This window comes from Brachybacterium sp. AOP3-A1-3 (genome assembly GCF_052378285.1).
Classification (GTDB): Bacteria; Actinomycetota; Actinomycetes; order Actinomycetales; family Dermabacteraceae; genus Brachybacterium.
This window is the reverse complement of sequence record NZ_JBQSXM010000003.1, coordinates 225,631-340,651: the sequence shown is the minus strand read 5'-3', so window position 1 is coordinate 340,651 and position 115,021 is coordinate 225,631. Positions and strand designations below refer to the sequence as shown.

General features: G+C 69.2%; 93 protein-coding genes and 3 pseudogenes (1 of these 96 cut by a window edge). 50 read left to right on the top strand and 46 right to left on the bottom strand.

Annotation, left to right across the window (positions count from 1 at the left end):
* A protein-coding gene (locus ACT3T5_RS06780; RefSeq protein ID WP_444593953.1) for a glycosyltransferase crosses the window boundary here: on the top strand, window positions 1-3,384 show its 3' portion. It extends 420 nt beyond the left edge of the window; 3,384 of the gene's 3,804 nt are visible here — the last part of the coding sequence; the start codon falls outside the window, past its left edge; it ends in the stop codon at window positions 3,382-3,384.
* Window positions 3,385-3,394: 10 nt separating this feature from the next.
* Here the strand turns inward: ACT3T5_RS06780 and ACT3T5_RS06775 are convergent, their stop codons facing one another.
* Window positions 3,395-3,742 (bottom strand): hypothetical protein, encoded by a 348-nt coding sequence (locus ACT3T5_RS06775; RefSeq protein WP_444593952.1) that lies wholly within the window; start codon window positions 3,740-3,742, stop codon window positions 3,395-3,397.
* 465 nt (window positions 3,743-4,207) lie between these two features.
* Here ACT3T5_RS06775 and ACT3T5_RS06770 point away from each other — a divergent pair, with 465 nt between their 5' ends.
* Both ACT3T5_RS06770 and ACT3T5_RS06765 read left to right on the top strand, forming a co-directional pair.
* Entirely contained in the window at window positions 4,208-5,437 is a 1,230-nt protein-coding gene (locus ACT3T5_RS06770; RefSeq protein ID WP_444593951.1) for a hypothetical protein, read from the top strand.
* Between the two features lie 111 nt (window positions 5,438-5,548).
* Window positions 5,549-6,196 (top strand): annotated as a pseudogene (locus tag ACT3T5_RS06765) (DDE-type integrase/transposase/recombinase); the annotation flags it as partial.
* A gap of 9 nt (window positions 6,197-6,205) precedes the next feature.
* On the opposite strand, the pseudogene ACT3T5_RS06760 reads toward ACT3T5_RS06765, so the two are convergent.
* The 7 genes and pseudogenes from ACT3T5_RS06760 to ACT3T5_RS06730 form a co-directional block, all read right to left on the bottom strand.
* Window positions 6,206-7,240: pseudogene (locus ACT3T5_RS06760) on the bottom strand (IS30 family transposase).
* Window positions 7,241-7,328: 88 nt separating this feature from the next.
* Window positions 7,329-8,726 (bottom strand): hypothetical protein, encoded by a 1,398-nt coding sequence (locus ACT3T5_RS06755; protein ID WP_444593950.1) that lies wholly within the window; start codon window positions 8,724-8,726, stop codon window positions 7,329-7,331.
* 233 nt (window positions 8,727-8,959) lie between these two features.
* Window positions 8,960-10,290: pseudogene (locus ACT3T5_RS06750) on the bottom strand (ISL3 family transposase).
* Window positions 10,291-10,532: 242 nt separating this feature from the next.
* The gene (locus ACT3T5_RS06745) at window positions 10,533-12,206 is read right to left on the bottom strand and encodes a glycosyltransferase (RefSeq protein WP_444593949.1); all 1,674 of its coding nucleotides are present in this window, start codon (window positions 12,204-12,206) and stop codon (window positions 10,533-10,535) included.
* A gap of 476 nt (window positions 12,207-12,682) precedes the next feature.
* On the bottom strand, window positions 12,683-13,936 hold the full coding sequence (gene wecC / locus ACT3T5_RS06740) for a UDP-N-acetyl-D-mannosamine dehydrogenase (RefSeq protein WP_444593948.1): 1,254 nt from the start codon (window positions 13,934-13,936) through the stop codon (window positions 12,683-12,685).
* 307 nt (window positions 13,937-14,243) lie between these two features.
* Window positions 14,244-15,938, bottom strand: coding sequence for a hypothetical protein (locus ACT3T5_RS06735; protein ID WP_444593947.1), 1,695 nt, complete (start codon window positions 15,936-15,938; stop codon window positions 14,244-14,246).
* A 43-nt stretch (window positions 15,939-15,981) separates the two neighbouring features.
* Window positions 15,982-17,904 carry a glycosyltransferase family protein gene (locus ACT3T5_RS06730; protein ID WP_444593946.1) on the bottom strand — a complete coding sequence of 641 codons (1,923 nt, stop codon included), beginning with the start codon at window positions 17,902-17,904 and terminating at the stop codon, window positions 15,982-15,984.
* A gap of 264 nt (window positions 17,905-18,168) precedes the next feature.
* On the opposite strand from ACT3T5_RS06730, the gene ACT3T5_RS06725 reads away from it, so the two are divergent.
* Window positions 18,169-18,936, top strand: a complete 768-nt coding sequence (locus ACT3T5_RS06725; RefSeq protein ID WP_444593945.1) for a DUF6270 domain-containing protein — start codon at window positions 18,169-18,171, stop codon at window positions 18,934-18,936.
* An 82-nt stretch (window positions 18,937-19,018) separates the two neighbouring features.
* On the opposite strand, the gene ACT3T5_RS06720 is transcribed toward ACT3T5_RS06725, so the two are convergent.
* On the bottom strand, window positions 19,019-19,897 hold the full coding sequence (locus ACT3T5_RS06720) for a hypothetical protein (RefSeq protein ID WP_444593944.1): 879 nt from the start codon (window positions 19,895-19,897) through the stop codon (window positions 19,019-19,021).
* 377 nt (window positions 19,898-20,274) lie between these two features.
* Entirely contained in the window at window positions 20,275-20,640 is a 366-nt protein-coding gene (locus ACT3T5_RS06715) for a hypothetical protein (protein ID WP_444593943.1), read from the bottom strand.
* A 162-nt stretch (window positions 20,641-20,802) separates the two neighbouring features.
* Here ACT3T5_RS06715 and ACT3T5_RS06710 point away from each other — a divergent pair, with 162 nt between their 5' ends.
* Window positions 20,803-21,696, top strand: a complete 894-nt coding sequence (locus ACT3T5_RS06710) for a response regulator transcription factor (protein ID WP_444593942.1) — start codon at window positions 20,803-20,805, stop codon at window positions 21,694-21,696.
* On the opposite strand, the gene ACT3T5_RS06705 is transcribed toward ACT3T5_RS06710, so the two are convergent.
* From ACT3T5_RS06705 to ACT3T5_RS06690, 4 genes are all read right to left on the bottom strand, one after another.
* The gene (locus ACT3T5_RS06705) at window positions 21,689-22,096 is read right to left on the bottom strand and encodes a hypothetical protein (protein WP_444579975.1); all 408 of its coding nucleotides are present in this window, start codon (window positions 22,094-22,096) and stop codon (window positions 21,689-21,691) included. The two genes, ACT3T5_RS06710 and ACT3T5_RS06705, sit on opposite strands and share 8 nt — an antisense overlap.
* A 158-nt stretch (window positions 22,097-22,254) precedes the next feature.
* On the bottom strand, window positions 22,255-22,494 hold the full coding sequence (locus ACT3T5_RS06700; protein WP_444593941.1) for a hypothetical protein: 240 nt from the start codon (window positions 22,492-22,494) through the stop codon (window positions 22,255-22,257).
* Between the two features lie 193 nt (window positions 22,495-22,687).
* Complete coding sequence (locus ACT3T5_RS06695) at window positions 22,688-23,155, bottom strand: TetR/AcrR family transcriptional regulator (RefSeq protein ID WP_444594017.1); 468 nt, start codon at window positions 23,153-23,155, stop codon at window positions 22,688-22,690.
* 44 nt (window positions 23,156-23,199) lie between these two features.
* The gene (locus ACT3T5_RS06690; RefSeq protein WP_444593940.1) at window positions 23,200-25,878 is read right to left on the bottom strand and encodes a LuxR C-terminal-related transcriptional regulator; all 2,679 of its coding nucleotides are present in this window, start codon (window positions 25,876-25,878) and stop codon (window positions 23,200-23,202) included.
* A gap of 1,169 nt (window positions 25,879-27,047) precedes the next feature.
* Here ACT3T5_RS06690 and ACT3T5_RS06685 point away from each other — a divergent pair.
* A complete protein-coding gene (locus ACT3T5_RS06685) occupies window positions 27,048-27,311 on the top strand; it encodes a hypothetical protein (protein WP_444593939.1) in 264 nt (87 codons plus the stop codon).
* Window positions 27,312-27,389: 78 nt separating this feature from the next.
* Here the strand turns inward: ACT3T5_RS06685 and ACT3T5_RS06680 are convergent, their stop codons facing one another.
* Both ACT3T5_RS06680 and ACT3T5_RS06675 read right to left on the bottom strand, forming a co-directional pair.
* Window positions 27,390-28,454, bottom strand: a complete 1,065-nt coding sequence (locus ACT3T5_RS06680; RefSeq protein WP_444593938.1) for a Gfo/Idh/MocA family protein — start codon at window positions 28,452-28,454, stop codon at window positions 27,390-27,392.
* An 11-nt stretch (window positions 28,455-28,465) separates the two neighbouring features.
* Window positions 28,466-29,011, bottom strand: coding sequence for a YdeI/OmpD-associated family protein (locus ACT3T5_RS06675; protein ID WP_444593937.1), 546 nt, complete (start codon window positions 29,009-29,011; stop codon window positions 28,466-28,468).
* 159 nt (window positions 29,012-29,170) lie between these two features.
* On the opposite strand from ACT3T5_RS06675, the gene ACT3T5_RS06670 reads away from it, so the two are divergent.
* From ACT3T5_RS06670 to ACT3T5_RS06660, 3 genes are read left to right on the top strand one after another with little or no spacing between them, the layout of a single operon-like run.
* Window positions 29,171-29,641: a MarR family winged helix-turn-helix transcriptional regulator gene (locus tag ACT3T5_RS06670; RefSeq protein WP_444593936.1), complete on the top strand. Its 471-nt coding sequence runs from the start codon at window positions 29,171-29,173 to the stop codon at window positions 29,639-29,641.
* On the top strand, window positions 29,638-31,458 hold the full coding sequence (locus tag ACT3T5_RS06665) for an MDR family MFS transporter (RefSeq protein WP_444593935.1): 1,821 nt from the start codon (window positions 29,638-29,640) through the stop codon (window positions 31,456-31,458). Before ACT3T5_RS06670 ends, ACT3T5_RS06665 begins: the two co-directional genes overlap by 4 nt.
* A gap of 28 nt (window positions 31,459-31,486) precedes the next feature.
* Window positions 31,487-32,296: an NADP-dependent oxidoreductase gene (locus ACT3T5_RS06660; RefSeq protein ID WP_444593934.1), complete on the top strand. Its 810-nt coding sequence runs from the start codon at window positions 31,487-31,489 to the stop codon at window positions 32,294-32,296.
* 24 nt (window positions 32,297-32,320) lie between these two features.
* Here the strand turns inward: ACT3T5_RS06660 and ACT3T5_RS06655 are convergent, their stop codons facing one another.
* The 4 genes from ACT3T5_RS06655 to ACT3T5_RS06640 form a co-directional block, all read right to left on the bottom strand.
* Window positions 32,321-33,379 (bottom strand): hypothetical protein, encoded by a 1,059-nt coding sequence (locus ACT3T5_RS06655; protein ID WP_444593933.1) that lies wholly within the window; start codon window positions 33,377-33,379, stop codon window positions 32,321-32,323.
* Window positions 33,380-33,673: 294 nt separating this feature from the next.
* A complete protein-coding gene (locus ACT3T5_RS06650; protein WP_444593932.1) occupies window positions 33,674-33,883 on the bottom strand; it encodes a hypothetical protein in 210 nt (69 codons plus the stop codon).
* A 68-nt stretch (window positions 33,884-33,951) separates the two neighbouring features.
* The gene (locus ACT3T5_RS06645; RefSeq protein ID WP_444593931.1) at window positions 33,952-34,776 is read right to left on the bottom strand and encodes an SDR family NAD(P)-dependent oxidoreductase; all 825 of its coding nucleotides are present in this window, start codon (window positions 34,774-34,776) and stop codon (window positions 33,952-33,954) included.
* Between the two features lie 109 nt (window positions 34,777-34,885).
* Window positions 34,886-35,329 (bottom strand): DoxX family protein, encoded by a 444-nt coding sequence (locus tag ACT3T5_RS06640; protein WP_444593930.1) that lies wholly within the window; start codon window positions 35,327-35,329, stop codon window positions 34,886-34,888.
* 173 nt (window positions 35,330-35,502) lie between these two features.
* Here ACT3T5_RS06640 and ACT3T5_RS06635 point away from each other — a divergent pair, with 173 nt between their 5' ends.
* The gene (locus ACT3T5_RS06635; RefSeq protein ID WP_444593929.1) at window positions 35,503-36,051 is read left to right on the top strand and encodes a hypothetical protein; all 549 of its coding nucleotides are present in this window, start codon (window positions 35,503-35,505) and stop codon (window positions 36,049-36,051) included.
* Window positions 36,052-36,118: 67 nt separating this feature from the next.
* On the opposite strand, the gene ACT3T5_RS06630 is transcribed toward ACT3T5_RS06635, so the two are convergent.
* Window positions 36,119-37,486: an outer membrane protein assembly factor BamB family protein gene (locus tag ACT3T5_RS06630; protein ID WP_444593928.1), complete on the bottom strand. Its 1,368-nt coding sequence runs from the start codon at window positions 37,484-37,486 to the stop codon at window positions 36,119-36,121.
* A 112-nt stretch (window positions 37,487-37,598) separates the two neighbouring features.
* On the opposite strand from ACT3T5_RS06630, the gene ACT3T5_RS06625 reads away from it, so the two are divergent.
* Complete coding sequence (locus ACT3T5_RS06625; protein ID WP_444579758.1) at window positions 37,599-38,561, top strand: L-lactate dehydrogenase; 963 nt, start codon at window positions 37,599-37,601, stop codon at window positions 38,559-38,561.
* 3 nt (window positions 38,562-38,564) lie between these two features.
* On the opposite strand, the gene ACT3T5_RS06620 is transcribed toward ACT3T5_RS06625, so the two are convergent.
* The 3 genes from ACT3T5_RS06620 to ACT3T5_RS06610 all read right to left on the bottom strand — a co-directional run bounded on the left by ACT3T5_RS06620 (window position 38,565) and on the right by ACT3T5_RS06610 (window position 40,614).
* Window positions 38,565-38,915: a YrhK family protein gene (locus ACT3T5_RS06620; protein WP_444579760.1), complete on the bottom strand. Its 351-nt coding sequence runs from the start codon at window positions 38,913-38,915 to the stop codon at window positions 38,565-38,567.
* A 104-nt stretch (window positions 38,916-39,019) separates the two neighbouring features.
* Window positions 39,020-40,069: a patatin-like phospholipase family protein gene (locus ACT3T5_RS06615; protein ID WP_444579762.1), complete on the bottom strand. Its 1,050-nt coding sequence runs from the start codon at window positions 40,067-40,069 to the stop codon at window positions 39,020-39,022.
* A 14-nt stretch (window positions 40,070-40,083) separates the two neighbouring features.
* Window positions 40,084-40,614 (bottom strand): MarR family winged helix-turn-helix transcriptional regulator, encoded by a 531-nt coding sequence (locus ACT3T5_RS06610; protein WP_444579764.1) that lies wholly within the window; start codon window positions 40,612-40,614, stop codon window positions 40,084-40,086.
* Window positions 40,615-40,761: 147 nt separating this feature from the next.
* Between ACT3T5_RS06610 and ACT3T5_RS06605 the strand changes: the two genes are divergently transcribed.
* Window positions 40,762-41,697, top strand: coding sequence for an NADP-dependent oxidoreductase (locus ACT3T5_RS06605; protein WP_444579766.1), 936 nt, complete (start codon window positions 40,762-40,764; stop codon window positions 41,695-41,697).
* Window positions 41,698-41,841: 144 nt separating this feature from the next.
* Here ACT3T5_RS06605 and ACT3T5_RS06600 read toward each other — a convergent pair whose 3' ends face one another.
* Entirely contained in the window at window positions 41,842-43,506 is a 1,665-nt protein-coding gene (locus ACT3T5_RS06600) for an ATP-binding protein (protein WP_444593927.1), read from the bottom strand.
* A gap of 223 nt (window positions 43,507-43,729) precedes the next feature.
* Here ACT3T5_RS06600 and ACT3T5_RS06595 point away from each other — a divergent pair, with 223 nt between their 5' ends.
* On the top strand, window positions 43,730-44,203 hold the full coding sequence (locus ACT3T5_RS06595; RefSeq protein WP_444593926.1) for a response regulator transcription factor: 474 nt from the start codon (window positions 43,730-43,732) through the stop codon (window positions 44,201-44,203).
* Here the strand turns inward: ACT3T5_RS06595 and ACT3T5_RS06590 are convergent.
* Complete coding sequence (locus ACT3T5_RS06590) at window positions 44,166-46,055, bottom strand: glycosyltransferase (protein WP_444579771.1); 1,890 nt, start codon at window positions 46,053-46,055, stop codon at window positions 44,166-44,168. The genes ACT3T5_RS06595 and ACT3T5_RS06590 overlap by 38 nt on opposite strands.
* A gap of 240 nt (window positions 46,056-46,295) precedes the next feature.
* Here ACT3T5_RS06590 and ACT3T5_RS06585 point away from each other — a divergent pair, with 240 nt between their 5' ends.
* Entirely contained in the window at window positions 46,296-46,889 is a 594-nt protein-coding gene (locus ACT3T5_RS06585) for an AAA family ATPase (protein WP_444593925.1), read from the top strand.
* A 140-nt stretch (window positions 46,890-47,029) separates the two neighbouring features.
* On the opposite strand, the gene ACT3T5_RS06580 is transcribed toward ACT3T5_RS06585, so the two are convergent.
* Genes ACT3T5_RS06580 through ACT3T5_RS06570 form a run of 3 tightly spaced genes read right to left on the bottom strand, consistent with a single transcriptional unit; the run spans window position 47,030 to window position 48,209 of the window.
* The gene (locus tag ACT3T5_RS06580) at window positions 47,030-47,326 is read right to left on the bottom strand and encodes a DUF4235 domain-containing protein (RefSeq protein ID WP_444579775.1); all 297 of its coding nucleotides are present in this window, start codon (window positions 47,324-47,326) and stop codon (window positions 47,030-47,032) included.
* Window positions 47,327-47,356: 30 nt separating this feature from the next.
* Window positions 47,357-47,812, bottom strand: a complete 456-nt coding sequence (locus tag ACT3T5_RS06575) for a DUF3618 domain-containing protein (protein WP_444593924.1) — start codon at window positions 47,810-47,812, stop codon at window positions 47,357-47,359.
* A 1-nt stretch (window position 47,813) separates the two neighbouring features.
* A complete protein-coding gene (locus ACT3T5_RS06570; protein ID WP_319021660.1) occupies window positions 47,814-48,209 on the bottom strand; it encodes a phage holin family protein in 396 nt (131 codons plus the stop codon).
* A 484-nt stretch (window positions 48,210-48,693) separates the two neighbouring features.
* On the opposite strand from ACT3T5_RS06570, the gene ACT3T5_RS06565 reads away from it, so the two are divergent.
* Window positions 48,694-49,950: an MFS transporter gene (locus ACT3T5_RS06565; protein ID WP_444579778.1), complete on the top strand. Its 1,257-nt coding sequence runs from the start codon at window positions 48,694-48,696 to the stop codon at window positions 49,948-49,950.
* Window positions 49,951-50,039: 89 nt separating this feature from the next.
* Here ACT3T5_RS06565 and ACT3T5_RS06560 read toward each other — a convergent pair whose 3' ends face one another.
* Window positions 50,040-51,257 carry a hypothetical protein gene (locus ACT3T5_RS06560; protein ID WP_444593923.1) on the bottom strand — a complete coding sequence of 406 codons (1,218 nt, stop codon included), beginning with the start codon at window positions 51,255-51,257 and terminating at the stop codon, window positions 50,040-50,042.
* Window positions 51,258-51,395: 138 nt separating this feature from the next.
* Between ACT3T5_RS06560 and ACT3T5_RS06555 the strand changes: the two genes are divergently transcribed.
* The 3 genes from ACT3T5_RS06555 to ACT3T5_RS06545 are packed head-to-tail and all read left to right on the top strand — an operon-like array spanning window position 51,396 to window position 56,565.
* A complete protein-coding gene (locus ACT3T5_RS06555) occupies window positions 51,396-52,439 on the top strand; it encodes an AAA family ATPase (RefSeq protein ID WP_444593922.1) in 1,044 nt (347 codons plus the stop codon).
* Window positions 52,436-53,794, top strand: a complete 1,359-nt coding sequence (locus tag ACT3T5_RS06550) for a DUF58 domain-containing protein (RefSeq protein WP_444579782.1) — start codon at window positions 52,436-52,438, stop codon at window positions 53,792-53,794. Before ACT3T5_RS06555 ends, ACT3T5_RS06550 begins: the two co-directional genes overlap by 4 nt.
* Window positions 53,791-56,565 (top strand): DUF3488 and transglutaminase-like domain-containing protein, encoded by a 2,775-nt coding sequence (locus ACT3T5_RS06545; protein WP_444593921.1) that lies wholly within the window; start codon window positions 53,791-53,793, stop codon window positions 56,563-56,565. Before ACT3T5_RS06550 ends, ACT3T5_RS06545 begins: the two co-directional genes overlap by 4 nt.
* Window positions 56,566-56,574: 9 nt before the next feature.
* Here ACT3T5_RS06545 and ACT3T5_RS06540 read toward each other — a convergent pair whose 3' ends face one another.
* The 6 genes from ACT3T5_RS06540 to ACT3T5_RS06515 all read right to left on the bottom strand — a co-directional run bounded on the left by ACT3T5_RS06540 (window position 56,575) and on the right by ACT3T5_RS06515 (window position 63,504).
* Entirely contained in the window at window positions 56,575-57,687 is a 1,113-nt protein-coding gene (locus ACT3T5_RS06540; protein ID WP_444593920.1) for an ROK family protein, read from the bottom strand.
* Window positions 57,688-57,935: 248 nt separating this feature from the next.
* Window positions 57,936-59,540: a hypothetical protein gene (locus ACT3T5_RS06535; RefSeq protein ID WP_444593919.1), complete on the bottom strand. Its 1,605-nt coding sequence runs from the start codon at window positions 59,538-59,540 to the stop codon at window positions 57,936-57,938.
* Entirely contained in the window at window positions 59,537-60,316 is a 780-nt protein-coding gene (locus ACT3T5_RS06530) for a DUF624 domain-containing protein (RefSeq protein WP_444593918.1), read from the bottom strand. The genes ACT3T5_RS06535 and ACT3T5_RS06530 overlap by 4 nt, the downstream gene beginning before the upstream one ends.
* Complete coding sequence (locus ACT3T5_RS06525) at window positions 60,313-61,281, bottom strand: carbohydrate ABC transporter permease (RefSeq protein ID WP_444593917.1); 969 nt, start codon at window positions 61,279-61,281, stop codon at window positions 60,313-60,315. Before ACT3T5_RS06525 ends, ACT3T5_RS06530 begins: the two co-directional genes overlap by 4 nt.
* 4 nt (window positions 61,282-61,285) lie before the next feature.
* A complete protein-coding gene (locus ACT3T5_RS06520; protein ID WP_444579192.1) occupies window positions 61,286-62,278 on the bottom strand; it encodes an ABC transporter permease in 993 nt (330 codons plus the stop codon).
* The gene (locus ACT3T5_RS06515) at window positions 62,278-63,504 is read right to left on the bottom strand and encodes a Gfo/Idh/MocA family protein (RefSeq protein WP_444593916.1); all 1,227 of its coding nucleotides are present in this window, start codon (window positions 63,502-63,504) and stop codon (window positions 62,278-62,280) included. Before ACT3T5_RS06515 ends, ACT3T5_RS06520 begins: the two co-directional genes overlap by 1 nt.
* A gap of 300 nt (window positions 63,505-63,804) precedes the next feature.
* On the opposite strand from ACT3T5_RS06515, the gene ACT3T5_RS06510 reads away from it, so the two are divergent.
* Window positions 63,805-65,517, top strand: coding sequence for an FAD-dependent oxidoreductase (locus tag ACT3T5_RS06510; RefSeq protein WP_444593915.1), 1,713 nt, complete (start codon window positions 63,805-63,807; stop codon window positions 65,515-65,517).
* 57 nt (window positions 65,518-65,574) lie between these two features.
* Here the strand turns inward: ACT3T5_RS06510 and ACT3T5_RS06505 are convergent, their stop codons facing one another.
* Window positions 65,575-67,026: an NAD(P)/FAD-dependent oxidoreductase gene (locus tag ACT3T5_RS06505; RefSeq protein ID WP_444579196.1), complete on the bottom strand. Its 1,452-nt coding sequence runs from the start codon at window positions 67,024-67,026 to the stop codon at window positions 65,575-65,577.
* 785 nt (window positions 67,027-67,811) lie between these two features.
* On the opposite strand from ACT3T5_RS06505, the gene ACT3T5_RS06500 reads away from it, so the two are divergent.
* The 5 genes from ACT3T5_RS06500 to ACT3T5_RS06480 all read left to right on the top strand — a co-directional run bounded on the left by ACT3T5_RS06500 (window position 67,812) and on the right by ACT3T5_RS06480 (window position 76,159).
* Window positions 67,812-70,310, top strand: a complete 2,499-nt coding sequence (locus ACT3T5_RS06500; protein WP_444593914.1) for a bifunctional metallophosphatase/5'-nucleotidase — start codon at window positions 67,812-67,814, stop codon at window positions 70,308-70,310.
* A gap of 205 nt (window positions 70,311-70,515) precedes the next feature.
* Window positions 70,516-73,308: an ExeM/NucH family extracellular endonuclease gene (locus ACT3T5_RS06495; protein WP_444593913.1), complete on the top strand. Its 2,793-nt coding sequence runs from the start codon at window positions 70,516-70,518 to the stop codon at window positions 73,306-73,308.
* 27 nt (window positions 73,309-73,335) lie between these two features.
* Window positions 73,336-74,880, top strand: coding sequence for an APC family permease (locus ACT3T5_RS06490; RefSeq protein ID WP_444593912.1), 1,545 nt, complete (start codon window positions 73,336-73,338; stop codon window positions 74,878-74,880).
* Window positions 74,881-74,952: 72 nt separating this feature from the next.
* Window positions 74,953-75,492, top strand: coding sequence for an ArsR/SmtB family transcription factor (locus ACT3T5_RS06485; protein WP_443335913.1), 540 nt, complete (start codon window positions 74,953-74,955; stop codon window positions 75,490-75,492).
* 1 nt (window position 75,493) lies between these two features.
* Entirely contained in the window at window positions 75,494-76,159 is a 666-nt protein-coding gene (locus ACT3T5_RS06480) for an SRPBCC domain-containing protein (protein ID WP_343922960.1), read from the top strand.
* A gap of 40 nt (window positions 76,160-76,199) precedes the next feature.
* Here the strand turns inward: ACT3T5_RS06480 and ACT3T5_RS06475 are convergent, their stop codons facing one another.
* From ACT3T5_RS06475 to ACT3T5_RS06465, 3 genes are all read right to left on the bottom strand, one after another.
* Window positions 76,200-77,012: a class I SAM-dependent DNA methyltransferase gene (locus ACT3T5_RS06475; RefSeq protein WP_444579203.1), complete on the bottom strand. Its 813-nt coding sequence runs from the start codon at window positions 77,010-77,012 to the stop codon at window positions 76,200-76,202.
* A 111-nt stretch (window positions 77,013-77,123) separates the two neighbouring features.
* Complete coding sequence (locus tag ACT3T5_RS06470; RefSeq protein ID WP_444593911.1) at window positions 77,124-77,816, bottom strand: hypothetical protein; 693 nt, start codon at window positions 77,814-77,816, stop codon at window positions 77,124-77,126.
* Window positions 77,817-77,935: 119 nt separating this feature from the next.
* A complete protein-coding gene (locus tag ACT3T5_RS06465) occupies window positions 77,936-79,516 on the bottom strand; it encodes a dihydrolipoyl dehydrogenase family protein (protein WP_444593910.1) in 1,581 nt (526 codons plus the stop codon).
* A 194-nt stretch (window positions 79,517-79,710) separates the two neighbouring features.
* On the opposite strand from ACT3T5_RS06465, the gene ACT3T5_RS06460 reads away from it, so the two are divergent.
* The 4 genes from ACT3T5_RS06460 to ACT3T5_RS06445 all read left to right on the top strand — a co-directional run bounded on the left by ACT3T5_RS06460 (window position 79,711) and on the right by ACT3T5_RS06445 (window position 85,433).
* Window positions 79,711-80,892: an exonuclease SbcCD subunit D gene (locus ACT3T5_RS06460; RefSeq protein ID WP_444593909.1), complete on the top strand. Its 1,182-nt coding sequence runs from the start codon at window positions 79,711-79,713 to the stop codon at window positions 80,890-80,892.
* Complete coding sequence (locus ACT3T5_RS06455; RefSeq protein ID WP_444593908.1) at window positions 80,889-83,957, top strand: AAA family ATPase; 3,069 nt, start codon at window positions 80,889-80,891, stop codon at window positions 83,955-83,957. Before ACT3T5_RS06460 ends, ACT3T5_RS06455 begins: the two co-directional genes overlap by 4 nt.
* Before the next feature lie 77 nt (window positions 83,958-84,034).
* Window positions 84,035-85,006 (top strand): beta-ketoacyl-ACP synthase III, encoded by a 972-nt coding sequence (locus ACT3T5_RS06450; RefSeq protein ID WP_444593907.1) that lies wholly within the window; start codon window positions 84,035-84,037, stop codon window positions 85,004-85,006.
* 37 nt (window positions 85,007-85,043) lie between these two features.
* Window positions 85,044-85,433: a tautomerase family protein gene (locus tag ACT3T5_RS06445; protein ID WP_444579213.1), complete on the top strand. Its 390-nt coding sequence runs from the start codon at window positions 85,044-85,046 to the stop codon at window positions 85,431-85,433.
* A 64-nt stretch (window positions 85,434-85,497) separates the two neighbouring features.
* On the opposite strand, the gene ACT3T5_RS06440 is transcribed toward ACT3T5_RS06445, so the two are convergent.
* Complete coding sequence (locus tag ACT3T5_RS06440; RefSeq protein ID WP_444579215.1) at window positions 85,498-86,229, bottom strand: VanZ family protein; 732 nt, start codon at window positions 86,227-86,229, stop codon at window positions 85,498-85,500.
* A gap of 138 nt (window positions 86,230-86,367) precedes the next feature.
* Between ACT3T5_RS06440 and ACT3T5_RS06435 the strand changes: the two genes are divergently transcribed.
* The gene (locus ACT3T5_RS06435; protein WP_444593906.1) at window positions 86,368-87,525 is read left to right on the top strand and encodes a VanZ family protein; all 1,158 of its coding nucleotides are present in this window, start codon (window positions 86,368-86,370) and stop codon (window positions 87,523-87,525) included.
* On the opposite strand, the gene ACT3T5_RS06430 is transcribed toward ACT3T5_RS06435, so the two are convergent.
* On the bottom strand, window positions 87,464-87,955 hold the full coding sequence (locus ACT3T5_RS06430; protein ID WP_444579218.1) for an Lrp/AsnC family transcriptional regulator: 492 nt from the start codon (window positions 87,953-87,955) through the stop codon (window positions 87,464-87,466). The two genes, ACT3T5_RS06435 and ACT3T5_RS06430, sit on opposite strands and share 62 nt — an antisense overlap.
* A 194-nt stretch (window positions 87,956-88,149) precedes the next feature.
* On the opposite strand from ACT3T5_RS06430, the gene ACT3T5_RS06425 reads away from it, so the two are divergent.
* The 11 genes from ACT3T5_RS06425 to ACT3T5_RS06375 all read left to right on the top strand — a co-directional run bounded on the left by ACT3T5_RS06425 (window position 88,150) and on the right by ACT3T5_RS06375 (window position 96,897).
* Window positions 88,150-88,989 (top strand): AzlC family ABC transporter permease, encoded by an 840-nt coding sequence (locus tag ACT3T5_RS06425; protein WP_444579220.1) that lies wholly within the window; start codon window positions 88,150-88,152, stop codon window positions 88,987-88,989.
* A complete protein-coding gene (locus ACT3T5_RS06420) occupies window positions 88,982-89,308 on the top strand; it encodes a branched-chain amino acid transporter permease (protein WP_444579221.1) in 327 nt (108 codons plus the stop codon). Before ACT3T5_RS06425 ends, ACT3T5_RS06420 begins: the two co-directional genes overlap by 8 nt.
* A gap of 195 nt (window positions 89,309-89,503) precedes the next feature.
* Window positions 89,504-90,013: a DUF456 domain-containing protein gene (locus ACT3T5_RS06415; protein ID WP_444579222.1), complete on the top strand. Its 510-nt coding sequence runs from the start codon at window positions 89,504-89,506 to the stop codon at window positions 90,011-90,013.
* Window positions 90,010-92,334, top strand: a complete 2,325-nt coding sequence (locus ACT3T5_RS06410; RefSeq protein WP_444593905.1) for an ABC transporter ATP-binding protein — start codon at window positions 90,010-90,012, stop codon at window positions 92,332-92,334. Before ACT3T5_RS06415 ends, ACT3T5_RS06410 begins: the two co-directional genes overlap by 4 nt.
* Window positions 92,331-94,220: an ABC transporter ATP-binding protein gene (locus tag ACT3T5_RS06405; RefSeq protein WP_444593904.1), complete on the top strand. Its 1,890-nt coding sequence runs from the start codon at window positions 92,331-92,333 to the stop codon at window positions 94,218-94,220. The genes ACT3T5_RS06410 and ACT3T5_RS06405 overlap by 4 nt, the downstream gene beginning before the upstream one ends.
* Window positions 94,221-94,305: 85 nt before the next feature.
* Entirely contained in the window at window positions 94,306-94,557 is a 252-nt protein-coding gene (locus tag ACT3T5_RS06400) for a ribbon-helix-helix protein, CopG family (protein WP_444579226.1), read from the top strand.
* On the top strand, window positions 94,554-94,793 hold the full coding sequence (locus tag ACT3T5_RS06395) for a hypothetical protein (protein WP_444579227.1): 240 nt from the start codon (window positions 94,554-94,556) through the stop codon (window positions 94,791-94,793). The genes ACT3T5_RS06400 and ACT3T5_RS06395 overlap by 4 nt, the downstream gene beginning before the upstream one ends.
* Window positions 94,794-94,822: 29 nt before the next feature.
* Entirely contained in the window at window positions 94,823-95,038 is a 216-nt protein-coding gene (locus ACT3T5_RS06390; RefSeq protein ID WP_444579229.1) for a hypothetical protein, read from the top strand.
* Window positions 95,039-95,155: 117 nt separating this feature from the next.
* Window positions 95,156-95,644 carry a hypothetical protein gene (locus tag ACT3T5_RS06385; protein WP_444593903.1) on the top strand — a complete coding sequence of 163 codons (489 nt, stop codon included), beginning with the start codon at window positions 95,156-95,158 and terminating at the stop codon, window positions 95,642-95,644.
* 21 nt (window positions 95,645-95,665) lie between these two features.
* Window positions 95,666-95,881 (top strand): hypothetical protein, encoded by a 216-nt coding sequence (locus tag ACT3T5_RS06380; protein ID WP_444579231.1) that lies wholly within the window; start codon window positions 95,666-95,668, stop codon window positions 95,879-95,881.
* A 56-nt stretch (window positions 95,882-95,937) separates the two neighbouring features.
* On the top strand, window positions 95,938-96,897 hold the full coding sequence (locus tag ACT3T5_RS06375) for a class I SAM-dependent methyltransferase (protein WP_444593902.1): 960 nt from the start codon (window positions 95,938-95,940) through the stop codon (window positions 96,895-96,897).
* A 343-nt stretch (window positions 96,898-97,240) separates the two neighbouring features.
* Here the strand turns inward: ACT3T5_RS06375 and ACT3T5_RS06370 are convergent, their stop codons facing one another.
* On the bottom strand, window positions 97,241-97,723 hold the full coding sequence (locus tag ACT3T5_RS06370; protein WP_444579233.1) for a hypothetical protein: 483 nt from the start codon (window positions 97,721-97,723) through the stop codon (window positions 97,241-97,243).
* An 854-nt stretch (window positions 97,724-98,577) separates the two neighbouring features.
* A complete protein-coding gene (locus ACT3T5_RS06365; protein WP_444579234.1) occupies window positions 98,578-99,243 on the bottom strand; it encodes a DUF6318 family protein in 666 nt (221 codons plus the stop codon).
* 300 nt (window positions 99,244-99,543) lie between these two features.
* Here ACT3T5_RS06365 and ACT3T5_RS06360 point away from each other — a divergent pair, with 300 nt between their 5' ends.
* The 5 genes from ACT3T5_RS06360 (at window position 99,544) to ACT3T5_RS06340 (ending at window position 106,416) form a co-directional block, all read left to right on the top strand.
* Window positions 99,544-101,280: an ABC transporter ATP-binding protein gene (locus ACT3T5_RS06360; RefSeq protein WP_444579236.1), complete on the top strand. Its 1,737-nt coding sequence runs from the start codon at window positions 99,544-99,546 to the stop codon at window positions 101,278-101,280.
* Window positions 101,280-103,499: an ABC transporter ATP-binding protein gene (locus tag ACT3T5_RS06355; RefSeq protein WP_444593901.1), complete on the top strand. Its 2,220-nt coding sequence runs from the start codon at window positions 101,280-101,282 to the stop codon at window positions 103,497-103,499. Before ACT3T5_RS06360 ends, ACT3T5_RS06355 begins: the two co-directional genes overlap by 1 nt.
* A gap of 75 nt (window positions 103,500-103,574) precedes the next feature.
* Window positions 103,575-104,519, top strand: coding sequence for an ABC transporter substrate-binding protein (locus tag ACT3T5_RS06350; protein ID WP_444593900.1), 945 nt, complete (start codon window positions 103,575-103,577; stop codon window positions 104,517-104,519).
* Entirely contained in the window at window positions 104,516-105,517 is a 1,002-nt protein-coding gene (locus ACT3T5_RS06345) for an amino acid ABC transporter permease (RefSeq protein WP_444579239.1), read from the top strand. Before ACT3T5_RS06350 ends, ACT3T5_RS06345 begins: the two co-directional genes overlap by 4 nt.
* A gap of 116 nt (window positions 105,518-105,633) precedes the next feature.
* The gene (locus tag ACT3T5_RS06340) at window positions 105,634-106,416 is read left to right on the top strand and encodes an amino acid ABC transporter ATP-binding protein (RefSeq protein WP_444594016.1); all 783 of its coding nucleotides are present in this window, start codon (window positions 105,634-105,636) and stop codon (window positions 106,414-106,416) included.
* Between the two features lie 162 nt (window positions 106,417-106,578).
* Here ACT3T5_RS06340 and ACT3T5_RS06335 read toward each other — a convergent pair whose 3' ends face one another.
* Complete coding sequence (locus tag ACT3T5_RS06335) at window positions 106,579-107,418, bottom strand: hypothetical protein (protein WP_444593899.1); 840 nt, start codon at window positions 107,416-107,418, stop codon at window positions 106,579-106,581.
* A gap of 463 nt (window positions 107,419-107,881) precedes the next feature.
* The gene (locus tag ACT3T5_RS06330) at window positions 107,882-110,194 is read right to left on the bottom strand and encodes an HAD-IB family hydrolase (RefSeq protein ID WP_444593898.1); all 2,313 of its coding nucleotides are present in this window, start codon (window positions 110,192-110,194) and stop codon (window positions 107,882-107,884) included.
* Window positions 110,195-110,339: 145 nt separating this feature from the next.
* Between ACT3T5_RS06330 and ACT3T5_RS06325 the strand changes: the two genes are divergently transcribed.
* From ACT3T5_RS06325 to ACT3T5_RS06305, 5 genes are read left to right on the top strand one after another with little or no spacing between them, the layout of a single operon-like run.
* Window positions 110,340-111,116: an SDR family NAD(P)-dependent oxidoreductase gene (locus ACT3T5_RS06325; RefSeq protein WP_444579243.1), complete on the top strand. Its 777-nt coding sequence runs from the start codon at window positions 110,340-110,342 to the stop codon at window positions 111,114-111,116.
* Window positions 111,117-111,120: 4 nt separating this feature from the next.
* Window positions 111,121-112,233, top strand: a complete 1,113-nt coding sequence (locus ACT3T5_RS06320; protein ID WP_444593897.1) for a lysophospholipid acyltransferase family protein — start codon at window positions 111,121-111,123, stop codon at window positions 112,231-112,233.
* Entirely contained in the window at window positions 112,230-113,939 is a 1,710-nt protein-coding gene (locus tag ACT3T5_RS06315) for an FAD-binding oxidoreductase (RefSeq protein ID WP_444579246.1), read from the top strand. The genes ACT3T5_RS06320 and ACT3T5_RS06315 overlap by 4 nt, the downstream gene beginning before the upstream one ends.
* A 6-nt stretch (window positions 113,940-113,945) precedes the next feature.
* Window positions 113,946-114,524, top strand: a complete 579-nt coding sequence (locus ACT3T5_RS06310; RefSeq protein WP_444579248.1) for a histidine phosphatase family protein — start codon at window positions 113,946-113,948, stop codon at window positions 114,522-114,524.
* 23 nt (window positions 114,525-114,547) lie between these two features.
* Window positions 114,548-114,970, top strand: coding sequence for a hypothetical protein (locus ACT3T5_RS06305; RefSeq protein WP_444593896.1), 423 nt, complete (start codon window positions 114,548-114,550; stop codon window positions 114,968-114,970).
* The last annotated feature ends 51 nt before the right edge of the window (window positions 114,971-115,021 follow it).

Below are 115,021 nucleotides of genomic sequence, written 5' to 3'. Positions count from 1 at the left end.
GGCACTCGATCCACCATGCCCCGGCGACTGGCCTTCGAATCGGCGTTGCAGCTTGGACGGGCGCCGGCCACCCTCATCGATCAGGACGAGGCACGTGCGCTCTACGCGGAGTACGTCGAGCGCGGTGATTACCTCGCCTTGCGCCCGCTGATCGAGAATTTCGACGTGCTCACGGGCCAGCGCCTCACTGACCTGCGGATGCTGTTCCAGTTCTTCCGCCGTACGGGTTATTGGGACCTCGCCGCTCGCGTCGCGGGATGCCTTTACGACGTCACGGGCCGAGACAGCGATCATCTGGCCGTCGAAAAGATGCAACAAGAGATCACTGTGTTCCGTGAGCCGACGCTTGTGAGAGCTGATTTGCCGGACGGGGAAGCATATGACCCCGCCGGCCCCATCATCCACATGGTGGGGCGTGTTCTGCCTGACACGCAGACCGGGTACACGCTGCGCACTCAGTACACGGCGTCCGCGCAGGCCGCCCGCGGCCTTCGACCTGTGATCGTGGGCCAGAGCGGCATCATGCGAGAGCCCTCCGCGGAACGTCAGTATTACGAGGTCGAGGGTATTGAATATTTTGTCCTGCCGGGCCGGCGTCGCAATGAATACTTCTTGGATGAGTGGCTCCGATCCAATATGGAAGAGTTCGCCCGTGTGGTGCTCGAGTTGCGGCCGAGTATCCTGCACGCGCAATCAGACTTCTTCAATGCTCTGATCGTCGACGTGGTGGGCAAAAGGTATGGGATCCCCACGGTGTACGAGTCACGAGGGTTCTGGGAGGAGTCGTGGCTTTCGCGCATCGTCAACGCGAGCGGCTGGGCCCGCGACCAGGACGCTCGTTTTAGCATCTATGGCCGCCCGCCCGCGTACGAACTGCGGAAGCAAGCCGAGGAGTCGGCGCGACTGCTGCCCGACCATGTGTTCACACTCGCCGAGGTGATGCGTAACTACATCCTCGAGTCCGCCTCCGGGGCGATCGACCCCGATCGTGTGACCATCGTTCCCAATGCGGTCGACACCGACGCCTTCCCGGTCCAGGAGCGGGACGAGGACCTCGCCGCTCAGATCGGTCTCCCGGAGGGTTCTGTCACAATTGGCTACATCTCTTCGATTGTTGAATACGAGGGCATCGACACGCTACTTGAGGCGTTCCGCATCGCCCAACTGTCCAGCGGCGTCCCCATGTGTCTGCTACTCGTTGGCGACGGCGACTATACGTCGACACTGCGCCAGCACGCCGCCGATGCGGGGATCGCGAACGTGTACTTCACCGGTCGAGTTCCCCACGAGGACATCTTGCGCTACTACGGTCTCATCGACGTTTTCGTGGTTCCGCGCAAAAAATCCGACGTTACCGATCTAGTGACCCCCCTCAAGCCATTCGAGGCATTCTCCACCGGGCGCACTGTTGTCCTCTCCGATGTGGGGGCGCTGCGGGAGATCGCTACCCAGTGCCAAGCGGTGGAACTATTCAGGGCGGGCGACGCCGAGGATCTCGCACGAGTTCTGCAGCGACTATTGGTCGATCCCGATCTCCGTGGTGATCTCGCATCTCGTGCCGCAAACTGGGTTCGTAATCACCGCACGTGGCTCGGCAACGTGGGCGAGTATTACCGTGTGTATCGCAAGCTCGGGTATGACGGGCCACGGAACGCGCTCGTGGAGGCTGAGCTCGCGTTGGCCGCCCGCCATCTCAATGCAGGCGAGATAATCCAACGCATGGCCGAGACAGATATTCCGCGTCTTACAGGATGGTTCTCGCTCGAGGCGATGCGTCAGACCGCGGACGATATCGTCGGCGAGGGTTGGCGCTACAAGTCCTTCGAGCCCGTGAAGGTCACTCAGATCGAGAACTGGTCGATTTACGGTGCAACGGATCGCACGTGGGGCTTCAACGTCCATACACTCGCGTTTCTTGAGCCTCTCTTGCGAGAGTACGACAAGACCGAAGACGTCGAGTGGCTCCGGACCGCCCTCCGAATTGCATTGAACTGGATCGCTGAACATCCCGACGCCGATGCTGACGACGACCCGATGGCGTGGTACGACATGTCGCTCGCTTTGAGGGTGCCCTATCTACTGGCCCTCACTCTTCGCGTTGCGCAGTTTCCAGAACTGCGGGACGGAGCCGTCATCCTCGCCGAGGAGTTGTCCCGCCACCTCGATGAACTGCACCGTGATCGGGCATTCAACGCCAACAACAATCACGGCTTTTACACGGCGGCTTCCCAGTTGCACATGGCGCGATTTGCGCCGTGGTTCGACTTGGTCGGCTCCGCTCGGGCTCAGGGTGAAGAGCGTATGCGCAAGATGGCGGCCACCCAGTTCGCTTCCGACGGTGTCCATCTAGAGCACTCGCCAGACTATCATCGCATGTTGCTCAGATCGTTCGAACGGGCCGTCGAGGACGGGCTCATCACGGATGACGAGATCAGACTCCGCATCTCCCGCGCTGCTAACGTCCTGGGCTGGATGGTCCAACCCGATGGAAACATCGTCCAGTTCGGGGACTCGCCGGAGACCAGAATGGTCCTCAAGAACGCAGCGTCGATTGACCCGGAAACGCTTTTCATCCTCAAGAATGGCAAGGACGGCACGCCGCCCTCGGTAGAGATGAAGGTTTTTTCTGAGGGCGGCTATGCTTTCGTCAGATCTCCGCTTCCAAAGGCAGCCGGCGATCTCGAGAAATCCGGGTATATCGCGTTCAGCGCGGCGTTTCACTCGCGCGCGCACAAACACGCCGACGATCTCACCCTGGTCTGGTATGACCGGGGTCAGCAAATCCTCACGGATTCGGGCCGTTACGGGTATGGTGAACTGCTGCCTCCGAACTCACCGCTTCGGAACGAGGGTTTCTACTACGCCTCGACGGAGCGCCAGTACTTCGAGGGCACTATGGCGCACAACACGCTCATGGTCGACGGGAGGAATCAGGACCGCCGCAAGCGAGCGCCATATGGCAGTGGACTGACGGAGTGCGCGCAGGGCGACGGCGTATTTGACCTGTCCGCGCGGGTGCATCACACGGACTACATCCACCGGCGTCGACTCGTGTTTCGGCCCGGAGACGAGCTGTTGATCAAAGACTCGGTGTTCTCGCAGTCGCCGGACACTCGCGAGGGCGTTCTCTGGAGCAACATCTCGGGTCACTTCGAGCTGGAAAAGGCGGATGATGAGATCATTTTCGTTTCCACCGGCGAGAACTCGATCCGTCTGAAGATCACAAGCTCGGGTCGTCTCATCGAACCGGTGCGAGGTCAGATGAATCCCATGCGTGGCTGGCGCTCGCGCCAGGACCGGTCAATGGAACCGACGTGGTCTGTCGGGTTCGCCTTTCCGATAGAGGTCCGAGCATCTGTGACCACGCTGTTTAAGATCCTGTGAGCGATTGGTGTCATTGGTCCAGGTCTCTTTGTGGCGCCGAGCCCAAAGGTTCCCAGTGGCTCGCCGTTAAAGTTTCGTTGCAGTTGAATTTGGTGTTGAATTTCTCGGGAGTCTTGGTCCAGACGAATGGGAGTTTTCGATGGTTCCAGCCGGTGATGAAATCACGGATCTTGGTGACGAGGTCGCAGGCGAGAGTGGAGGTCCCGCCGTACTGGTTTCGCCGCTGGTAGTAGCTCCTCGCGATGACGTTGAGCTCGCGACAGGCCGCGGCGACGTCCGCGCCATAGGCGAGTACCCGGTCTGCCTGACCGAGCTTCTGGGCAGCCTGTTTGGGGTAGTTTCGGTTACCGTTCGACATGCTGGGGCTAGTCTTCCTATCCGCAGCCGCCGGCACCAGAGCGACTCTCGTAACACCTGGGCCGAATATCCGGATCAGACCATTGTCACCAAAGTCTTTACACATAACTGTCACCGATGTCGCTGAATATGACAGCTCGGATGCGGGGAGTCGCTATACTATGATGGGCTGACTCGCGTCTGGCAAGCGCTGGTCGAGTCGGTCGTTCCCGCAGAATTGATGGAAGAGCAATGTCCAGAAGGGACTTAATTTAACTTGAGTGTTTCATATCCATCAGCATTTTTGCCTGAAGTAGTCAGGCAGGGGTACGGGTCCGGCGGGCTCTCCACGTACACAATCGCGCTTGAAGCCTGGCGTCGCGGACTGACCGTCACGTTCCAAGACCACATTTCAAACTTATATGAAATTAGCGATGGGCGCCAGGTTATGTCCATGAGCCAATCGCGGCCAATTTCCTTAACTGGAGTGGCTGACCTCAAAAAGCTCGTAAATAAGGAACTTACGAAGCAGCTAATGAAGGCAGCGGGGATCCCAGTTCCCGCGGGCATACTTATCGATGCAAATGCTGGAGATTGGCGGGAGGTTGAGCTGTTTGTGCGGTCGGTGGGATTCCCGCTGGTTCTAAAGCCAAATGCGGGCAGCACTGGGAGGGGAGTACTTACCGGCATTAACTCTCACGAAAGTCTCGTCGCAGGCTATCACTATCTGGTAAATGAACTAGGGGTATCCAATATTGTACTCGAAGAGCATTGCGATGGCGAAGATTTTCGTATTTTAGTAATCGGAGATAGGGCGGTTGCTGCATGCAAGCGCATTCCTGCGAATGTGAGCGGCGACGGAGAGTTGTCGGTACGAGAGTTGATTAGCCGTAAAAATAAGTCAAGAAGCTCTAACCCTTTCCTTAGTAAGGGGTTGATTGAAGTCGACTATGAAGTTTTACAACGCCTCTCAGAAGAGAATTTGACTCTGAATTCCGTTCCCGAGAAAGGTCGATATTTAGCGTTGCGCAGGGCAGCTAATGCGTCCGCGGGAGGCGACGTCGTTGACGTCACGGACGTTCTTCCCGGGGCTATTGCTGAGGCGGCGGTGCGAGCGGTTCAGGCCGTACCGAATATATTCATTGCAGGCGTAGATGTTCTCTGCGCGAAAGACTGGGATAAGCCAAGCCCTGACTTCACCGTTCTTGAAATGAATCCACGCCCCCAAATCGGCGTAAACATGTACCCCACCGAAGGTGCGGGGCAAGACGTACCGAGTGCGTATCTTGATTTCCTTTTTCCGTCCAGTAGTCGTTCTGGCATTGAAAGCGATGAGAGGGTTGCATACGAACTTGCGCTTTTAAAGCCATCACTTCGGTCTGGATTTGCCGCATCAGTGGAACTCACTCCGTTTCCCGAACATCGCTATAAGTCGCGCAAGCTATATACATATGAGATTCGGAGACAGGGGGCAAAGATCGATAAGGTTCAGCGGGATCTGATCCTTCGCACTGCCCGAGAGGGTCAAATGGCCGGATACCTTAAGGCTACGGAAGCGGGGCTTCAGTTGCTGGTCTGTGCAGGCGATAGCGTCGCCTTATCTAAACTTCGAAGCGTTTGCGAGGGAATTTTGGACGGATCTATATCCGATGTCAAGGAGGTTTCGGACTGGGGTGGCCCCGTAGTCACCGGTTTTAGAATTGATGCGAAACTGTGATTTCTTTTGCGCTTGTGTGATGTCGCAGGACATCGGTGACAGTTCTGCCTCAGGACATCGGTGACACTTCGAGGGTTCTTGGTGGTGACACTTCGTCGGTGAAAATGGGCGGTGAGCAGAAACGAGCCCGTCGATCCCGCTGTCCGCCTCGCCATCTTGCGGTGGCCTGATGACGCTTCGCGCGGGTCGGTGAGCACGTTCTGCGTCGAGCATGGAATCTCTCGCAAGACGTTCTACGTGCTGCGGGCACGTACCCTCGCGGACGGCCCTGCTGCTGTGCTCGCACCCCGCTCCAGACGCCCCCAATCCTCCCCGGTCCAGCTCGGTGAGTAGGTGAAGGTCCAGGCTGTTCAGGTCCGAGCCGCGCTCGAAGCATCCGGGCTAGATCACGGTCCGATCATCGTCCACGACCGGATGAAGACGATGGGCCTGCCGGCACCGTCGGTCGCGGCGATGGCGCGGATCTTCCGCGAACGGGGTGTGGCACGGGTGGAGCCGAGGAAGCGGCCACGTGCGTCCTGGTGACGGTTCGACTATCCGGCACCGAACGCTTGTTGGCAGCTGGATGCGATCCAATACGTCCTGGCCAAAGGCCGGGCCTGCGTGATTTTCCAGCTCCAGGACGACCATTCCCGCCTCGCAGTCGCCACCCAGGTGGCTGGCAGCGAGATCGCTGAAGCAGCGATCGCGGTATTAAACAAAGGCACCGCGGTCTATGGGACCCCGCAGCGGCTGCTGACCGATAACGGAATCGCGCTGAAGTTGGTGTCAAAGCGTGGAAGCAACATGGGGTTCGCCGGCAAGTAATCGGGCGAAGGATTCTGTCGGTGTCAGGAAGCCCAGCCGGCGTCGGGGTCGGTTGTTGATCTCCTCCGCGATGGTGGTGAGGTAGGGCTGATGGTCAGGGATCACGGTGCCCTTGGGGATGTACTCCCGGTAGAGCCGGTTCGTGTTCTCGTTCGAGGGCCGTTGCCACCGCGAATGAGGGTCTGCGAAGTAGACCGGCATGTCCGTGGCCAGGGAAACCTTCGCGTGCTGAGCCATCTCGCTGCCCTGATCCCAGGCCAGCGAGGTCTGCATCATCTCGGGCAGCTCGTTGAAGTACTCGATGACCGCGTCCGCGGTGCCTTCGGCGTGTTTGGAGGGCAGGGCCAGCAGGCCGGTGAAGGCGCTCATCCGCTCCACCAGCGTCGCCGCGCACGAGGACCCGTTCTTCCCGATGATCAGGTCGCCCTCCCAATGTCCGGGAACCCGGCGCTTGGCGGCGTCCTCGCCTCGCTCCCAGATGGGCACCATCCCCACGATCGGTCCGCCCCGGGTGCGGCCGGGCGTGCGGGGTCGGCGCTTGGTCCGCTTGGACTGCAAGAAGACCCCGCGCGTGGCGAGTTACCCGCGGGGGATCGCGTAGATGTACTGGTAGATCGCTTCTCCGCTGGCAGTGCGACCCTCGGCGTCGGGTGAGTTCTCCATGCGTTCAACGGTCGGGTCTGCAGCATCCAGACGCAAGCGACCCGCGATCTCGTTCGGCGTCCGCGACGCTGCGAGATCGGCGTTCACACGGGCCTGGAGCACCGGATCCTTCGCCACTTTCCGGACCTGTGAGCGCGACCGCTGACGCTGCGCTTTCACGTCCGCGGTCACGGCTTGATAGCCACGGGTCTTCGTCGAGTTCCGCCGCAGCTACCTGGAGACCACCGAAGGACATCTACCCAGGTGAGAGGCGATCCTGCGGACGCCCCACCCGGCCTTCGATCCCGTTGAGATCTCCATCCGCTCCGTGAACGTGAGCCTCCGCCGCACCATCCCAGGCCTCCTCGCCTCGAGCCCCCACCGACCGGGAGTGTTGCTTAGACGCTATGACACCACCCATCGCTATTCGTGAAGAGGACTTTTAGTTGCTGATTATAAGATCTGCAGATTTGGCGAAAGACAAATTGAGCAAATCGGCATTATGGGACTGGAGGCGGCGTTTATTTACGCGCGCTTCGTCAACGGCGGTTTGGGCGCTTTCGGATGCCGATAACCCAATCGCTTCTGCTACTTCTTCCTTGGCTAGGGCCAATGCCCCTTCTTCTATCCACTCGGCGTACGCATCGCCGTCCTCGCCGACGGCCCCGCCTCCTACGGGTGTCCCAAATATTCGGCCCGTACTTACCGTGGCAGCGTTGACAATGGTCAGGTCCTGGATATTCGTAGGCGTTGGACTCTTCGACTCCTGGTCGAAAGGGATATCTTTTAATCCCGGCGCCAGAGACTCCATGACATCGAAGTAGATCTGTCTGCCGTCACGCCCATCAGGACGATCAGTGATCATATCGGTCAGGATCGATTCTAAGGGAGAGAATACAATATTGTGATGTGGGCGATGCCCGAAATGGAAGCGGTTCCGGAACTCTCTGTAGTGCAAGACCAGCGGCGGAGTGTCCGGCCGAAATGCTTGCAAATTCTTCGAGCTCTCTGCTACGCGATCTCGCCAATCAGTAAAGGCGTCCGGGTGCATATAGGCACTTCCTTTGGCGGCCTGACTGGAAACATCTCGGCCGCTATAGTACGGGCGGAAATTGCCACCCCCCGCACCGTGTGCGTGAACCGCGCCAAAATCAAACTGGGAGCTATGGAGATACACCGGAAGGTATACGCCCAAAGAATCTCGACGCCACTCCTCCAGGGCGCGGCTTTGACCCATCTTGCTCTTAGTCTTCTGACGCTGAACGCCGAGCGGGAGACGATAAAAGTCTGAAATATTACTGGCGACTTCAAAATCGTTAATTTTGTGCGGTGCGGACACGATCGCAAAGCGATGATTATTTGGATCAAAATGCTCCTCGGCGATCATGAACGCCAGTACAGCCCGGGAATCGATGCCGCCACTAAGGTCGCACTGAATCGAAATTCGGTCATCAGTGGTAAGCGTGGAAAGTCTCGATCTCCAGACGGAAATGTACTCTGCCAGTGCCGTGTCGTAGTCGGGCAGCTTCCGGGGCGGGGACGAAAGTATCTCGATGCTGGGGTGGTTGATCAGCGCGGATGCGAAAGACGGGAGAAGTTCAATGTTTGCAATTGGTGTCATCGATGTCGTTAGCTGATCGTTAAAGCCCCGTCGTACACCAAGTGCCGCAAGTAGTGAATCGAGATGGGTTAGGCGAACGCCGTTGGATCGAAGATGCTTTATAAGCTCATAGAAAGAAGAACTGAGCGCCCATTTGTCTCCATTTTGGTAGAAAAAGATGCGCGCAAGCCCCCGCGAGTCTGTACCAACCGTCCAGCCGTTGGCGTTACGCGATACCACGGTGTAGCATCCGTCGTTTCCCGGCGTTACGCTCTTGCCTGTCCGGGCTTGGTAATCGTCTGCCCCGGACTGTCCGATTATAAGGTCCGAGCCAATCCAGCAGTAACCATCGAACTTCGGCTCAACTTTGGATAGGTATGAGGAAAGTAGTAGCATTGAGTGGTCTCCGGAGCTTGTGTGCGGTGTTCTCGGGCATGATACCAGCGCGTCTTGCTTCGGCTGTAAGGGGCTCTTCAGAGTTGAGTGTGGGGTGAGGCGTCGAGTCCGCCGGCGATGAAGAGCATACGGAGTCGGTAGTGCTCGAAGTTGCGGAACCCTCGGGCGATCCGACGGCCGAGCTCGATGATGCCGTTGACGGCCTCGGTCCCGCCGTTGCTCGCACCGTCAGTGTCGAAGTAGGCCAAGAACGCGACCTTCCAGCGGCGCAGGGTCTTCCCCAGTCGCGCGATCTCGGGGATCGGGCAGCCGGGCAGCGTGTCGATGAGCCGCTGAGCGAGCCGGCGCCCCTGCGCGGGCGTGGAGTGGACTGGTGGAACACGTCTCGGAGGTCCTGGGCGCACTGGTAGGCAACCTCGACCGCGACGTGTTTGGGATCGGCGGCGAACGCAGTCTCCAGCCGTGTCTGCTGGCGCGTGGTCAGACGCTCACGCCCTGCGCGGAGGACGTGGCAGATACCGAACAGAGGGTCACCCTTGCGGCCGCGGTGGCCGAGGGTCTCCTGCTGGATCCGGCGGCGGACGTCGTCGACCGCGGCACCGCCGAGCTTGACGATATGGAACGCGTCCAGCACGCAGGTGGCGTCCTCGAGCTGGTCATCGATCGCGTTCTTGTATCCCTGGAACGGGTCCAACGTCGCGATCCGGATCCCCTCACGAAACTTCTTGCCGCGGTTGTTCAGCCAGTCGCGGTAGGCCTTCCCGGATCTGCCCGGGACCAGGTCCAACAGCCTCGCGGTGGGGTGTGGTCCGCGAGTCAAGTCGACCATCCCGGTGAGCTCCTTCGGCCCGCGCCTGTGCGGATCACGGTGATGCCAGATGTGCTCATCCACGCCCAGGACCCGCACGTTCTTGAACCGGGCCGGGTCATTCGCCGCCCGTGCCAGGAGCGGCTGGACCTGCGACCAGACCGTGTTCCAGGTCGTGCCGAGCTGCCTGGCCAAGCCCTGGATCGTCGCTCCCTCGCGGCGGAGCAGGCTGATCGCCCACCGGATCGCACGGGTCGAGAGCAGGCCACGCGGCGCGCAGACCTCGGGGTCCTGCTCCACGAATGAGACCACCGCGCAAAGGTCCTCGCGGCAGATCCAGCGGCGCTTACGCCATCGGATCCGCACCGGCCGACCCGCCCAGAGAGCGTCGATCATCTCGATCGTGATCCGGCCGTGGCCAGTGGCGATGACCCCGCAACCAGGACATCCCGTCACCGGGTCCCAGGACTCGACCTCGAGGACCAGCCCGGCCCGGGTCTTCGAGACGGCCACCAGATGGAGGCCGGGGAAGTCCAGGAGAAGGTCGCATCGGTCGCAGCGATCGAGCGCGTCGGGGCATACGCAACTATGGTTGAGCATTGTCGAGGTCCTTGGTGCGAGCAGAGGTAAGAGTCCGCTCATCATCGAGGACCTCGACGTCTATACCCAGCTACACCACACCACCGGCACGCCCACACTCATCTCTGAAGAGCCGGTTTACTGTCTTGGTGACGCTTTCCACCCAATTTAGATGATTTCATCTGTGTGTCCGAGCAAAATTGGGCCACACAGAACTGCGTATACCATTACGTAGCACTGCGGTGAGACCGGGGTCGAGATATTTAGGTAATTTCCCGGTAAATGTCCGCGACATTAGTGGCCAGTCGAGTCCAGTCTCTGTTCTCCGTGACCCATGTACGAGATCGCTCACCGATGCGACGCGTTAGGTCGGGGTCGTCTAGCAACTTAGTGAGCATCTCGACGAGAGAATCGACGTCGCCTTTCGCGTGTAGAAATCCATTGACACCTGGTGAAATGATCTCCGCGAGTGCTGCGACGTCGGAGGCGATGACCGCCTTGCTCATGGCCATCGCTTCGAACGGCTTGAGGGGGGAAACCATTTCGCAAACTGGTAACGGGAGGCGGGGAAATGGCGCGATATCAATGAGCGAATAGTAACGTTCTACATCTTCATGGGGGACACGACCCGTGAAGGTGACGACATGGTCGAGCTCGCGGTCTCGACACTTTTGTTGCAGTCGCCGCAGTTCCGCGCCTCCCCCGACGACGAGAAGATGGAAGTCTTCGCGGGTTCGGTTTAGAATCTCTGCCGACTCAAGCAATAGATCGAGGCCTTCGTAGTCGAGGACGGACCCGACGTAGCCGATTACTGTGCAGTCGACCAGGTTCAGCTGGGATGCGAGCTCTTCGTCCCGAGGAATCGGAGTGAAGCGGGACGTGTCCACGCCGTTAGGGACGATACGGATCTTATTGCTATCGACCCCTCGGCGGACCATCTCGTCGCGCAGCGCTGAAGTAATGGTGATGACTCGAGTTGCGCCTCGGGCTACATCCGCTTCCATTGAGGCGAGAAAGTGAAACTCATCGCTTTGCATCCACGAGGCATCGCGCGAGCCTCTTGTCACTTCCCAGAGCCCTCGCACTTCATAGATGGAAGGGATTCCCAGCTGACGCGCTGCGGTCACGGCAGCGAGGCCGTTCAGGTGGTTCGATGCGGCATGGAGTAGCGCGGGGCGTTCCTCGTGGGCGAGGTGGGCTACGGCATCTGCATATTTCTCGGTGTAGTGAAAAATCGGGTTCTTTCTCTCGATTTCTCGGCCACTCAGTAGGCGCCGATAGGTGACGTTACCGATATCGTCGATGGCGGCAACATCGGGGATGTCTGCCATCCCCGGGAGGTCATACGGATATCCGAGTCTGGTAACCCCGTCGATGTGCCATCCTTCTCGATTGAGTGCGGAGAGGAGCCCATGTGTTCGCGTTGCATATCCAGCCGCACTGTACGGCAAGGAATTGTGTACCAGGTAAAGTACGCGGCGCGGTTCCACGTCGAAGGCAGGGTTGGCACGTGTGTCGGGGAAGGGGAATCCTGTCCTGCCGATCTGTATGTTGCTGTGAGCGCTCTTCTGGGCTTCGTCCTGGAGGTGCAGTGCCCATGAATCGTGAGGCCGCAACGAAAGGTACTTTTCTAGGTAGGCAAGTGTCCATTCGATCCCATCTGTCGCCCGCACGCGACGAATCGCTCGTCGCAGCGCATTGATGGGAACGGCGCGAGAATCAGCTTGCTCCAGCAGTGCGATGGAGACGGAGTGGTCCCCGCGACCCAAGGTGACAGTGAGATGGGCACGTAGCGAGTCGTTTTCCCCGAGTTCCGCACAGGCAGGCACTGATTTAAGGGTCGGGGGTGTTCCATTTTCGTATGTGCGATCGATATGTGTGATAGCTCGACTGACAGGATCGCTGGTAGTGCCGATCCGGTCGAGAAGATCCTCCATTCGATATGGTATAGCATAGTCTAGAGCGGCACGATGCGAGTGGGGATGGTTATCGATATCCGCACGAAGTCGCTCCAGAGCCCATCTGGCCCGGATGTCCGGGAGGTTTAGCTCTCTTACGAGCTCCAGGTATAGTTCCAATGCATCGACGAGCGCTCCGTCATGGGCGAGTGCAATGGCAAGTACTTCTTCGGCTGCTGGGCCGCGTGAGTGTGCGACGAGAAATTTGGCGTACTCGAGCATTAGTGGGGGATCGTAGTGAGATATCCCAACCGCAGATCGAAATGAAGCCATTGCCTCCTCGAATCGAGTCGGATCCGTGGAAAGCAGTCGAGCTTTGTCTAGAAGGGTGTCATCTTCGGTCTTGCTCTCCGAAAGTTTGCTGGCTGTCTTCGGAGGAAGGTGAGTCGGATAGGTTTTTCGCAAGGAGGCTACAGTCTGTTTTAGCTGTCGGGGCCATGTTCTCCAAGAACCGATCACCGCCATAGACCCTTGGTGTCAATAACAATCTTCTCTTGCAGAAGTCCACGTTCGATCTGCTTGAACGGATCGTGGTCGACTAGGAGGAGCACGATGTCGGCTTGCTCGAGGGCCGAGTCGAGCTCTGCCAGCTCGACGTTGCCCTGCTCGGCGAGCTCCTTGGGCAGCTCGTCGACGTTCGGCTCCACGACGAGCACAGTGCCCTCAGTGAGCCTCCCCGCGAGGGACCCGGCGATGTTGCGGCTGGGGGACTCGCGCAGGTCATCGATGTTGGCCTTGAACGCGATGCCGAGGGCGGCGACGGTCGGGTTCTTGAACTTGTCGGCCTTCTCGAGCACCTTCTGGATCACGAGCTCGGGCTTGGAGTCGTTGACCTCGCGCGCCGTGCGGATCAGGTTGGAGTGTTCACGATCCGCAGAGACGATGAACCACGGGTCCACGGCGATGCAGTGGCCGCCCACGCCCGGGCCGGGCTGGAGGATGTTCACGCGAGGGTGGTGGTTGGCGAGCTCGATGAGCTCCCAGACGTCGATGCCCTGGCGGTCGGCGATGATCGACAGCTCGTTCGCGAAGGCGATGTTCACGTCGCGGAAGGCGTTCTCGGTCAGCTTGGCCATCTCGGCCGTCTTCGCGTCGGTGACCAGCAGCTCGCCGTGGCAGAAGCTCGCGTAGAGGTCGCGGTTCAGTTCGGCTGCCTCCGGCGTCATGCCGCCGATGATGCGGTCGTTCTCGACCATCTCGATCATGATGCGGCCGGGGAGCACCCGCTCGGGAGCGTGGGAGAAGTACAGCGAGTTGGGGAGGTTCGGCTCGAGCGTGAACTCGGGGCGAGCCGTGAGGATCACGTCCGCCATGTGCTCGGTGGCGCCGGGAGGGGCCGTCGACTCGAGGACCACGAGCTCGCCGCCGGAGAGCTTGGGGGCGATGCCGCGGGCGGCCGCCTCGATGTAGGAGAGGTCGGCGTCGTGGTCACCCTTGAACGGAGTGGGCACGGAGACGATGTAGGCGTCGGCCTCGGGGGTCTCGAGCTGCGCGGAGAGCTTGCCCTGGGCGACGACGCCGGCGACGACGGTCTCGAGGCCTTCCTCGACGAAGGGGACCGTGCCCGCGTTGATCGCGTCGACGTTGGCCTGCTTGACGTCGACCCCGATGACCGTCTTGCCGGCCTGGGCCAGCACCGCGGCCGTCGGGAGGCCGATGTAACCGAGACCGATCACGCTGACGGTATCGAGGGGGACGTTCGGGCTCATCGGGTCTCCTGGCGTTTGGGGGAGGGTGTAGTGACGTCGCGCGCGACGCCGCCCATCACAGTAGCTTCTGTGTGGAAGCTGAGGAACAGCCAGTACAACAGTTGTCAGCTATACAACAGGTGTTGCGGGCGGTCGTCCAGAAGTTCTCCTCTCGGCTACGCATTGGACACCTGCTGGTCCAGAGCCGTTCTCCTCGTCGGATACAGGACGCGCAGGTCGGAGGTCTCGATCGAGCGGCCGACCCAGTGGCGTGGGACCCGCGTCGTCGAACTCACGAGTAATCGACAGACCTGAGCGGCTCGCGCTGCTAGCCGTCGGAGGGCTCAGCGCCGCTGCTGGCCGGCTCCAGCCGCAGCAGCGTCACCGTCCCCGGCTCGCTGGTCACGGACAGCGGCTGGGCCGGAGCGAGCGTCGCGTCAACGAACTCGCCGTCGAGCACCGCTGGGGCGGTCAGCGCGGACTCCCGGGCATCGAACGCGTCGCCGGAGAGACGTGAGCCGTCGGCCAGATCCCAGCGCTGGGGCGCGTCCCCGGGAAGGCCGCTTGGGGCACTGACCTCCACGGCGACCGCGCCTCCGTCTGCGGAGTCGTCGGCTGCCGAGGGATCCCGCAGATCGACGAGGTCCAGCGCGATGCTCCCGTCGTCGCCGTATACCCCGTGGACCATGACGGCGCCGTCGCCGCTCACGTGGGGCGCCAGCACCTGGCCTTCGGGCAGGTACCCGAGCTGCATGAGCGAGAGATAGCTGGTGCGGCCGGCAGCGATCAATCCCGGGTCCTCAAGGGTTCCGTTCGCGCAGATCGGGCTCATCGGGGCGCCGCCGCTGCATGCCTGCAGCGTGGAGTGGAAGGCGAGTCGCTCGGCTCCGGCCTCGGCTGCGGTCAGGGTGAAATCCGAGGTCCACAGCGCCTGAGCGTGCGTCCGCGAGGTCTCGTTGGTGCCGGGGCAGGAGGTCGGCCCCGTCTCCTCCATCCACAGCGGCAGATCGTTCTCCTCGGCGACCCCGACGCCCAGGTCCACCAGTTCGCGCGTGCGCTCGCGCAGGGCGGGCGAGGTGAGGTCCTCGAGGGTGGGATTGCCGATCGAGGACGCCGGGCCCTTGCAGTCCCACAGCGGATACCAGTGCATCGTGAGCGCCGTCGTGTTCGGCAGCTCCGCTTCGGTGAAGGCACGCATCCACGTGGTGTCGTAGGCTCCGGGACCCGCGACCGGGATCCCCGGCGAGGCCTTCTCGAGCGCTGCCGAATACTCGTGGAGCGACTCCTGGTATGGCTCGGGGCCCCAGCTCTTGTCGCGCACGGCGAGCTGCGGCTGATTCTCGTGGAAGAAACCGTTGGGCTCGTTGCCGATCGCGACTGCGAGCAGGCGGTCACCGAACGCTTCACGGGCGTGGGCGGCCATGTCTGCGGCGCGGGCGGCGTCGTCGTGCCCCAGATCCAGATCGATCGTCACCAGGGAATCCACGTCCTCGGCGGTTGCTGCGACCCGCTCCAGATCTGCCGGGGTGACCGTGACGTCCGCCCACGAGGGGGCGGGCTCGTCCGAGGAGGTCCACCACATCCGCCGGTCCACACCGTTGCCACCGAACCGCAGGGCCGGCCGGTTCAGCTCAGACAGCATCAGCGTCAGATTCGAGTGCGGAGAGTCCCACAGCTCTGAAGCAAGCTCGGTGGCGTCGAAGCTGAGCCCCACGGTGCCGCCGACGGGAGAGGCGCCCGGCTCGAGAGCGAAAGATGCGGTGATCGGCTCGCCGCCCGCATCGGCCACCGGGGTCAGAGTGAGCGGCCCGGGATCGGCGTCGTAGCCGGGGAGGTCCAGCTCGGTCCATGGCTCGGGCGTCGGCTCCACCGTCGGGGAGGACGTCGACGACTCGTCCGGCCGGAACACCCCTCCGTCGCCGAACAGCGCTCGGGGCTGCTGGATGAAGGTGCCCACCACGAACAGCACGATCACCACGGCGACCACCACGGAGGCCGCGATGGACCAGCGACGTCGTGTCATGACTCCCTCTCGTCGTGCAGGCTCAGCGCGGCAGGGCGGACGGTCAGATCATCACGTGGGCGTCGTTGCGCCCGAACCAGGCCACGTCCGCGCTGGCGAGCAGCTCGCGGTCGTCCACGGACCAGGCGTGGCCGCCGGAGTCGCCGTGGCGCATCTGGGTGAAGCCGAAGCGGTCCGCGGAGTAGATGCGCCCGCCGGCCGTGACGACCGAGTCGAGGAAGCTGGTGTCCTCCCCGCGGGAGATATCCGCGAAGGGATGGGCGGTGAACACGTCGCGGCCGGCGGTGATCGTCGGCCCCATCACGCGGTCGGTGAAGCGGTGCTCCATCCAGGGGAAGCGCAGGAGAGTCGCGTCGGTCCCGGCCAGGTGCATGTAGTGAGCGTGCTTGCCCACCACGTCCGCGGCGGAGAACTCGCGGGCTCGCAGCAGGTCGTGGAGGTAGTGCTCGCCGTAGAGGTCGTCGTCGTCCATCTTGGACAGCACCTCGCCGTCGGCCCGTTCGACGGCCGCGTTCAGGCACGCGCCCAGCGTCCAGTCGGACGGCGCCTCCAGCAGCACCACGTTCTCCACTCCGAGGTCGCGCGCCTGCTCCACGATCTGCGCGGGCGCGGTGAAGCCGTGGGTGACGAGGAGGAGCTGACGCTCCACGCCGACCTGCTGGCCAATCTGGGACACCAGGTGACCCAGCTGCTCGGGGCGGTTGGTCGCCGCCAGGATGCTGACTCCCGGCACGCCCGCTGCACCGGTGAGGCCCGCCCGGCCGGCCTTCTTCCCGAGGTTCACGGCTTCGAGCACCTGACGGGCGCGGTGAGTGTAGGTGTGCTCCTGCCAGATGCGCCGCTGCGCGCGGTGCACGGTGTGATCGCGCAGCTCGGGGGAACGCACCAGCGCCCGCACCACATGCGCGGCGTCCTCCCGCGAGTCGACCACGGGGACCTCGTCGGCCGGGAAGAACTTCCCGATCGCGGGGGAGGGGGCGGAGACCACCGGCGTGCCCGAGGCGGTGATCTCGAAGATCCGCCGCGCGCACATCGACGGGCTCGTGACCACGGAGTTCACGTTGAGGAACACCTTGTACGCCTTGTAGGCGGTGAGCATCCGGTCGTACCCGAGCGAGCCGACCACCCGATCGGCGAGGGCCCCGGGGAACTGGTACCGCTCGTCGTCCCCGAGGAAGCGGGAGAAGATCTCCAAGCCCGTCTCCATGCGCGAGGAGACATCCAGCGCGCCGCCCAGCAGCATGTCCATCTGCTCGCGGCGCTCGGGGAACTTGTGCGCGAAGTACATACCCGCGAAGGCCACGTCCCGCGCCTGGTGGCCGTGCTTGGGGCGGATCGGATTGTGCACGGCGGACTGCGCCGCGAAAGGCAGCACCTCCACGTTGTCGTGCCCCAGCTCCTCCCGGTAGCGGGGCAGGAGGGTCACATCCGTGGTGAAGACCTGGTCGAAGAGCTTCGCGGTGTCCAGGAAGTCCTCGAAGTGCGGCGGGTCCTCCTTGTTCCAGAACACAGTGGGGATCCCGGCCGCCCGGCAGTGGGCTACAAGGTCCTGCAGTGGCTGGGAGGGAGCCTTCGAGCCGGTGAGCTGGTACTGCCAGGCGTCCTTGTTGCCGTGCCAGGCGGACTCCACCAGCAACAGATCCACCGGCCGCTCCGTGAGCTGCTCGCGCCAGGTCGACGGCGTCACGGCGACGGTCTCGAACTCGTGGCTCCAGGCCAGCATCGAGAAGTCGTCGAGGATCACCGCGACGCGCAAGCCCTGCAGGCGAGGCGCGCGCTCGACGAGCTGGGCCGGCGGGAAGGAGAGGTGCCCCTGGGCGTCTGTGCTGCCCAACCCGTCGCCCACTCCGTAGGACACGGTGCGGCGCCGCCGGTTCCAGGTGCGCACCTGGGCCAGGCCACCGGTGCGCAGATGCCACAGCCCTGTGCGGAGCGTCTGCAGGCGGGACGAGGACTGCGGGGGCATGGGCACCTCAGGGTGGGTAGGGCGAAGAACAGGCGCCCCATGATCCCATGATCAGCAGGGGCAACGAGGCCCGACGTTGTCTCGTCGGCGGTCCGGATGATCCGCGGCAGCAGCGCGGACGACCTGGCGGCAGCACCGCAGAACGGCTGTCGGGAGCGCCACAAGGAGGCTTCGACTCCGTGGCGACCGCGCCACGCCCAGGTACTCTGACGCCCGACCCGACCTGCTCGGAGACCCTGCCACCAGAACGATAGAGGACCTGCCGTGACCGATCAGCCTGCCGAGACGACGCCGATGCGCGTGGCGATCTACGGCAGCTGCGTGGCGCGGGACACCGTGGATCTCGCCGGTGGTTCGCACCTGAGCGTCGCCGACTACGTCGCGCGGCAGTCGCTGATCTCCGCCGGCCAGGACGCGTCGTCACGCTTCCCCGAGGATCCCCAGGTCTCCTCCCGCTTCCAGCGCCGCATGATGGAGGCCGACTTCGCCGGAGACCTCGAGCAGCGACTCGAGAAGATCGCGCCGACTGTGGATCTGATGCTGTGGGACCTCACCGATGAGCGCCATGGCGTGCATGTCTTCGACGACGGCTCCGTCGTCACGCGCAGCATCGACGTCACCGCTGTGCCCGAGGTTCTGGAGGTCGTGAACGAGGCTCGCCATGTCGCCTTCGGCTCCGACGAGCATTTCGCGCTCTGGGCCCCGCGGGCCGAGGCGTTCCGTGATCGCCTGCGCGAGCTCGGCCTCTTCGAGAAGACCATCGTGCTGCAGGTGCCGTGGGCGCTGGTCACCGTCGACGGTCGCGAGACGCCGCTCAGCATGGGTACCAGCGCGATGGAAGCCAACGAGGCCTATCGGCGCTACTTCGACCACCTGCGCGAGCTCGGCTTCGAGATTCTCGAGCTGCAGCCCCTCGGCGTGCTCGCGGACCCCGAGCACCGCTGGGGCCTCGCCCCGTTCCACTACACGCAGGACGTGTACGAGGAGATCGTGGCCCGAGTGCTCGCCATGCGTGACCTGCCGCCGGCCTGAGAGGCAGGTCGTGCCTGTCGATTCGGCCGCGAGTTGCGGGATCAAGGAGTTCTCGGGTGTCGGAGATCCTCGCCGGAGAGCCTCAGTCGTCGTTGAGCTTCTCGCCCCGTTCGCGACGGCGCTGCACGCGCTCACCGATCCCACGGGAGACCTTCCCGCGCGCTGAGCGCGCCCGCTCAGCTGCACCGCTGCCGAGGCGCTTGGCGATATCGACACCAGCAGCGCCCGTGTCCTCCACGCCGATCCGGACGCCGTCACGCATATCGGCCGCAGCCTCCACCCATCGTCTTGTCGCCACGGATTCGTGCTCGCCCTCGAGTCCGAGCCGGCCGCGAAACGCGGCCACGTCGGCCGTGACGCTGTTGCTCGAACGCACCACCGACGTGGCAGTGCCCGGGTGCAGCAGCACCTTCGCGTTGGCGATGCCGGCTGCGGCGTCGGCGCGTTCCAGAAGCATCGCGGTGCTGGTCGCAATCTTCTCGAGCCGGTTCTGCCGTGCCGCTCGCAGAGCAAGGCGGTGGCGGTCCAGTTCCCTCGGTGCCGTCTCCAGCACCCGCTCGAGCTCGAGCACATCCTTCGCATCCAGCAGCTGGACGGTGCGCGCGAGCACCGCGAGCCATTCTCGGATCTCAGGCTCAGCCTGCTTCGCCGCCTTTGCGATATCGGCCATCGCCGTCTTGCTCTCGATCTTCACGGCAAGGGCATCAAGCCGTCGCAGCGAGTAGGCCTGCGCGCTGGCGATCGTGCCTGCGGTGGACTGCACCTGATCCCACGTGGTTTCCGGAACTCGGCCCAGGCTCTCTCGGATGGTCATCGCGTCCTCGATCACGAATCCCGCACCGATCATGCCTGCGAGTGCCGCATCCTTCTGTGCGCGGAGTACGTCGTCGACCTTCTCGTCGATCTCGGCGAGATAGTCGGTGATCTCGTCCATCGACTGCTGCATCGCGACCTGCGCCATGAGTCCGGCAGCGCCCGCGAGCATCACAGGGTTGGTGAGCATTGACCCTGGAGTCTTCGCGAACTCAAGGATCGACGTGATCTTGCCCTTCTCCGTCACGACTGCTCGACTGATGCCCTCGGTGGAGCCCTTCATCGCGGCACCCACCGTGAGCTTCCTCGCGGAGTCTTCGGTGAGCTTCACCCAGCGGCCAGCATTCGCCGAAACCTCGGCGGCGGCTGTGAAGACTCCGAACCCGGCCCGCAGGGCGGTGCCCTTCCCAGCGGTGGAGCGCAGTTTCTCCACCGGGAGCTCTCGCGAAGGGACGCCCGCAGAGCCAAGAAAGTCGTCGACAGCTGCCGGATCTCCGATGATGGCCAATCCGTCACCATCGCTGATCACGTGGATCTCAGACTCCATGGGGTCTCCTGACGCGGGCGAAATGCGGCGACATGCCGTGTGGAAACGGTAGCGGACCCCTCGGACAGAGATCGCTGCGCACCCAGTGCCGAACCGGACGGCAAGGAGTGGAGGGCACGCAGCCCTTCGCCTCCACCACGAACGGCGACGGCAGGATCGTCGGTCGGGCGCTCGGCCTTGCCGGGATCGCTACGCGGTGGCGTCGTGCGCGCCATCGCCCACGCGGGGCCCGCACCCCGCGGCACCTGATCGCTGGCCCTGTCCGTGAGCTCGTCGAGCAGCGACACGTCGACCCTGTCGCCATTGATCAGAGTCGCGATGCCCTGCATCGTCGCGGCCAGCACGAGGGACACCTGCTCGGGTTGCCGAGAGCCACGTCCCCGGAGTCCTGCCCCTGGGTGATCTGGTCGAACTGACGCGCTGAAGATCTGTGGTGGACCGTGAACATCCGCGGCTACGGAGTCCCGATATCGTGGGGGCGGAGAAGAGCACTGGGGGTGTCTTGCATGGACCGACGCGTTGCCGTCGTCGTCGAGGACGACGAAGACATCCGAGAGCTCATGGTGGCTCTTCTGGGCCAGTCCGGATTCACGGTGCACGAGGCCGGGACCGGCACCGCTGGGGTTGCTGCCGTGCGCGAGAACGAACCCGTGGTCGTGACCGTCGACCTGGGGCTGCCGGATATCGACGGCTTTGAGGTCACCCGCCAGGTGCGCCAGTTCTCCGACGCCTACGTGGTGATGCTGACGGCCCGCACCGAGGAGATCGACACCCTCCTGGGCCTGGAAGTCGGCGCAGATGACTACGTCACCAAGCCGTTCCGCCCCCGCGAGCTGCGAGCTCGGATCGAGGCCATGATGCGCCGGCCCAGAGTCGGGAGAACCACTCCGGTGACCCCGGCCTCTCCGACTGCGCCCTCGGACGCCACTGCAGGAGGTCCGGCCGGATCCCTCGTCGCGGATGCTCCTGCGCCCACGGTCCACGATCCGTCGGGGAGAACCGGAGCCGCTGCCGGATCGGTGACGGGGGCACCGATGCCCACCGCTGCATCCGCGGCAGAGTTCCGTCTGGAGTCGGAGGGGCTCGAGCTGTATCCGAACCTTCACCAGGTCGTGGCCGACGGACGCGAGGTCCCGCTGACACCGACCGAGTTCGTGCTGCTGGAGACGCTCATGCACAGCGGACAAGTGGTGCGGTCCAAGGCCGAGCTGGCCCGGACCCTTCGCGGGGATGAAGCGGGCGACGGCACCTTCGTGTCGGGGGCCGACGAACGCACCGTGGAGGTTCATCTGGGGAACCTGCGGCGCAAGCTCGCCGACGATGCGAAGGAGCCCCGCTGGGTCCAGACCGTGCGCGGGGTGGGCTATCGCATGGCGGGCGGCGTTCGAGGCATCAGGTAGTTCGGGCCGCGGGCATCCGGGAGTGGCGGAGGTAGATCAGCAGCTGGCGGACGGTCTCAGCTGCCAACCCGCGCAGGGCCTTCATGCCCTCGGCCCGGCAACCAGCGGCAGACCAGCGCTCCCACGACGCTGACGCACGGTGCTCCGTGTCCTCCTGGAGGCCGGAGACCAGAGCTGCGAGGGCCGGTGCCCCGGCCTGCGCCGAGGACGTCTTGAGGCTGAGGACGGCGTCCATCCAGTCCTCGTGGTCCTGGGCGGCCAGGGCGTGCTCGAGGCGTGCGATGCGCTGGGCCAACATGGCGACATAGCGACGGAGGAATCCACACAGGATGTCGGCGTCGCCCAGCTCTTCGCCCAGACGGTGCAGCGCATCAGTATCAAGCACCGGGGCAGTGGTCATGGCCTCAGCATGCCCCGTCATCTGCAGGACGGCGGGGCGAGATCGCCATAGATTCCCTCAAGATCGGCCGGAGAGCGTCCTTCCCCCAAGAACGCCTCAAGACGGGTGGTGCAGATCTGTGCCGAACCTTGTGCTGATCCTCGTCGGGTCACGGCGGGTCACTTGAGGTGCCTGGAGTTGGGTGGAGCTATCGGAAGAACGAGGGCCGGTCCGGGCATATGGCCGGTCGGCCGGACGCCGAGCTGGATGATTGCGGATCCATTGCCGACCGTGCTGCCCGACGTCGACGCCTTCTCGTCGAAGCTGTCGGAGAGTGGGCAGTTGATCGTCGCCTCGACGCGTTCATGAACCTGCACGACCAGAAGGAATCCAGAACTACGATCAATGCGGAGAGCCATGGACGCGACCGAATTCAGTGACCTCGATGGTGATGCCCTCACCGTCACCACGAACCCCGATGGCGTGTGGATCACGTGCACCCAGGGCCCACATGAGGTCACGGTGGGACCGTTGCCGATGAATGATCTGCTCGGGGCACTGGGCAGGACCGCCACGTTGACAGGCGCGAGGGGATGACGGCAGCGCCATCGCTCACGCGGGGCCCGCACCTCGCAGGAACTGATCGGTGGCCCTGTCCGTCAGCTCGTCGAGCAGAGACACGTCGACCATGTCGCCATTGATCAGCGTCGCGATGCCCTGCATCGTCGCGACCAGCACGATGCTCACCCGTTCGGGATCCCCGGATGCCACGTCCCCGGATTCCTGCCCCTGCGTGATCAGGCCGAACATCAGGGCGAAACCGGGCTCGGCGGCGGCGCGCACGTCCTCGGCGCCCTCGCGATGCTTGCTGGAGAACATCAGCTCCAGCAGGGCGGCGTTGTCCGTCGCGAAGCGCACGAAGGTGTTCACAGCGGCTCGCAGCCGCGCGGGGAAGTCCTCGCCGGCGCCGTCGAGCGTGCGTCGAACCTGAGATTCCAGACGTTCGAAGCCGGTGATCGCCAACGCGTCCAGCAGAGCCTGCCGGTCGCGGACGTGACGACGCGGCGCCCAGCAGGGCATCACGGAGGCTTCCGTGATGGTCGGGCCGCTCGGCCACGGTCCGCTCATCCCGCGCGATGCCGCGCGTCCAGCTCCCCGGCCAGCACCTTCATGAGCTCGAAGCGTGACGTCACGCCGATCTTGCGGAAGATGTTCGTGAGCCGCAGCTCCACGGCCCGCACGGAGAGGAACAGCTCGTGGGCGATGGCCTGGTTCTTCGCACCCGTCGCGAGCAGCTCGACGACCGCCAGCTCCTTCTCGGTGAGGAGATCGAGCAGGGGAGTCGTCTCAGGGAGCTCCTCGGCGGGTGCGCAGGGAGCGCCCCCCACCTCCACGCCGATCTCGCGGAAGATCTCTCGGGCCCGCAGCGTCGCCGTCTCGGCCTCCTGCCGCTGACCCAGGCGACCGTGCAGGAACGCGAGGAGGTACAGGGCGCGTGCCCGGAGGTACTCGTGGTCGCCGTCGGCCCAGGTGTCCAGCGTCGTGCGGAGCGCCCGGAGGGAGGCCTCGTCGTCCAGCACGAGGGTGTCGCAGATCGCGAGGGCGCGCGCCGCCCACGCCGAGGGCATCTCGCGTGCCGAGGCGTGGAACTCGGCGAGGATCTCCTGGGCGGCGCTGCGGCGCCCGACCCGCACCAGGACGGCGATGAAGTCGACGTGGAATCGCAGGAGCTGCGGGTTCCGCAGCGGGCCGGAGAGATGGCGGGCCCGATAGAAGTAGTCCGCAGCCAGCTCGAACTCGTGCCGGGACATGGCGATCCGTGCCTGACGGATGGCGACCTGCGCCTCCTGGGCGGCGCCGGCGCCCGGGGTGACCAGGCGGATCCCCGTGTGCAGACCCTCCGTCGCCGCGTCGACGTCCCCATCCATCGACGCGATCATCGAGGCCATGTACGCGTGGTTGACCACGAAGTGCGACTGGCTGCGGACGAAGAGGTCGATCTGGGCGAAGGCGTCGCGGGCCCGGTGGTACTGGCCCGCACGGAGCTCGTTGGAGAACGTCACCTGCAGGGCGAAGATCGTCCAGAACGTGCCGACGTGCGGACTGTGGTTGGTGACGTCCTCCAGGGCCGAGCGCGCCTCGGCGTAGCGCTCGGCCAGGGAGAGGGCGCGCGCGGTGAGGATGCGGGACGCCTCGACCCCCAGACCGTCCCTGATGATCCCGGACCGCCTGCTGACGTCGCACTCCCCGGGCAGGCTCTTCCCGGTCAGTCCCGCCTCGTACGCAGCGGCCAGCTCGGTCAGGGCGCGCACGATAGGGGCCTGGTCCCCGGCGAGGGAGGCGCCGCGGGCGATGAGTTCCTGGGCGCCCGTGAGCTCCCAGCGCTCGAGCCGGGCGATCGCTGCGACGCAGAGCAGCTCGGCGCACTCGGTGGGGTGCGACGTCCCGAAGGCTTCCACGGTGCGCTCGATGCCGTGGGCGACCACCTCCTGGCGACGGATGTAGTCCAGGAGCACTGTGAGCAGGGCGAGCCCCGGGGGGACGGCCACATCGAGGTCGCGGCCCCGGGCCATGTGCAGGTAGCGCCGGGCCAGGTTGAAATGCGCATCCAGCAGCAGCGTCATCGACAGCCGACACAGGTGCTCGGAGAGGTCGCCGTCGGAGTTCAGCGCGAGGCCGCGTTCGGCGAAGTCGACCGCGAGCCGGGTCCAGCCCTGTTCCGCGAAGGCCCGGGCGGCCGTCAGGAGATCGGGGCTGTGCCGCGGATCGTGCTCGACGTAGCTCGCGTGCCAGGTGCGCAGCTCGGGATAGCCCTCGCCCGCAGCACCGGCGAGCTCCGCGTGGATCGCCAGGCGGCCGCGGGCGGTCAGTGCCCGGTACGCGGCGGAGCGGATCGGCGACGAGACGATGTAGATGCGGCCGTACTCCTGGATCACGAAGCCGGAGGCGACCAGCTCATCCAGGGCCTCCCGCGAGGTGCCTTCGACGCGGTCGAAGAGCCCCACGGGCGTGAAGGGCGAGGTCGACAGATAGTCCAGCGACTCCCGGGCGATCGCGCTGAGCGTGGCCAGCTCGGCCTCGATGAGCGTGGCGAACCTCGACCCCGTGCGCATCGCGATGGGGAAGGGGGCCTTGCCCGTGAGCACGTGCTCCGGGAGCTCGTCAAGGATGCTCTTGAACGCCATGGGGCTCCCGCCGGAGGCGCTGGCCACGTGCTCCAGCGCAGAGACGGCCGTCGAGGAGGGCGTCAGCGAGCGGCCCAGGTCCAGGAGATCGCAGATGTCCAACGGTTCCATGCGCAGGCGATGCAGGCCGTGGAAGGGGCTGCTGGGCGGCATGTCGCACACGGAGATCACCACCCGCAGCTCCGTGATCCCGGAACGGCGGATCACATATCCCAGAATCTCCTGGCTGGCAGGATCCAGGAGGTCGGCATCGTCGATGACCACGAGGGACGGTTCGCGACGGAAGGACTCGATGCTCGCGTACAGGCTCTGAGAGATGGCCTGCGGCGTCGACCCGATCCCGGGGTGCAGGAGATCCGAGATGGACGCGAGGCAGTTCGTGTCGAGCACGCTGTCGAGAGTGGCGAGCAGCGCTGATAGGCCGGCGTAGGGCCAGGACTCCTCGATCTCACTGCCGCGCATGGCGACCACGGGCATCGCGCTGGAGGCGGCGAGCTCCTTGAGGAGCACACTCTTGCCGGATCCCTCGGGGCCGAGGACGGCGACGGGCTGGGGCGCGTCGGCGGTGACGATCTCGGTGAGATCCGCCAGCTCGCGTGCTCTGCTGAAGTACGCCATGACTTCGTGAACTCCGACTTCCCATGAGCGCTGCGCCACTGTGTGCTCAGATCGGCTGAGTGCCCCGATCCGTGAACGACGTGACGGGCGCGCCCATGCCCTCTCGACGTTGCATGGTCCGTGCTGCCCCGGTGCACCGCTGACTCGCGGAAAGCGCCATCATCTAAGATTCTGGCACCGGTTCACCTCGCGATGCTCCGCTTTCGCGGAGAGACGTTGTTCACGATGTCGTCGACAATCGCGCTGGTGACGAGTTCCGGGTGGCGCCCGCGGAGACGCGGCCAACCGACCCGTGGGGTCGACGGCAACTCGTCGGTGCTCCTATCTCCCCTGGTCAGCGGCACCTCCCAGCGCCGCTGGCCCGCGTGGACCACCAGTCCCACGCCCGGCGCATGAATGCAGGCGCACCCCCGGCTAGATCCGACGCACATGTCGGAAAATGTGCGGTACGCGAGCACCGCCCCTGTAATCCCCGTCCCACAGGTATCCGCAGGATCCCGCACATCGGGCGGCGAATCGGTTCATATCCCGCACAGAATCCGCAGGACGGCACGATTTCCGGCACGCGTTCTCTAGGGTCTCCCTAGGGTCTGAGGTCCAGAGGCCCGGCTCCTTCGCCCCGGTGCTCCCGGATCCGGCGGGGTGGGTGCGAGGCGAGCGCAATCGGGCGCCCGCACTCGGAGCGAACCAGCGGAACAGGGGGATGACGATGTGCACGGTTATCGATTCCTCGAGCATCCAGCTGCCGGGTGGTGAACCCGAGCGGTCGCCGACCTCGAGATCTGCAACCGGGTTCGGCGCGCGGCGCACGGCCCGGACGCCACGCAGCAGACTCCGGACCTGCTGGATGAGCCCCGACGTCGGGAACGGGAAGTAACCCCGCCCGCTGAGGGACCGGTCCGCCGAGGGCCCGCCCTCCGCGCTCAGCACGTCGTGGCGATCGGGGACGGGACGTTCGCCTCCTCCCCGCAGACACGACCATCGCTCGCCGCCGGGCAGCCGGAGCCGGCTGCCACCGGGCGCGACGTCGGCCGGTGACCCGGCCGCGACGGACGCGGACGAGGAATGCCGCCGCACGGCACGGCCTCCCCTCGTCGCTCCACCACCCCGATAGGCCCGCAGCGGCCACCACCAGCACCTTTCCAGTACCACGAGCAATGCGGAGAACCATGGATTCGATCGAGATCAGCGACCGGGACGGCGACGCCCTCACCATCACCACCGGGGCCGACGGTGTGTGGATCACGTGCACGCAGGGCCCCCACGAGGTCACCGTGGGCCCGTTGCCCACGGACGACCTGAGCGCGGCCTTCGCCCGGGCCTCCGCCGCGGCGCACACGGTGCACCCCGGCCCTTCGCAGGTCGCCCAGTTGCACACCAGCCGGACGCGAGCCGACGAGACGCACGCAGGTCCCGCATACAACAGGGGGTGACGGCGCCTTGCCCGGCTCTGGCGCAGCGTGATGCTCCAGCGGGGCAGCCTGCGTCGTTCTCTCGTCGGATCGTGGAGCTCAGCCCTCGAAGCGGTCGGGGGAGAAGGTGGGGTGGGGAGCGCGGTGCGCGGCCTCGATGAGCGTCAGGACGTCGACCGAGTCCTGCGGGTCCACCGGGACGGGGGAGCCGGTGCGCAGGGCGTCGGCGAGCTCGCGGTAGTAGCGGCCGTAGTCGCCGGTGCCCGGAGGCGTGCGGATCACGTCGGCGCCGGAGCTCAGCTCGCCGCGGGCGTCCTCGGACTCGTGCCCGAATCCCGGGGCGTCCGGGGTGGTCCCGGACCGCAGTGCCGCCTCCTGGGGATCCTTGCCGACGGTGCGCCAGGCGCCCTGGTCGCCGGAGACGTGGAACCGCGGCCCCTCCAGTGCCGACAGGCTCGACATGGTCAGGTGCGAGGTCACCCCGCCTGAGTGGGTGAGGATCAGCTGCGCGACGTTGGCCGGGCCTGCGGCGGGTCCGGCGGTCCTCACCGCGGCGAGGAGCTCCGTGACCGGCCCGAAGAGCTGGACGGCCTGGTCGATGAGGTGGGGCCCGAGGTCGAAGAGGATCCCGCCGCCCTCCGTGACAGGCGTCTGCGCCTTCCAGCTGCGCTCACCCGCGGGCTTCCACCACTCGAAGCGGGACTCGAACGTGTGGATCCGGCCGAGCTCGCCGGCCTCCACGAGGCCGGTCAGGGTCAGGAAGTCGGCGTCGTACCGACGGTTCTGGAACACCGACAGGCGCCTACCCAGGGCGCGGGCCTCCGCGATCAGCGCCTCGCCCTCCGCACTGGTCGGGGCGAACGGCTTGTCGACCACCACGTCCAGGCCGGAGTGCAGGGCGGCGCGGGCCAGGGCGACATGCGAGGAGGGCGGCGTGCAGACGATCACCAGGTCGAGGTCCGGCGCATGGGCGGCGATATCGCTGGGGTCCTCGATGATCAGCGCACCGGGGTGGTCCTCCCGGGCCTGGGCGGCCCGCTCGGGATTCGAGGTCGAGATGATCGCGACCTCGTAGGCGGGATCCACAGCGAGGAAGGCGCCGTGGAAGAACCTCCCGGCGACGCCGTAGCCCAGGATCGCGGCACGGAGCGGTGGATGGTTCATGGGTGGCTGGTTCATGACAGGCCGATCAGCTTCCCGCTGGTGGACAGCTCCGGATCCGTGCACGAGGCCAGATCGAAGCAGCAGGGCCGCCGGCTGCCCGTGCGGAGCTTGTCGATCGACACGTCCACGCGCTTCGCGCGGGTGCTCGCGTTCTTCGTGGCGCCCACCCAGCGCACCCACTCCCAGCGGGCCATCGGGGTGAGGGAGTCCCACTGGTGCTCGACGTCGCCCGCGCTCTCCAGCGCCGTCCCGAGATCCTCGGGGACCTCGGGTTCGGGCCACTGCGCGGCGGTGGTCAGAGTGAAGGAGATGCTCGTCCCGTCGGCCGCACCGAGTGCCTCCACCAGCTCGTCATCCAGGGAGATCCAGTGGCCCTTGCGGCCGTCGGGCTCCAGGACCGTCTCGACCTCGTGATCATCCAGGGCGCCGACCATCGCGACCTGGCCGCGGGAGGGGAGCTGCGCGCTCGCGACCTCGGGCAGGGGCACGATCAGGCGGTCGTTGATCGCTTGCGCGATCGCGGCGCCCTCGATGGTGACGGACTTCTTCGCAGCCATGGGCGCTCCTCGGGACGGGATCGGACTCGTGCGCCGTCCAGTCTATGAGCACCACGGTGCCCGGACCCTGGGCCCGCTGAACTGGCCTGACGCTCAGCCTTGCCATCCGGGGACGACATCCCTGAACTATTTGCATGCCACAAACAACTACGCGATCCCATGACCCGCACGGGTGACGCGGGGGCGATCCTCCGCGAACTGGTCAGGACCCTGCGCATCTTCCGGCTCGCCGAGCAGCGCCGCGGGCAGCGCAGCGTCTGGGGGACCGCCAGCGGGGTGCTCCAGTGCCTCGAGCTCCACGATGCACGGCTGAGCGAGCTGGCGAGGGAGGTCTCCGCCTCCGTCTCGGTCACCTCTCGCGCCGTCGACGCCCTGGAGGTCGACGGGTACGTCGAGCGGCGCACCGACCGGAACGATGGCCGGGCCTGCGTCGTCTCCATCACCGATCGCGGCCGGGAGCATCTCCGCGAGCGCCACCACGAGATCGCCGACGGCTTCGCCGACGTGCTGCAGGACTGGCCCGACGAGGACATCCAGCAGGCGCTCGACGTCCTGCATCGACTGAACATCCGTCTCGAGGACCTCACCGTCCTGCTCCGGGACACCGACCGGAAAGGCCCCTCCGTATGACTGACACCCTCCCCGCCCCCGCGAAGGCGCTGCCTCACCGGGAGGTGCTGCAGGTGATGGCCGGCCTGCTGGCCGCGCTGTTCACCGCGCTGCTCTCCAACACCATCGTCTCCACCGCCCTGCCCACGATCATGGCCGATCTGAACGGCACCCAGCGGCAGTACACCTGGGTGATCACGGCGAGCCTGCTGATGATGACCATCAGCACGCCCATCTGGGGCAAGCTCTCGGACCTCTTCGACAAGAAGCGCATGGTCCAACTGGCGATCGTGCTGTTCGTGGCCGGCTCCCTGATCGCGGGCTTCGCGATCTCGATCCCCATGATGATGGCCGCACGCGTCGTCCAGGGCATCGCCATGGGCGGCCTGATGGCGCTCGTGCAGTCGATCATGGGCACGATCGTCTCCCCCCGCGAGCGCGGGCGGTATGCCGGCTACATGGGCGGGGTCATGGGCATCGCGACCATCTCCGGACCACTGCTCGGCGGGGTCATCACCGACGGTCTCGGCTGGCGATGGACGTACTTCGTGTGCATCCCGCTCGCGGTGGCCTCCCTGATCCTGATCCAGCTGAAGCTGCGGATCCCCGCGCGGCCGGCGCGCCCGGTCACCATCGACTACGCGGGCGGGGTGCTGATCGCCCTGACAGCGGCGCTGCCGATGCTCTGGGTCACCTTCGCCGGCAGCAGCTACGACTGGATCTCCTGGCAGTCGGCCGCTTTCGTCGGCGGCTTCGTCCTCACGGCGACCCTCACCGTGATCGTGGAGCTGCGCGCGCCGGAGCCGATCGTGCCGATCCGGCTGCTGCGGAACAACACCGCAGCCCTGATGATCGTCGCGAGCATCGCCGTGGGGGTCGCGATGTTCGGCCCCGCAGTGTTCCTCACCCAGTACTTCCAGCTCGGCGAGGGGCACACCCCGACCGAGGCCGGCCTGCAGATCCTTCCGATGATCATCTTCCAGACGCTCTCCTCCACCCTCGGCGGCATGTTCGTCAGCCACACCGGCCGGTGGAAGCCGATCATGGTCCTCGGCAGCCTCCTCATGGTCCTCGGCCTGGGCGGACTGGGCATGGTCGATCACACCACCGGATATCTCTGGGTCGCCGTCTCGATGGCCCTCGCCGGGGCCGGCGTCGGCACGCTGATCCAGAACATCGTGCTGGCCGTGCAGAACACGGTCGACGTCGCGGACGTCGGCGCTGCCTCCGCCACCATCGCCTTCTTCCGCTCTCTGGGCGGCGCGATCGGCGTCTCCGCCCTCGGGGCGATCCTCACCAACCAGGTCGCCGCGGGCGTCCAGGAGCGCCTTGCCGACAGCGGCGCCCCCGCGGGCGCGATGACCGAGGGCGGAGGCTCGGACAGCACCGAGCTGGACCTGTCCGCGCTGCCCGGTCCCGTCCAGCAGATGGTCCACGACTCCTATGCGGATGGCTTCGGGCACATCTTCCTGATCGCCGGGGTGATCTCCGTGATCACCCTGATCGCCGTGGTGCTCGTGCGGGAGACCGCCCTGCGCACCACCGTCGGGCTGTCCCCCAGCAGCGAGGGCCTTTCCAGGCCCGCCGGCACGAATGCCGGGCATGAGGACTCCCTGGTCGGCCCCGACGGGCGAGCGATCCTGCACGAGCACGACACCACAGGAGGTACCAGGGATGCGCACCATGACCGCAGTCATCACCTCGAGCACACCGAGCACACCGAGCACGCCGAACACACCGAGCACACCGAGCACCCCGAGCACACCGAACACACCGAGACGACCGGACCCTCAGCTCGAGATCGCACGGATCCCGGTTCCGACGATCGGCGCCGGTGACCTGCTGCTGCAGGTCAAGGCCGTCGGCGTGGGCATCCACGACCCGTCGTTCCCGCCCGCCGAGCAGGGCGCCGGACGGGTCATCGGGATCGAGGCGGCCGGGATCGTCTCGGCTGTCGGCCCGAGCGTGACCTCGTGCTGCGTGGGGGATCGCGTCGCCGTGGTCAGCGTGTCGCCGTCCCGGGGCGGGGTGTGGGCGCAGTACGCCGCCGTGCCCGGGGATTCGTTGATCCTCCCGATCCCGGACGGCGTGAGCTTCGAGCAGGCGGCGGCCGTGCCGGTCGCGGCGGGCACCGCGCTGCGGGCGCTGCGCGCACTGCCGGACGGCCCTGCCGGACGCAGGTTGTTCATCGCGGGCGCCTCGGGAGCGGTGGGGACGTTGACCGTGCCCCTGGCCCGCCGGGAGGGATGGGTGGTCGCGGCGTCCGCGTCGGCACCGAACCACGACCACCTGCGCGATCTCGGGGCCGAGCTCACCGTCGACTACCGTGACCCGTCCTGGATCGACGAGGTCCTGCGGTGGCGCCGCGGTGGCGTCGAGGCCGCGATCTCGATCCCGCCGGGCACCACGCACGACGCCATGGCGACGGTCCGCGACGGCGGCGCGGTCGTCACGGTCTCCGCCGACGACGTTCTCGGCATCCGCGGGATCACGGTGGGAGGCCTCGCCTACGGGGCCGAGATCCAGGAGGATCTTCGCGCGATCATGGAGGGCATCGCCTCCGGGACGACCCACGTCGAGATCGAGCGGGTCTACCCGTTCGCCGAGGCCCTGAGCGCCCTGGCGAAGGTGCGCACCCTGCATGCGCGCGGCAAGGTCGTCCTCCGTCGTGCCTGAGCGGACGCGCGCCTCGCCGTGCGCTCAGCCCTCGCTGTAGCGGCGCTGCCTCTCGCGCTGTCCGTGCGTGAGTCGCCGGAGGTCCGTGCTCTGATCGAAGCTCGACCCCAGAGCGCCGGCGACCACGCCCATCGCGGCGCTCAACCAGGCGATGTCGAGGTACGTCGTGAACGACGGGTGCTCCCCGATGATGTCGGCCATGTACGCGGGAGCGATGACGATGAGGCCGCCGGCGAGGATCAGGAGGACGAGCGCGAGATAGAGGGCTGCCACGCAGAGCGACATGGTCAGGACCGTGGAGAGGTTGTAGAGCAGCACGGTGCGGGCCAGACCGGCTCGCTTGGGACGGTCCCACAGCCCGTTGCTGAGTATCAGCCAGGCGATCATGGCACTCATCGCCAGGACGCCGATCCCCAGCAGCCTCGGCGTCGACAGATACGTCGACATCGCCCAGATGGAGCTGTAGAAGATTCCGAAGGCACCGGTGGCGGATGCGGCGGCGAGGGCGCTGGACAAGGTGGGGACCGTGCGCAGCGGTTCATTGCCCGACACCATTCCGCAGACCGTCCGGATCCCGCCCGTGGTCGCACGAGCATGGAGTGCCAGGTGGCCCGGAAGATCCTCGACCTCCGACCACTGCGTCCAGCGACGGTCGAACCCTGTGGGGTCCCGCCGTTCAGCGGTGGGTTTCATGCGGAGCGCACAGCTCATGAGGACGTGCAGGATGCGGCGACGGCTCGCGAAGGCGCCCAGGGTGGGACAGGAGACCACGGCCACCTGCTCCGTGGGGAAGATCTCTGCGATGAGTGGCTTCCCGTCGGTGAGGCGCGGGATTTCCGTCAGGAGGAGCACCGCATCCGGATGCTCGTACTCCTCGGAGAGATCGACGGCGGTGCTCAGATCCAGAGTGTGGTCCGGGCGTAGGCGCAAGGTCTCGGTCACGACGTGGACGGTGATCGGGGGGTGGTACGAATCGTTGAGCAGAGCCTGCAGGTCCTCCTTCACGGCATGCGCGCGCCGCGTGGGTAGCCCGGGGTCCGCGACGAGGAGGATGCTGACGCCGGACGGTGCAGTGGTGGGCATGGATCTCCTGGAGACGACTCGCCGGACGTCCCATCGTCGCAGGCGCACGCCCGTTGTCGGGTCCTCTGCGGAGGGATCGACCAGGCGGTTCGGTCCTGACCCCGGACTGCGGCCAGCCGGCGGGGATCCCGGCCTCGACATCTCGCCGGAATCCAGGATCCCTGATCCGCCACGAGACGGCGCCCGTCGGGAGCTGATCCGACGCAGGAGGTCCGTGATCCTGCGTGGCTGACCGCCGGTATGCCGGACCAGCACCGGCCGGGACCCGACCTGATGGTCGGGCCCCGCGCACGGTCAGTGTCCGTATCCCCCGGACTCCTCAGCATCGGTCGCCTGGGCGGAGGGGGCGTCCTCGTGCTGCTCGGCCTCGGCCTCGGAGAGCTTCTTGGTCTCGTCATCGACCAGCTCAGGCGCGTCGTCGCCCTGCGCACGGGCGTCACCCTGATCCTCGGGGTGCACGGTGGAGTCGTCATCTGCGGGGTGGTGGACGGGGGTGCTGGTCATCAGGGATCCTCCTGCATAGCGGTGATCGGGACCACACTGTATTCCCGTGGCGGGGAGACCGGCTCCGCTCAGCGGGCCGCGGGGTCGAACTCGTCGATCACCGCGTCGTAGCCGGAACGGAAGTCGGGGAAGTCCAGCGGGCCGAGGAAGGATCGCAGCAGCGCCCCGTCCAGCACGGTGCCGCCGCGCGGCGGCGTCGGGGTGCTGGGCGGAACCGGCACCCCGAGTCGGGCCGCGATATGCGCGAGGACGCGACCGAGCCGGGCCGGCTCCTCATCGACGGCATGCAGCAGCGGGGGAGGGGAGGGGTCCAGGAGCAGCTTCTCGAGAGCGCGGACCAGATCGGCCTCGTGGATCCGATTCGTGCGTCGCCCGTGGGGCACGGCGTCGCCGGCCAGCACGCTGCGCAGCAGCCGCTCGCGCCCTGGTCCATAGATCCCTGCGGGCCGGACGATGAGAGCCCCGAAGAGGTCCTCGGCCAGGCGTTCCCCGCGCAGCAGGACCCTGGCGCGCTCGGAGAGCGGCCACGGCGCGGTCGCCTCGGTCACCGGATGCTCGGCGCCGCAGCCCTCGAAGACCCGGGTCGAGGAGACGAAGAGGGTCCGCTCCGGGACGGCGGGCAGCGCGGCGGCGAGGGTCCGCAACGGGGTCCGGTAGCCGTGCTCATCCTCGGGGGGCGGCAGGGTGATGACCATCCTGTCGACCGCCGGCAGCTCGAGCCCCTGGTCGAGCAGGAGGTCTGCGGTGATGCGGGTGAAGGTCTCCGGCAGCTCCGCGGGGGAACGGCGCACGGCCACGACCTGCTCCCCGGCCTCGACCAGTCGGGATCCCAGCCGTCGGCCTATCCGCCCGCACCCCACGAGCAGGGTCGTCCGGTTCGTCGCACCTGTCACAGGGTCTCCTGTCCTCGAACATCTGGTGGCGCAGCATCGACTGCGTGCGGCGCGCTGTCCGCGCCCTTGCGCGCTGCACTGCAGGGCCTGCGGGTTCTGCTTCCCATGGTCAGCGGTCCCGGGATCGCGTCGCGCCCAGCGCGTTCGTGGCCCAGAGCGTGAGAGCGATCAGCACCGGCTGGAACAGGAGGCGGGTGAACCGCTTCGTGTCGGTATCCAGCCCGAAGCCGTCGCGGTGATGGAGCCACTGCGCGATGTTCCCGGGGAACACGGCCACGAAGAAGGCTGCGACGACCCAGCCGACGGCGACCTGACGCCGCACGAGCAGCATCAGGGCCGCGCCCAGGGAGATCTCCACGATCCCTGAGGCGAGGACGGTGGTGTCGGGGCTCACGGGGAGGAGGTCGGGGACCTGCGCCTGGAACTCGTCGCGAGCGACCGTCAGGTGGCTGATGCCGGCGCCGGCCAGTGCGGCCCCCAGGCCGATGCGCACCAGGGTGCGAGGCAGCGAGCGATGCCGCGCCGCAGAACGCAAGGCCGAGTGGTCGGACATGGAGGACCTCAATCTGTCGGGATGCCGAGACGGCGTCGGCACGTCCGTCCAGGATAGAGGACCACGCGGGATCCGAGCGGGCCCTACATCCCGCCCTGTCCCGCTTCCGGACCAGTACTTTTGAGGTATCCGCACGGAGATCCCGCCGCGGATCCCTCCCCGAGGAGTCCCCCATGAGCACAACCCGCGTTCCGGTTCCCCCCGCGTCCACCCGGCCCGCTGACGAGGCCCGCAGGCCCTGGGGCTACACGGTCCTGGGGGTCACCCGCCTCCTGCTCGGCTTCACCTTCGCCTGGGCGTTCCTCGACAAGCTGTTCGGGCTGGGGTTCTCCACGCCCTCCGAGCGAGCCTGGCTCCAGGGCGGTTCCCCCACCAGCGGATTCCTCGGCGGCTCCATCGAGGCAGGTAACCCGTTCGCCGGCTTCTGGGAGTTCTGGCTCAGACTGAACCCCTTCACCGACATCCTCTTCATGGGGGGTCTGCTGGGGATCGGCCTGGCCCTCCTGCTCGGCATCGGGACCCGTGTCGCGGCGGCGAGCGGCGCGGCGATGTATCTGCTGATGTACCTCGCGGCGTTCCCGATGGTCACGAATCCGCTGTTCGACGACCACCTGATCATGGCAGTCCTGCTGATCGCGATGGCCGGCCTCGCGGCCGGTGACCACGTCGGCCTCGGTCGCCGCTGGCGCCGACTCGTCGCGGGCAACCCGTTCCTGATCTGACCGGACGTTCCCCACGATCGGACCGCGCCGCAGCAGGCGGGAGGCCGGGTGCGCGCACCGGCTGCGATCAGGCGTCGCGGGAGAACACGAGCAGCTCGCGGGTCTCCGCATCGTCCCGCACCACGGCGAGCGTGCTCGGCGTGGTGGTCAGGCGCAGCGCCCAGGCGTCCTCCACTGGGGTCTCCGTCAGGTCACCGGTGGCGAGATCGATGCTCGTGATGCCGTCAGCGGTCGCGACGATGATCTCGTCACCGAACAGCTGCGCCGCATCGGGCCGGGGGCCGCTCGCGCCCCCGGCCACCGGCACGCGCCACAGCTCCTCGCCGCTGGAGGCATCGACAGCGAAGAGCACGTCCCCGGCCAGCCCCACGACGGTATCGCCGAAGCCCTGCAGCCAGGGAACCGTTGCGGTGTCGGCGCTCCAGAGCTCCGCCCCGGTCGCGGGATCCAGGCCGACGAGCCGAGCGGCGTGCTCGTCGTCCTCGACGGTGAGGGCCGAGACCACCACGACGCCGTCGGGCCCGTCGACGAACGGGACCGTCGAGCCGGCCTCCGGGGTCGCCCCGTCGGAGAGATCCGCGGGCCAGGTCCAGGACTCGACCCCCGACGCCGCATCGAGACCCGTGATCGACGCGCGAGTGCGTTCATCGTCGTTCCCCCACATGATCGGGCCGACGGAATAGACGTCCCGGGCATCGAGCCGATCCGCGACGACCGTGTCACCGATCCACGTCACCGTCCCCTCGGTCCCCGGCAGGGCCGCATCCCACACCGGCTCCCGATCCTCGAGGCCGTACGCCGAGACGGCCGATCCCGACTCCGCAGGGGTCGCCAGCACCACGGTGCGGCCGTCGGGCGAGACCCCGGCCGCGGCCCGACCGATCCCCGCCCGGTCCAGGCGCTCCACGTCGAGGCAGCCCCGGACCGAGCCGTCCTGCCCGTCGAGGATCGAGAGCCGGTAGATGCCGCCCTCGACGGCGGCGAGGCTGAGCACCGCATCGCCCGCGACCTCGGGCACGGCGGCCTGGCCGGCCTGGCCACGGCTCCAGGACGCCTCGCCGGTGACAGGATCCAGGCTCGTGTCGTGGAATTCGTTCCGCTCGGCGAAGTAGGGGAAATCGGAGACCACGAGGCCACCATCCGTGCGGGGTGCGAGGCGGACGTCCTGCTCGAGCGGCGCCGAACCCAGCAGAGGGCCGATGCCCGGCACCGAGGCGACCTGCTCCACGAGAGCACCCAGACCCTCCGCTGCCGGCTCCGGGCCGAGCTCGTAGTCCAGTGAGCTGTCACCCGTGCTCGTGCCGACATGGCAGCCCCACCACGGGGTGCGGACCACGGCCACGGCGCCGCCGGCCAGGAGCGCGACGACGGCGATGCCGCCCACCCAGACGCGGACGCGGCGAGAGCGGGCGGTGGGAGGAGCGGGCTGCGTCATGCGGGTCAATGTAACCCGGGGGCCCGTGCTCGAGAGGTGGCAGGAACGATCGCTGGACTCTCCGGGGACCACGGTCCCTGTGACAGGCCGGGACGCCTCGTACTGTGGCCCCATGATCGAGAACTCGAAACTCACCGTGATCGGTGCCGGGGCCGTCGGCTCGAGCGTCGCCTACGCGTCCCTCATCCGCGGCTCCGCTCGCCATATCGCGCTCTACGACATCGACCCGGAGAGGACCGAGGCCGAAGTGCTCGACCTCGCCCACGGCACCCTGTTCGCCGGCAGCAGCGACATCACCGGCGGGTCCGACATCGCAGTGGCGGAGGGCTCCCACGTCGTCGTGATCACCGCTGGCGCCAAGCAGCGTCCTGGCCAGACCCGGATCGAGCTCGCCGCCACCAACGCCACGATCCTCCGCTCCCTCGTCCCGCAGGTCCTCGACGCCGCGCCGGACGCGATCATCGTCATCGTCACCAACCCCTGTGATGTCCTCACGATGCTCGCCCACGAGGTGTCCGGACTCCCGACCCAGCGGGTCTTCGCCTCCGGCACCCTCCTGGACTCCTCCCGGCTGCGCTGGGAGATCTCGCGGCGAGCGGGGGTCGCCGCGTCGAGCGTGCACGCGCAGATCGTCGGTGAGCACGGCGACACCGAGTTCCCGCTGTGGTCGACAGCGCGCATCGGAGCCGTCCCGATCCTGGACTGGCAGCAGGAGGGTGCCCCGCTGTTCACGAGGAACGATCTGGACGACATCGCCGCCGAGGTGCGGGATGCGGCCTACCGCGTCATCCAGGGCAAGGGGGCGACCAACTACGCCATCGGCCTCTCCAGCGCCCGCATCGTGGAGGCGATCCTGCGCGACGAGAACGCTGTGCTCCCCGTCGCCCCGGTGCTCGATGACTTCCACGGCATCCAGGGTGTCGCCCTGTCGGTGCCCTGCATCGTCAGGTCCTCCGGTGCCCACCCCATCCGGGACACCCCCTTCTCCTCGTCCGAGCTCGACGCGCTGCACTCCTCGGCCCGGGCGCTGAGCGCAGTCGCTGCCGAGGTGCGCGGGGAGGGACGGACCCGCTGATCCTCAGGCGTCGGGGCGGCGCTCATCACCGTCGCCGACCGGCCTCTTCGGAGCGCCGAACGACACCGGCCGCTCGGGCGCTTCGTCCGCCAGCAGGTCGACGTCGTCCTGGCGGGCCAGATACATCTCGCGGATCAGGCGGATGGTCGGCTTGGTCGCGAAGAAGAACGACCCGACCAGGAAGCAGACCGTGCCCGCCAGCTGCGTCTGCCCGAAGAAGAACAGCACGCTGCCCACGATGAAGAGGAACGCGGCCAGGAAGTCCACGATCGTATGCAGAACCTCGAACGCCGCGAAGCGACGGGCCTGCTGGGGAGTGATCTGGGCATTGCGGGGGTCGAAGAGTCGCGTCATGCCCCCCCATCCTCCCGCTCGGGTGTCCTCCGTGCAGGATTCTCCTGCGCCCGGTCCGCCGGGGTGCGACCCCGCCTGGGGGCCACGGCTCGCCCGCGACGAGCTCACCGAGGTGCGCGGAACCTCGCGACGTAGCGTGCGAAGTCCCATCCCGGCTGGGTGGTGGTGCCGTCGAGGAACTCGATCGCCGCCCGTCGACCCTCCCGGTAGAGCAGTTCACGGTCCGCCGCGGAGAGATCGAACTGGGTGGGACGCACCGCGGCGGTGTCGATGAAGATCGTGCGGGCCACGGCGTGGGAGTCCTCGATGTGCATCCGGTCGTAGAACCCGGTCACCGTGCTCACCACGGCCTTGGCGAACGAGAGCGGCCCGGAGATCCTGGTGACCCCGCCGAAGCCGCTCTCCGGGCGGGCGGAGAGCTTGATGCCGAAGGTGGGCCAGCGCGGGATCTGCCCGGGCGGGAGGTCGAACACCTCGACCGGGAAGTTCGACAGCATCCCGCCGTCCACCAGCCACGTGGTGACGCCGGCAGGGGACGTCCACCGGGTGGGCCGGAAGAAGAACGGGATCGACGTCGACGCGCGCACTGCGTCGACCACCCGCAGCCGCTCCGAGCTGGTGCCCACGGCGCCCGCATCGGTGGGCAGGAACCGCAGGCGCCCGGCCGTGAGATCCGAGGCGGTGACCACCAGGCGGGAGCGCTGGCCGGGGCCGAGCTCCCGTGCTGGGTCAGGATCCTCGTAGAGAAGATCGGCGAAGGTGCCCGTGCGGCCGGGATCGCCCTGGGTGTCCAGCTGCTCCTCGAGCCAGCGGGCCAGGGCGGCGCTGCGATAGACCCCGTTGTGCAGCATGATCGCCAGGGCCTTGCCCGGCAGGAAGCGGGTCCAGAACGGGCCGTCCTGGAAAAGGCGGTAGTCGGTGGCGCGCAGGATCCCCACCATGGCCGAGCCGCTGATCCCTGCTGTGGCCAGAGCCCCGGCGATCGCCCCGGCGGAGGAGCCCGCCACCCGGTTGATGCGGTATCCACGCTCCTCGAGCACCTCGATCGCTCCGGCCAGGGCGATGCCCTTGACCCCTCCGCCCTCCAGGACGAGGTCCACGCGGCGATCGCCGTCGGCCGGTGAGGACGAGGGCGCGGGCTGGGCGGTGACCATGCGATCACCCTAGATCAGGGTTCCTCGGGGTGGTCACGCTCCGAGTCGAGGACAGGCGTCGTCGGGGGCGTGGCACGGGCGTCGAGCTGTTCGCGGACCGGCCCGGCGATGCGGGCGAGGGCAGCTCCGAGGTGGCGCTGCTGTGCGGCGCTCAGCGGGTCGAAGATCAGCTCGCGCACGCGTTCCACGTGGCCCGGGGCGCTCGTGACGACCTTCTGCAGTCCGGTGTCGGTCAGTGTGGCCACTGTGTATCGCCCGTTGTCCGGATCGGGGCTCCGGGTGACCCAGCCGCGCTGCTCGAAGCGGACCATGACCTTGGAGAGTCGGGGCTGGGTGCTGTCGCACTGGGCGGCAAGGGTGCTGAGGCGAAGAGAGTGGTCCGGGGCGCTCGAGAGGCGGGCGAGCACGCTGTACTCATAGTTCGTCGTGTCGGCGTCGCGTTCCAGCTGCCGATCGAGCAGCGTCGGCAGCGCGATCACGATGCTCAGCAGGTCCTGCCATATGGCCTGCTGCTGCTCGTCGAGCCATCGGGGGGAATCGGTCATGCCACAGGAGCATACCGGCGAGGGACGCCGGTTGACTTGCCGAGGAAAGTCCGACAGTCTTCTCGGAGTTGCCCAGGCAAGTCCCGATGTGGCATCCGGCCCTCTTCTCAGACGGCCGCTGACGACAGACATCATGAGGAGAGTCCTGTGAAGGCGATTCGATATCACCAGTTCGGCGGCACCGAGGTGCTGCGCACCGACGAGGTGGAGATTCCCTCGCCCGGCCCTGGTCAGGTGCTGGTGAAGGTGGCCGCGACCTCGTTCAACCCGGTGGACGACCACATCCGTCTCGGAGTGCTGGCCGAGGCCATCCCGACCCCGCTGCCGATCACACCGGGGCTGGACGTCGCCGGCACCGTCGTCGCACGCGGCGAAGGAGTCACCACGGTCCAGGTCGATGACCTCGTCATCGGAATGTTCCCGCTGAACGAGCACGGCGGTGCCGCGGACTACGCGGTCATCGCGGCTGATCTCGTCGCCGTGGCACCCCGCACGCTGCCGCTGACCGATGCCGCCGCTCTGCCGTTGACCGGGCTGGCGGCCCGGCAGGCAGCCATCGGGCTGGCCGATATCCGGTCCGGGCAGAGCGTGCTGGTCAACGGCGCGGGTGGGGCGGTGGGCGGCATCGTGGTGCAGCTCGCTGTCGACGCCGGTGCGACGGTGACCGCCGTCAGCGGGCCCGAGCATGCCGACCGTCTGCTCGGGTACGGCGCCGCCGAGGTCGTGGGGCCGTTGGATCTCGCCGCGGGCCCGCACGCCGTGGGCGGGCCGTTCGAGGTCGTGGTCAACCACGTCCGCCTCAGCCCGGACGGCCTGGCCACGCTGACCGGCTATGTCGCTGACGGCGGCATCGCGGTCAGCTCCGCGGGGGCCGTGCCGGCCGACGACGAGCGCGCCGTGCGGACAGCGAGCGTGTGGGTGCAGCCCGACGGCTCCCACCTGGCGGATCTGGTGTCGCGCCTCGATCAGGGCCGGATCGCCCTCCACATCGCCGACCGCCGGCCGCTGCAGGAGCTGCGCGACGTGCACGACGACGCGGCACAGGGCGCGCTCGTCGGCAAGACAGTCCTGACCGTCGCCTGACGGCCAGTTCACGGTCAGCTGGCCGCCTGGAAGGCGCTGTGGAGGGCCCTGCGAAGCGCGCAGGGCCCTCCGCGGCGTCGGCCTGCTCCGGCCTCTCACGAGCCGCGGCCCGCCCTCACCCCATCCCGAGCAGCTTCCCGCTCCTCAGCTGGTCGACACCCGGTCGACGGAGAGCCGGATCGTGAACGTCGAACCCGTGCCCGGCGTGGACCGCACACTGATCTGGCCGCCGTGGGCGAGCACGAGCGCGCGGGTCAGCGCCAACCCGATGCCGTGCCCCGGGATCGGGCTGCTGCGCGCCGTCTCGGTGCGGTAGTACTCCGTGAACAGATTCGTCTGCTCCTGATCGGACATCCCGATCCCCGAGTCGATGATGCTCACCTCGACCGCGCTCTCGACCACCCGGCAGCGCACCCGGATCGTTCCGCCCCGCGGCGTGTACTTCAGGGCGTTGGAGAGCAGGTTGCTGATCGCCTGGGTCAGCCTCTTCGCGTCCACGAGCATCACCGGGGACTCCTCGATGTCCCCCGAGAGGGAGATGCCGCTCTTCTCGGCCTGCGGCGCGGCAGATTCGAGAACCTCCTGCGCGATGAGCGAGACCCGATGGCGGCGCAGCTCCAGGCCATCCACGGTGGACCGCGTGATCTGATCGTGCAGCAGATCCTGCACCAGGGTGAGCAGCTGCTCGGCATTGCGGTTCGCGACCGCCAGGTACCCGGCGGCGCCCTCGGGGAGCTCCTCGTCATCCATCGCGAGCTCGAGATATCCGATCACCGAGGTCAGGGGAGTGCGCAGCTCATGGGAGACCGCCGCGACGAACTGCTGCTGCGCGCGGACGGCATCGACGTACGAGGACACATCGGAGAAGACCACCACCGCGCCGTCGCGGTTGCCGTGCCGGTCCAGGATCTGCCGTGCCGAGGTGGAGAACTTGGTGCCGGCCTGGCCCGGAGGGCCGGCGGAGATCACGTAGTTGCTGAAGCTCTCCTGGAGGACGGCGCGGCGCACGGGGCGCTGTTCGGGAGGGATCGCCGTGGCCGTGCCCGGGTAGCGCAGCAGGAGCTGCGACTCCTCCGGATCGTGGAGATCTGTCGGGGAGCACAGCTCATGGAACGCCTTCTGGGTCCGGTTCATCAGCACGTCGTCGCCCTCGCGGTCCACCACCACGATGCCCACCGGCACGCTGTCGAGGATGTTCTCGAGCAGTCGCTCCCAGGAGGCCGTGGCTTCCAGCAGCTCCTCCTTCTCCTGGAGCGTCGCCGTCATCCGGCGCGCCTGCCCGTCCAGCACCTTGAGGGCGCCGGCGGCCAGCAGCCCGACCTGGAGCACCGTGAAGGGCAGGAGCAGAGCGCGGGCGATGTCCGTGGAGGTGAGGTCCGGCGCGGAACGCACCAGGGCCGGCCCGGCGATGGCTGCCGCCACGCAGACGGTCGCGATCACCGCGCCGGGGATCCGCAGCCGCGCCACGAGCCAGAGCGCGGGGATGATGGTCAGCAGCGAGACGGCACTCGCCTCGGTGCGCAGCACATCACGGAACAGCCCGACGGCCACGATGTCCAGCACGGGGATGATCGCCCCGCACCAGGAGGGAAGCCGTCTCCACGGAACTGCGAACGCTGCCACCGTGGTCAGCGCGAGGAGGATGAGGCCTGCGAGGTAGGGGCCGCTCTGCACGAACACCGGGCTCGAGAACGAGATCATGAGGGTGAACACGGCGACGAAGGCGAGGAAGTAGAGCTGCTTGGAGCCGCCGCCGGTGGGGGAGACCACCCGGGCGAGCTGACGGGTCACGGATGCTGCGAGGTCCACGGGAATCCGCCTTCACGAGTCAGGAGCCCGCGCCACGCCAGGGAACCGGCTCCGGTCGGTCTGCCCTGTACCCGGAAGTCTCACCCCGCGAGCCGTCCCGGGCAACCATGCACAGCCGGGTTCGGCTGTGATTCTTCCCGAGAGTGAGGATCCAGCGGTCCTGGCGGCCGGCTGACCGTGCGGACGCAGTCCGTGCTCCCCGCGGATCGTCGGGGGTGACCGGATGCGCGCCGCACCTTCTATACGCTGGTGCTGGCCCGGGCGACGGGCACGGACCAACGAGGACGAGGCGGAGGACGCTGTGGGGACTGCTGTGGTGATCGAGGACGACGATGACATCCGTCAGCTGCTGGAGGTCGTGCTCGGCCAGGAGGGGTACGCCGTGACCGTGGCGGCCACGGGCACCGAGGGGCTCGATGCTCTCAGAGCCGATCCGCCGGACCTGACCCTGGTCGATGTCGGCCTGCCGGACATGGAGGGCTATGAGGTGGTGCGCACGGCCCGGCCCCTCCTGAGCGGCCACATCGTGATGCTCAGCGCGCGCTCGCAGGCCTCCGACGCCCAGCTGGGTCTCGAGGCCGGTGCCGATGCGTACCTGACCAAGCCGTTCCGGCCGCGACAGCTGCGCGAGTCGCTCCGGGAGATCGTCTCCCGCCCGGTCAGGTCCGACGGACAGGCACCATCTGCGTCTCGGTGAGCGTCGGGTTCTCCTGGTGCGGGGTCTGCAGCAGCGCGCGCCGCACCGAGACCTCCTTGCGCAGCGCATCGACGGTCTCGCGGCCCACGGCCGTGACCACGGGCAGCTGCTCCCGCGCGGCGTCCGCGTCGCCGCCCTCCAGGATCGCCTCGAGATCGGTGGCGGCCTGCTCCAGCCGTGCGGCACCCACCATCGCCGAGGACACCCGGATGCTGCCGACCGCGTCCCGCGCGGGCATCGGAGCCTCCGCTGCCACAGCGCGCTCCAGGCGGGCGGCACGGATGGGCCACATGATCGCCCATCCCGAGGCGAAATCGATCCCGAGATCCGAGCGGCCCTCGAGCTCGGCCGAGAGCTCCTCGAGCTCCTCCAACCGCATCAGCGGCTGGGCCAGGAGCTCCTCGCTCAGCACCACCTCGGCGAGGATCCGCCCGTCCGCGTTGCGGACGGTCTTGGCCCATCCGGTGCGCCCCGTCAGAGCACGCCATGACGCCTGCAGGTAGTACACGTACGTGAGGTACACGTACACCAGATTGCCCAGTCCCAGGCCGACGGCGACGAGTGCGGAGACCTCGCCACCGGTCACGCGCCGATAGACCAGACCCCACACCGCGTAGGGGAGCACGAGGAAGAACAGCCCGGACAGGACGATCGTGAGCAGGGTCGAGGCTCTCCAGAAGTCCCCCGCGTTCTCGACGAGCCCGAGGATCAGCAGCAGTGGGATGAGCACGAGGTTCAGCATCATCACGACCGGCTGCAGCATGAAGTAGTGCATCTCGAGCAGCCCGGGAACCGAGAGATGGCCGCTGCGGCGCAGCGAGGGGAGCGCGGAAGCGCACTCCATGTTCCCCTGCGCCCAGCGGGTACGCTGCCGGATCAGCCGCCGGGTGAAGGGAAGGGCCTCCTGGGAGACATGCGCCTCCCGCACGTAATGGTTACGCATCCCGAGCTCGAGGATGTTCATGCCGAGCTCGTAGTCCTCGCTGAGCTTCTTCCCCCATGGCTTCCCGTGCTTCTCGGTCAGGGCGTCGAGCACGGTGAGCCGCGCGAACTGGCCGTTGCCGCCCATGCCCACGGTCCCCGTCCGCACCCGCAGCACCTGCATCGCCGAGTTCGTCGTCCGGAACTCGAGATCCTGCATCCGTACCAGCGCGCGGCCGACGGCGTTGCGCACGCGCCCGTCCGTAGGACGCGGGCGTCGGTCGCCGCGGTTCTTCATCCACACCTCGAGCTGGACAGCACCCACCTCGGCGTCGCCGAAGGACTCGGGACCGGACAGCATCGGCAGGGCGTTGTCCGAGAGGAAGCCATCGGCGTCCAGGACCCCGATGACGGTGCGGTGACGCTCCTCCGCGTTCCCCTGCACATGCTCCGAGACGATCCGGTACGCGGCGTTGAGGGCGTCGCCCTTGCCGGTCCTCGCCTCCGGTGCGATCCGGGAGATGAGGTGCACCCGGCTGTCGAAGACCATCAGATCCTGCACCACGCTCGCGGTGGAGTCCTCGCTCGCATCGTCGATGACCCACACGTGAGCTCGAGGGAAGGACGTGCGCGCCGCGGAGACCGTCTCGGCGATCACGTTCTCCTCGTCGCGGCAGGGCACCAGCAGATGCCACGCGAGGGTGTCGGGATCGCCGACAGAATTGCTCGGGTGGCGCACCTCGCGCAGGAAGGTCATCAGCAGCAACGAGACGTAGGTGAGCGCGCAGGCCGCGGTCAGCGTCAGCAGCGCCACCGCCACATCCCGCCAGATCACCTCGCCGATGTTCCCGAACACCCCCGAGAGGCCGAACACGACGACGGCGCACAGCGCATAGAGGACGGCGAGGACGACGGTCAGCGTGGTTCTCATCGGCAGGATTCGCTTTCACGGTGTGGTCCCGGCCCGGGCCCGGAGGGGCCGTCGAGGTCACGGGAGCGGGCAACAGGGTGGGCATGCCCACGGTGATGGACCCGTTCATGCCGAGGCCTCAGATCGTAGTCACTCGAGCTCGCTCCAGTCGTTGTTCGACGTGGCCATCACACGGCCCCGCGCCTCGTCCTGGTGGGAAATCGGTGGCAGCGTCGCTCGAGCACGCCCTACCGTGCGGACATGACGAACGCACAGACCCCGCTCGGTGATCCCTCCGGTATCTCCGCCCTCGACAACGGCCGGTCCATCCTCCTGGTCACCGGTCCTCCGGCCGCCGGGAAGTCCACGGTCACCAGACTGCTGGCCGAGAGGTTGAGCCGTTGCGCGCTGCTCGACGGGGACTTCGTGGCCCGGCTCGTGGTGAGCGGATACGTCTGGCCGCTCGGAGAACCGGCCGACGAGGCCGCACGGCAGGTCGCTCTGTGCAACCAGAACCTCTGCGACCTCGCACGGAACATCGCCGACGCCGGGATCACCCCGGTCATCGACTGGATCGTCCCGGATCGGGCGCAGTTCGACGTGTTCTCGAACGCGCTCGGCGGTCTGGGGCTGCGCCCCGTGGTGCTGGCCCCCGACCCCGCGGTGTGTGTGGAGCGGAACCTGCAGCGCGAGGAACGAGCCCGTTTCGACTTCGACGACCACGCGGGCCTGCTCGCCCGGATGGGGGAGGCGTTCGGGGACGACGCGCTCTGGGTCGACTCCAGCCACCTCAGCGCGCAGGACACGGTGGAGCTGATCGTGGAGGCGCCGGGCATCGCCGACGACAGCCGCTGATCCGGCCGTCGGCCCGGGCTCGAGCCGCCATACCGGCCTCGACGTCCACCTCGAGACCGGCCTCGACGTCAGCTCCGACGGCGACAGCGCCCCTCGGCTCCGGAGCCGAGGGGCGCTGTCGCCGAGCGGTGCGCAGGCGATCAGTCGCCCGGCCACTCCCCGAAGACCTTCTCGAAGGCGCGTGCGCCGCCGCGGTCCACGAGTGCCTTGACCGTGGCGTAGAGGGCGCCCTGGATCGCCGCGGCGAGCACGATCTGACCCAGCGGGAACTCGGACTCGAGCGCCTTGGGGGTGTCATCGGTGTGCTCGGAGGCGGCGCGCTTCCAGATCTGCTTGAACAGGATCCCGGCGACCGCGCCGCTGGCGACGCCGCTCAGCAGCCCGATGGGGCGGTAGAGGATCTTGGCGGAGGTGCTGGTGGTCTTCTCATGGGCCATGGTGGTCTCCTCGAGGTCTCGGCGGGAACGTCAGCGGCGGCGGTTCGCCAGGAGTGAGACCGCGGCGATCAGGAGGCCCACGGTGGCGCCGCCCGCCGCCCACAGCACGGGGCTCGGACGCCCCAGATCATCGGTGGCCGCATCGCGTGCCTGGTCACGGGCCTGGGCGACGGAGGAGCGGGCGGACGCGCGAGCCTGCTCCGCCTGCCCCTGCAGCCGGGCCTTCTGCTCGTGCGCGCGGGCTTTGAGCTCGTCGACCTGCTTGTCGGCCTGCGCCTTGGGGTCGAGCTTGTCGGAGAGCGCGCCGACGGTGTTCGCCAGATCGCGACGCGTGCGGGCGATGTCGGTCTCGATCTCCTCGGGCGTGGCATCGCCGGACGGCTCCGGGACTGCCGTGCCGGGCAGGCCGGTCTCCGTCTCGGGAGGACGGATCGGCCCGGAGTCGGGGCCCCCGGGTCGGGCCGCGTCGTTCGCTGCGTGGGTCATCTCAGATCCTTTCCTTGATCTCGTCCGCGTCCCGGCGCACGGTGGCGACGGTCCGCTCGGGCGTCGGGGTCAGGCCCTCGGTCTTCTTCTTGCCGATCAGGGCGGCGATGCCCGCGATGAGGAAGATGACGACGGTGACGATCAGGGCGGCCGCCCAGGCGGGCAGGAAGAGCGCGAGCACCAGGATCGCGGTGGCGATCAGGGAGCCGAGCCCGAACCAGGCGAGGACGGCGCCGGCACCGAAGAGGCCCACGGCGGTCCCGCCCTGCTTGGCCTTCTGGGTGTACTCGGCGCGGGCGAGCTTCAGCTCGTCCCGCACGAGACGTGCGGTCTGCTCCGACAGGCGATCCACGAGATCGGCGACAGAGGGGTCTTCCGTGGGACGGGGGTTGCTCACGAGTGCTCCCTTCGGACTTGCGATGGCCGGTGGCATGCACGTGCCGGCGACCCGGACGCCCGACGGGCACGGAGCCCGCCGACGGCCCCAGCCTAGACATGCCCTTCTCCCGTGCTCCAGGGGATCGGGCACCCGGTTCCTCGACGACGACGCATGACCTGCATCGATGGCGTGAACTCGCGAGACCCACCGGTGCTCGACCAGCCGGTCGTGACGGTCCGCCCGGAGCGGCTGCGAGCGGTGCCGGGTGATCGGGTCACGCTCTGGACCCGTCGTGACCTGCGCACCCGGTCGCAGTACGGTGTCCGGACCGCTCCTCCTCGTGCTCCTCTTCCTCCGCACTCATTCCTCCGCACGCACTTCTCGCATCATCGCTCGCCCCCTGTCCTCGCCCCTGCGCCGCTCCCGCCCGAAGGACCCCCGTGCCCGTTCAGATCGCCGTCGCCGCTGCGCGACGCGCCGCCCCGGACAGGCGGAGGCTGGCATGATCACCACCGCCTCCCCGCGCCCGCGCCGCTTCGGCCCCCTGCGTGACAAGCACTCCCGCCCGTACCTGATGACCGCCGGGCTCTCGATGATGGGCGACAACATCGAGCACGTCATCACCTACTGGGTGCTCTGGCAGACCTTCCACTCGCCGTGGCTCGTCGGCTTCCAGGTGATCAGCCACTGGCTGCCCTTCCTGCTGCTGTCGGTGCTCTTCGGCGGCCTCGCCGAGAAGTACGACTGCCGGCGCATCATCCAGATCGCCCAGGGCCTGTTCGCGTTCGTGTCCCTGGGCTGGGGCGTGCTGTTCCTGACCGGCAGCCTGGAGATGTGGAGCGCCTGCGTGCTGCTGGTGCTCCACGGCTGCGCCGGCGCGCTGTGGGGACCGGCGGAGCAGCTCATGCTCCACGACTTCGCCGAGCCCAAGGAACTGCCCAGCGCGGTGCGTCTGAACGCGACGTTCAAGAGCCTCGGTGTGCTGGCCGGGCCGGTCGTCGGCTCTGTGCTGCTCCTGCTGCTCGGGCCCACATGGGGGATCTTCGCGAACATCGTGTTCTACCTGCCGATGACGCTGCTGATGATCCGCACGCCGTTCACGGGGCACTCCCGCAGCGGCCTGGTGCTGCGGGACCGGGTCTCGATCCTGGACACCCCGCGCGTGCTGCGCACCGTCGCGGGGGACAAGGTGCTGGTGGGCATGATCGCGCTCGCCGGGCTGATCGCGGTGTGCGTCGGCTCCTCCCTCACGGTGTCGATGCCCAACTTCGCCGACGCCCTCGGCGCGGGGGACGAGGGCGGCCTCGGCTACGGCCTGCTGCTGTTCGCCAACGGCATCGGCGGCGTGGTGGGCGGGTTCCTGCTCGAGGCCACCGGCATCATCAAGGCGGACGTCAAGGCCGCTGTGGTCGCCGCCGTGATGTTCGGGCTCACCAGCCTCGTCGTCGCCACCACCTCGCACTACGGGATCGCCGTCGTCGCGCTCGTGGTGGGCGGCGTCGCGAACCTCGCCGCCACCTCGGTGGGTCAGGCGATCGTGCAGCTGCGTGCCCCGGCGGACCAGCGCGGCCGCGTGGTCGGGGTCTACGGGATGATCGGCAGCGGCATGCGCACCGGAAACGGCATCACCCTCGCCGGCCTCGGTGCCCTGGTCGGGGTGAGCGGTGCGGTGGCCGTGGGCGGGGTGGGTCTGATGATCGGAGCGCTCGTGATCGCCGTGCTCACCGGGATGCAGACGGCGCGCAGCCGACGAGCCTGACCAGCGGACATCGCACGTCGGACGCCCTGGGACGGACGACTCCGGACTTACGACTCACGACTGGTGTCGCGGGACGGCTTTCCGTCAGGTCAGCGGCGGGAGCGGCGGCGCCCGGTGATCCAGAGCGCGATGCCGCCGAGCCCCAGGGCGAGTGCGGCCAGTGCGGCCGGCGTCGAGGCGTCGCTGCCGGTCTCGGCGAGGGCGCTGTCCGACCCGTCGGAGGCCTCGACGAACCCGGAGCCGTTCGCACCGCCCGTGCCGTCCGCGCCATCCGAACCGTCCGAGCCTCCCGAGGATCCGTCGCCCTCCGCAGAGCTCCCGTCCTTCCCGGTTCCGCCGCCATCGGTGATGCCGCCGTGCTTCCCGCTCAGGACGGCTCCGATCCGGAGCACCTGATCGATCATGCGCTCCTGCGCGGTGGAGGAGGACGAGGAGCTGTCGGGATCAGGGGTCTGCGAAGCGGACGCATCCGTCGGCTCGCGCGTGCCCGCGCTCCCGGCCGACGGGGCCGGCGTCTGAGGGGTGCTGTTCTCGTCGCCCGGCGTGCTCGGGGCAACGGGTGAGGAGCTCGACTTCTCGGACCCCGACGTCGCATCGGACCCCGACGACCCATCGGACCCCGAGGTCCCGGCGGAGCCCTGCTTCCCGCCGGAGTCCTTCTCCCCGTCGTTCCCGACGGGTGGATCAGCCGGGGGAGAGGTCTGCTTCGGAGCATCGGTCCCGGAGGATGGCTGGTCCGACGGCTTCGGGGACGGCGTCTTCGTGGCCGGCTTCGAGGATTTCGGTGCGTCCGGCGACGGCTTCGGGCTCACGGACGCGTCGTCGGTGTGCTCGCCCGTCGGCTCCTCCGTGGGCTCTTCGGTCGGCTCCTCGGTGGGCTTTTCGGTCGGCTCGGGGTCAGCTGCCTTCTCCGCCACCGAGAACTTCCCGTTCGCCTGCGTGTCCTCGACGTCGATCTGGTACCTGTACTCACCCGCTAAATCGGGGGTGTACGCCGTGGAGATGCTCTGAGCCTGGTCCGAGGTGACGTTCAGGGTTGTCGCGCCGCTGCCCTCGGGCGGGATGATCGTCACCGTCCCGCTCTCCTTCTGCCCGAAGCACTCTCCGGTGATGGCGACTGTCTTCCCGAGGGTCAGGGTGTCAGGAGACGCATCGGCGCCGGGCGCCTCGCAGATGGAGGGCGGCGAGGCCGGGAGCGCGCCCGCGGCCGGCGCGGCGAGCGTCGCCGACGGCATCAGGGCGCACGAAGCGACCAGCACCAGGCCTGCACCGAAACCGGTGGCGGCCGAGCGTTGACGACTCGTCACAGAAAGACTCCTCGGAAGACAGGGACAACCCGTCATACTCTAGGGGTGGGCACTCTGTGTGACGCCCAAGCAGGTCACATGGCCGGGCAAAGTCTTCGTGAACAGCCTGGCAAGCGGCGACCGTCAAAGGAGCAGGCGATGATGCAGGACGACGGTCCCGATGACCTGATGGCCGACATCCCTGTCGACGGCGCCCCCGCCAGCGGCATCCCCGCCCTGACCGAGTCCGAGGCCCGGGAGATCGCCGCCGAGGCAGAGTCCGTGATCAGCGAGATCGCCACGGTCGTCGAGGGCAAGGGGGAGGTCGCCCAGACCGCCTTGCTCGTGCTGCTGGCCGGCGGCCACCTCCTCATCGAGGACATCCCCGGCGTGGGCAAGACGATGCTCGCGAAGTCCCTGGCCGCGGCGCTCGGCGCGAAGCGCCACCGCATCCAGTTCACCCCCGACCTGCTGCCCGGGGACGTCACCGGCGCGAGCATCTTCAACCAGGCCACCAGCGAGTTCGAGTTCCGGCCCGGCGCCGTGTTCACGCAGATCCTGCTGGCCGACGAGATCAACCGCGCCTCCCCCAAGACCCAGTCCGCTCTGCTCGAGGCCATGGAGGAGCGGCAGGTCAGCGTCGACGGCACCACCTACGAGCTCGAGGAGCCGTTCATGGTGGTCGCGACCGCGAACCCCGTGGAGATGGAGGGCACCTACCGGCTCCCCGAGGCCCAGCGCGACCGCTTCCTCGCCCAGACCTCCATGGGGTATCCCGTGCAGTCGGCCGAGACCCGGATGCTCGCCGCCCAGGCCGGGCCCGTCCCCGCCGGCGACCGCGACGTCCTCGACGCCGTCCGCACCCGCACCACCCCCGAGCGGATCGCGGCCCACGTCCGTTCCGTGCGCCGCGTCCACGCCTCCGAGGTCATCCTCGACTACATCGTGCGCCTCGCGGCCGCCACCCGCTCCCACCCGCACGTCACCCTCGGCGCCTCGCCCCGCGCCGCGGTGCACCTGGTGCGGGCGGCCAAGGCGCATGCCGCGCTCGACGGGCGCACCTTCGTGGATCCCGAGGACGTCCGCGCCGTGATCATGCCGGTGTGGCGCCACCGCATGCACCTGACCCCGCAGGCCCTGTCCCGCGGCGCGAGCGCGGGGGAGCTGGTCGACCAGGTGCTGCGGAACACCTCGCAGACGTGACGCCGCGACCCGGGACGGTCCTGCGCCCGACCGCGCGAGGCTTCGCCGTCGCGGTCCTGGCGCTGCTGTGCTGGGTCACGTCGGACCTCACCGAGGTCCGTCCCGCCCGCTATCTCGCCGCCGCCCTGCTGCTGGCGCTGCTGGTCGGCGCGATCGGGATCGGGGTCTCGAGCATCGGCCTGCGGGCACGCCGCCAGGTGATCGACGACGCCGTCCCCGTCGGCTCCGTGGCCCGCGTGCAGCTCGAGATGCTCACCAGGGCGCCGCTGACCGTGGTCCCGCTGACACGCGGCACCGTGCGCGAGCATCTCCCCGCGGCGCTCGGCGGCCAGGGCGACCTCCCGCTGTCCCGTCGGATGCCGCACGTGCTGCGGGTGAGCCATCGGGGATCGCATCCGCTGGGCCCGTACAGCATCATCGTGCGCGACGTATTCGGCCTGTTCCATCTGCGGCGCACGGTCGAGGACGGCCTGCAGCTGACCGGCCTGCCCGTGGTCGCAGAGCTCGCCCCGGGCGCGGAGCGCGCCACCGGCATCACCCGCGAAGGGCCGCTGAGCGCCCTGTCCGCCCCGGGCGTCGGCGAGATCGGGCCCATCGCCCGTCCCTATGCGGCCGGTGACGACATCCGTCGCATCCATTGGCGGGCCAGCGCCCGCACCGGACAGCTGATGACCCGCGAGGACGAGCCCGCCGCCGGGCACAGCGCCGTGATCGTCCTGGACACCACGCGCCGCGAGGACGTGGGCCCCGAGATCGAGGACCGCCTGGTCTCCCACGCCGCCACCGTGCTCGAGAGCCTCGGGCTGAACGGCTGGGACGTGCGCATCGTGGACGCCTCCGGTGACGAGATCACCCGCAGCGGCCGCCGCCGCGGCATCCCCGGGCCCTCCCCGCTGGGCAGCGAGGCCGACGCCGTCGAGTCCCGCGCCTCCCTGCTCGCGCTCGCCGACGTCGCCTTCGACGATGACGAGGTCGCCACCATCGGCGTGGGCATCGACCACGCCGCCGGGAACACCGCCCTCGCGATCGCCCTGGGCCCGGACGTGGGCGACCCCTTCTCCGGTCTCGAGCTGGACCGCTTCGCCGGCCGCGCCGCCCACCGCACCGCGATCGCCCTGCGACCCGCCCTGGATGCCGAGGAGCCCGAGACGCCCCGTCGGGCGCGCCGCATCGGCCCCGCGGACCGCGACGACTTCGGGCACGCCCACGAGGCGCACGTCGAGAAGCTCGCCGCCGCCCGGCACGCCGCTCACCCCACCCGCTCCCTGCTGGGGACCTGGATGCTGGTGCGCGGCACCACCGCGGACACCCTCGATGACCTGCTCACCGCGGGCGACGCGGAGGCGGATCGATGAGCCCGCTGATGGGGCGCCCCCTGCTGCAGGGCGGCGACCTGGTGGGCCGTTCCCTCCTGCTGCTGCTCGCGATCCTGCTCGCCTCCGCCCCGCTGTCGATGCTGATGGCCGGGTCCAGCTGGTTCATGCTCACCCTGATCGCCGCGACCCCCGTGATCATCAGCGGGATCGTGCTGCGCCAGTTCCTGCGCCCACCGCTGCTGGTCCCCCTCGCGCAGATGCTGGTGATCGCGGTGCAGCTCGTGGTGGTCGAGATGGGGCACGGCCTCGTGGACCTCGGCGACGGGCCCGTCGCCCTCGTACGCGCCCAGGGCTCGATCTTCCCCGGTGCCTTCAACGAGCTGGCCGGCGGGATGGCCCCGCTGACCCTCGGCTCGCGCGGCACCGTGATCGTGATGCTCGTGCTCGCCCTGGGCTCCCTGCTGCTGGATCTGGTGTTCGTGGACCTGGGCTGGCACACCCCCGTGGGCCTCGCCCTGTTCGGGTCGCTGCTGATCCCGGCCCCCCAGCAGCCCTCCGGCGGTGCCTGGTGGACCGTCATGGGTCCGGTGGTCGCCGGCCTGCTGATCCTCGCCACGCGGACGGTGCACTCCGATCCGCGGTATCTGGAGGGCGACCGTCGGCCCCAGGCAGGCCCGCTCACGAGCCCCGCCCGCGCGACCGGCGCGGCGGCGCTGTGCATCATGCTGGTCGCCGCGCTCACCGTGCCCGTGGGCCTCGCGCTCCCGAAGGTCGCCCCGACGAAGGTCGCCCTGGACATGGACGTCATCAACCAGTGGCAGAACCGCGACATGCCGTCGCTGGGCCCGGTGATGATCGATGACGACATCTCCGTGCGGCGCTCCCTGCTCCAGCAGCAGGACGTCGAGGTGCTGCGCTACACGACCACCGCCGACGAGCCCTCCTACCTGCGCGTGCGCACCCTGAACACCTTCGACGGCGAGACCTTCCGCAACACGGCCGACGAGGGCGGGAACCCCTCGATGAAGGTCAGCGCCTACTCCGACGCGTCCGACGGCACCGACCCCTCCTCCGGGAACGACGCGGGCCTGCTGCGCACCGAGTTCCACGTGCTGGACCTCGCCGGCGACCGCCTGCCCGCGCCCGAGCGGATCCGCGGCATCGCGACCGACGAGGCGGACATCTCCCGGGATCTGCAGCTGAAGCCCACCAGCGGCGAGATCTCCCTGCGCGGGGTGCGCGCCGATCTGAGCCGGCTGGACTACACGGTGCTGACCGCGCCGAGCAACGCCACCGCGGACAAGCTGCGCAGCGTGGACCCGGCCGTGTTCGAGCAGCCCTACGACGCCGGGTACATCTCCCGCCAGGAGGTCCCGGAGGTCGCCCAGGACCTCGCGGTGAAAGTCGCCGACAGCGCCGGAGCCGACAACGCCTTCGACACCGCGGTCGCCTACCAGGACTACTTCCGCAGCGAGTTCGAGTACTCCCTCACCGTGAACTCCCCGCCGGGGGAGGACCCGCTGGAGTCCTTCCTCGCCGATCGCATCGGCTACTGCGAGCAGTTCGCCGCCACCTTCGCCCTGATTATGACCGCGCAGGGCTATCCCACCCGGGTGGCGATCGGCTTCACCCCCGGCACGCAGGACGGCGACGAGTGGTCCGTGAGCGCGAAGAACGCCCACGCCTGGCCCGAGGTGTGGTTCGGCGCGAGATACGGCTGGGTGCGCTTCGAGCCGACGCCGGCCGCGGCCGCGAACGGGGTGACGCCTCCCGGGATGACCTCCGACAGCTCTGCCGAGCAGGATGAGCAGCAGCCCTCCGAGGAGCCCAGCGAGTCACCCACCACCGAGGAGGAGACGACCCCGGCCGACGAGGACCCCGCCACCACGGACGACCCCGAGGCGACGACCGATGCCTCGGCCTCCGACGGCGGGGGAGCGGTCACCAACCCCGTGACCGTGAAACGGGTCGAGAGCGGACTGTTCACCGGCCTCATCATCGGGTTCCTCGTCGCCGCCGGCGGTGCGGCCGCCGTGGTGCTGATCCGGCGCCACCGCGTGACCCTGCGCAATGAACGGTGGAAGAGCTTCGTGCGCGGGGGCGGCGGTGGCGGTGGCAGTGACGGTGGCAGTGGGAATGGCAGCGGCGGTGGTGGCAGTCGCAGCGGCAGCGGTAGCGGCAGCGGCGCAGGGCGCGATGCCGCGATCATCGCCGAGCGGGAGCGGCGCCGCGCGGGCGAGCTCGCCTGGTCGGAGCTGAACCGGGAGCTGAGCGTGCGCTCGGTCGCCATCCGCTGGTTGGGCTGGACCGGTGCCTGGAGCTCCCCGCCCCGGCTCCTCGCGCTCGATGGCGCGCTGCCCCCGGCCCGCGCCCTCGAGGACCTCCTGGAGCAGATCGACGACGGCGATGTCGAGGTCACCGACGAGCACCGCGCCGCCGCCGCCCGTGTCGCCTCCGCCTACACCGCCGCCCTCTACGCCGCGCCCCTCCCGGAGCCGGCCTCGGTCGGCGCCCCGCCGGCGTCGAGCAGCCGCGTGGCTGCCGACGCGTCCTCGCATGCTCCTGAGCCTCACCTGGACGATCGAGTGCGACCTTCGGGCGGTCGTGGCGCCTCGATACCCGCGCCAACGTCGCACTCGACGAAGGCTGGGGCTGGCGCCGGGCCTGTGGCTGGGGCCGGGCCTGGGGCCGGGCCTGGGGCCGGGGCCGGGCCTGTGGCTGCGGCCGCGCCGGGTGAACCGACGCCGGAGATGCCCCCGCTCCGCACGGACGCCGACCTGCTCGCCGCCCTGATCCGCAACGCCCGCTGAGTCAGCCCTTCACGCGTCCAGGACGTACTCCCGTTCCTCGAGGTGGTCCAGGGCGAGCCGGGCAGCTCCGAGAGGGACGACGTCGTCGCCGAGCACGGACAGGACGACGTCGGGGACATTGATACACATCGTGCTCAGGTGCTGGCGGGTGGCGTCGACGAAGGGCTGCCCACCGGCGGTGAACTCGCCGGCGATGACCACGAGCTCGGGATCCAGCACCGACACGAGCACGGAGGCGCCGCGGGCGGTGTGGTGGGCGAGGTGATCGGCCAGCTCGGAGGCCTCCTGCTCCCCCTCGGCGGCGGCGCGGAACACCTCTTCAGCGCTGCGGCCGGCCTGCTCGAGCACGGCGGCGGCGTTCCAGGTCTGGTCGTGCAGGAGCCGGCCGAGCTCGGCGGCGGCGCCCGATCTGCCGTGGTGGGCGCGGCCCCCCAGCAGAATGCCCTGGCCGGTGGGGCGACCCGACAGGATCAGCGCGACGTCGTTCGCGTACCGCGCGGCGCCCTGCCACTTCTCGCCGAGCGCGGCGATGGTGCCGTCGTTCCCGGCGACCGCAGCGCTGTGGAACCACGACCCGACCGTGCCCGCGAGATCGAGCCCGGTCCAGCCGGGGATCTGGCTCGCCCTGCGCACGGTGCCCTGCGGGTCCACGACACCGGTGGTGGCGACCCCGACCGCCCACACCTCTCCGGCGGGCGCCGTGGCCCGCAGCGAGATCTCGTGCGCCCTCCGCAGCCTCTCCGGGGCGGGGAGATCACGCGGCGTCGCGACCTGCTCGCGGGCGATGATGGCGCCGTCGAGGTCGGTGACCAGGGCGAGCACCTGCGTGGGGGAGAAGTAGAGGCCCAGCACGTAGCCGGCGGTGGACTGGAAGCTGTACCGGCGGGCGGGGCGGCCCGATGTCCCGGTGGCCGGTGCGTGCACCTGGACCAGTCCTCTGGCGTCGAGCTCGGTGAACACGGCGGTGAGGGTCTGCCGGGACAGCCCGGTCGCCTGCGCCATCTCCGTGAGCGTCCTCTCGGGACCCGTGCGCAGGGCGGCGAGAACCGTGCGGCGGTTCCACCGCCGCACCAGCGTGGTGTCGGCGCCGGAGGTGCCGGCGCCCGAAGGGCTCGTCGTCATGGAAGGACTTTCTGAGATCGATCGCGGACGGGGCGGTCGGAAGAGCAGGAACGGAGGTCTCGCAGGAGCGGCGGTGGGGCTCGATGTCCGGACTGCGGCGGTCCGTCCGGTCCGCGGCCCTCAGGTCGTTCACGGTACCCGTTGGGTCCCTGGACGCTCTGCCCACTGACGTCGTGCCCTGGGGCGTCGAGTCGTCGGCCGTCGTGCCCGGCAGTCCTGGCCTGCCGGGCACGACGACGGAGGTGGCCTCAGGAACGGCGCTCGTAGGCGGTCTGGTGCGCCGCGACGAAATCTGCCAAACCGATCTGCTCGAAGGTGGCGACGTGGTCGTCCCACTCGTCCAGCGACCGGTCACCCGTGACGAACGCGGCGAGGGATTCCTCGGCGTACTTCGAGATGTCGTTGCCGATCGTGGTGATCTGCTGCGACTCCTCTGCGGTGAAGGTGAACGCGGGCCACACCTCCTTCAGGGCGTACGGCTCCACGACCTTGGATCCCTCGGTGGACTGCTCCGAGGTCTCGACGCCGCGGAACCAGTCGTCCGTGGCCCAGCCCGGGTACCAGCCCCCGAGGTACAGGACGTACGGCTTCAGGGCCTCGTCGACCGTCTTGTCCTCCAGGAGCTCCGGGATCAGCTCGTCACGCCCGTCGACCTCCTCATAGCTCTCGCCCTCGACGCCCAGGAAGAACAGCTTGGCGCCCTCCTCACCGAACCAGAAGTCCATCCAGCGGGCGATCTCGATGGGGTGCTCGGACTTGTCCGTCATCACGAAGTTGCCGATCGAGGAGAGCTCCGACCGCACGGCGTGCCAGGCCGGCTCATCGCCGGCGCTGCGCACCAGGGGCTTGAGCGCGACGTAGTTGTCGCCCTCCTTCCCGAAGTAGCCCGACGGGGTCTGCACCCCGCAGGAGCCCAGCAGCCCCTCGGTACCGTTCGCGCTGAACGCCGCGGCGTCGGTGGCGAAGATGTCCTGCTGCAGGAGACCCTTGCTGTAGAGCCCGTTCAGGAAGGACAACAGGTCGCGGTACTCCTCGCTGGCCGGGAAGTAGCGCACCTTGCCGTCCGCGTCGAGGTCGATGAGGCCGGCATCGTTGCCGTGGTTCGCGAGGCCGAACGTCCCGTACAGACTCGTCAGGATGGCGCCCATGTCCTGGCCGCCGAGCGGGATCGAGCCCTCGATGCTCGCAGCGACCTCCTCGAGGTAGGCCTGGTACTCCTCGAGCGTCTCCGGGGTCGCCATGCCGAACTGGTCCAGCCAGTCCTGGCGGATCCAGAACTTCGTCTGGTAGCGCAGACCGAGGCTTGTGGGGTCGTAGATGCCCGGCAGGGAGTAGATGTTCCCGTCGGGGAAGGTGAGGCCGGTGCGGAGCGCGGGGTACTCCTCCATCCGCGCCGTCAGGTTGGGCATGTACTTCTCGATCAGATCGTTGAGCGGGATGAACGTGCCCTGCTCTCCGTACTTCGCGATGTCGCCGCTGGGAACCCCCGTGCGGTAGAAGACCTCGGGGTAGTCGCCGCTGGTCAGGAGGAGATTGCGACGCTCGATAGCTGCTTCCTCATTGACCAGTCCCCAGTCGACCTCGATGTTGGTGAGCTCCTGCGTCGTCTGCGCCGCGGCGACCTCGTTCCAGTCCTCCGCCGAAGCGTTGGACCGACGGGACATGAAGGAGATCGTGATCTCCTCCTCGACGATCGGCAGGCCCTCGGGATTGATGTTCTCGTCGGGGTTCTCGATCTTCTCGGCGGTGTCCCCGCCCTCGTCACCCCCGCCGCCGCAGGCCGCCAGAGCGGTGGAGGAGGCGAGGACAGCGGAGGCGAGGACGGTGCGGCGGGTGAACGGTGAACGGGTCATGATTTCCTCTCGAGGTCGTGCAGGGGATTCGTCACGGCCGGGTGGCCGGGGCGTGAGGTCGTGGGAGTGAAGGGCCCATCGGCGGACACGGACACGGGCTGGGCGTGGGAGGGGTGGGGGAGCGCGCGGTGCAGGCACCACGCGGAGACGGCGAACGGGACGCCGGCGCCGACGACGGGGAGCAGGCCGGGCCAGCCCGAGACGATCAGCAGCGTCGGCCATCCGACCCAGGCAGCGACCAGGGCGATGCTCAGCACGGGCCGGCTCAGCGCGTGGGCGAGCGCCGAGGCGACGATGACGGAGACCCGAGGGCGGGCGCCCGGCTCGATCTGCTCGAGCACCCACGGCAGGTAGGGGAGCGTCACGGCCAGCAGGAGCGCGGTGAGCAGCACGATCCCCTGGGTGACGGCCGACGGGATCGGTGGGACCCCCCGGGACATCCACCACGTCATCGCGAGCGACGCCGCGAGAGCGATGGCCAGCAGGCCTAACCCGGCGGACCGGCCCCAGTGGGATCGCCAATGCGCCCACATGGTGCGGGGCACGTCGACGTCCTGGTCGCCGCGGGCCCAGGCACTCGCCACCGCGTGGGCACCGACGCTCGCGGGCCCGATGCCGAGCACGATTCCGCCCAGCAGCGTCAGCATGCACCACCACAGGTTCAGCCACACCAGCTGCACGGCGCGATGGACGAGGGCGTCCAAGCCGGCCAGAGGGCGGAAGCCGCTGGACATCCTGGCGGTGACCGGCGCGGATCCAGGGCGGAGGGTGCTCATCCCTTCACCGACCCGATCAGCACGCCCTGCGTGAAGAACCGCTGGAGGAACGGGTAGATGATCAGCAGCGGCAGGGACGCCACGATCATCACCGCGTACTTGATCAGAGACGCCAGGCGCACCTGCTCGACGATCGAGCCGGCATCACCACCGCCCCCGCCGCCGGCGGACGGGTCCTCGGAGACCACCAGGAGCTCGCGCAGGATCAGCTGGAGCGGGAACTTGTCGCGGTCCGAGAGATAGATGAGCGCCTTGAAGTACTCGTTCCACAGCCCCACGCCGTGGAACAGCGCGAGGGTGACGATGATCGGGGCCGACAGCGGCAGCGCGATGCGGAAGAAGGTCTGCACGTCGCTCGCCCCGTCGACCTTGGCGGCCTCGCCGATCTCCTCGGGCACCGTCTGGGTGAAGAAGGCCCGCGCCACCAGGATCGACCAGGCGCCGGCGGCACCGGGCAGGATCACGGCCCACATGGTGTCCAGCAGGGCGAGATCCTTGACCAGCAGATAGGTGGGGATGATGCCGCCGGAGAACAGCATCGTGAACAGGATGTACCAGGTCACGCCGGTGCGCCCCGCCATGTGCTTCCGCGACAGGGCATAGGCGCACGGCAGGATCAGGCCCAGATGCACCGCCACGCCCACCAGGGTGTAGACGATCGAGTTGCGGTAGCCGATCCAGATCGCCGCCTGCCCGAACACGCGGCGGTAGCCGTCCAGCGTCACGTCCACGGGCCACAGCCAGACCTTCCCGGTCTGCACGGCGTGGGGGTCGCTGATCGAGGCGATCACCACGAACCACAGGGGATAGCCGATCACCAGCACCACGAACAGCACGAACGCCACGTTGAAGCGGTCGAACCACCGATCGTCGCGGCTGCCCACGGCACGGTGCTCGACAGGGGACCCGTTGAGAGAGTCGTCGGACGCTGCGCCGCCGGGGCGCAGCTGGGTCGTCGTGTTCATGGAGTCACCACAGACTGTTCTCGGAGAACTTGCGGGCCAGCTGGTTCACGGTGATCAGCAGGATGATGTTGATGACCGAGTCGAAGAGCCCGACGGCAGCTGCGTAGCTGTACTGGCCCTGGATCAGACCCGTCTCGTAGACGAAGGTCTGGATGACGTCGGCCGTCTCGGCGTTGAGGTTGTTGGTCATCAGCAGCACCTTCTCGAAGCCGACGGACATGAAGCTGCCGAAGTCGAGGATGAACAGGATGACCACCGTGGGCATGATCGCGGGGATGTTCACGTGCCGGATCCGCTGCAGGCGGTTCGCGCCGTCGACCTCCGCCGCCTGGTGCAGCTCGGGGTTCACGCCGGCCAGCGCGGCGAGGTAGATGATCGTGCTCCACCCCAGCGACTGCCACACGCCGGACCACACGTAGAGGTGACGGAACCAGGCCGGATCCTGCATGAACTGGATCGGATCGAGCCCGACCAGCTCGAGCAGATGGTTCAGCAGCCCGGTGTTGGGGTCCAGGAAGGCGAACAGCATGCCGACCACCACGACCGTGGAGACGAAGTGCGGTGCGTAGGTGAGGGTCTGGGTGAACCGCTTGAAGAACCTGCTCTTCAGCTCGTTGAGCGCGAGTGCCAGGATGATCGGCAGCGGGAAGAGGAGCATCTGGTAGACGCTCAGCACCAGCGTGTTCTTCAACAGGCGCCAGAAGTAGAACGAGCCGAAGAAGCGCTCGAAATTCTCGAATCCGGTCCAGGGACTGCCCGAGATCCCCTTGCTCGCGATGAAGTCCTTGAACGCGATCTGCACCCCGTACATCGGGACGTAGTTGAAGATCAGGAAGAAGATCAGAGCGGGGGCGGCGAGCAGATACAGCTGCCAGCTCGCGACCACGCGCCGACGCAGCCGGCGCCGGCGCGACGGCTGCGGGAACGACGCCGCGGGCTGGTCGGCCGGCGGGGACGCGGTCGACGTACGCGTGGCCGACGGGGACGCGGAGGACATCAGGCGACCGGTTCCGAGGCGCCGAAGACCGCACGACGCAGATCCGCGAGGTGCACCGGCATCCCGGTGCGGGCCGAGTCCTGCAGGGCCATCGCGCACAGCACCGCGTCGATGCCCTCGGCGAGACCGGCCCGCGGGGTCCGGTCCTCCCCGGCGGCGAGACGCCAGAACAGTTCACCGAGGATCTCGTCGCCTCCGTGGTGGCCGCTCGCGCCGATCTGCACGCTCTCGTGCTCCTGTGTGGACCCGGCTCCACCGGCGGGATCCGGGAAGGACAGATCGAGGGTCCGGGCGCTCAGGTCGCCCTCCAGCAGACCCTCGGTCCCGAAGATCCGCAGCCGACGGGTGGAGCGCGGCTGCGCCATCACGGCGGTGAAGGTGGCGAGCGTTCCGTTGTCGAACTCCAAGGTCGCGACCTGGCGGTCCGGGAGGCCGGACGGGCCGTAGGGGGAGTGCTGGGTGCTCGAGCGCAGAGCGTTCTTCGTCGCCTCGTCCCCGAAGTCGAGCTCGCCGGGCCCGGCGGTCGGGCGGAACCGCGGCAGCTGTTCGCTCTCCGCGCGGGGCCGGAACGCGAGGGCCGAGGCCATGGAGTGCACACGCACGGGGCGGCTGCCCAGGACGTATCCCAGGACGTCGACGTCATGGCAGCACTTCTCGAGCATCCAGCCGCCGGAATGCCCGACGTCCCGTCGCCAGCCCTGGTACTGCATGAGCGTCAGCCCGGTGCCGAGGTTCTCGTCGGCCTGGACCGAGAGGATCTCGCCCAGCCGGCCGGAGCGGACGATCTCCCGCACACGTTCGTAGAAGCGCGTGTAGCGCAGCACGAATCCGACGACGGTGCGGGACGCGGTTCGTGCCTGTTCCGCGGACCAGAGCGCGGAGAGCCCCTCCACGGTGGTCGCGACCGGCTTCTCGAGCATCAGCGGAAGCCCCTGCCGCATCGCCTCGACCGCGTATGCCACGTGCTGGTCGTTCGGGGAGGCGACGACCACCGCGTCGAGGTGGCGGTCGCGCAGCATCTCCACGCCATCGTCATGGAGGTCGGGCTGTGCGGCGAAGAGACCGGCGAAGGCCTCGCGGCGCTCATGATCCGGATCCGAGATCGCCGAGAGGTCGACAGAATCCGCCATATCTGCCGGGACGTTACGAAAATAGGAGGCAGCGCGCTGGCCGGAGCCGATGAGGCCGACTCTCAGCTGTTTCGTGGCTGTTCGGGCAGTATTCATGGCCTGGACACCTATGCTGGGGAGCGGTGGATGTGCCGCTCGAGGTGGGGGTGAGGAGAGGTTACGTAAGGATGTAACAGAACCTAGAGTCGATCTGTGACCCATGTCAACCCCGAGCTGGGAACTGGATCGTTGGGGCCGAGATCCGCGTCCTGGTCACCATGAACGCGACTTCTCATGACGATGAACGAGGCTCCTCGAGGGAGTGAAATCGGCTCGTCGTCAGGCGCTCTTCGCCCCCGCGACTGTGGGCTGCGGCATATCCTGCCGCCACCTCCTCCGACTCGACAGGATGAACCGGTGACCTCTCCCGGCATGACCACACCAGCACCAGATCCCGTACCAGGACCAGAGCCCGCACCGGCGCCATTGCCAGCACCCGAGCCGCGCGAGCTGGCTGCCGATCTCGTCGTGATCGGCGGCGGACTCGGAGGAGTCGCCGCCGCACTCACCGCCGCCCGGCTCGGCCATCGCGTGATCCTCACGGAGGCGGATCCGTGGCTCGGGGGCCAGCTCACGGTGCAGGGCGTGCCCCCGGACGAGTCGGCGTGGGTGGAGTCCCACCCGAATTCGGCGAGCTATACAGAGTTCCGGGAGGCGGTCCGGGAGCACTATCGGCAGAACTTCCCGCTCACGCAGAGCGCCCGGGCCGATGCGCAGCTGAACCCGGGGATGGGCTTCGTGTCCAAGCTCTGCCATGAGCCCCGCATCGGGGCGCTGGTGCTCGAGCAGATGCTCTCCCCGCTGCTGTCCAGCGGGCAGATCACCTGGTTGCGCGAGCACGAACCCACCGCGGCAGAGCGTGACGGAGACCGGATCAGCTCGGTGGTCGTCCGCGAGCTCCGGACCGGCGTGGAGACGATCCTGAGGGTTCCGTTGATCGTCGACGCCACCGAGCTCGGCGATCTGCTGGAGCTCGGGGAGGTCGAGCACGTGATCGGCGCGGAAGCTCGCAGCGAGCATGGCGAGCTCCATGCCCCCGAGCAGGCGGATCCCCTCGACCAGCAGGCGATCACCTGGTGCTGCGCGCTCGAATGGGCGCCGGGGAATCGGGAGCTGGTGCCCCGACCCGCGCTGTACGAGCGGTACGCGACCGTGGTCCCCGATTTCTGGCCCGGCCCGCAGCTCTCCTTCGACGACGTCCACCCGATCACGCTCGAGGTGCGCCACCGCCCGGTCTTCCTGGAGGATCCGGTCGGTGACGAGGGTGTCCAGGACGGACGGGGCATGTGGCACTACCGTCGGGTGCGCTCCCAGGAGGTCCTCGAGCCGGGCACCCCGGGCGGGGAGATCAGCCTGGTCAACTGGCCGCAGATCGACTTCTGGGATCTGCCGCTGCTCGGCGTCGGCGCCGAGGAGAGGGTGCGCGCCGAGGACGAAGCACGCCAGCTGACCCTGTCCTTCGTGCACTGGCTGCAGACCGAGGCGCCCCGCACCGGAGGTGGGCACGGGTACCCGGAGCTCCGGCTGCGCGGAGACGTCCTGGGGACCGCCGACGGGCTCGCCCGCCAGCCCTACATCCGCGAGTCCCGCCGCATCCGCGCGCTCTTCACCGTGACGGAGGAGCACATCGGCCGGGAGATGCGCGGCGAGTTCGCCGGCCCCGCGGAGTTCGCGGATTCCGTGGGGACGGGGCACTACCGGATCGACCTGCACCCGTCGACGTCGGCCCGCACCTACGTCGACATCGACTCCTTCCCGTTCCAGATCCCGCTCGGGGCTCTCATCCCGGCCGACGTCACGAACCTGCTCCCGGCCAACAAGAACATCGGCACCACCCACATCACCAACGGCGCCTACCGGCTGCACCCCGTGGAGTGGTCGATCGGCGAGGCCGTCGGCGCCCTCGCCGAGATCTGCCGCCGCCGTGGCGTGACCCCGGCCGAGGTGCACGCGAGCCCCGAGAGGGTCGCGGAGCTGCAGGCGCTGCTCCGAGATGAGCTGGGAGTGCGGCTCGAGTGGCCCGAGGCGATCCGTCGGCGTCTGCCGGAGCCGGATGAGGCTCTGCGGTGACGCAGCGGGGCTGTGCGGCAGCGGGGCAGCGGACACGAGGTCCGTACCCCTTGCGCGTCAGTCCTTCGTCGGGCCCGGGACGCTGCTGGCCCCGGGGGCGGCGGCGGCCGCTGCCTCGTCGGCCGGCGCGTCGGCGCAGGCCCCCTTGCCGAACTTCCGCTTGGCGGCCTGCTCCTCGAAGATCCGGGCCGCGCGCAGCGAGTTGACCTCGCCCACCACGGGGTTCGGCTGGTGGGTGGCGCGGGAACCCGAGTACAGCGAGATCAGGTTCATCGCGACGGCGCGCTGGTTGCGGTGCCCGATCATCTTGGTGATGTGCACGCCCAGCCAAGCGGCCCAGCCCATCGCGCCGGAGAGCCCGCCGAGAACCGGGATCTCGGCGATCGCGGCGTGACGGCCGATGGTGGCCATGGTGCCGAGGTCCGTGTACTTGAACTTCTTGCGAGGCTTGCCGGCGACCTCTGCGGCGATGGCGCGGGCGGCGGCCTGACCCATCTGGATCGCGGGCTGGGCGAGCTGGGGGAGAGCCTCGTCCTGGCCGGCGATGTCTCCGGCTGCATACACGCCCGGATGCCCCTTGACCTGCAGGAAGTCGTCCACTGCGAGGCGTCCGCGCTTGTCCTGCGGAAGGCCCCACTCCTTGACGGAATCGGGGATGGCGACGCCCGCGGCCCAGATGGTGATGTCGGATTCGAGGATCGACCCGTTGTCCAGGACCACGTGGTCGTAGCCCACGGACTTCACGCCGTGGCCCAGGCGCAGCGTCACGCCGCGGTCCTTGAGCTCCTCGGCGGCGTAGTCGCGATACTTCGGGCTGAACTCCTTGATGAGCTCGCCGCCGCGCTGGAGCACCGTGACCTGCAGGGTCCCGGGGTCCATCTCGGGGTAGAGGATGTCCAGCTCCTGCATGCGGAAGTCCGCGAGGGCGCCGGCGATCTCCACACCGGTGGGCCCACCGCCGACGATGCACACGTGGAGCTTGTCGTGCCCGGCGGCGTCCTCACGGCTGGAGCGCTCGAGCTCGGAGAAGATGCGGTCGCGGATCGCGAGCGCCTGGCTGCGGGTGTACATCGGCATCGCGTGCTCTTCGGCGCCAGGGGTGCCGAAGTAGGTGGTCGTCGCGCCGTTGGCCACGATCAGGTAGTCGTAGGACAGCTCGTGGATGCCCTTCTGGCCCTCGTCGAGCTTGACCACCTTGCGTTCGGGATCCACCCCCTCGACCTCGCCCTGGCGGTACCGCATGTTCGGGACCTTGAGGGAGAGGCCGCGCAGGAACATGGTGACGTCGCCCGGGTTCAGGCCGGCCGTGGCCACCTGATAGAGCAGCGGCTGGAAGGTCTTGTAGACGTTGCGGTCGATCAGGGTGACGCGCACCCGGGCATCGCGCAGGGCTCCCACGGCGTGGGCGCCGGCGAAGCCGCCGCCCAGGATGATCACATGCGGCCAGCTCGCGCCGTCCTTCGCAGGGACGGTGGGGCGACGGGAGAGGAACGGCATCGGCAGGACCATGGGAACTGACTCCTTGGAGTGACGGTGGTCGGCGTCCCGGAGGGGCACCGGTGGCGTCCCTGGGCAGGGGAGCCGGCGTCGGCTGGAGGGTGAGGAGGATCGAGGGGCTGCGGACGATGCCGGGTGCGACCCGGGGAGGCGGGCTCGACGACCGGTCGGGCCCGGGGCCTGAGACGAGTGCGCGAGGAGGCGTGTCGTCCGAAGTACTCAGCGATGCTACCCACTTCGTGCACCGTGGCGTAACCGTAGCCCCCGGTCCTGAGGTCGCGCATCACAAGGAAAGCGAATTCAGGGCGGAGGCATCGTGATCGCCGCCTCCCTCGCGGTGCCGCGCCGTCTCTGCCATCTCGTCCCGCCCTCCAGCTCCCGCCCTCCAGCTCCCGCCCTCCAGCTCCCGCCCTCCAGCTCCCGCCCTCCAGCTCCCGCCCTCCAGCTCCCGCCCTCCAGCTCCCGCCCTCCAGCTCCCGCCCTCCAGCTCCCGCCCTCTCGTCCCCGCCCTCCAGCTCCCGCCCTCCAGGTCCCGCCCTCTCGTCCCCGCACGCCGGATCCCGCCCTCCAGCTCCCATCTCCGCCCGCTGGATCCGGTGCCGGCCGGGCTTCAGGTCATGAAAGGGTCAAGGCGTCCCCCGGATCGCACCAAGATCGAGGCGCAAGTCACGGGGATCGGTCAACGCACGGTGACAACTCGAAACCAGAACGGGGAACAACGGGCGTGGTGCGACATCCCCGGGATGAGATGTCCCCAGGCGCACGGCGTGCGCACACATCACTCCCAGGAGATATTCATGTTCGTTCCCCCCGTCCGCCGCCTCGCGCGCGGCGCGTCCGTGGGCCTCGGTGCCGCCGCCCTCGTGGTCGCGACCGCCATGGTCCCGCTCGGTGCTGCAGCCGCCGCCGAGGCCGGAGACGAGGTCAATCTGCTGACCTTCAACGACTTCCACGGCGCCCTCGGGGCCGGCGACGCCTTCGCCTGCACGATCACCACCGCCCAGGAGCAGCATCCGAACTCGGCCCTGCTCTCCGCGGGCGACAACGTCGGCGGCAGCGCCTTCGCCTCGGCCGTCGCCGATGACGAGCCCACCATCGACTTCCTCAACGCCCTCGGCGTGGACGCGAGCGCGGTCGGCAACCACGAGTTCGACAAGGGCCAGGACGATCTGGCCGATCGCATCTCCCCGCGCACCGACTTCCCGGACCTGGCCGCGAACGTCTACCGCGCCGACGGCAGCCACGCCCTGGAGCCCTACGCGATCGTCGAGGCGGGTGACGTGAAGGTCGCCGTGATCGGCGCCGTCACCACCAAGACCGTCGGCAAGGTCAGCCCCTCGGCGATCGAGGGCCTCACCTTCGGCAACCCGGTCGAGGGTGTCAACAACGCCATCGACGAGCTGAACGAGTCCGGCGAGGAGTACGACGTCATCGTCGCCTCGTACCACGAGGGTGCCTCCGGGAACGGTGAGCCGGGTTCCGCACCGAGCAACTCCGACCCGATCTTCGACGAGATCGTCGCGGAGACGTCCTCCGAGGTCGACGCGATCTTCAACGGCGACTCCCATCAGACCTACGCGTTCGACGCCCCGGTGCCCGGCCAGGACGGCGAGGTGCGCCCCGTCGTGCAGACCGGCTCCAGCGGCGCCAACATCGGTTCCGTGACCCTTGCGCTGGGCGATGACGGCGACTGGGACGTGATCGAGGGCAGCACGAAGCTGCTCCCCACCGAGAACGCCGACCTCGGCGCCTGCGCCGGCAACGCCACCCACGACGAGGCCTCCCGGATCATCGCCGACGCGATCGCCGATGCCGAGGTGCTCGGCGCCGAGCAGGTCGGCACGATCTCCGACGACATCACCACCTCGTGGGACTCCAGCGTCGCCGAGTACGACGAGAACGGCATCCGGCAGTCCCGCGCCCCGGTCACGGACCAGGCGACGACCAAGGGCGATGACCGCTCCCGCCACTCCGCCGCCGGCAGCACGCTCGCGGATTCCATGACGTGGTACCTCGAGGACGCCGGCCTGGACGGCGAGAACGAGGTCATCGGCTGGATGAACCCCGGCGGCATCCGCGCCGAGCTGTGGGACGAGGCTGCCGGCGCCGAGGGCGACGGCGTGGTCACCTATGCCGAAGCCAACTCGATGGTGCCCTTCGGCAACACCCTGAACTCCGGCGAGGTCACCGGCGCCCAGTTCGCGCAGATGCTCGAGGAGCAGTGGCAGCGTGACGACAAGGGCGACCCCACCAGCGAGTTCCTCGCGTTCAGCGTCTCGGACAACGTCGAGTACGTCCTGGACAGCACCCGCGAGCTGGACGACCACATCGTCGATATCCGCGTGGGCGGCGAGCCGATCGACCTCGACGCGACCTACACGATCGTCGCCGCGAGCTTCCTCTTCGAGGGCGGCGACAACATGTGGGCGCTCTCCGAGGCGCAGAACGTGAGCGATTCCGGCGTGCTGGACCGCGACGCCTTCATCCAGTACCTCGGAGCGCACGAGGGCCTGGCGCCGGACTACTCCCAGCAGCAGCTGGACCTGCAGATCCTCGACGGCGGCGAGTACGACTCCGAGGCCGGCGTGGACACCGATCCCGTGCTCCGCCTCGCGGCGCTGGAGTCCCTCAGCCTCGGCGCCCCCGAGATCACCTCGGTGAGCGTGGACGCCGGCGAGTACGGCACCTTCGAGGCGCCCTACGGGTACCTCGAGGACGCCGGCCGCTACGTCGGCGACGTCACCCTGACCGACTGGCTGTGCGTGCCCGAGGGCACCGTGGTGCCGCTGACGATCACCGCTGTCCCGGACGAGGGCACGGCGATCACCTACGAGCTGCCGTCCTTCACCTGGACCGCCGGCGGTGCGCCGGAGTCCTGCGGTGACGACACCACGCCCCCGCCCGGTGACGGCGGGGACGACGGCGACGACGGGGACGGCACCACGACGCCCCCGAGCGATGAGGACGACGAGGACGACGAGGGCGGGGACACCACCCCGCCGGCCGACGACACGACGCCTGCGGACGACGCCGATGACGCGTCCGACGGCACCACCCCGCCGGCCGACGACACCACCGCCCCGCCGGCCACCGGCGGCTCGCACACCGACGCGACCGGTACGGCCTCGGCGGGCGCTGACTCGGCGGGCACCGACGCCGCGGACGTCCGTGCCGACGGGCCGTCGAACCTCGCCCGCACCGGCGCCGACGTGGCGCCGTATGTTCTCGCGATCGGCATCATCGCCCTGGCCGGCGTCGGTGCCCTGGTGCTGCGGCGCCGCCTGAGCCGCCGCTGACCCCCGTCCTGACGACGAAAGGGCCGAGCCCCACCGGCCCGGCTCCTTCGTCGTCAGGACTGCCAGCCCCGCCTCACGACTCCCACCTGCCTCACGGTCGCCACCCGCTCCGCAGACCCTCACCAGCCCCACCCGCAGGCCCGCACCACCAGGCCCACACCCCGGGCCGATCCCGCCGTCCCACCGCCTCGCCAGGAGACCCCTCATGAGCACCGCTACCACCCACGGCTCCGGACTGCGGACGCGCATCACCCGCGTCGGCGGAGCAGCGGCCGCCCTGGCCCTCGGCCTCAGCCTCGCCCCGGGCCTGCTCCCCACCGCCCAGGCCGCCGTGGTCGCTCCCGGCGACCTGCAGATCAGCGAGGCGTACGGCGGCGGAGGCAACTCCGGCGCCACCTTCCAGAACGACTTCGTCGAGCTGCGCAACACCACCGACCAGGACCTCAGCATCGACGGCTGGTCCCTGCAGTACGCCTCCAAGACCGGCGCCTTCAACAACACCGTCCCCCTGCAGGGGACCGTCCCCGCCGGAGGCACCTTCCTGGTGCAGCTCGCCGCCGGCAACGGCAACGGCGACCCGCTGCCCGGCGCCGACCTCACGGCCGGCGTCAACGCCTCCGGCACCGGCGGCGTCTTCGCCCTGTCCGACGCGGAGGGCAAGCTCGCCTGCACCGGCACCACCTGCGCCGAGGACCCGGCCGTCGTGGACCTCCTGGGCTGGGGCGACGCCGCCACCTTCTCGGGCGAGGCCCCCGCGCCCGCCACCACCAACGCCACCTCCGTCTCCCGCGTGGCGGCCACCGGCGAGAACTCCACCGACTTCATCGCCGGCGCTCCGACGCCCACTCCGTCGGGCGCCGAGGAGCCGGACCCCGGTGAACCGGGCGATCCCGGGGACCCGGGGGACCCCGGCGAACCCGCCGAGGCGATCCCGGCCACGATCGCCGAGATCCAGGGCACCGGTACCGCCTCCGAGCTGGCAGGCACCCGGGTGGTCGCCGAGGGTGTCGTCACCGCGGTGTACGCCACCGGCGGGCTGGACGGCTATGTCATCCAGACCGGTGGCACCGGCGGCGCCCTGGACCTCGCCGAGCACACCGGATCCACCGCCGTGTTCGTGTACTCCCCGGACACCGCCGGCCAGGTCGCGATCGGTGACTCCGTGCGTGTGACCGGCGAGGTCGCCGAGTATCACGACTCCACCCAGATCACCGTCGGCGCCGACGGCCTCGAGCAGCTCCCCGAGGCGCTCGAGCCCGTCGAACCCGCCACGATCGACAGCGGCTTCCCGACCCAGGAGACCCAGCGCGAGAGCCTCGAGCACATGCTCTACCTGCCCGGCGAGGGCGACTTCACCGTCACCGACGTGTACTCCACCAATACATTCGGCGAGGTGGGCCTCGCCATCGGCGACCAGCCCCTCCAGCAGGCCGGCGACATCATGGCTCCCGGCGCGGAGGCCACCGCCTACTTCGAGGAGCAGGCGCAGAATCTGGTGCTGCTCGACGACGGTCGCACCACTGACTTCACGAAGAACGCGCAGCTGCCGATGAGCTGGCTGACCACGCAGGAGCCCGTGCGCGTCGGCGCCGCGACCAGCTTCGAGCAGCCCGTCGTGGTCTCCTACTCCTTCGACCAGTGGCGGCTGAACGTCACGGGCCCCTGGGAGAGCTCCGAGGCCGACGGGGTCGCCTTCGAGGACACCCGCCAGGACGCACCGGACGAGGTGGGCGGCGACCTGCAGGTCGCCACCTTCAACGTGCTGAACTACTTCACCACTCTCGGCGAGGACATCCCCGGCTGCGAGCCGTACACCGACATGGAGGGCAACGGCACCACGGTGCGTGGCGGCTGCGACCTGCGCGGCGCCTGGGGAGCCGACGACCTCGAGCGCCAGGAGAGCAAGATCGTCGAGGCCATCTCCGGCACCGACGCCGACGTCGTGGGCCTGATGGAGATCGAGAACTCCGCCCGTCTGGGCGAGGGCGCCGACGAGGCCACCGCCACCCTGGTCGCCGCGCTGAACGAGCGCGACGGCGCGGGCACCTGGGACTACGTGCCCACCGGTGACGCCTACGCCGCGCAGGGCGTGGACGGCGGGCAGGACGTCATCACCAACGCGATCATCTTCAAGAGCGACGAGGTGACGACGCAGGGCGACGCCCAGATCCTCACCGGCGACCCGGCGTTCGACAACGCCCGCGAGCCCATCGGTCAGGTGTTCGTGCCGGTGAAGGGCGAGGGTGACCAGCAGGTCGAGGGCGAACCCTTCTTCTTCGCCGTGAACCACTTCAAGTCCAAGGGCTCGGCGGACGCCGAGGACGCGGACCTGCCCGCGGACCCGGTGCAGGGCAACGCCCGCACCTCCCGCCTGCAGCAGGCCGAGGCCCTGCACACCTGGTCGCAGGAGCGCGCCGATGAGCTCGGCGTGCAGGACGTGCTGCTGGGCGGCGACTTCAACGCGTACTCCCAGGAGGAACCCCTCCAGGAGTTCTACGCCGACGGGTACCAGGACCTCGCCGAGGCCCATGACCCCGCGGGCTGGTCCTACAGCTACGGCGGAATGGTCGGCTCGCTCGACCATGTCCTGGGCAACGCCTCCGCCTCGGAGCGCGTCACCGGCGCGACCGACTGGCAGATCAACGGCGCCGAGTCCGTCATGACCCAGTACTCGCGCTACCGGAGCAATGCCACCGACCTCTACGAGGACGGCGTGTTCGGCTCCTCCGACCATGACCCCCTCATCGTGGGCCTGGATGCCGGCTTCCCCGAGGGCGGCGGCGAGGAGCCCGGCGACGGCGACCACCCGGGCAACGGGCATGGCCATGGTCGCGGCAACGGGCATGGTCACGGCAACGGGCATGGTCACGGAAACGGGCATGGCAATGGCAATGGCAATGGCAATGGCAACGGCCACGGGAACGGGAACGGGAACGGCCACGGGAACGGGAACTGGAACGGGAACGGTAACGGAAGGGCGAACGGCCGCAACGGCTGACCGGCGCCATCCACGAGACTGGACCCTATGACTCCCACTTCTGGTCCCGGCACCGGCCCCGGACCGCATCCTGACGCGGCTCCCGAGGGCGACGCCATCCCGGCCCGCGGCGCAGGCCCGAGCCGGGGCCGCGACTTCGGTCCCGGCTCCGAACTGGACCCGGGACTGAGCCTGGGGACGGCTCCGACGCCGGGCCGTCTCGCCCGTCGGCTGCGACTCGGCGACGCGATCGTGATCGGACTGGCCTCGATGATCGGGGCCGGCGCGTTCGTGTCCCTCGGCGCGGCGCAGGACCTCGCCGGAGCGCTCGCCCCCGTCGCCGTGCTGATCGCCGCCGTCGTCGCGATCTGCAACGCCACCTCGACCGCGCAGCTGGCCGCCCAGCACCCCAGCTCCGGCGGCACCTACCACTTCGGCACCCAGCAGCTCGGCCCCTGGTGGGGCTTCGTGGCCGGCTGGTGCTTCGTGATCGGCAAGATCGCGTCCTGTGCGGCGATGGCCCTGGTCGTCGCCGCCTACCTGGTGCCCGAGCCGGGCCAGCGGATCGTCGCGGCCCTGGTCGTGGTCGCGCTGACCGCGGTGAACCTGGTGGGCATCACCCGCACCGCCGCGCTCGCCCGCGTGCTCGTGACCATCGCGCTCGCGGCGCTGCTCCTGACCGCCGGCCGACTGCTCGTAGGTCTCGTGCGCGGCGACGGGCCCGCCGCCGGGATCCTCGAGGGCGCCGGTCCGGAGGGCACCTCGTCGGCCGGACCCGCGTTCGGGGGCGTGCCCGGCCCGCTCGCCGGCACCGCCACCGGGCTGTGGGACGGGGGACTGGCGGCCGTGCTCGGGGCCGGCAGCGGCGGGATCCTCGGCATCACCCTCGTGGTGCTGCAGGCGGCGGCGCTGATGTTCTTCGCCTTCGCCGGGTACGCCCGTGTCGCGACCCTCGGCGAGGAGGTCATCGAGCCGCGCCGCACCATCCCGCGCGCGATCCTGCTCGCGCTCGCCATGGTGTGCGCCCTGTACCTGGGCCTGTCCGCGCTGCTGGTGCTCGTCGGCCCCGCCCCGGGCGGCCAGGGCTGGGGGCCGGCGCCGTTCCTCACCGCTCTGGAGTCCGTGGGCGCCGGCGGCGCCTGGTCCGCCGTGATCACGATCGGTGCCGTCGCGGCCGCCGCCGGGGCACTGCTCGCCCTGATCGCCGGAGTGTCCCGCACGATGCTCGCCATGGCCCGCGGCGGCGACCTGCCCAGGCCCCTGGCGAAGTCCAGCAACCGCTACGCCGTTCCCCAGCGCGCGGAGATCGTCGCGGCGCTCGCCGTGCTGGCGCTCGTGCTGCTGGCCTCGGACGTGCTGGTCGCGATCGCCGCCTCCGCCTTCGGGGTGCTGCTGTACTACGCGATCGGCAATCTCGCGGCGTTCACCCAGGTCGGGCAGTGGCGGCTGTTCCCCACGGCGATGCAGATCGGGGGTCTGATCGGCTGCGTCGTGCTGGTGGCGGCACTGCCCGGGCGCACCGTGGTCGCCGGTGTGGTCCTGGTCGGGATCGGCGTCGCGTACCGCGCGATCGTGGTGCGAGCTCGCCGCTGAGACCGGTGCGCCACGAGCCCGATCGAGCAATTAAGCCTTGACTTATATGAGGCCGACGGGAAGGATGATCGCATGCACGCACTCGATGTCCTCGGCGATCCCGTGCGGCGACGGATCCTCGAGCTCCTCGCCGAGGGAGAGCTCGGCGCGGGCGAGATCGGCGAGAGCGTGCAGCAGGAGTTCGGGATCAGCCAGCCGGCCGTCTCCCAGCACCTGCGTGTCCTGCGCGAGCACGGCTTCGCCACCGTCCGCGCCGAGGGGCGCCGCCGGCTGTACGCCGTCGATGCCCGTGGTCCGCAGGAGGCCAGGGACTGGCTGACCCCCTTCGAACGCTTCTGGCTGCCGGCGCTCGATGCCCTGGGCACCGAGCTCGCCCGCGGGCGGCGACAGCGACGCCTCGCCGCCGACGCCACCCCGTCGGCCGACGGCGGGCGTGCGTCATCGGTCGACGACGGATCTGCTCCAGAGGTCGGCGTCGGCACCTCCCGCACGTCCACGACACCCACCTCCGAGACAACCACCTCCACGGCCCCCACATCCTCGGGTTCCGCACCCACCGACGCCGCGCCGGGCATCCGGCCCGCAGCGGCACACTTTCCGAAGGAGTCCTGACATGGTCGACGTCCCCACCCAGCTGCAGTCCGTCACCCGTTCCTACCGCCTCGAGGACCGCGACGGTCAGCCCGCGCACGTCCAGTCCCTCGAGCAGACCTATCCCGCCGCGCTCGCCGATGTCTGGGACGCGGTCACCACCGCCGAGCGCATCCAGCGCTGGTTCCTGCCGATCAGCGGCGACCTGCAGCTCGGCGGCCGCTACCAGTTCGAGGGCAACGCCGGCGGCGAGATCCTCACCTGCGAGCCGCCGGCCGACGGCCTCGCGGAGTACTCCGTGACCTGGGAGATGATGGGCGCCGTGTCCTGGCTGACGATCCGCCTGGCCGCCGACGGCGAGGAGGCCACCCGCTTCGAGCTCGAGCACACCTCCCATGCCGCGGACATCCCCGCGGAGATGTGGGAGACCTTCGGCCCCGGCGCCACCGGCGTGGGCTGGGACGGCGGCCTGCTGGGCCTCGCGCTGCACCTCGGCGCCACCGAGGGCTCGCTCGCCCCGTCCGAGGCCGAGGCCTGGGCGGGCACCGACGAGGGTCGCTCGTTCTACCGCGGTGCGGCCGACGGCTGGGCCGTCGCCCACTCCGCCTCTGGCGCGGACGCCGACACGGCTCAGCGCCTGGCGGACGCGACCTACGGCTTCTACACCGGCACCGGCACCGGGGCCTGACGACGGCTGGGCCTGGGGACTGCCGGGCTCGTCCCGGGGCTCAGACCGCCCGGGCGATCACCACGAACTCGCGGCCCGGCCGGTCCGGGGCGTCCCGGATCTCCTGGACGGCGAAACCAGCGGCGGTGAGCGAGTCCCGCAGCTCGGTCTCGCTGCGCCACCGCAGCGTGGAGGTCGAGGTGATCGTGGTGCCGTCCTCGAAGGTGAACTCGTCGGCGAAGGTGACCAGCGGCAGGTCGACGTCGAACCGCGTGGGGCGCGAACGCACCTGGCCCAGCCCGGGCACCTCATGGACCGACGCGGACGTGTCCGCCTGCCAGTCCTCCCAGGCACGACGCTCGGGCCGGCGTGCCTCGAACACGAGATGACCGCCCGGGCTCACGGCGGCGCGGATCGCCTGCAGCGTGCTCGCCCAGGCCTCGTCGGTCACGAACACCTGGGCCACGTTCCCGGTCATCACGGCGGCGTCGGCGTGCAGCGGGGGATCCAGCGCAGGGAGATCCACGGCGGTGCCATGGATCCAGTGCACGCGGCCTGCGCCCGGTTTCGTGCGCGCGACCTCGAGCGAGGCCTGTGCCGGATCGACCCCGGCCACCGTGAAGCCGGCGGCGGCGAGCCGCACGGCCAGGGCGCCGGTCCCACAGCCGATGTCGACTACGGAGCGTGCCCCGAGCTCCTCGAGGATCGCCTCGTAGTGGTCGAGGTCGTCGCGCTCGCCGTCGAAGGTGTCGTAGCAGGCGGCCAGGCGCGGATCGGCGAAGATCGCGTCAGGTTCTGCCTCGGTGGTGGCGCCGGGGTCGGGATCGGGTGCGCGTTCGCGATCGCACTGCGGCGAAGGGTTCTCAGAGGTCACAAGGTCGACCGTAGGCGCCCATCGACTGTGCGACCAGCGAATACTCGTCGCCGCTCGCCATGTCCCTGCTCCGTGCCGCGCAGCACCTCCCGGCGATCGTCCGTCCCGCGATCACGCGAGCGAGGTCCAGGTCGTGTCGGCGTCGATCAGCCAGTGGTTGCGCAGGGTCAGCGCCCGCTCGGTCGCCGCGAGCACCCCGGCGACAACGAGGGTCACGTTCAGCCACAACGGCAGCGAGATGGGGGAGGTGAACGTGCCGATGTTCTCGGCGACCACGTCGATCTGCGTGATGAGCTCGGCGGCCTGGGGGACCATCATCACCAGTCCCACCAGGAGCATGAGGATCGCGGCCACCCCGATCAGCGAGCTGGCGCGGGGGAACCGTCGGCCGAACCGTGCTCGCAGCCCCTCGAGCGTTCGCGGATGTGGGCGCAAGGTCTGCGGGGATCCGCCCTCGGGCACATGATGCATGCGAGTGAGCCCGTACGGGCTGGTCGCCACCTCGATCACTCCGTCGGGCACCGCGAACGCGACCGGCGGGTTCGCGATGTGCTCCTGCACCCCGTCGCGGTACAGGGAGACCTGGGCGTGCTTCGAACCCTCCGGGATCTTCCCGCCCTCGAGCTCGGCGGCGAGATAGCGGACGTCGACCGTGTAGGTCGCCGGCCGGGTGCCGTCGGGCGACGGGTCGAGATCGAACAGGGTGCGCGTGGCCAGCTGCCACCAGCGGAAGCGCTTCAGTGCGCTGCCGTCGCCCGGGCGGGCGCGGCGCAGCTTCCGTGTGCGTCGCAGTCGCGTGAACATGATCCTCCCGGGGCCGGTCGGGACGGATCCTCGTCCCGCCCTCACCACCCATTGCATCGGACCAGGGGTCGCCGGCACCAGTGCGATCTGTCATCTCCTCCCAAGGGAGGAGGGCCGGGTCAGCCGGCGCGCAGCTCCTGAGGCAGCTCCTCGAGCAGCCGCAGCCACAGCTCGGAGCTCGTGGGGTAGCTGGGCACCGCGTGGCGCAGCACGTGCACCGGCACCTGGCCGACGATCGCGATGGTCGCCGCGTGGATCAGCTCGGAGGCCTCCGGGCCGACGAACGTGGCACCGACGAGCGTTCGCGTGGTCCGATCGACCACCAGCTGGGCCGTGCCCGTGACGTCGTCCCGCAGCAGGGCGGAACCGGCGGACCCGCCGAAGGGGACCTGCGCGGTGACCACGTCATGGCCGGCCTCGCGCGCAGCCTCCTCGGTCAGGCCCGCGCTGGTGACCTGCGGATCCGTGAACACCACCTGGGGAACGGGGACGACCTCGGGAACCGGCTCGAGATGGCCGCCGGTCGAGCCGGCCCGGATCGCCTGCCCGATCACGCGGGCGCGGTACTTGCCCCAGTGCGTCAGCGGCGCATCCCCGCTCGCATCGCCCACGGCGTGCAGCCACGACGGCAGGGCGGTGCTCCCCGAGCTGTCGTCCGCAGAGTCGTCTCCCACTGAGCTGTCGGTCCTCGGGTGCTCCGCCCCGGTGACGTCCTCGGCGCTCAGACCCAGGGACTCGAGGCCCACATCGGCCAGGCGCGGCGTGCGCCCGGTCGCGACGAGGACCTCGTCACCGCTGATCTCGCGGGGGCCCTGTGCGTCCTTGACCTGCAGGGTCACGCGGCCACCATGGATCCTGCCCAGCACGGCGTCCCGGGCGTCGGTGCGCGAGCCGGAGAGCACCGAGGTGCCGAGCTGCACCGTGACCCCGAGGTCTCTCAGCGCTTCCAGCACGTGCTCGCCGGCGAACGGTTCGAAGCCCGTGAGCAGCCCGGCGCCGCGCACGAGGAGCGTGACGTGGGAGCCGAGCGCCGCCATCCAGGTCGCGGCCTCGACGGCGACCACGCCGCCGCCGACGATCAGCAGCTCGTCCGGAACGTCCTGCACGCCGGTCGCGTCCCGGGAGGTCCACGGCTGCAGGGCGCGCAGGGGCTCGGGGATGACAGCCTGGGAGCCGGTGGCGATCACGACGGCGCGGGTGGCGCGCACCAGAGTCGGCTCTCCGCCGTCGGGCCCCTCCACGCGCACCTCGCGCTCGCCGACGAGCCGGCCGTGCCCACGCACGACCTGCATCCCCGCCCCCTCGGCCCACTGCACCTGGCCGGTGTCGTCGTAGTGCGAGACCCAGATGTCGCGACGCGCCAGCAGGGCGTCGCGGTCGACCTCCGGGGTCGAGATGCCTTCCAGATGCGCGGCGGCATCGGCCACCGAGAGCGGCCGCAGCAGGGCCTTGGACGGCATGCACGCGTAGTAGGAGCACTCACCGCCCAGCAGCTCGCCCTCGATCAGCACGGCGGTGAGATCCGTGCCCTCGATCGCGTACTGGGCGACGTTCTCGCCGACAGGGCCGCCGCCGATCACGACGACGTCGGCGGAGATCACGGACGGAGAACCGGTCGGCGTCTCGGGGGCGTCACCGGTGACGGCATCGGTCGTGTCGGCGGCGGTGTCTGAGGGGGAGGACTGCGCATCGGAAGCCATGTCGGCACGCTACGCCTGGCTCAGGGCGGAGTCACGGGGTGCGGGCACTCCGGGTCCTCCGGGGCGAGCACCCGTGATCGGACGGGGCTCCGTCCCTGCTGACGAGGGGTCCGTGTCGTTCCTCCCCAGTGCCCGACGATCCACAGCTGCGCGCCGGACGCTCGACTGTCGGGCGTTCTCCGTAGGCTCGGGGCATGAGAATCCTGCACACCTCGGACTGGCATCTGGGGCGCACGCTGCACAAGGTCGATCTGCACGAGCACCAGGCCGCCTTCCTCGACTGGCTGGTGGACCTCGTGACGGAGCGGCAGGTCGACGTCGTCGTGATCCCCGGTGACGTGTACGACCGCGCAGTGCCCGCGGTGACCAGCGTGAAGCTGCTCGATTCCGCCCTCGCCCGGCTGGCGGGCACGGGCGCGACCGTGGTGCTGACCTCCGGCAACCACGACTCCCCGGAGCGGCTCGGCTTCGGCCGCGGCCTCATGCGGGCCGGCATCCACCTGCTCACCGACGTCCCCGGCATCGAGCACCCCGTCTCCGTCGAGGACGAGCACGGCGAGGTGCTGTTCTTCGGCCTGCCCTACCTCGAACCGGACCGTGTGCGAACCGAGCTCGTGGCCGAGGGTGAGCCGCCGCTGGCCCGCAGCCACGAGGCCGTCACCCGCGCCGCCCTCGAGCGGGTGCGCGAGCGCGCGGCCGCTCATCCCGGTGCCCGCACTGTCGTGCTCGCCCACACCTTCGTCACCGGTGGTGAGGCGAGCGACTCCGAGCGCGACCTGTCCGTCGGCGGTGTCGACTCCGTGCCCGCCGGTGTGCTGAGCGGCATCGACTACCTCGCCCTGGGCCACCTCCACGGCTGCCAGGACCTCACGCGCACCGTCGGCGCGCCGGCCTGGTACTCCGGCTCCCCGCTGGCCTTCTCCTTCTCCGAGCGCACCCATCGCAAGTCCGTGCTGCTCGTCGAACTCGGAGCGCCCGGCGCCGCCGACGGTGACCGCTCCGAGGTCACCGTGGAGCGGATCGAGACTCCGATTCCGCGTCGCCTCACCGAGCTGCGCGGCACCCTCGAGCAGATCCTCGCGCAGAGCGAGAAGCACGGCCGCGACTGGGTCAAGGCGATCGTCACCGACCCCGCTCGACCCGCCCACCTGCAGGAACAGCTCCGCGAACGGTATCCGCACCTGCTGCTCACGGAGTACGCCCCGGAAGGGCGCGAGGCGCGGGAGGGCACCCCCGTGGTGCGCCGCGAGGCGAACCCGCTCGAGGTGATGGACCAGTTCCTCGCCGACGTCACGGGCGGCGCGCCCACCAGCGCCGAGCATGACGTCATCGAGCGCGCCTACCGCCACGTGCGGCGCCAGCAGGAGGCCTCATGAAGCTCCACCACCTGCGCCTGACCGCGATCGGTCCCTTCGCCGGCACCGTCGAGGTCGATCTCGCCGCCCTCGGCGCGAGCGGCATGTTCCTGCTTGAAGGGCCGACGGGATCGGGCAAGTCCACGATCCTCGACGCGATCGCCTATGCCCTCTACGGGCAGGTCGCCGGGAGTGTCACGAGCGACGCCCGGATCCGCTCCCAGTTCGCGCAGCCCACCGAGCCGAGCGTCGTGGACCTCGTGTTCGAGACATCCTCGGGGATCTACCGGGTGCGTCGCCAGCCCGAGTTCCAGCGTCCCAAGATGCGCGGCACCGGCACCACGAAGGAGCAGGCCAAGGCCGTGCTGTGGCGCATCGGCTCCCCGCAGCTGATCCCCGCCGTGATCGCCGACGAGGCCGGCGGCGGGGGAGGGGTCGAGGCGATCGCCACCCGGATCGACGAGGTGGGCCGCGAGATCCAGCGCGCGGTGGGGCTCACTCGCGACCAGTTCACGCAGACCGTGCTGCTGCCGCAGAACGAGTTCGCCCGCTTCCTGCGCGCCGGCACCGGGGAGCGCCAGCAGGTGCTGCAGCGCGTGTTCGGCACCGAGACGTACGCCGCCGTCGAGAAGCAGCTCGAGGAGATGCGCAAGGCCGCCAAGCGCCAGGTCGACCAGGCACAGCAGACCCTCGGCACCGCGCTGGCCCGCTTCACCGAGGCGACCGCCCTGGAGACCGAGCAGGTCACCGTCCTGGAGGACCATGCCCAGGCGCTGCGCCTGGAACCGCTGGCCGCTGCGGCCGATGAGTACCTCGCCGCCGTCACCACCCGTGCCACCGCGGCGAGCGACGCCGCGCAGACCGCCGCGACCGCGGAGCAGACCGCCCGCACCGCCGCCGAGAACGCCCGCACCGCCCGGAAGCGCATCGACCGCCGCCGTGAACTCGATGCGCTGTCCGCGCGACTCGCCGGGGAGAAACCCGCTGTCGAGACGGCCCGGCGCTCCCTGCAGCGCGATGAGACCGCCCGGCCGGTCGCCGACCTCCTGCGCCGTCGAGACCTCGCCGCCGCCCAGGTCGCCACCGCGATCGAGGCCCTCGCCGAGCTCGCCACCACCACGCGCACCGACCACCCCACGCTCGTGGACCTCCTCGAGCACGACGACGCCGCCACCGCGCTCACCGCCTCCGCCGACGAGGCCACGTCCGCAGCCGGCACCCTCGCGGACCTCGTCGTGCTCGAAACCGCGCTCCCCGTTCGCGAGCAGAAGCTCACCGAGCGCCGCTCGAAGCTCACGGAGACCTCGAACGCGCTGACCGCGCTCAACGAGCAGCTGGCCGCGCGGCCCGCCCAGCGCACCGAACAGGTCACCGCTCGCGACACCGCCCGGGCCGCCGCCCGAGCACTCGGCGATGCCCGGCTCGCCCAGCGCACCGCGACCGAGCGACAGCAGGCCACCACCGCCGCCGCGACCCAGGAGAAGAAGGTCCAGGCCGCCCGCGAGCAGGCAGTCGCGGCGCTCCGCACCGCCCAGGAGCGCACGGAGACGGAGACCGATCTGCGCCGCCGCCGCTTCGCCGGGATCGCCGCCGAGCTCGCCGTGGACCTCGCCGACGGGGACGCCTGCCCGGTGTGCGGCGCAATCGAGCACCCCCATCCGGCCGGCGCCGCCGAGGACGCCGTGAGCCCCGAGCAGGTCGAGGCCGCCGAGAAGGCCCGCCAGGCGGCAGAAGCCGAGCAGTCCCGCGCCGACCAGGCCCACGCCCTGGCCGCCCAGGAGCTCACCCGCCTCCACGAGGCCGCCGGAGACCACACCCCCGAGACCGCGAAGGCGGCCGTCGACGCCGCGACCACACAGGTCACCGCCGCGCAGGAGGCAGAGAAGACGGCCGCGGAGATCGATGCGAAGATCACGGCCTTCGACGAGGAGACGGACCGCCTCACCCAGCGCAAGGAGGCCGATGGCCTCGCTGTCGAACGCGAGCGCACCGCGATCGAGGAGGCCACCCGAGCCCTTGCGGCCGACAGCAGGAAGGTCACCGAGGCCCGCGGCGAGGACGACTCCATCGCCACCCGTCGGCGTGCACACCTCACCCGCGCTCGCGCCGCCACCGCGCTCCGCGAGGCGCTGCGCACCCGCACCGAGGCCTCCACCCGCGCCGACGAGCTCGCCGAGGAAGCCGCCACCGCCCTCACCGCCGCCGAGCTGGCCACCGCCGAAGAAGCCCGCGCCGCCGTGCTCGAGACGCCCGAGCGCCGCCGCCTCGAAACCCTCGTCCAGAAGCGCGCCGTGGACGAGTCCCGGCTCACCGACGGCCTCGCCGAGGAGGGCATCGAGGCCACCGTCGCCACCACCGAGGCCCAGGACGCAGCCGACGCCGCGCTCACGGCGGCCACGACCACGCACACCGCAGCCCAGGAGTCGGCCAAGGAAGCCGGTGGCCTCGCCGCCCGCCTCGGTGGGGTCGCCGAACGCGGGGCCGCAGCCCGCACGGCGCTGCGGACCGCCATGGACCAGGTGCGAGCCGTCAGCGACGACGCCGGTGTGGTGGTGCGGGTCGCGGACCTCGCGACCGGCCGATCGAGCGACGGTGACCGCGTGCAGCTGTCCACGTACGTGCTCATGTGGCGCCTGGACGCCGTGGTGGAAGCCGCCAACGCCCGCCTCGCCCTGTTCTCGGGCTCCGACCTCGAGCTGCTCCGCGACACCGGTGCCCGCGGGGCACGCAAGACCGGCCTCGACCTGCTGGTGCTGGACCGGCGCACCGATCAGGTGCGCGTGCCCGAGACCCTCTCCGGGGGCGAGACCTTCTTCGTGTCCCTGGCCCTCGCCCTGGGCCTGGCCGACATCGTCATGGGCGAGGCCGGCGGCGTGCAGATGGAGACCCTGTTCATCGACGAGGGCTTCGGCAGCCTCGACCCCGAGACCCTCGAGACCGTGGTGCGGGAGATCGGCCGCCTCGCCGAGACCGGCCGCGTGATCGGCATCGTCAGCCACGTGGGCGACATGAAGGCCCAGATCGCCGAGCAGATCCACGTGCGCCGCGGCGCCGATTTCCACTCCACCCTCAGCGTGACCGCCTGAGGTACGGAATGATGGAGGCGCCGCCTGCGACCAGCGCGGGAGACCCTGCTCATCGGGCTCCCGACGGAAGGACCACCATGACCCACTCCTCCCTCCCTGCCACCCCCGCCCCGGGGTCCGCGATCATCGGAACAGGCCATTACCGTCCGGAACGGGTGCTGACCAACATCGACCTCGAGTCGATCGTCGAGACGAGCGACGACTGGATCCGCCGGCGCACCGGGATCGAGGAACGGCACATCGCGGCCGAGTCCGCGACCGTCGCGCAGATGGCCACCCATGCGGCCCGCGCCGCGCTCGAGGACGCCGGCATCGAGCCGTCCGAGGTCACCCAGGTGATCGTCGCGACCTGCTCCGACGAGGAACGCTCCCCGAGCGCCGCCGGCCGTGTCGCCCAGGCCCTCGGGCTCTCCGCCCCGGCCGCCTTCGACATCGGCGCCGCCTGCTCCGGCTTCAGCCACGCCCTGGCCGTCGCCGATCAGGGCATCCGGGCAGGCGCCTCGCACACCACCCTGGTCATCGGCGCGGAGAAGCTCTCCGCCAAGACCGACTACACCGACCGCACCACCTGCATCCTCACCGCGGACGGCGCCGGCGCCGCCGTGGTGCAGGCGGCGACGGAGCCCGGCATCTTCCCCGTGGTCTGGGGGACCGTGCCCGACCTCGTCGACGCCGTGACCATCAGCCCGCCGTCGGGCTGCTTCTCCCAGAACGGACGCCAGGTGCTCGGCTGGGCGCTGCGCGAGGCACCCGGCATCGCCGAGCGCGTGGTCGCCGCCGCCGGACTGCAGATGTCGGACATCGACGTCTTCGTCCCGCACCAGGCGAACCTGCGCATGATCGAGCCGCTCGCCGCGGCACTCGACCTGCGCGAGGACGCCATCGTCGCCGACGACGTCACCACCTCCGGCAACACCTCCGCCGCCACGATCCCGCTGGCGATCTCCCGGATGCGCGAGGCCGGCCGACTCCCCGCCGGCGCCACCGCGCTGCTCCTGGGCTTCGGCGGCGGCTTCTCCTACGCCGGCCAGGTGGTGCGCCTGCCCTGAGCGAGGTTGACCTGCGCCCGCCCCATAGTCTTGGCCCATGGCGCAGATCATTGTGTACGGGCACCGAGAATCCATCCAGCGACGACGATCGGCGCTCTCTGACGCGATCCATGGCGCCGTCATGACGGCGCTCGAGTACCCGACCGAGAAGCGCTTCCATCGCTTCATCGCGCTGGAGCCGGAAGACTTCATCCACCCCGAGGACCGTGGTCCGGACTACACGATTATCGAGATCTCGATGTTCGAGGGCCGCACGGACACCGCGAAGCGCACCCTGCTCTCCGAGCTTTTCGCCCGTATCGAGGCGGAGGCCGGGATCCCCGCCCACAGTGTCGAGGTCACGATCACCGAGACCCCGCGCGTGAACTGGGGTATCCGCGGGGTCAACGCCGAGGACCTGGCGCTGGGCTACCAGGTCGACGTCTGAGCCCAGGGAAGACCAGGCGGGCCCGGCAGCCTCCGGCTGAGTCGGGCCGGATGGCGTCGGCCGCTCACCGTCCGGCGTCGTCCGAGCGGTGATCCGACTTGTCGGTTGAACTCCCGTCGGTTGAACTCCCGTCGGTCGAGCTCCTGTCGTCAGGGGCCCCCTCGGCGGGTTTCCCGTCGGCCGTGCGACCCAGCGGCCCCTCGTGCACGAACAGCGGCACCCGCCATCGCGTGAGCAGCGGCGCCACCATCGCACCGAGCAGGGCACCGAGGGAGTTCGCGAACACGTCGTCGATGTCGGCGATCCGCACCCCGCACGGGTAGAGCCCCCAGGCGCCGGTGTACTGGGTGGCCTCGATGAGCACTGACAGCATCACCCCGAGCGCCAGCGAGGTCGTCGCATCGAGCCGGAACACCCCGCGCAGCACCATCCCCAGCGGGACGAACAGCACGACGTTCGAGAGCAGCTGCAGCACCGGGAAGCTCAGCGCCAGGCCGAGGACGCCCACTCCGCTGTCGTGCAGCTGGAGGAGGTCCGTCACCCAGCTGAAGGGATAGGGGTGCAGCTTGCCGCCCGACCGATTCCGGCAGGTCGCCGCGATCTCGTAGGCAGGGGCGATAGTGAGCCCGGCCAGGGACATCGTGTACACGCAGATCACGGCCACGCCCACCAGGCGGTTCGGTCGCACCCGGCCGAATCGGCGTCGCTGGAGCAGGAGGGCAGGTCCCAGGATCACGACGAACACGCCGATCCCGCCGACCACCCCCACCAGACCCAGGCGCAGCAGCTCGCTCACGAGGGAACCGTACGGGGCGATGCTGGATGGGACCAGGCCCCCGAGACCGGGCCCTCAACCAGGCCTCCCACCACGGTATGACCACGGTCGGCACCCCGGTCTGATTCCGTGCGCCACCTGCATATCTAGGCTGGGACCATGATCGAGACGTGGACCTGGCAGATCCCCTTCGCCCTGGTGGGCGGCACGCTCGTGTTCCTCGGCGTCCTCGTCCCCGCTGTCCTTGTCCAGTACTCGGCGTACGGCCGGCTCAGCCTGACGCGTCTGCTGGGCACCGCCGCAGTGTCGGTCTACGGGGTGGCCCTCGTGGCGTACACGCTGCTCCCGCTGCCGGATCCGTCGGTGTGCGAGGGTCGCAGCGGCGGCATCCTGCAGGTGATCCCGGGCGCGGTGATCACCGATATCGCACGCATCGTCGGCGAGAACGGGCTCGGCTCCTCCTTCGCCCTCGCGACCATCGCGCAGCCGCTGTTGAACATCGTGCTGTTCATCCCGCTGGGACTGCTCGTGCGCGTGATGACCGGTCGCGGGATCCCCACCGCGTTGCTCCTCGGCCTCGCCGCCTCGCTGCTGATCGAGACCACCCAGTTCACCGGCCTGTGGGGGATCTACGAGTGCGGCTATCGCGTCGCGGACATCGATGATCTGCTCACGAACACAGCGGGCGCCCTGCTCGGGGCCGTGGCGGCACCGATCATCGCCGGCTGGGTCCCGCGCCCGGCGACCCTCGCCGCGCTGCCCCCGCAGCCCGTCACCCGGACCCGTCGCCTGCTGGGTTCGGCGCTCGACGCCGCCCTCATCTCCGTGATGCCCGCGATGCTGCACACGGTCACCGTGCTCGCCATGGCGCTCGCCTGGACCGTCGCGACAGGCGCGAGACAGATGCCCGACGCTGCGCTCACCGCCGCCGCGTTCCTGCAGCCGGTGGCGCTTCTCGCCGGCCTGCTGCTCACGGTGGTGCTGCCCGCGCTGCGGGGGAGCGGCGCCTCGCCGGGGCAGCGGCTGGTCGCGATCCGGCCGCTGTGGGACGGCCGACGGGGGAGCCGCCGTTGTCGTCTGCTGCGTGCCCTGCCGGTGGCCGGGGTCTTTGCCCTGGCGCCCGGCCTCGCCGATCTCGCCGCCGGAGCCCACGTGCCGCTCGTGCCCTCGCTGCTGAACACGGCCGCGGCCGCCGTGGTGCTCGGAACTCTGGTCGTGGTGCTGTTCGTGGACCGCAGCGGTCTGTCTGGGCGGATCAGCGGCGCACAGATGGTGGACCGGAGGACGCCTGAGACGCCGACGGCCGCTGACTCTTGAGCACCTTCATCGTGAAGCGGGAGGAGATCTTCGAGACCCCCGGGATCGTGATGATCTGCTCGGTGAGGAAGTGCTCGTACGCCTCGAGATCGCTCACCGCGACGCGCACGAAGTAGTCGGGGGAGCCGAACAGACGGTTCAGCTCGATCACCTCGTCGAAGGCGGCGACCGTGGTCTCGAAGTGCTCGACGGTGCCGCGGTCGTACGCCGTGAGGTCCACATCGAGGATCACCTCGAAGGCCCGCCCCAGCGCTGCCGGCGACACCTGCGCGGCGTATCCGAGGATCACACCCTCGGCCTCGAGGCGCTGCACCCGGCGCAGGCACGGTCCGGGAGTGAGGTGCACGCGGTCGGCCAGGGCGACGTTCGAGAGTCGGCCGTCCTCGCGGAGATGCTCGAGTATTGCGCGATCCACGTCATCAAGGCTCATATGTTGCATCGTAGAGGGTTCGCGCCGCTATATGCGCAATCCCCAGAAGCCGTGATCTTGCGATGATTGCTCCTGTGACGGAAATGATCAGCAGGCAGGGCGACCTCCGGACAGGCCGCCCGACGATGACGCCGGTCGGCCCCGGAGATGACACGCTGCGCCGGGGCGACGAGCAGGCGCACGCGACGGACAACGTGACTGACGACGTCCGCGAGGCGTTCGACGCCATCCCGGTCGGCGAGGCCGCGGCAGTGCTCGCCCCCGCCGATCCGCCGTCGACCCTGGGGACGCGCCGTCAGGAGATCGCCGCCGGCGTGCGCCTCTCCTTCGCGGCGGGCCTGGGCATGTTCCCGATCGGCATCGCCTTCGGCATGCTCGTGGTGCAGACGGGCCTGCCCTGGTGGGTCGCCCCGGGCCTGTCGATCTTCCTGTTCTCGGGCTCCGTCGAGCTGCTGCTCGTGGGACTGATGGCGGTCGGGACTCCGCTGGCGACGATCGCGCTCACAGCGGTGCTCGTGAACTTCCGTCACGTCTTCTACGCCTTCTCCTTCCCGCTGCGCGTGGTGCGCCATCCGCTGGCCCGCTTCTACTCCGTCTACGCGATGATCGACGAGGCCTACGCCGTCTCCGCCGCGCGGCCGGGCACCTGGACCGGCGCCCGACTGGTCGCCATGCAGCTCGCCTTCCAGAGCTACTGGGTGGGCGGCGGCCTCGTGGGCGTCGCGATCGGCTCGTTCCTGCCGGGCCGCATCGAGGGCCTCGAGTACGCACTGTGCGCCCTGTTCATCACGCTCACGCTCGACGCCTGCCGCTCCCGCCGCCAGGTCCCCTCACTGCTGCTGGCCGGGCTCGCCCTGAGCCTCGCCCTGCTGCTGGTGCCGGGATCCGCGCTCTTCGTGGGCCTGATCGGTTTCGTGTCCCTGCTCGCCGTGCGCTACCTGCTCACCACCCGGAAGGCGGATCGTCGTCGGCCCGCCCCGCAGGACGCCACGGACGTTCTGCAGAGCGCCCCACTGGAGGTCGATCATGCCTGAGACCTCGTACTACCTCGCTGTCCTCGTGATCGGTCTGGTCATCACGTTCGGCCTGCGCGCCGTGCCCTTCGTGATCCTCGGCCCGCTGCAGGAGTCGCGCTTCGTGGGCGTCATGGCCCTGTGGATGCCGGTGGGGATCCTCGCGATCCTCGCCGTCTCCACGCTGCGCACCTCGATCGACGCGGATCCCGGCCGGCTCGTCCCGGCGGCGATCGCGACCGCGGTCACGATCGCCGCGCATCTGCTGGGCGGCCGACGCACGCTCCTCAGCGTCGGGCTCGGCACCCTCACCTTCGTGCTCCTGGTGAATCTGCTCTGAGGGCGAATCTGCTCTGAGCAGGCGCAGCACCGCCTCCTGATCGCGCTGCCGTGGGCGATCGGGGTGATCCGTCGCATCATCCCGATAGGATGGACGGAGCCCTGTCCGTCGGGGCCGACGCCGCCCCGCATCCTGGTCGTGAACGCTCACGCACCCGCCGGGGACTGACACATCTCGAGCCCCTCCGGAGGACCCGTGGACTCCCTCACCGTCCAGATCATCGTCACCGTCCTGGCGGGTCTGGCGTACATCGTCGGACTCACCGGGATCGTCGTGCCCGTGCTGCCCGGCACCATCACGATCGCGATCGCGACCCTGGTATGGGCCATCGTGATCGGCGGCTGGCCCGCCTGGATCGTCTTCGGCATCGTGCTCGTGCTCAGCGCGATCGGCGTGACCACCAGCTACGTCCTCACCGGCCGGAAGCTGCACGCCGCCGAGGTGCCGATGTGGCCGATCTACGTGGGCATCGCCGCCGGCATCGTCGGGTTCTTCGTGATCCCGCTGCTGGGCCTCCCGATCGGGTTCGTGCTCGGCCTGTGCATCAGCGAGGCCGTGCGGCAGAAGGATCTGAAGAAGGGCCTCGGCTCCGCCTGGATCGCGGTCAAGGCGCTCGGTGTGGGCATCATGATCGAGTTCTCGCTGGCCATGCTCTCCACGATCGTGTTCGCGATCGGCGTCGTCGTCCACTTCGTGACCGCATGACCACCCCCGCACCGCGCTCCGCCGCGACTCCCGTCACCACGCCCGACGCCACCACCGCCCCCGGCAACTCGTCCGCTCCGGCCCGCGGCAGCGCACCAGATCCGGCCGGCGCCAATGCCCCTGCGCCCGCGCCGCGTCCGATCGCGAATATCGAGCGCGACCACCCCGCCGTGCTGGTCCCGGGCCTGAAGCGACTGCTCAAGGGGTCCTGGGAGCAGCGCCTCTGGTTCTCTTTGGCCGTGCTCGGCGCGACCGTCTTCGCGCTGCTGCAGATCGCGACCTCCTCGATCATCGGGCGCGTCACCGAGAACGTCGTCGTGCCGTCCTTCGCCGGCGGCGAGCCCCAGATCGGCCTGATCGTCGGCGGCGGCCTCGCGATCTTCGGCATCGCCGTGGCCCGCGCGGTCACCGTGATGGCCCGCCGCATCTTCGCCGCCGCCGCCCAGTTCGACCTGTTCCGCCTGTACCGCGAGCGCCTCACCGCCGTCTACGCGAAGGTGCCGCTGCTCTGGCACCGCCGGCAGTCCACCGGCACCCTGCTGAGCTCGGTGTACTCCGACGTCGAGGCCGCGTTCTTCGCGATGGCGCCCTTCCCGTTCGCGCTGTCCACGATCGTGATGCTCGTGTACGCGACGGTCGTCGTGGCCCGCATCGACGCCGTGATCCTGCTGGTGATGCTCGCCCTCATCGTGCTGCTGATCATCCTCAACGTGCTGCTGCAGCGCTTCGCGACCCCGATCGCGGTGCGCTCCCAGCGGCTGCGCGCCGAGGTCGCCGAGATCGCGCACGAGTCCTTCGACGGCGCGAACGTCGTGAAGTCGCTGGGCCGTGAGGACGTCGAGGAGAAGCGCTTCACCCGCGCGGCGGACGACCTGCGCGAGACGGGGATCCGCTTCGGCTACGTGCGCGGCTGGTTCGACCCCGCGATCGACGCCCTGCCCAACCTCGGCATCCTCGCCGTCGCCGTGCTCGGCGCCTGGCGCATCGGCGACGGGCACCTCACCACCGGCCAGCTCGTCGAGGTCGCGTACCTGTTCACCCTGATGTCCCTGCCGATCCGCTCCTTCGGCTGGGTGCTCGGCGACCTCTCGCGCACCGTCGTCGGCGGCGGCCGCGTGCAGCAGATCCTCGACGTCACCGAACAGCGCACCTACGGCCCCGACGCCCTGCCCGCGGGCCCCGGCGTGCTCACCTTCGACGAGGTCTCGTTCGTCTACCGCGACGACCCCGCCCAGGTCATCCTCGGTCGCGGCGCGCGCGCCGAGGACCACCTGCGCACCTCCGCGGCGCTGCACGGGGTCACCCTTCGTGCTGATCCGGAGGCAGGCACCCGTGTGCTGGCCGTCGTCGGCGCCACCGGGTCGGGCAAGTCCACCCTCGCCCTGCTCGCGGCCGGGCTCGTGGACCCTGACGAGGGCGCCATCTCCGTGGACGGTGCGGATCTGCGCTGCCTCACGGCCGACGCCCTCACCGCGGATGTCGCCCTGGTGCTCCAGCAGGCCTTCATCTTCGACGACACCGTGCGCGAGAACGTCACCCTCGGCGAGGACATCGACGAGGCGACGATCCGCTGGGCGCTGCGCGTGGCCCAGGCCGAGACCTTCGTGAACGCCCTGCCCGACGGACTGGACACCGAGCTGGGAGAGCGCGGCGGATCGCTCTCCGGCGGGCAGCGCCAGCGCATCGCCCTGGCCCGCGCCCTCGCACGCAGACCCCGGCTGCTGATCCTGGATGATGCGACCAGCGCCTGCGATCCCACCGTGGAGCTGGCGATCCTCGACGGGATCCGCCGTGAGATGACCTCGTCCACGCTGCTGCTGATCGCCTACCGCAAGTCCACGATCTCCCTCGCCGACCAGGTCGTCTTCCTCGACCACGGGCGCGTGGCCGCGAGCGGCACCCACGAGGAGCTGCGCACGGACAGCGAGGGCTACCGCGCCCTGGTCGACGCGTACGACGAGGCCGCGATCTCCCACAACCTGCTCGAGTCCTCGGGGCCGCAGCCCAGCGACGGCCCCGACCCCAGCATCGCCGTGGACGCCGACCGGGCCCGCACCGTCTCCGCCGCGGTCGAGCGCCACGGCGAGGGCAGGTACCGCCGCGAGGACGTCACCCCCGACGGGGAGTGCGAGTGCGAGCCGCCCGCGACCACCGGGGCGCTGCATGCGCTCCCACCGGACCCGTCCGAGCCCGACCCCGTCGGCGCGGACCGCGCGGAGGCGCGCCCCGTCGGCCTCCAGGAGGCGCGCCCCGTCGGCCCTCAGGAGCCGCGCCCCGCACCCGACTCAGCACCGCGCGATGAGAAGGAGGACGGCCGATGACCGCCGCACCCGCAGCCGACCGCGCCGAATCCTCCGCCCTCGGCAGCGAGACCACCACCGACGAATCCGCGCTGCACACGATCCGGCGCGGCCTCGCCCTGACCCCGGAGCTGCTGCGCGGCATCTGGATCACTCTGCTGCTGGCCGTGGTCGCGACCGGCGGAAAGGTCGTCGTGCCGATCGCGGTGCAGTCCATCCTGGACCGCGGCATCATCGCCCCCGAGCGGCCCGACCTCGCCTTCGTCGGGGGCGCGGCCGGGCTCGCCGCGCTGGTCCTGCTGGTCACCGCCACCTGCAACGTGCTGATGAACCGTCGGCTGTTCCGGCTCGCCGAGACCTCGCTGGCCACCCTGCGCAAGCGCGCCTTCCGCCACATCCACGACCTCTCGCTGCTCACCCAGGGCACCGAGCAGCGCGGCGCGCTCGTCTCCCGCGTGACCAGCGACGTCGACACCGTCAGCCAGTTCATGAGCTTCGGCGGCATCATGCTCGTCGTCATGAGCATGCAGCTCGTGCTCGCCACCGCCGTGATGGCGTTCTACTCGTGGCCGCTCGCCCTCGTGGTGTGGATCTGCTACATCCCGATCCTGCTCATCATGGGCTCGCTGCAGAAGCGGATCCGCGCCCGCTTCCAGCAGGTCCGCGCCAACGTGGGCACCATGCTCGGCTCCGTCTCGGAGTCCCTCGTCGGCGCCGCCACCGTGCGCGCCTACGGCATCGAGGACCGCACCCGCGCCGGCCAGTTCGAGCGGGTCCGCGACGTGCGCAATGCCCAGTTCTCCGTGCTGAAGCCGCAGTCCGCCTCGTTCTTCCTCTCCGAGACGGCCGACGGGCTCGCCACCGCCGTGGTGGTCGTGGTCGGGATCCTGCTGGGCACCGAGGCGTTCGGCGTGAACCTGCCCGGCGGCGACCTCACCGCCGGCGGCGTCATCGCCTTCGTCTTCCTCGTGTCGCTGTTCAGCCAGCCGGTGCGGATGGGCATCGAGATGCTCTCCGAGGCCCAGAACGCCGTTGCCGGCTGGCGGCGCGTGCTCGGCGTGCTCGACACCCCGGCCGACGTCGCCGACCCCGGCGGCGCCATGGACCCCCACACCGGCAAGCGCCTGAACCCGGTGCCCGGCGCGACGGAGCTGCCCGACGGTCTGCTCGACATCGAGATCCGCGACCTGCGGTTCTCCTATCCGACGGGCCCGGAGGTGCTGCACGGCATCACCGTGGACCTGCCCGCCCGCAGCCGCATCGCGATCGTGGGGGAGACCGGCAGTGGCAAGACGACGTTCGCCAAGCTGCTGACCCGCATGATGGATCCCGCCAGCGGCGATCTGCTCATCGGCGGGGTGCCCGTGCACCTCATCCCGTACGCCTCGCTGCGCTCGCGCGTGATCATGGTGCCGCAGGAGGGCTTCCTCTTCGACACGACGGTCGCCGGGAACCTCCTGTACGGCAGGCCGGGCGCCACCGAGGCGGAGATGCACCAGGCGCTCGCCGAGCTGGGCCTGGGCACCTGGGCCGACGAGCTGCCCGAGGGTCTGGCGACCCCCGTCGGCCAGCGCGGCGAATCCCTCAGCGCGGGGGAGCGGCAGCTGGTCGCCCTGGCCCGCGCCTACCTCGCCGACCCCGACGTGATCGTGCTCGACGAGGCGACCAGCGCCGTGGATCCCGCGGCCGACGTGCGCCTGCAGCAGGCCATCGACGGCCTCGCCCGCGGCCGCACCACGATCACCATCGCCCACCGGCTCTCCACCGCCGAGCGCGCCGACCGGATCATGGTGCTCGACGGCGGCGACCTCGCCGAGCACGGCACCCACGCCGAGCTGGTCGAGCTCGAGGGCGGGATCTACGCGGGCCTGCACCGCTCCTGGGTGGCGCACCGCGCGTCGCGGTGAGCAGCAGGCGGTGCACCGTCGTTGCGATCACGGCCGTGGCGGGCTGCCTGGCCATGGCACAGGTATACGTAATACAATACGTGGTATGAGGAAGATGCAGGGACGTGAGGTTCCCGAGGAGCAGGTCGACGCCTGGGTTGCTGAAGCCGAGGCCGGTTACGACGTGGAGCAACTGCGCCGACGCGGGCGGCCCGCCCGCGGAGAGCAGGCAGCCCAGGTGGTGCCTGTGCGATTCACCGACGAGGAGATCGCCTCGCTCATGCAGCGTGCGGACCGGGAGCATCTGAATCGTTCAGAGGCGATCCGACAAGCCGTCCGTGAGTGGACGACTGCGTGAGGGTCCGCCCCTCAGCGCTCAAGCACGGCATCGCTCCTGAGGAGTCGATTCGTGCGGGCAGCACCGCGGTCTACCTCGCTCCACTGGATGAGGAGAACCCGCAGCGCGAATTCCGGCTGGGATTCGATACCCACGCTCGTCTTCTCGAATTGGTGGTGTTGATCTGGGACGACGGCACCGAGGAGATCATCCATTCGATGCTCGCCCGCAAGCAATATCTCCCGCTCATCCCGTGACGTGAGTCGAACGACGATGATGGAGTGATGTGCACGTCCAGCAGGCCGTCGACGGCCTTGCCCGGGGCCGCACCACCATCACCATCGCCCACCGGCTCTCCACTGCGGAACGCGCCGACCGGATCATGGTGCTCGACGGCGGCGACCTCGCCGAGCACGGCACCCACGCCGAGCTGGTCGAGCTCGAGGGCGGGATCTACGCGGGCCTGCACCGCTCCTGGGTGGCGCACCGCGCGTCGCAGTGAGAACTCCCCATCGACATCCGCCGAGACGCTGGGCAGTCTTGCCCGGGCAGGGCGACCGGAGGGCTGGACGCCCTGCGTCGGTCAGCATCGACGGGCGAGCGCGTGAGGGGACGGACCATGGGGACGGAGCGCGACACCGAGAACGCGGGCCCGCGAGCGGGCACAGGTGAGACCGCGGGCACAGGGGCGGACGCGGGCACAGGCGCAGACGCGAGAGCTCGGGCCGACGAGCTGGCTCTCGGGACGAAGCGATCCCGGCGGGCGGTGCTCACGGTCGTGCTCGGGGCCATTGCGACGCTCGTATCCGCTCTCGCGACCCTGATAGCAGCCACGTCCGCGCGCGTCACCTATTACCTGCCGCCGCCGGACGGCTCCAGGGAGGCCACAGAGCATCACGATTGGATCGGGAGCGTGCTGGCCCTCATCCCCGTGTCGCTTCTCGGCGCTCTGCTCGCGCTCGTGGTGACTCTGCTCAGCATCGTGGCCCTGCTACGCGGGCGGGAAGCAGCGCCCTGGCAGCTGGTCCTGGCAGGTTTCGCCCTTGTCCTCGCTCTCGCGGTCTGCCTCGCCGTACCGTGGCTGCTGACCGGGAGAGGAACCTACTGAGGTGAAAAGGTGGCGACGCTGATGTCCTTCAGGCTCGAGTGCGACGGAGAAGTCTTCACGGTCTCGCACGGCGCTCCCGGCAACTACGGCTATGACTGGACGTCTGGCTCGAACGCTCAGTACGGATTCTCTCTCGCTGCGCACAATTCACCGCCTCTGCAGATGGCCGATCATCTGGCGATCATCCGGAACTTCCTCGAGCAGGTCGACCCGGAGACGGGATATATCGAAGACTGAGCCGGGCATGCATCACGCCCTGTCTGTTCATCTCTCGAGCATCTAGAATTCTGGTCGTGCCGGACTCCGTGAACCCTCCTGTCCCCGCGATCTCCGCGCGAGACGAGCCCCGCTTCGGCAGTGCGGAGCGCAAGAGCGCCCTCGCGGCGGCCTTCCAGGACCAGGGCGAGGACTACGACCGCCTACGGCCCGGCTACCCGCCCGCCGTGCTCGACGCGATTCTCGCCGAGGTGAACCGCGCGGAGCCCCGCGCCGTCGACCTCGGGGCCGGCACCGGCAAGCTGTCGTGGGCGCTCGCGGAGCGGGGTCTCGCCGTCACCGCCGTGGACACCAGCCGCGCCATGCTGGAGACAGCTCTGCGGCGTGGCCCGTCGGCCGATCTGGATGCAAGCGCCACATCCGCCGTCGACCCCACATCCGCCGTCGACCCCACATCCGCCGTCGACCCCACATCCGCCGTCGACCCCGTGCCACGGCTCAGTTCCCCCGCAGCCCCCGCAGCCCCCGCCGCCCCCACCCTCGCCACGCAGGTCGCTCCTGCCGAGGCCACGGGCCTCCCGGATGCTTCGGCGGAGCTGGTCACGGTCGCGCAGGCGTGGCACTGGTTCGACGCCGAGGCCGCGTCGGCAGAGGTCACACGGCTGCTCGCCCCCGGCGGCGTGCTCGCCCTGGTGTGGAACATGCTCGACGTGACGATCCCGTGGGTGCATCGCCTCTCCCGGATCATGCACGCCGGGGACATCCACCGCGAGGACTTCACGCCCACCGTCGGCCCGGGTCTCACGCTCGCGCGCCGCAGCGTGCACCAGTGGGAAGACCCGATGCCCACCGGCGACATCATCGACCTCGCTCGCACCCGCAGCTACGTCATCACCGCCTCCGAGGAGCGCCGCGCGAAGGTGCTCGCGAACCTCGACTGGTACCTCCACGACCACCTCGGCCACGAGCCCGGCAGCACCGTCGGCATCCCGTACCGGACCGACCTGTTCCTCTATCGGGCTTCCCGGAAGGTATAGACGACTCGTCCGCTCGTCCGCTCGTCCGCTCGTCCGCTCGTCCGCTCGTCTGCTCGTCTGCTCGTCTGCTCTTCAGCGCTAGTCCGCTCGCGCATCCCGGTACACACTCACCCACTAGCCAGCTGACCCGCCCGCCTGCTCGTCCCGGCGCCCGCCTGCTGTCGCGCCTCCGTACTGGCCTTCCGTCGGGGAGTGCCATCGAGAGTGCATTGTGTGTCGGTGAGAGGCCGCTCAACGACACGTGCTGCAGGTTGGGCGGTACGAGGGCGGTTGGGCGGCGCGAGGAAGGAGGAGCTACGGAGGCGTTGCGAGGGTGATGGGGCGGTGGTCGAGCAAGGGGGCGTCACGGCACCCATCCCTTGCACCGCAGCTCTCGGCGGATCTGGTCCACCGCACCCGCGCAGCCGTCCTCGGCATCGGCGGCGAACAGCCGAACCTCGGTCCAGCCGGCATCCCGCACGCGTCGAGCGCGCGCGATGTCCCGCTTCACCTGGTCTGGTTTGCTGTGACCCTTGCCGTCGTACTCCGCAGCGATCCGGTGTGCGGGCCATTGGAAGTCCGGAGTGTGCCGGATGCGGCCGTCCGCTCCGACCAGGGGAACATTGATCTCCGGCTCAGGCAGTCCGGCATCTGCGAAGGCGAGGCGCAGCAGCGTCTCGCGGGGAGAGTCCGCGCCGACGCGCACGTCACGCAGTGCAGCGCGCAGAATCCGCGCATGCCGACCAGTGCACTGGAGCGCCAGGTCCTCGAGCGAGCACCATGGCTCGGACCTGCCGAACTCGAAGTCAGGGCGAGGCCGACGCACCAGGTGATCACCGATTGCCACCAGTCGAGAGTGTGACAGGACTCCGGCGAGATCCCGCCAGGTCCGGGCTCGGGAGGTGAGTCGCAGCGGCAGCTCGAGGCGGTCCGAGCTGCTTGCGTCGGACGAGGGATGGACGAACGACGCAGTGCGGAGATCACCGGGCCCGAGGACAAGCGCGTGTCTGCTGATCACTCCGTCGGTGATCCTCCTGCCCTGAGGGAAGGAGATGTGCACCGGGGTGCCTTCGCTCCATTGGTCGAGACGCAGGGAAAGAGGGAGGGCTTGGATCCTGGCGGAGCTCACCCCGACGACCGCTGCGCCCGGATCGGCTCGGCACAGGGCGGAGGCAATATCCATCTCGACGAGTTCTGTTGCAGTCCGGGCGAAGAGGCCCTGTCGCAGCCTCCTCAGGTCCGCGCGGCGCAGACGTTCCACGGAGATCCCTGCACTCGCAGCTTCTGCTCGCGTGAACACGTTCCAGGGGAACGTTGCGGGGAGGGGCGCGGGAGGTCTCGGCATGGCACCAGGATGCGTGCAGAGCCGTCAGCTGGTGCTGTTCATCCACAATGCCCGGGTCAGCGCACTCGGACGGAGCGGTCAGCTGCTCCAGCTACTGCGCGGCATCAAGCACCACGTGTCGTTGAGGCCGCTCTCAACGACACGTGGTGCATGCTCGGTGCTCGGTGCTCGGTGCTCGGTGCTCGGTGCTCGGCAGTACTCGAGGATGCGTGAGTGGTGAGTGGTGAGTGGTGAGTGGTGAGTGGTGAGTGGTGAGTGGCCGGTGGCCGGTGGCGGGTGACGACGCGGATGGCACTGTGCTGCCGTCATGACCTGTCCTTGCGTCGGCCCCATCTGCGTCAGCCCGCTCAGCCCGCTCAGCCCGCGTCGCTCGCACCGCCCGCGTCGCTCGCACCGCTGGAGGCGGGGGCGATGCTCATGTCGGTCACGCGCCAGCGCGTGCCGTCCCAGGCGACCTGGGCGATGAGCTGGCCGGAGACCTCGTCGATGGGGTTGGCCTGGAGGTTCGGGTCATCGACGATGATGCTGGCCTCCTGCGTGAAGTCCGCGACGACCTGGCCGGTGGCCGGGGGTTCGCCGGTGCCGGAGAAGCCGGTCGAGCGCACGTCGAACTCGCCGTCGACGAGGTAGCCGTCCTGCTCGTGGAGGATCTGGGCGTTGCCCAGGAAGGTGGTGCACACCTCGCAGTTGGGGTCCACGGAGTCCTCCCATACGGAGGTGTCACCGGTGGTCATCATGTACGTGTACGACTCGAGCAGGTAGGTGAGAGTCTCCTGCGCACCCTCGGAGGTCTGCTCGGTGAGTCCGGCGGGCTCCTCGGGGCGGGGCAGCTCGGGCTTCGGGGGCTGATCCGCGGGGTCCGCCGTGGGTCGATCGTCCGGGTTCGCGGCTGTCGGCTGCTCGCTCTGGTTCTCATCGCTGGGGTTGTTGCCCGTCAGCGAGCTGATCCCGACAGCGCCGACGGAGACGACCAGGATGAGGGCGAGGACGGCGATGATGAGGCGTTGGACAGGTCGGTTCACGCGGACCACGGTAGAGCACGGGCCTCCGTGGACGCCGCAGGGGCGTCGGACGGATCACGCCCTCGGCGCAATGCGCGTCAGACTGTTCCGGCACCGTGACGCGCACCGGATTCGTCGGCCAGCAGGTGGCGTCGCGGTTCGGTCGACCGCCGCCGCCTCGGAGCCTTCTCGCCGACCTCGCCCACCCCCTCCACCGATCGGCGGACCGACGGAAGTCGGATGCCGTTTCCCTGCCTGGAGGACTAGGCTTCCTGCGGCGCACCGGCACGGTCTGGCCCGTGCCGTGATCGAAGGAGCCACGTGACCCTGCTGCGACTCGTCCTGAGGTCCGTGAAGCCGTACTGGCTCTGGATCCTCCTGGTGGTGCTGTTCCAGATCGTCGGCGTGCTGGCCGCGCTCTATCTGCCCACGCTGAACGCCGACATCATCGACGACGGCGTCGCCAAGGCGGATGTCCCGGTGATCTGGCAGCTCGGGAAGATCATGCTGCTGATCTCGCTGGGCAACGTCATCGCCCTCGTGGCCGCGAACTTCTTCGCGGCGCGCTCGGCGATGCGGGTCGGCAAGGATCTGCGCACCACGGTCTTCTCGAAGGTCTCCTCCTTCTCGCCGCGCGAGCTGAGCGAGTTCGGCACGCCCTCGCTGATCACCCGCTCCACGAACGACGTCCAGCAGGTCCAGATGCTGGTGTTCTTCTCCCTGAACATGCTGGTGCAGGCCCCGGTCACCGGGATCGGCGGCGTGGTCCTCGCCCTGCGGGTCGAGCCGGGCATGGCGTGGCTGATCGCCGTGATGGTGCCGATCATGCTGGTCGCCGTCGGCATCCTGATCTTCCGGGCCGCGCCGCTGTTCAAGCAGATGCAGGGCAAGATCGACGACATCAACGGGGTGCTGCGCGAGCAGATCACCGGCATCCGCGTGCTGCGCGCCTTCGTGCGCGAGGACCGTGAGCGCGAGCGCTACGGCGTGGTCAACGACCAGCTCACCGACCTGAACCGCCGCATCGGCCTGCTGATGATCCTCATCAACCCGATCATCATGTTCATCCTCAACGTCTCCAGCGTGATGGTGCTGCTGGTGGCGGCGCCCCGCATCGACTCCGGGCAGATGGAGGTCGGCTCGATCACCGCGTTCATCGCGTACCTGATGCAGATCCTCATCGCGGTCATGATGGCGACCTTCATGACGATGATGATCCCGCGCGCGATGGTCTCCGCCGAGCGCATCTCCGCAGTGCTCGACACGGACACCAGCGTCGTCCAGCGCACCGATGGCGTGCGCGAGATCGAGGGTCCCATCGAGCTGACCTTCGAGGATGTCTCCTTCACCTATCCCGGCGCCGAGCGCCCGGTGCTGGAGAACATCTCCTTCTCCGCCCGCGCCGGCCAGACCGTCGCGATCATCGGCGGCACCGGCGCCGGCAAGACCACCCTCGTCAACCTCGTGCCGCGCCTGATGGACGCGAGCGAGGGACGGGTGCTGCTCAACGGCCACGACGTCCGCGACCTGGACGCCCACGTGCTGTGGGATCGCGTGGGCCTGGTCCCGCAGCGTCCCTACCTGTTCTCCGGCACGGTCGCGAGCAACCTCCGCTTCGGCAACCCGTCGGCCGACGAGCAGGAGCTGTGGCACGCCCTGAGCGTCGCGCAGGGCCGCGACTTCGTGGCCGCCATGCCCACCGAGCTGGAGTCGCCGATCGCCCAGGGCGGCACCAACGTCTCCGGCGGTCAGCGGCAGCGGCTGTGCATCGCCCGGGCGCTGGCCGCGAAGCCGTCGCTGTACCTGTTCGACGACTCGTTCAGCGCGCTGGACCTCACCACCGACTCGAAACTGCGCGCGGCGCTGGTCCCGGAGACCCGCGATGCGCTGATGCTGATCGTCGCCCAGCGCGTCACCACGATCACGAACGCGGATCTGATCCTCGTGCTCGACAACGGGCGCATCGTGGACCAGGGCACCCACACCGAGCTGCTCGAGACCTCGGAGACCTATCAGGAGATCGTGCGCTCGCAGGGCGTCGAGGAGGAGGTGGCCTGATGTCTCCCTTCAAGAAGAAGCGCGAGCCCGCAGCCGGCGTCGCAGCAGGAGATACGACTCCCGACGACACAACCGCTGACAGCACGACCGCCGGCGACACGACAGCCCGCGGTACGTCCGCCGCCGACACCACGACGAGCCACGCCGCGGCGGGCGACGAGGCGAAGGCCGCCGACGAGATCGCCAGCGAGAAGGACGCCCAGCGGGGCCTGCGCCCCGGGCAGAGCGCCAAGAACTTCTGGCCCTCGGCCAAGCGCCTGCTGCGGGAGATCGGTCCGGAGCGCAAGTTCATGATCGGCGCGATCCTCATCGGTTTCGTGTCCGTCGCGCTCAGCGTCGTCGGCCCGAAGATCCTGGGCCGCGCCACCGACATCATCTTCACCGGGCTGATCTCCAAGAACCTCCCGGCGGGAGCCGAACCGGCCGACGTCATCGCCCAGATGCGCGAGCGCGGCGAAGGGCAGATGGCGGACCTGCTCTCGGGGATGCACCTGACCCCCGGCGAAGGCATCGACTTCACCTCCCTCCATCAGACCCTCGCCCTGGCGGTGGGGCTGTTCGTCGGCTCCGCGCTGCTCATGTGGCTTCAGGGCGTCGCCCTGAACCGGGTCATCTACCGCATGGTGTACCGGATGCGCCGTGAGGTGGAGGAGAAGCTGCACCGGCTGCCGCTGGCCTACTTCGACAGGATGAAGCGCGGCGAGATCCTCTCCCGCGTCACCAACGACATCGACAACATCCAGAACACGCTGATGAACACCGTGACGGGGCTCGTGAACTCGATCCTCACGGTGATCGGCGTGCTGGTCATGATGCTCACGATCTCCTGGCAGCTCTCCCTGATCGCGCTCGCCGTGATCCCGGTGGTCGTGCTGCTCACGGCCATCGTGGGCTCCAGGTCGCAGAAGCTGTTCGCGCAGCAGTGGGACGCGACCGGGGTGATGAACTCCGAGGTCGAGGAGGCCTACACCGGGCATTCGCTGGTGACCGTCTTCGGCCGCCGCGAGCAGATCGCCGAGCGCTTCGAGGAGCGCAACGAGAAGCTGTTCAAGGCGACCTTCGGCGCCCAGTTCGTCTCGTCGCTGATCATGCCGATCATGATGTTCGTGGGGAACCTCAGCTACGTGGTCGTCGCGATCGTGGGCGGGCTGCGGATCATCTCCGGCCAGCTCACCCTCGGCGACGTGCAGGCGTTCATCCAGTACTCCCGCCAGTTCACCCAGCCGCTGAGCCAGGTCGCCTCGATGGCGACCATGCTGCAGTCCGGTGTGGCCAGCGCCGAGCGGGTCTTCGAGCTGCTGGACGCCGACGAGCAGGAGCCCGAGACGACCCTCGACACCGCCGCCGCCGGCATCCACGAGGGCCGTGTCGAGTTCGAGCATGTGCGCTTCTCCTACACCCCCGAGCGCGAGCTGATCCGCGACCTGTCCCTCGTCGCCGACCCCGGGCACACCGTCGCGATCGTCGGCCCCACCGGCGCCGGCAAGACCACCCTGGTCAACCTCGTGATGCGGTTCTACGAGGTCGACGGCGGGCGGATCACGATCGACGGGATCGACATCCGCGACCTCACCCGTGCCCAGCTGCGCGAGCGCACCGGCATGGTGCTCCAGGACACCTGGCTGTTCAAGGGGAGCCTGCGGGAGAACATCCGCTACGGGCGCCTGGATGCGACCGACGAGGAGGTCCTCGAGGCCGCGCGCGCCACCCACGTGGACGACTTCGCCCGGCAGCTGCCCGAGGGCTACGACACGATCGTGGACGACGACGAGTCCTCGCTGTCCGCCGGCGAGAAGCAGCTGATGACCATCGCCCGCGCCTTCCTCGCCAAGCCGAGCCTGCTGATCCTGGACGAGGCCACCTCGAGCGTGGACACCCGCACCGAGGTGCTGGTCCAGAACGCGATGAACCGACTCCGCGAGGGCCGCACCTCCTTCGTGATCGCCCACCGCCTCTCCACGATCCGCGACGCGGACCTCATCCTCGTGATGGAGGACGGCGACATCGTCGAGCAGGGCGATCACGAGCAGCTGCTGGCGACCGGCGGGGCCTACGCCCGGCTGTACCGCTCGCAGTTCGAGGGCGCCGCCGTGGACATCGACGCGGAGGAGGAGCTCGCCGCGCACGAGGGCGCGCACGACGCCGCCCACGAGGTCGCGCACGACGCCTCGCATGAGGGAGAGCCCTCCACCGAGACCGGCAGCATGCAGCTGGGCTGACGGGCTCCGCGGCCACTGCGGTGAACCAGCCAACACTGGTTTGTTTTCATGCATTCGTGTGAATACTATTCACTCGTGACTTCCCTCCGCCCCCGTCGGCATCCCCGCCGGCGCGCCCTGTTGCGCGCGCTGCCGCTCGCCCTGGGCGGCGCCGCTCTCGCGCCTGCGCTCGCCGCCTGCACCGATGCCTCCGTCCGCCTGGACGCCGAGTCCAACGCGATCCCGGAGGTCGACGTCGACGGCATCGAGGAGCAGCCCGAGCTCGCCGCCCTCGTCCCCGCCGAGATCCGCGAGCGGGGCGAGCTGGTCAACGGCGCCGCCCTGAACTACGCGCCCGGCGAGTTCGTCGGCTCCGGGGGAGGGGCTGTCGGCTACGACATGGACATCCTCGCCGCCGTCGGCAAGGTGCTGGGCCTGACGACCCGCACCGAATCCGCGGTGTTCGCACAGATCATCCCGTCGATCGGCTCGAAGTACGACGTCGGGATCTCGAGCTTCACCATCAACCCCGAGCGCCTCGAGCAGGTCTCGATGGTGTCCTACTTTGCGGCGGGGATGTCCTACGCCGTGAAGACCGGGAACCCCTACGGCATCACTCCGCCGGACCTGTGCGGCACCCGCGTCGCCCACCAGGTGGGCACCTATATGGACGACGTCGTCGTCGAACGCGACCAGGAGTGCAAGGACACGGGCGGCCAGGGCATCGTCGACCAGCCCTACGTCGGCAATGCGGACGCCGCGACCGCCGTCGCCGGCGGCAAGGCCGATGTGCTGATCGGCGACTCGCCCGTCGTCGCCTACGCCGTGGACCGCTCCCGCGGCACTCTGGAGGAGGTCGGCGAGATCGAGGACGCGGCCCTGAACGGCATCGTCGTCGCCAAGGACCAGCCGGAGCTGGCCGAGGCGATCCGCGCGGCGGTGCAGCACCTCATCGACTCCGGCGCCCTCCGCGACATCCTCGTGGCCTGGGGCAATGAGAACGGCATGATCGAGACCTCGGAAGTGGACCCGCAGCAGTGAGCACACAGACCCCCGCCCCCGCCCCCGGCGCAGCCTCGGCAGGCCCCGCGACCGGCCGTCGCGCCGTCGACCCGATCCCGGGCCGGATCCGCGCCCGGCGCAGCCCGCGCCCCGGCACCTGGATCAGCGCCGTCATCGTCGCGCTGGTCGTGCTGGGCCTGATCAACTTCCTGATCACCAACCCCGTCTTCGACTGGCCCACCGTGGCGACCTACATCCTGGACGTCAAGGTGGTCCAGGGCGTGGGCTGGACGCTGCTGATCACCGTGCTCGCGATGGTGCTCGGCACCGTCGTGGCGCTCGCCGCCGCGATCATGCGACGCAGCGAGAACCCGGTGCTCCGCGGCGTCTCCTGGGCGTACATCTTCATCTTCCGCGGCACGCCGGTGTACACCCAGCTGGTGTTCTGGGGCCTGTTCACCGTGATCGTCCCCAAGATCGCGCTGGGCGTCCCCTTCGGTCCCGAGTGGTTCTCCTTCTCCACCCGCGACTACTTCCCGGCGTTCTGGGCGGCCGTGGTGGGCCTGGGCCTGAACGAGGGCGCCTACCTCGCCGAGATCATCCGCTCGGGCCTGAACTCCGTGGACAAGGGGCAGACGGAAGCCTCCAAGGCGCTCGGCATGGGCAACGGCAACATCCTGCGGCGCATCATCATCCCCCAGGCCATGCGCGTGATCGTGCCGCCTCTGGGCAACGAGACCATCGGCATGCTGAAGACGACCTCGCTCGTTCTCGCCGTGCCCTTCACCCTGGATCTGACCTTCGCCACCAACGCGATCTCGAACAAGCTCTACGCCCCGATACCGCTGCTGATCGTGGCCGCGATATGGTACCTCGCGATCACCAGCGTGCTGATGGTGGGCCAGTTCTTCCTCGAGCGGTACTTCGGCCGCGGCTTCGACGACCGCCCCGGCGGCGCCCCGAAGCGCTCGCGCCAGTCCGCCGTGAACCGCGCCGGCACGACCCCCAAGGACTCGCTCCCGGAGGTGGAGCTCTGATGACCCACGCCGCCACGCCCACGCCCGACGACGCTCCTGCCGCCACGCCCGACCGGGCCGCCACGCCCGGTCTGACCGCCGCGCGCGACCAGGCCGCCCCGCCCGACCCGGCTGCCATGCCCGACCCTGCGGCGCCGCTCATCCAGCTCGAGGGCATCCACAAGGCCTTCGGCGAGCTCCACGTGCTCAAGGACTGCGACCTCTCCGTCGCCCCGGGCGAGGTGACCGTGCTGATCGGCCCCTCCGGCTCGGGCAAGTCCACCCTGCTGCGCTGCATCAACCAGCTCGAGGAGCCGACGGCCGGCCGGGTGCGCATCGCCGGCGTCACCCAGGGCTACACCGAGGAACCGCTGGCCGACGGTCGCTGGCAGAAGCTGCCCAGCGCCGAGATCGCCCGCCAGCGCTCGCGCATCGGCATGGTCTTCCAGCGCTTCCACCTGTTCCCGCACATGACCGCCCTGGCGAACATCATGGAGGCCCCGATCCAGGTGCTGGGGCGGTCCAAGGCCGAGGCCAAGGAGTCCGCGCTCGCCCTGCTCGAGCGGGTGGGGCTGTCCGACCGCGCCGATCACTACCCCTCGGAGCTCTCCGGCGGCCAGCAGCAGCGCGTCGCTATCGCCCGCGCCCTGGCCATGGAGCCCGAGCTGATGCTCTTCGACGAGCCGACGTCCGCCCTGGACCCGGAACTGGTCGCCGAGGTCCTCGCGGTGCTCAAGGAGCTCGCCGAGGGCGGGATGACCATGATCGTGGTGACCCACGAGATGGGCTTCGCCCGCGAGGTCGCCGACAGGGTCGTGTTCATGGACGAGGGCAGGATCGTCGAGCAGGGCACCGCCCAGGAGCTCGTCGAGAATCCGAGGTCCGACCGCCTCCAGGACTTCCTCGCCTCGGTGCTCTGAGCCCGGGGCGGCCGCCGGGCCGAGCAGTCATGCATGCACCATGCACCAGGGGCGCACCGCGGATGCGGTGCGCCCCTGGTGCGCTGTCGACCCCCGCTGCAGCGGGGCTGGTGGACGAGATGTGAGTGCAGCGATGAGACGGCGATGATCAGCCGACGACGATCAGACGGCCGGGATCTCGAACTCGCCCCGGAACTCGGGGATCACGGTGTCCTCGCCGATCACCTCCGCCTCGGGTCGCACGTACGAGCCGGTGAGGGTGTCATCCGTGGTCTCGACGTAGATCGGGATGTAGCCGGTGGCCTCGCCATCGCGACGCGGCGCCCCCTCGAAGTACTCGAAGCCCGCGTCGGAGACCTCCTCGTCGGCGCTCGCCGCGTAGTTGACCTCCTCGCCGCCGTCCTCCAGGTAGAAGTCGGACTGGCTGACCACTCCGCCGTACTGGCCGCCGGGCGTCACGGCCACCTCGAGGTAGATCATCTCGCCGTCGGGGTTGTCCGTCGCGGCGTAGAAGTCGGTGGGATTGCCCCGCACTGCGGAGACGATCGTGACCACGTCGCCGGTCTCCTCGTCGACGAGCTCGGTGCCGATCTCGACGACCGCGGGCTCGCCCGCGGAGGCAGCGGTGCCCTCGGCGGCGGCGTCGTCGTTGTCGGAGCCTGCATCGTCGGAGCCCGCGTCCTCGCCATCGGCGCTCTCGTCGGTGCCCGCGCCGTCGGAGGTATCGCTGCCGGACTCGTCGCCGTCCTCCGTGGAGGAGTCGTCCTCGTCCGTGCCCTGGTCAGTGCCTTCGTCGGCACCATCCTCGGTGCCCTCGTCTGCGCCCTTCCCAGTTTCCTCGTCGGTGCCATCGTCCTCACCGTCGCCCCCGCGGTCCTGCTCCTGGCCCTGCTCGCCCGGCTCGCTCTCGGCCTCGGTCTCGCCGAAGCCGCCGCATGCGGTCAGCGCCAGCATGGTCGCGGCCGCCAGAGCTGCTCCGCGGGCATAGATCGTTCTGGTCATGAGGGTCCCCTCTCGGCGGGATCCGGGACCGCGACCTTCGCCGTCCCCAGGCCTCGCAGTTCCCATCCCGGGAGTTCCCGCTCGACCTGAAAATTACGGTAGTCGGCCTTCTGGCCAGGGGCGATGGGCAGGAGTCCCCGTGCCATCCTCCCCATGGGGCACGCACGAAGCCGTCACGCCCGGACACGAAACAGCCCGGCCCGGACACGAAACAGCCCGGCCCGGACACGAAGCCGCCCGGCCTGGACACGGAGCAGCCCCGCCCGGACACGAAGCGGCCCGGCCTGGAGACCGAACAGCCCCACCGGACATGAAGCAGCCCCGTCGCACGGCGACGGGGCTGCTGGTCGATCAGGTCTGGCGAGCGGGAGCTGCTGGCACGACGGTCCTACGGCCCACCACGCTCAGTGGCCCTCGACATTCGGTGGCCCACCACGTTCGGTGGCCCACCGCGTTCAGCGGCTCACCACTCCAGGATCTGCCAGCGCTTCTTCTTCGCCACGCCGTACAGGCCGAGGTCCGGGGAGACGGCGGTGGGGGAGCCGACCAGCTCGAGCCAGGCGGCGTCGGCGTGGGAGTCGCCGTAGCCGTAGGAGGCGGCGAGGTCCGCGCCGTGCAGATCGGCGTACTTGCTCAGCCAGTTCGCGCGGGCCTCGTCGACCAGCGGGGGAGTGGCCAGGTAGCCGGTCATGACCCCGGAGGCGTCCTCGTCCATATGGGTGGCGACGACCTCGTCGAACAGGCCCGCCAGCGGCTCCACGAGCACGTCGAGCGCACCGCTGACCAGCACGGTGCGGTGGCCGGCGGCACGGTGGCGCTCGATCGTCTCGAGGGCCTCGGGACGGATCGACGCGCGGATGCGGCGCCCGGCCTCACCCTGCATGAGAGAGCGCAGCTCGTCGCTGCGGTAGCCCTTGTAGCGGCGGTTGACCGTGCGGATCAGCTCGGAGCGGTCCCGCTTCTCCGCCCGCAGGTAGCCGGGAACCGAGGCGAGCAGGCCGCCGATCTCGGCGGGCCAGGACCGGCGGGGACGCGTCGCCCGCACCACCGCGAAGTACTGCTGGACGATGTTCGTGGCGAGCACGGTGCCGTCGAGGTCGAAGACGGCCAGGGCGTTCTCGTTCTGCTTGAGCTCCGGCGCGGGACGCGAGGTGCGCTTGCGCTGGGCGGACTTCGCCCGGGAGTACGCCTTGGTGAGGTCGGTGACCGCCGGCAGGTGCTGCTTCGTGAAGTACTCGCGCCAGTCGATCCCGGTGACGTCGAAGTCGTGTCCCTCCAGGAACGATGCCGGCAGCTCGTCGCGCAGGGCACGCGTGTTGGCGTCGTCGAAGACCATCTCCGTCTTCGTGTACTGGCGGTACAGCTCGATGTACATGCGCAGCGTGGTCAGGCCCGACGTCGCCTTGTGCAGGTCCGACGTCCACGCGCGGGTGCGCTTGGTGGCGGGGAGGTAGGCCACGGCTGTGGCCCCGACCTTCGCGGCGAGCTCCTTGGCCCGGAAGCGCTGCTCGACCAGCTCTACGGCCGGGAAGGTCCAGGCCGGGACCTCGATGGCCTTGCCTTCGTCGTCCTCCAGCGGGTGCTCCACGAAGTACTCGCGCACCGCGGTGAACATCTCGTGGAAGGGCAGCGGGTTCGAGGCGCCGGAGACCACCTGGTAGTAGGCGTCGTCGCCGCGGCGGGTGACGTCCTGGGTGGCCAGGGCCACGATCACGTTGACCACGAAGTCCACGGGGATGACGTCGAGGATCGAGTCCGCCAGGCCCGGGAACTCGGGCAGGGCGCCGCGGCCGTAGGCCATGATCAGCGGGTCGGCGACCTTGTAGCCGTCGATCCAGCCCGGGTACGGGTTCTGGACCGCCGATTCGATGATCGAGGGCCGCACGAAGGAGACCCGGTGGCCGTTGGCCGCCCACAGCTCCTCGGCGACCTGCTCCGCCATCGCCTTGGTGAAGGTGTAGATGTCGGTCCAGCCCACGGACTGGGCGCGGGTGCGACCGAAGTCGACCAGGCGCTCGTCGACCCACTCGCGGCGGGCCTCCTCGGAGGCGGAGGCGACCGCCTTGGGGCCCATCCGACCGGTGCGCAGCGTCGCGCCGCGGATCTGGGAGCGCAGGGTCTCGGGCCGACGGGACTCGGCGTCGACGCGGGTGCGGGCGTCGAGCGCGGCCTGGTACTCGGCGCGCCAGTCGACGTCGGTCCGGAGCGACCCTTCCTGGCGCAGGCCCTTCGCGATGCCGCCGACGTAGGCGGTCGAGACGTGGATGACGTGGGGGTCCTGGCCGGAGGCGAGCAGCGCCTCGTAGAGGTTCCTCGCCCCGCCGACGTTGGTGCGGAAGGCCTCGTCGATCGGCGGGTCGAAGGAGACCGAGGACGCGGAGTGGATGACCACGTCGAAGGGGTCCTCGATCGCGGGCATGTCGGTGAGATCGCCTTCGAGCACGGAGACACGGGCGTCGAATGCGGCCTTCACGACGGCCTTCCCGTCTTTCGCGTCCTGGCTGTCCTGGCTGTCCTGGCTGCTCGTGGTGATCGCGTCGGCCCAGGAGGAGAAGACGGGCTTGCGCAGCAGCTGCTCGAGGCGCTTGAGCCCGGTGAGGGAACCCTTGGGGCGCACCACGGCGGTGATGTGGGTGTTCTCGGTGGTCTCCAGGAGGGACCGCAGGACCGCCTGGCCCAGGAATCCGGTGACGCCGGTCAGCAGGATCCGACGATCCCCGTCGCGGTGCCCGCCGCTGCTCGCGGACTGGTCGGCGGACGGTGTGCTGTTCGACATGGATTCCCTCGATGGACGGGTACGGAAGGACGTGCAAGATATGGGGCCCGTGTCGCGATCCCGTCGCGTTCGACGCGCCCCGGGGTCGCCTCACCAGGGGTGTTTCCCGCGCTGATCAGGGCGGCTCTAGTGTATCGTAGCCGCCATGCATAGGGCCCTGATCACCGGTGGCACCGCGGGCATCGGGGCCGCTTTCGCGAGAGCTTTCGCTTCTCGCGGAGCGTCCCTCGTGCTGGTCGCGCGAGACGCCTCCCGCCTGGACGAGACTGCCGCACAGCTCCGCCGCGAGTACGGCGTCGAGATCGAGACCCTCGTCGCCGACCTCGCCGACCGCGCGTCGCAGCAGCGCGTCGCCGACCGCCTCGAGGCGGCGACGAAACCGGTCGACGTGCTCGTCAACAATGCCGGCTTCTCCGTGAAGGCGAGCCTCCTCGAGGAGGACATCTCCGCCCATGACCTCGGCTTCGAGGTGATGATCCGCGCCGTGCTGAAGCTCGGCGGTGCGGCAGGCCGGGGGATGCGCGAGCGTGGCCGCGGCTGGATCATCAACGTGGGCTCCGTGAGCGCCCTGGTGACCCAGAACAACTACTCCGCCATCAAGGCCTGGGTGGGCAACTACTCCGAGTCGCTCGGGGTGCAGCTGTCCGGCACCGGCGTGCAGGTCACCGCGCTCATGCCGGGCTGGGTGCGCACCGAGTTCCACAACCGCGCCGGGATCAAGGGCTCCTCGATCCCTGGTGTGCTGTGGCTCGACGCCGACCGCCTGGTCGAGGAGTGCCTGCGGGATGTGGCCCGTGGCAAGCCGGTCTCGATCCCCTCGCTGCGCTGGAAGGGGATCGCCGGTGTGCTGCGCACGACGCCTCGTGGGATCGTGGCACGACTGAGCGCACTGCTCAGCCACCGCCGCAGCCGGGAGAAGTGATCGCATGACCCCGCAGAACTCCTCGCAGATCCCCGGGCAGGACCCTGAGGACACCGTCGATCCCGCCGGCGCCGCCTTCCCGGCGCGATCCGGTGACGCCGCAGGTCATGCGCGTCCCGGGGGCCCTGTCGAGGACGCCGACACGGTCGCCGACGACCTCGCCGCCGCTGATGAGGACTCCGACGTCGACACGGGTGCCGACGCCGGTGGGGAGCCCGGCGGCGACGCCGGCGGTGACGCTCCGGAGGGTCCGGCCGATGAGACGAAGCAGCCCGGCGAGTCGACGCAGAACGACGAGACCACGCAGAACGACGAGACCACGCAGAGCAACGGGGCGAAGCATCCCAGCCCCGGCCGACGTCTGATGGCGTCGCTCTCGGCCCGCTCGCGCGGCGAGGGCTGGGAGAAGCCCGAGGGCGAGCTCGCGAAGTACCGCTCGCGCTGGCGCTCGGGGCTCCGCTTCGTGCTGCAGCGCGTGATCTTCCGGATGGTCGTGCGGTCCGCAGTGACCCCGCAGGTCGTGATGCACCGGCGCGTCAAGAGCGTCCGGGGGCCGTTCGTGCTGGTCGCGAATCACACCAGCCATGTCGACGGACCCCTGCTGGCGCTCAGCCTGCCGTGGGCTCAGGGCCGGCTGCTGTCCACCGGAGTCGCGACGGACTACTGGTTCGAGCACGGCTGGCCCCGCCGATTCTTCGTGCGCACCATGCTCAACGCCTTCCCGATCGACCGCGGCGGCGATCGCAAGCACTCGGGCACGTCCCGCAAGCTGCTGCGCGCCGGGGTTCCGATCCTGGTCTTCCCCGAAGGCGGGCGCCAGAGCAGCGGCCAGATGACCAGCTTCAAGCCCGGCGGGGCGGCCCTCGCGATCAGCGTGGGTGTGCCCGTGATCCCTGCGGCGATCGTCGGAGGCTACGAGGCGATGCCCAAGGGGCGGAGCTGGCCGCAGGGCCGCCCCCCGGTGCGCGTCGTCTTCGGTGAGCCGATCATCTCCGACCAGGACGAATCCGCGGTCGACTTCTCCGACCGGATCCGCGCACGAGTCAAAGACCTGTACGAGCAGCATCACGACGAGGTCCTGGGCGCGGACGCCCCGGACGAGGAGGAAACCGCATGAGCGACCGGCTGAGCGCCCGAGAGGTCAAGCGGCACAAGTGGTGGGGATGGGGTCTGGACGACGTCACCTTCCGGTACGACAACAAGCCGGCCTTCGCGCCGCTCGCGAAGAACAAGGTGGGCGTGGACCTGGCCGCGAAGGACACGCCGGTCGAGCCCGACCTCTCGGCGTTCGACGTGCCTGCGACCCGCCTCCCCGAGGACGTGCGTGCGCTGCTGACCGGCGTGGTCGGCGAGGAGAACCTGCTGGAGGACGACGAGTACCGCGTCGTGCACTCCTTCGGCCGCTCCCTGCCCGACCTGTTCCGTGTGCGCGCCGGTGACTTCGGGCGCCTGGTCGATGCCGTGGTCTACCCGGACTCCGAGGCCGAGGTCGCCGAGGTCCTGCGCATCGTCCTGGAGAAGGACCTGGTGCTGATCCCCTACGGCGGCGGCTCCTGCATCTCCGGCTCGGTCACGCCCGACGTCACCGAGCAGCGCCCCGTGCTCACCATGAACCTGGGCCGCATGCGCGAGGTCCTCGAGATCGACGACACCGCGGGCCTGGCGCGCGTCGAGGCCGGCGTCTACGGCCCGGATCTCGAGGAGCAGCTCAACGCCCTGGGCTGGACCGTCGGGCACTTCCCGGACTCCTTCACGTACTCCACCCTCGGCGGCTGGGCCGCGACCCGCTCCTCGGGCATGCAGTCCGACAAGTACGGAGACATCGAGGACATCGTGCGCGGCCTGCGCATGGTCCACCCCGACGGCATCGCCGTCACCAAGGCGATCCCGGGCCGAGACTCCGGCCCCAGCGTGCACGAGATGATCCTGGGCAGCGAGGGCCGCCTCGGCATCATCACCGAGACCACCGTGCAGGTGCACCGCCTCGCCCCGGTGCGCCAGGTCATCGCCTATATGTACCCCGACTGGGAGCACGGCATCCGCGGCATGCACGCGATCGCCCGCTCCACCGACGTCTCGCCCACGTTCACCCGTCTCTCCGACGGGCCCGAGACAGAATTCAGCCTCTCCATGGTCAAGGAGCCCAGCTCCACCAAGGGCAAGGTGGCCGCGAAGGTGCAGGACGGGCTGTTCGCCTACCTGCGCTCCAAGGGCTGGGACACCACGAACGAGATGTCGATCTCCTACGTCTGCTTCGAGGGCTCCAAGGAAGCGGTCGAGCAGCAGAAGTCGATCGTCAAGAAGATCGTGAAGAACGCCGGCGGTATCACCCTGGGCGCCGGCCCCGGGGCGATCTACGACCAGAAGAAGTTCGACACCCCGTACCTGCGCGACTTCCTGCTGAACTACCAGGTCTTCGGCGACGTGTGCGACACCGGGGCGACCTGGTCGAGCATCAACGAGGTCCACACGAAGGTGTACGAGGCGTTCTACGCGGTGCAGGAGGAGCAGGGCCTGCCCGGCTTCATGTTCTGCCATATGTCGCACAGCTACCACGCGGGGGCGTGCCTCTACTTCACCTTCGCCTTCCCGTACTCCTCGGACGAGCAGGCACTGGACCAGTACTACGCGGCCAAGCAGGCTGTGCAGCAGACCTTCGTGGATCTGGGCTCGACCGTCAGCCACCACCACGCGGTGGGCACCGAGCACCAGCCGTGGATCACCGAGGACATCGGCGAGGTCGGCGTGCGTATGGTCAAGGGCCTGTTCGCGGACAACGACCCCGGGCGGAACCTGAACCCGGGCAAGGTCACCACGCCCTGAGCGGCCATGAGTGACGTCTGGGTGCTGCGGCACGGGGAATCCACCGCCAACGTGGAAGGGCGGATCGTCTCGCTGCCCGGGCCGCGCGCCCTGACGCACGTGGGACTGACCGATCTGGGCCGACGCCAGGCGCGGGCCACGGCGCGCGGCGCGCTCGAGCAGGGGCTGGGGGCGACGACGACCGTCGTCTCCAGCGACTTCGCCCGGGCCCTGCAGACCGCGGAGGAGTTCGCGCACGGGATCGGTGCCGCCGCGCCCCGCCTCGACGAACGGCTGCGGGAGCGGGGTTTCGGCGCGCACGACGAAGGGCCCTCCAGCGCCTACGACCTGGTGTGGTCCGTCGACCGCGAGCGCGGCACCCATGACGACGGCGTCGAGCAGGTCGCCGCGGTGGCGGAGCGCGTGGACCAGGCGCTCCGCGCTGCGGATGCCCTCGCGGCCGACGCCCCCGTCGTGCTCGTCGCCCACGGCGACATCCTGCAGATCGCCCTCGCGATCGGGGCAGGCATGGACCCGCACGACCACCGCGACGTCCCGCACCTGGGCAACGCCGAGCTGCGCCGGATCGGGTCGGCCCGCCTGTGAGCGACGCGCCGTCAGCAGGAGCGATGAGCGGTGGCGCGAGCGGCGCGGCGGCAGGCGGGGCATCGGCTCGCACGACCGCAACGGTGCTCGTGGTCAACTGCGGCCCCGACGCGGCACGGGAGGTCCTCGACGCCTTCTTCCGCGACCGCGGCTGGGGCCGACGGGAGCGCGGCGAGGGCCGCATCGACTACGAGCGCGGCAGCCGCCGACGGACCATCCTCCTCGGCGCCCTGGCCGGGAAGGCCCTCTTCCTGACCGCCCAGATCGAGATCCGCGCCGGCGGGCGCACCACGGAGATCCGATACCGCTGGGGCGCGGCGGCCGGTGCGGCGCTCGGCGGGAGCCTCGGGCGCGCCCGTGCGGAGCGTGCTCATCAGCAGACCGTCATCGCCCTCGAGGCGCATCTCGAGCACCTCGGGATGCTCGTGCGGGCGGGAAGGGCCTGAGGCCTCCTGGATCGTCGCTGTGCCGCAGGTCAGCAGGTCCCGACGAGGCGG

Excerpts from the sequence above, each read along its gene's own strand:
- ACT3T5_RS06775 (WP_444593952.1), bottom strand. The coding sequence starts at position 3,742 with ATGTCGAACGGTAACCGAAACTACCCCAAACAGGCTGCCCAGAAGCTC.
- ACT3T5_RS06745 (WP_444593949.1), bottom strand. The coding sequence starts at position 12,206 with ATGGAGGATCTTCTCGACCGGATCGGCACTACCAGCGATCCTGTCAGT.
- wecC (WP_444593948.1), bottom strand. The coding sequence starts at position 13,936 with ATGAGCCCGAACGTCCCCCTCGATACCGTCAGCGTGATCGGTCTCGGT.
- ACT3T5_RS06735 (WP_444593947.1), bottom strand. The coding sequence starts at position 15,938 with ATGACACGACGTCGCTGGTCCATCGCGGCCTCCGTGGTGGTCGCCGTG.
- ACT3T5_RS06730 (WP_444593946.1), bottom strand. The coding sequence starts at position 17,904 with ATGCCCCCGCAGTCCTCGTCCCGCCTGCAGACGCTCCGCACAGGGCTG.
- ACT3T5_RS06720 (WP_444593944.1), bottom strand. The coding sequence starts at position 19,897 with ATGGCGCAGGTCGCGATGCAGCAGTCGATGGACGAGATCACCGACTAT.
- ACT3T5_RS06710 (WP_444593942.1), top strand. The coding sequence starts at position 20,803 with ATGGACCGACGCGTTGCCGTCGTCGTCGAGGACGACGAAGACATCCGA.
- ACT3T5_RS06705 (WP_444579975.1), bottom strand. The coding sequence starts at position 22,096 with ATGACCACTGCCCCGGTGCTTGATACTGATGCGCTGCACCGTCTGGGC.
- ACT3T5_RS06700 (WP_444593941.1), bottom strand. The coding sequence starts at position 22,494 with ATGGCTCTCCGCATTGATCGTAGTTCTGGATTCCTTCTGGTCGTGCAG.
- ACT3T5_RS06695 (WP_444594017.1), bottom strand. The coding sequence starts at position 23,155 with ATGCCCTGCTGGGCGCCGCGTCGTCACGTCCGCGACCGGCAGGCTCTG.
- ACT3T5_RS06690 (WP_444593940.1), bottom strand. The coding sequence starts at position 25,878 with ATGGCGTACTTCAGCAGAGCACGCGAGCTGGCGGATCTCACCGAGATC.
- ACT3T5_RS06685 (WP_444593939.1), top strand. The coding sequence starts at position 27,048 with ATGGATTCGATCGAGATCAGCGACCGGGACGGCGACGCCCTCACCATC.
- ACT3T5_RS06680 (WP_444593938.1), bottom strand. The coding sequence starts at position 28,454 with ATGAACCATCCACCGCTCCGTGCCGCGATCCTGGGCTACGGCGTCGCC.
- ACT3T5_RS06675 (WP_444593937.1), bottom strand. The coding sequence starts at position 29,011 with ATGGCTGCGAAGAAGTCCGTCACCATCGAGGGCGCCGCGATCGCGCAA.
- ACT3T5_RS06670 (WP_444593936.1), top strand. The coding sequence starts at position 29,171 with ATGACCCGCACGGGTGACGCGGGGGCGATCCTCCGCGAACTGGTCAGG.
- ACT3T5_RS06665 (WP_444593935.1), top strand. The coding sequence starts at position 29,638 with ATGACTGACACCCTCCCCGCCCCCGCGAAGGCGCTGCCTCACCGGGAG.
- ACT3T5_RS06655 (WP_444593933.1), bottom strand. The coding sequence starts at position 33,379 with ATGCCCACCACTGCACCGTCCGGCGTCAGCATCCTCCTCGTCGCGGAC.
- ACT3T5_RS06650 (WP_444593932.1), bottom strand. The coding sequence starts at position 33,883 with ATGACCAGCACCCCCGTCCACCACCCCGCAGATGACGACTCCACCGTG.
- ACT3T5_RS06640 (WP_444593930.1), bottom strand. The coding sequence starts at position 35,329 with ATGTCCGACCACTCGGCCTTGCGTTCTGCGGCGCGGCATCGCTCGCTG.
- ACT3T5_RS06635 (WP_444593929.1), top strand. The coding sequence starts at position 35,503 with ATGAGCACAACCCGCGTTCCGGTTCCCCCCGCGTCCACCCGGCCCGCT.
- ACT3T5_RS06630 (WP_444593928.1), bottom strand. The coding sequence starts at position 37,486 with ATGACGCAGCCCGCTCCTCCCACCGCCCGCTCTCGCCGCGTCCGCGTC.
- ACT3T5_RS06625 (WP_444579758.1), top strand. The coding sequence starts at position 37,599 with ATGATCGAGAACTCGAAACTCACCGTGATCGGTGCCGGGGCCGTCGGC.
- ACT3T5_RS06620 (WP_444579760.1), bottom strand. The coding sequence starts at position 38,915 with ATGACGCGACTCTTCGACCCCCGCAATGCCCAGATCACTCCCCAGCAG.
- ACT3T5_RS06615 (WP_444579762.1), bottom strand. The coding sequence starts at position 40,069 with ATGGTCACCGCCCAGCCCGCGCCCTCGTCCTCACCGGCCGACGGCGAT.
- ACT3T5_RS06610 (WP_444579764.1), bottom strand. The coding sequence starts at position 40,614 with ATGACCGATTCCCCCCGATGGCTCGACGAGCAGCAGCAGGCCATATGG.
- ACT3T5_RS06595 (WP_444593926.1), top strand. The coding sequence starts at position 43,730 with ATGCGCGCCGCACCTTCTATACGCTGGTGCTGGCCCGGGCGACGGGCA.
- ACT3T5_RS06590 (WP_444579771.1), bottom strand. The coding sequence starts at position 46,055 with ATGAGAACCACGCTGACCGTCGTCCTCGCCGTCCTCTATGCGCTGTGC.
- ACT3T5_RS06585 (WP_444593925.1), top strand. The coding sequence starts at position 46,296 with ATGACGAACGCACAGACCCCGCTCGGTGATCCCTCCGGTATCTCCGCC.
- ACT3T5_RS06580 (WP_444579775.1), bottom strand. The coding sequence starts at position 47,326 with ATGGCCCATGAGAAGACCACCAGCACCTCCGCCAAGATCCTCTACCGC.
- ACT3T5_RS06575 (WP_444593924.1), bottom strand. The coding sequence starts at position 47,812 with ATGACCCACGCAGCGAACGACGCGGCCCGACCCGGGGGCCCCGACTCC.
- ACT3T5_RS06565 (WP_444579778.1), top strand. The coding sequence starts at position 48,694 with ATGATCACCACCGCCTCCCCGCGCCCGCGCCGCTTCGGCCCCCTGCGT.
- ACT3T5_RS06555 (WP_444593922.1), top strand. The coding sequence starts at position 51,396 with ATGATGCAGGACGACGGTCCCGATGACCTGATGGCCGACATCCCTGTC.
- ACT3T5_RS06545 (WP_444593921.1), top strand. The coding sequence starts at position 53,791 with ATGAGCCCGCTGATGGGGCGCCCCCTGCTGCAGGGCGGCGACCTGGTG.
- ACT3T5_RS06540 (WP_444593920.1), bottom strand. The coding sequence starts at position 57,687 with ATGACGACGAGCCCTTCGGGCGCCGGCACCTCCGGCGCCGACACCACG.
- ACT3T5_RS06535 (WP_444593919.1), bottom strand. The coding sequence starts at position 59,540 with ATGACCCGTTCACCGTTCACCCGCCGCACCGTCCTCGCCTCCGCTGTC.
- ACT3T5_RS06530 (WP_444593918.1), bottom strand. The coding sequence starts at position 60,316 with ATGAGCACCCTCCGCCCTGGATCCGCGCCGGTCACCGCCAGGATGTCC.
- ACT3T5_RS06525 (WP_444593917.1), bottom strand. The coding sequence starts at position 61,281 with ATGAACACGACGACCCAGCTGCGCCCCGGCGGCGCAGCGTCCGACGAC.
- ACT3T5_RS06520 (WP_444579192.1), bottom strand. The coding sequence starts at position 62,278 with ATGTCCTCCGCGTCCCCGTCGGCCACGCGTACGTCGACCGCGTCCCCG.
- ACT3T5_RS06515 (WP_444593916.1), bottom strand. The coding sequence starts at position 63,504 with ATGAATACTGCCCGAACAGCCACGAAACAGCTGAGAGTCGGCCTCATC.
- ACT3T5_RS06505 (WP_444579196.1), bottom strand. The coding sequence starts at position 67,026 with ATGGTCCTGCCGATGCCGTTCCTCTCCCGTCGCCCCACCGTCCCTGCG.
- ACT3T5_RS06500 (WP_444593914.1), top strand. The coding sequence starts at position 67,812 with ATGTTCGTTCCCCCCGTCCGCCGCCTCGCGCGCGGCGCGTCCGTGGGC.
- ACT3T5_RS06495 (WP_444593913.1), top strand. The coding sequence starts at position 70,516 with ATGAGCACCGCTACCACCCACGGCTCCGGACTGCGGACGCGCATCACC.
- ACT3T5_RS06490 (WP_444593912.1), top strand. The coding sequence starts at position 73,336 with ATGACTCCCACTTCTGGTCCCGGCACCGGCCCCGGACCGCATCCTGAC.
- ACT3T5_RS06485 (WP_443335913.1), top strand. The coding sequence starts at position 74,953 with ATGCACGCACTCGATGTCCTCGGCGATCCCGTGCGGCGACGGATCCTC.
- ACT3T5_RS06480 (WP_343922960.1), top strand. The coding sequence starts at position 75,494 with ATGGTCGACGTCCCCACCCAGCTGCAGTCCGTCACCCGTTCCTACCGC.
- ACT3T5_RS06470 (WP_444593911.1), bottom strand. The coding sequence starts at position 77,816 with ATGTTCACGCGACTGCGACGCACACGGAAGCTGCGCCGCGCCCGCCCG.
- ACT3T5_RS06465 (WP_444593910.1), bottom strand. The coding sequence starts at position 79,516 with ATGGCTTCCGATGCGCAGTCCTCCCCCTCAGACACCGCCGCCGACACG.
- ACT3T5_RS06460 (WP_444593909.1), top strand. The coding sequence starts at position 79,711 with ATGAGAATCCTGCACACCTCGGACTGGCATCTGGGGCGCACGCTGCAC.
- ACT3T5_RS06455 (WP_444593908.1), top strand. The coding sequence starts at position 80,889 with ATGAAGCTCCACCACCTGCGCCTGACCGCGATCGGTCCCTTCGCCGGC.
- ACT3T5_RS06450 (WP_444593907.1), top strand. The coding sequence starts at position 84,035 with ATGACCCACTCCTCCCTCCCTGCCACCCCCGCCCCGGGGTCCGCGATC.
- ACT3T5_RS06445 (WP_444579213.1), top strand. The coding sequence starts at position 85,044 with ATGGCGCAGATCATTGTGTACGGGCACCGAGAATCCATCCAGCGACGA.
- ACT3T5_RS06435 (WP_444593906.1), top strand. The coding sequence starts at position 86,368 with ATGATCGAGACGTGGACCTGGCAGATCCCCTTCGCCCTGGTGGGCGGC.
- ACT3T5_RS06430 (WP_444579218.1), bottom strand. The coding sequence starts at position 87,955 with ATGAGCCTTGATGACGTGGATCGCGCAATACTCGAGCATCTCCGCGAG.
- ACT3T5_RS06420 (WP_444579221.1), top strand. The coding sequence starts at position 88,982 with ATGCCTGAGACCTCGTACTACCTCGCTGTCCTCGTGATCGGTCTGGTC.
- ACT3T5_RS06410 (WP_444593905.1), top strand. The coding sequence starts at position 90,010 with ATGACCACCCCCGCACCGCGCTCCGCCGCGACTCCCGTCACCACGCCC.
- ACT3T5_RS06405 (WP_444593904.1), top strand. The coding sequence starts at position 92,331 with ATGACCGCCGCACCCGCAGCCGACCGCGCCGAATCCTCCGCCCTCGGC.
- ACT3T5_RS06400 (WP_444579226.1), top strand. The coding sequence starts at position 94,306 with ATGAGGAAGATGCAGGGACGTGAGGTTCCCGAGGAGCAGGTCGACGCC.
- ACT3T5_RS06385 (WP_444593903.1), top strand. The coding sequence starts at position 95,156 with ATGGGGACGGAGCGCGACACCGAGAACGCGGGCCCGCGAGCGGGCACA.
- ACT3T5_RS06380 (WP_444579231.1), top strand. The coding sequence starts at position 95,666 with ATGTCCTTCAGGCTCGAGTGCGACGGAGAAGTCTTCACGGTCTCGCAC.
- ACT3T5_RS06355 (WP_444593901.1), top strand. The coding sequence starts at position 101,280 with ATGTCTCCCTTCAAGAAGAAGCGCGAGCCCGCAGCCGGCGTCGCAGCA.
- ACT3T5_RS06340 (WP_444594016.1), top strand. The coding sequence starts at position 105,634 with ATGCCCGACCCTGCGGCGCCGCTCATCCAGCTCGAGGGCATCCACAAG.
- ACT3T5_RS06335 (WP_444593899.1), bottom strand. The coding sequence starts at position 107,418 with ATGACCAGAACGATCTATGCCCGCGGAGCAGCTCTGGCGGCCGCGACC.
- ACT3T5_RS06330 (WP_444593898.1), bottom strand. The coding sequence starts at position 110,194 with ATGTCGAACAGCACACCGTCCGCCGACCAGTCCGCGAGCAGCGGCGGG.
- ACT3T5_RS06325 (WP_444579243.1), top strand. The coding sequence starts at position 110,340 with ATGCATAGGGCCCTGATCACCGGTGGCACCGCGGGCATCGGGGCCGCT.
- ACT3T5_RS06320 (WP_444593897.1), top strand. The coding sequence starts at position 111,121 with ATGACCCCGCAGAACTCCTCGCAGATCCCCGGGCAGGACCCTGAGGAC.
- ACT3T5_RS06315 (WP_444579246.1), top strand. The coding sequence starts at position 112,230 with ATGAGCGACCGGCTGAGCGCCCGAGAGGTCAAGCGGCACAAGTGGTGG.
- ACT3T5_RS06310 (WP_444579248.1), top strand. The coding sequence starts at position 113,946 with ATGAGTGACGTCTGGGTGCTGCGGCACGGGGAATCCACCGCCAACGTG.
- ACT3T5_RS06305 (WP_444593896.1), top strand. The coding sequence starts at position 114,548 with ATGAGCGGTGGCGCGAGCGGCGCGGCGGCAGGCGGGGCATCGGCTCGC.